Origin of the sequence: Bradyrhizobium sp. AUGA SZCCT0431 (assembly GCF_018131065.1) — a bacterium.
Lineage (GTDB): Bacteria > Pseudomonadota > Alphaproteobacteria > Rhizobiales > Xanthobacteraceae > Bradyrhizobium.
Window position 1 is genome coordinate 1 of record NZ_JAFCLR010000021.1, and the last position, 113,269, is coordinate 113,269.

A 113,269-nucleotide genomic window follows, 5' to 3' on the forward strand; every position below is an offset into this window, starting at 1 on the left:
GCGTGGACGTCCTTCCATATGACACCTCCTGGCTCTCGCAGCCTACTACAGGTGTCCACTCTTTCGGAGGAGGTTCAAATCCATTCTTCGGCTGGGCGCACCATGGATTGCTTCGCTACGCTCGCAATGACGAGGAGAGGACGACATCAAATCAAGCTGTCATTCCCAGATGCGCAATTGCGCATCGGGGAATGACGCTAAGAAACATCCCTCAACGCCGCTTCCACCACCTTGCGCTGCTCCGCCGTCAGCGCGGCCTGCGGCGGGACGGGGTCGCCGACGGCGTAGCCCTGGATCTCCAGGCCGGCCTTGATGCAGGCGGCGAGGTTGAAGCGGGCGAAGGCTTCGTTGATGCGCCATAGCTTGCGCTGCAGCGTCAGCGCCTCGTCCCAGCGTTTGGCGTGGCAGAGGTTGTAGAGTTCGACGCTCTGGCGCGGAATGATGCAGGCCGGACCCGCCATCCAGCCGAGGCCGCCGATCAGCATCACCGCCGCCGGAATGTGGGCCGAGGCCGAGAACACTTTAATGCTGTCGCCGCAGCGGTTCATGATCGACAGCAGCCGGCCGGTATTGGTCGAAGCATCCTTGATGTAGCCGATGCGCGGATGGGCGGCGAGCCGCTCGATCACGTCCAGCGTCAGATCGGAGCGCTGGAATTGCGGGTTGGTATAGATCACGACGGGAATCTCGACCGCGTCGGCGATGGCGCGGAAATAGGATTCCACCTGCGCGTCCGAGATCGGAAAATACGCTTCGAGGATCGCAAGGATGCCGTCGGCACCAAGCTTCTGGTACGCCTTCGCCTGCGCCACCGCATCGGCCGTCGAGGTCGAGGCGACGCCGGCAATGACAGGCACGCGGCCTTTAGCAGCCTCGATCGTGGTCTGCACCACGGCCGTGCGCTGCGCCTGGTCGAGGTAGGCGAATTCGCCGGTCGAGCCGAGCGGTGTCAATCCGTGCACGCCTGATGTGACGAGATCGTCGCAGAGCCGGCCGAGGACGTCGGTGCGGATGTCGCCTTCGGGGCCAATCGGTGAAACCAGATATGGGAAGACGCCGTGCAGATCAGCCATTGGGAGAATGCCTTAAAGCAGAAACCTTCCCTCTCCCTTGTGGGAGAGAGTGGCACGGACGCGAAGCGTTCGTGACGGGTGAGGGGTCTGTTTCCGCGGATAGAGACCCCTCATCCGGCGCTTCGCGCCACCTTCTCCCACAAGGGGAGAAGGGAGGAAAGAATTACTTCAAACGAGCCTAGTCGTTCAAGTTCATCAAGCCGTAAGCGCCAGACCGTCGGTCGCTGGATCAGCGCCACCTTGCAGCCCTTCAGAAGAAATCTTGATACCGTGTACCCAACCGAATGTGTGGCTAAGCGCGGATCGTACCGTCTGATATCCGAGCCCATTCAGCGCCCGCTCGGCAGAGCGCGGGATCCGGTTCGAGAGATCGATGATATCGCTGGTAGCCGAAAAGCGGGGCGTTGAGACCGCCTCTAGCATCGACATTTCGAAGTCGAGGACGTTCAACGATACCTGGAGCACGCCCATGGCGATCTGGGTCGCACCAGGTGCTCCGATCACCAGGACGGGCTTGTCATCCCTGAAGACGATCGACGGGCAAATGGAGGAGAATCTCGCCTTTCCCGGCGCCAGCGAGCCGGCTCGCCCGGGCCGCGGATCAAAGACCCCCATGCATCCATTGTACATAAAGCCCAGTCCCTCAGTGATCACGCCAGATGGCAACCCAAGCGAATGGGTCATCGAGATGCAGTTGCCGTCGGCATCGCATATCGAAACCTGTGTCGTATCCTTGCTCGGGAGGCCCGCGTTGAGCCTGACCACGTTGACCTTGTCTCCACGCTTGATGCCTTCAGCGATTTCGGCGCAGCGCTCCTTCGAGATCAAGCGATCGGTCGGGACGTCAACGAAGGAGGGGTCGCCGATAAAGAGGTCCTTGTCGCGCGTTGCGGCCTTCATGGCTTCGGCAACGACGCGAATGTATTCGGCGCTGTTGTGACCGATGGACTTCAAATCGAAATTCTCTAGCGTGCGAAGCATCTCCAGCAGCATGATGCCGCCGCCGGGCGCCTGATTTGTCGTAACAATTGAGTTTCGATAGGTGGCGGAAAGCGGCTTGTTTCTGACGGTCTGCAGCTTTTCGAGATCGGAGCGGCGCAACAGACCGCCGTGGGCCCGCATGTCCGCGTCGATGGCATCGGCGATCTCGCCGCGAAAGAACGCGTCGGGTCCGTCCTTCGCGATAACCCGCAGCACGTTTCCATAGTCCCGATTGACGACGCGGTCTCCCACGCGCTTTGGCGATCCGTCCGATCTGCAATAAAGCGCCTTGGCCGATGGGACGAATGAAATTCGATTGGCGTTACCCACCCGTCCCATCGTTCCCTCTTCCGACCACCAGGTGTAGACATGCGGCCGAACGTTCCAGCCGCTTTCCGCGTAATCAATGGCCGGGCCAAACAGCTCCGACCAGGGCAATTTGCCGAGATCACGGTGCGCGTCGGCAAAGGCTCTGAGCGAGGACGGCACGCAGATCGATTGATAACCGATGTCGTTCACGTTCCCCTTGAGAATAAAGCCGTATCCGTCACGTGCTTCGCTCTCGATCAGATCCTGCCACATGTCAGTTCGTACGGCTGATGGCGCAGGGGCATGGAAATCGTAGTAGGTATGCACCTTCTTCGACGGGAAATAGGCGGCCAGACTTCCGAAACCGGCGATTCCGCACATCATGGGGTCAACGACTGTCTGAACCAGCGCTGCCGCGATGGCGGCATCGATCGCATTGCCGCCGGCGACGAGGATGTCCCTGCCCGCCTCTGTGGCCTCGGGTTGCGGAGTCACCACCATGCCCTTGTGCGTCACGTTCTACTCCCTGGCGCCGTCAGTTGACATCGGGTCGCGGCAAGAAGCGAAGCAGCTAAAAATTCTCTTGGCAACAGCGCGATCGGCATGGGCCTCTGCGAGACAAACCAAACCTCGGGCAGGGTCCGCTTTTCCGCCGCCTCCGAGAACCAGCTTGACTCATGGCTCAGCCTGCCTTCAAGCAAATATCGCCCGTTGAACCAGGTGGAAGGGAGACCTCCAACATGATGCGGCTTCACTACTACCCTGGCTTTATCAGTCTCGCCGTCCACATCCTCATCGAAGAAATCGGGCTGGAGTACGAGCTTTCTTTCGTCAATTTGCACAAGGGTCCGAGTAAAAACCCGTCCTATTTGGCACTCCACCCCGACGGACTTGTGCCTGTTCTGGAAAATGATGGTCTCGTTCTCTACGAGAGCACGGCGATCATCCTGCACTTGCTTGAGTTAAAAGAAGGCGCGACGTTTATTCCTGAGCCCGGCAGCGCGCTCAGGCCGCAGTTCTACAAGTGGCTTATGTGGCTCTCTGCCACGCTGCACGCGGATTTATCGCTCTATCTACACCCCAACAAGACTGCCGCATCCGTCGAGGCGCAATCCGAGGTCAGAGATGCGGCAGAGCGGCGGGTGAATGCCCACTTCGACCGGGTGGAAGAGGAGCTGGCTCGGCATCGCGGTCCGTGGTTTTTGGGCGACACGTACTCCGCGGTTGACGCCTACCTCTTCACGCTCGCGCGATGGTCTCGCGGTATGCCCAGATCGGCTGCCAGCAGGCCGCAACTGGGCGCTTACTTGCAGCGCATGATCGGCCGGCCGGCTATGCAGCGTGCTCACGCGCAAGAGCACCTGCCTCAGCCGTGGATTTAACAGCGAGGAGGCTGCTTTGACGGCGCTTCGTCAGAACGCCTTCGCGATCGCGGCCCTGGCGTCGCTCTGGATCTTGCCCAGATGATCGCTGTCGCGAAAACTCTCGGCGTAGATCTTGTAGACGTCTTCGGTGCCCGACGGCCGCGCCGCGAACCAGCCCTGGTCGGTCTCGACCTTGATGCCGCCGAAGGGCTGATCGTTGCCGGGCGCCTTGGTCCTAACCGCCGTCACCGCATCGCCAGCCATTTCCTTCAGGCCGAGCTGTTCGGGGCCGAGCGCCTTGAGCGCGTTCTTCTGCTTCGGCGTCGCCGGCACATCGATCCGCGCATAGACGGGCGTGCCGAGTTCGGCGGTCAGTCCCGCAAACAACTCGCTGGGATTGCGGCCGGTCTTGGCGAGGATTTCGGCCGCCAGCAGCCCCATCACGACGCCGTCCTTGTCGGTGGTCCACACCGATCCGTCCCGCTTCAGGAACGAGGCGCCGGCGCTTTCCTCGCCGGCAAAACCGAATGCGCCGCTGCCGAGCCCGTCGACGAACCATTTGAATCCGACGGGGGTTTCGACCAGCTTGCGGTTCAGCTTCTTCGCGACGCGATCGATGATCGAACTGGAAACGATGGTCTTGCCGATCGCCGCATCCCTGCCCCATTGCGGCCGGTGCTCGAACAGATAGGCGATTGCGGCGGCGAGGAAATGGTTCGGGTTCATCAGGCCGCCGGTGCGCGTCACGATGCCGTGGCGGTCGGCATCCGTATCGTTGGCGAAGGCGACGTCGAATTTGTCGCGCATCTGGATCAGGCTGGCCATCGCGTAAGGCGAGGAGCAATCCATCCGGATCTTGCCGTCCCAGTCTGCGGTCATGAAACGGAAGGTGGGATCGACGACATCGTTCACAACAGTGGCGTTGATGCCGTAGTGCTCGATGAGCGGCTGCCAATAATGCACGGCGGCGCCGCCGAGCGGATCGATGCCGATTTTCACGCCGGATGATTTGATCAGCGCCATGTCAACGGCATTGCCGAGATCGGCGACATAAGGGCCGATATAATCGTACAGATGCGTGGTCGGCGCCTTGCGGGCGCGCTCATACGGCATCCGCGCCACGCCCTTCATGTCCGCCGCCATAAAGGCGTTCGCGGCTTTTTCGACCCTGGCCGTGACATCGGTATCGGCCGGGCCGCCATGCGGCGGATTGTATTTGTAGCCGCCGTCCTCGGGCGGATTATGCGACGGCGTGATGACGACGCCATCGGCAAGGGCGCTCGTCCTGCCCTTGTTGTAGCTCAGGATCGCGTGCGAGATGACCGGCGTCGGCGTGTAGCCGCCGCGATCGTCGATCATGATCTCGACGCCGTTGGCGGCAAATACTTCCACCGCGCTCACCAGCGCAGATTCCGCCAGCGCGTGGGTGTCGATGCCGATGAACAGCGGGCCGGTCAGCCCGGTTTCGCGGCGGTAGTCGCAGATCGCCTGCGTCGTCGCCAGAATGTGGTTTTCGTTGAAGGAGTTTTTCAGCGACGTGCCGCGATGACCCGAGGTGCCGAAGGCAACGCGCTGCGCGGGATCGGCCGGATCGGGTTTTCCAGCGAAATAGGCCGTCATCAGGCGCGGAACATTGACGAGATCAGCGGAACCGACCGGTTTACCTGCGGCAGGATTGGTTGCAGTCACATGGCCTCTCAGGACGGAGTGGTTTCCTGAGAACATACGCGAAAGGACGGCAGCGACAAAGGCGCTTTCGGCCGCTCACCATGCCGGAAATGCAAGCAGGGCCGCCATGACGATGCCTTGATCGTCACAAGCGAGGGATATTCGCCGTCTTGATCACGTCGGCCCATTTTGCGATTTGCGACTGAATCAGCGCGCGCATCTCCTCCGGCGTGCTGCCCTGCACGTCGCCGCCGATCGCGGTCTCCAGCGCCGCCCTGGTTTCGGGATCGGCCAGGGTTTCCAGAACAGCCTTGTTGAGGCGCTTGATGATCGCCGGCGGCGTGCCCTTCGGCGCCAGCAGCCCGGCCCAGGTGCGCACATCGAATCCCTTGACGCCCGATTCATCGGCCGTGGGAACGTTGGGCAAGAGCTTGCTGCGCGCAGGTGATGTCACGGCAAGCCCGCGAATGGCCCCGCTCTCGATCTGCGGCGCCAACAGCACCGGCGTTCCCACGATCATTGGAATCTCGCCGCCGAGCAGCGCGGTGACGGTCAGCGAATCGCCGCGATAGGGAACGTGCACCATCTTGATGCCGGCCGTCGTTTCCAGAAGCGCGCCGGCCAGATGGTGGGTGCTGCCAAATCCAACGGAAGCGTAATTGAGCTCGCCGGGCTTGGCCCTGGCGAGCGCGATCAATTCCCCAAGTGATTTGACCTCGTAATCGGCACGAACGGCGATCACGAGCGCGTAATAGACGGCGGTCGAGATCATCTCAAAGCTGTCGACGGAATCGTAAGGCAGCGACTTGTAGAGGGCCGGCGATATGGCGTGGGCGCCGGTGACGAGCCCGATGGTGTAGCCGTCGGGCTCGGCCTTGGCGATCTGGGCCGCGGCGAGATTGCCGCCCGAACCCGGCTTGGCCTCGATCACGATCGGCTGGCCCAGCCGCTTCGAGAGTCCGTTCGCCAGGATACGCGACAGGGTGTCGGCGGCGCCGCCGGCGGCGAAACCGTGGAGCAGGCGGATCGGCCGCGTCGGATAGTCCTGGGCGCAGGCCGCGCCAAACGAACCTGCGATCGTGGCGATCAACACCATCGCGAACAGTCGCCCAACAAAGTGGCGACGAACTGAACTGCGCGCTGATCCCGCCATTATTGTCTCTCCCCATACCGATCGTTGTTTTCGTTGTTCGTGGAAGTTCGCGCGCCTATTTTCCGCCGCGCATCTTCGGCGAGAACTCCGCCGCCTCGGGCGAAGGACCCACGCCCCAGATGTCGCGCGGCAATCCGGTCCAGGTCTTCGGACGCTGCGGCCGGTCGCGATGCCAGGGACGCGGTTCGAAATAGCCGAGTTCCTCATCAGTCATGCGGTCCATGTCGTAGAACAGCTCGATGAGATAGCCGTCGGGATTGCGATGATAGCTTGCGATGTTGTGCCCGGGGCCGTGCCGCACCGGTCCCCACAGCAGCGGGATCTTTCGGCGCCCGAGCAGGTCGCAGGCCTGCTGCATGTGCGAGGCATCGCGCAGCTCGAATGCCATGTGATGCAGCCGCGCGTCGGTGCCGCGCGCGAAATTGATGGCGTGATGCTCGAAGCCGCAGCGCATGAAGACGAAGTTTTCCTCGATCCGGTCCGAATCGCGGAAACCCAAAACGTCGGCATAGAATGTCGCGGTGCGGTTCGGATCGGGCGCGTACAGCGCCATGTGGCCGAGCTTGCTGACGACGATGCCCCGCACCTGTTCGCTCGGCGGGGTGAATTGCCACTGCGTAAACAGCTCGATCTGCCGGCCGTCGACGTCGCTGAAAACCAGCGTCCGCGATATTCCCGGCGCGGAATCGGAGCGGAGTTCGGACTTGATGCCACGATCATTGAGCTCTTTGCCGACGTCCGCCAGCTCGACATCGGGACCGATCTCGAAGGCCATGGCCTTGCAGGAGGAAGCCGTATCCTGCTCCAGAACCAGCGTGAGTTCACTGGACTCCGAGGCGAACAGCGCGCGACCGGCCTGCTTTTCGACAATGCCGAGACCGATGATCCCCTGATAATATTCGATCTGCTGTTCGATATCGGCCGTCGCGAACGTCGCGTGCCTGATGCGTTTGACTTTTATCATCGAAACCATCCCCGTCAGTCGCGCGTCATGATGATCTTGCCGAGCGCCTTGCCCGAATCCAGCAGCTCGTGCGCCTGCCGCACTTCGGACAGCTTGAAGCGGGCGAAAACCGCCGGCTTGATGCTGCCGTCCGCGAGATGGCCGATCATGCGCTTCATGATGGCGCGGCGGCCTTCGCGGTCATGATCGTAGATGTGAAACGAGAAGCAGCGAATGGCGGGGCAGACGTCGAGATGCTTGCGCATCTCCTCCATCATGTTCTGCGTCGGCAGGCCGTCGAACGCGTTGTAGGAAACCACCGTTCCCCACTTGGCCAGCGCGCGCAGATGGCTGAAAAAATCCGGACCGCCGACATGATCGAGCACGAGATCGACGCCGCGCCCGCCGGTCAGTTCGCGCACGCGCGCGACGACGTCTTCGCCGCGGTAATAGATGATGCCGTCGGCGCCCATCGCGCTGGCGAAGACCGCCTTCTCCTCCGAACTGACGGTGCCGATCACGGTCATGCCCGCAAGTTTTGCCAGTTGCACCAGCGACGAGCCGACGCCGCCGGCCGCGCCGATGACAAGCACCGATTTCGGCGGACGCGCCGATCCGCATTCATTCAAGAGCGCCCACGCCACCTGGTAATTGGCAAGGCAGACCGCGGCTTCGAGGTCGACCTGCTCGGGCAACAGATGGACGGCGTCCGCCGGAGCTGCGACCATCTCGGCGTAGCAGCCGCCGCGCTGCGCCAGGTCGCGGGCGCTCAGCAGCACCTTTTGCCCGACCTCGACATTGCGCACGCCGCTGCCGACGGCCTCGATCCGGCCCGCGACGTCGTTGCCGGGGTTGGCCGGCAGCGGCGGCATCCATTTGTAGACGCCGCTGCGGATCAGCTTGTCGGGCTGCCCGACCCCGAAGGTTTCGGCCCGGATCAGAACATCGGTTTCGCCCAGCGTTGGCTCCGGAACGTCCTGATATTGCAGGGCGTCCGGCCCTCCCGGGCGGTGTACCAAGACAGCCTTCATGCGCGCTCCGCCCCTCTCAAACCATATTTTCGAAAATACTAGCGCTTGCGAAAATTATTGCAACAGCATTCTCGCCTCGATAGACTCGAAGGCGATCGGAGAGCGATTCCAATATGAACGTGACGGCCTTCAAGCGCCGAAAGGAATTCGGCAAGACGCTGGCGTCCGATATCGCGCACCGGATGCGCAACGAGGTCGTGACCTGCCGGCTCAAGCCCGGCGAGGTGCTCAAATTCGATGCGCTGCGGCTGGCCTATGGCGCGAGCTTCACGACGCTGCGCGAGGCGCTGACATGTCTGGCCGCCGAGGGGCTCGTGGTGGCCGAGGAGCAGCGTGGCTTCAAGGTCGCGCCGATCAGCCTTTCGGATCTGATCGATCTCACCCGCGCCCGCATCCTGATCGACGTCGATTTGATCCGCCGCTCGATCGAAAATGGCGATGATGACTGGGAAATCGCGGTTATTTCGTCGATTCACCGGCTCGGAATCATCGAGGGGCGCGCGGTCGAGGACTACGCCGACAATCCGGAATGGAAGCTGGCGCACCGGGAGTTTCACGAATCCCTGGTGGCGGCATGCGGCTCGCCGACCCTGCTTGGCATCCGGCAATCGCTGTTCGAACGTGCCGAGCGCTATCGCAATATCTCGGCAAGGTTCCGGCCACGTCCGCGCGACAAGGCCGGCGAGCACCGCGCGCTGATGAAGGCGGCCGTCGGCCGGGATGCCGATCGGGCCTGCGAGCTGATCGCAAGGCACATCCAGAACACGACCGACAACGTCATCAAATACGCTTCGGAATTGTTCAGCCAGAATTGAACCGATCGGGCCTCGGCGACCGCGCGAAAATGCGCGCTTCCGAGCGGAAACTGAATTTCACTTGTATCATTTTCGAAAATAGTGTCTTTTACGGAAATCTTAAATCAGGGTCCGAGGATCGCGCTCATGAAGCTCATATCTTTCCTGCGCCAGCAGACCGAAACATGGGGCGCCGTGCGCGGCGACGAAGTCGTCGATCTCGGCAAAGCGCTGGGCGGGACGCTGACGGATTTCATCGCGAGCCCGCAATTTGCCGACCGCGACAAGGTCGTCGCCGCCCACAAGGCGGACCTGAAGCTGAGCGAGATCGATTTCCTGCCGGTCATCCCGCGCCCCGAAAAGATCGTCTGCGCCGTGCGCAACTACCTCGACCACCACAACGAGGCTGTCGCGTTCGGCATGAAGCGCGAGATCACCGAATTCCCGCCGATCTTCCTGCGCGTCTGGCGCTCGCAGGTCGCGCACAACGCGCCGGTGATCCGGCCCAAGGTCTCCGACAATCTGGACTGGGAGGGCGAGCTCGCAGTCGTGATCGGCAAGGGCGGCCGCCACATCAGCCAGGCCGATGCCTGGAATCATGTCGCCGGCTACTCGGTCTACAACGACGTCAGCGTCCGCGACTGGCAGCGGCATGCGCAGCAGATCGCATCCGGCAAGAATTTCGTCGGCACCGGCCCGTTCGGCCCATGGCTGGTGACGCCTGACGAGATCGCCGATCCCACCAATCTGAAGCTTGAGACCCGCGTCAATGGCGAGACGGTGCAGTCGAGCAATACGTCGATGCTGATCTTCTCGATCCCGCGGCTGATCGAATATTCCTCGACCATTTTCGACCTCGTGCCGGGCGACGTCATCGCCACAGGCACGCCGGCCGGCGTCGGCTTCACGCGCAAGCCGCCGATCTTCCTCAAGCCCGGCGACGTCGTCGAGGTCGAGATCGAACAGATCGGTATCCTCCGCAATCCCGTCATCGACGAGTGATCCGATGACGCCATCGGCCGTCGCCTATGAAATCCGCAAGACCTCGCTGAGCGTCGAGACGATCTGGCACGAGCGCGGGCCGCGGCTCGCAAAGCCGCTGCTCGTCGGCACGGCGATCGCGGTGATCCGCAATCCCTTTGCCGGCCGCTACGAACCGGACCTGATGCCGTTCCAGGCGTCGCTCCGCGAACTCGGCCGCGAGCTTGCGGCCGCGCTGATCGCGCGGCTCGGCGGCAGCGCCGCGATCGAGGCTTATGGAAAGGGCATCATCGTCGGAGAGGACGGCGAGCTGGAGCACGGCGCAGTCTGGCACGAGGCCGGCGGCCAGGGCATGCGCGAGGTGCTCGGCCAGCCCAAGGCAATCGTTCCCGCAGCGAAGACCATCGGCGGCCCCGGCACCCGCGTGATGGTGCCGCTCGGCCACATCCACGCCGCCTATGTGCGCAGCCATTTCGGCACCGCCGAGATGACGATGTGGGACGCACCACGCCGCGACGAAATCGCGTTCGGCCTCGTGATGGCGACCGGCGGCCGGCCGCACGCCCGCATCGGCGGATTGTCGGCCGATGCGATTTCAGTCCATGACGGGCAACGCTGACTTCACTTGGCGCCCGCGTCGCTCAGCCGCCCTGCAGGCCCGTTTCCTTGATCAGCGGACCCCATTTGAGCCGCTCCTGTTTTTCGAACTGGGTCAGCTCGGCGGGCGTTCCGCCGCCGGGATCAAATCCGAGTTCCAGCAGGCGCTTCTTCGTTTCCGGTTCGGCAAGTGCCTTCGCAAGTTCCTTGTTCAGGAGATCGATGATCGGCTGCGGCGTGTCGCGCGGCGCGTAGAACGCGTTCCAGGCGGTCACCTCGAAGTCGGCCACGCCCTGCTCGGCGATGGACTTTACACCCGGCATCAGCTCGGTCGATTTCAGCGAGGTAATCCCGAGCGCCTTCAGCTTGCCGCCGGCGACATGGCCGCGCAGTGCCGTCACCGTGTCGATGATCAGCGGCACCTGGCCGCCGAGGACATCGGTCGTGGCCGTCGCCGAGCCCTTGTAGGGCACGGAAAACAACGACGCACCGCTCCGTCCCTTCAGGAACTCGAAGACGATGCGGGCCGTCGTGCTCGGCAGCGCGATGTCGACCTTGTCAGGCGTCGCCTTGGCCGCCGCAATCAGATCGGCCAGCGAATTCCCTGAAAACGACGGATTAGCCGCAAGCACCATCGGCAGCTTGCCCACCAGGATGATCGGCGCAAAATCCCTGGCCGGATCGAAACCCGGCGAGGCATACATGAACTCGTTCATGCTCTGCGTGGCGTTGGTGCCCATCAGCAGCGTGTAGCCGTCGGCATCCGAACGCGCGGCCTGCTCGGCGCCTATATTGCCGCCGGCACCCGGCTTGTTCTCGACATAGAACCGCTGGCCCGTCGTCCGCGACAATTGCTCGGCGAAGTATCTCGCCACCACGTCGGTGCCCTGGCCTGCCTGGTACGGCACGATGATCCGCACCGGCCTGGTCGGATAACTCTGCGCCACCGCCGCGCAACTCCATAGCAAAGCCAGCAATCCTGCGGCCCATTTTGCAGATCTCAGCATGACGGTTTCCTCTCCAGATGATTTTATTTTTTGTTATGAACTCTTCTTGTCGTTGAGTGAGACGATGCCGGTCTCGATCAAACCGTCGATGGCCGTTTGATCGAAGCCGGCCTCGCCCAGGATTTCGCGGACATGTTCACCGAAGCGCGGTGGCCGCCGTCCCGCGCCGCCGGGCGTCTGCGCAAGTTTTATGGGAATGCCGGGCGCGCGGTGGCCTTCGCTTTCGACCAGCATGTCGCGGTGCGCCACATGCGGCTGCGCGAACGCCTGCGCCACATTGTTCACCGGCCCTGCCGGCACGCCCGCGCGCATCAGCTCGCGGCAGAGATCGTCGGACTTGAAGCCGGCCAGCGTGCGCTCGAGTTCGGCGCGAAGGGATCCAACGTGCTTGAGCCGGTCAGCATTGGTGCGGAAATGCGGGTCGTCGAGCAGATCTTCGCGCGCCACCTTCTGGCAGAAGCGGCGGAACTGGCCGTCGTTGAGAATACCCAGAAAAATCTCACCATCGCTGGCCGCGAATTTGTCGTAAGGCGCGATATTGGGATGGGCGCTGCCGAGCCGGCCGGGCACGACGTCCGAGCAGAGCCAGTTGGCTGCGTGCGGGACCAGCAAATTGAGTGCGGTGTCGAACAGCGTCACCTCGACGCGCTGCCCCATTCCGGTGCGCTCGCGCGCCGCCAGCGCCAACAGGACGCCGGTCAGCGCATTGTATCCGGTGACGTAATCGACAATGGGAACGCCGACGCGGGTAGCACCGGATTGCTGCGTGCCGTTGATGCTCATCAGCCCGCACATCGCCTGCAGCACCGCGTCGTAACCGGGCATCCCACCCAGCGGCCCGTCGGCGCCGAAGCCGGAAATGGCGCAATAAACCAGCCGCGGAAACCGCGCCGACAAGGTCTCATAGCCGAGACCCCAGCGCTCCATGGTGCCCGGCAGGAAATTCTCCACCAGCACGTCCGCGTCTTTCAACAAGGCCTCGAGCACGGCGCGCCCCTCGCTGCGCGAAAGGTCGAGCGCCATGCCGCGCTTGCCGCGGTTGACGGCGCTGAAATACGCCGCCTGCCCGGCCGCATCGAACGGCGGCCCGAGACCACGGGTCTCGTCACCCGCCGGCGGCTCGATCTTGACGACATCGGCGCCATGATCGGCCAGCATCTGCGTGCACAGGGGCCCGGCGAGCACGCGCGACAGATCGACGACCTTGAGGCCGGTCATCGCTCCGCGCGTGAGCTCGTTTGCGGGCATGGTCAATTGACCCGTTCGGTTGTCAGGAACGAAGCTTCTTCAGGAACGGCTAGGCAATTCCACGATGCCGGTCCCGAGGACCGATACTTCATTGTCCTGGTTGTAGGCTTCCTGGTCGATCTCGACGAGATGACGTCCGCCCTCGACGAACTTGCGCTTCACCTTGCCCTTGATGAACAGCATGTCGCCCTCGGGATTGTGCCGGCGGATCTTGCAGGTCGCGCGGCGCAGGAAGCCGTCATCGCCCATCCAGTTGGTGAGATGATGGGTCAGCCACGAGCAGCGTTCCGGACCGTAATCGTAGGCGCCGGGCGCGCCGACTTCGAGCGCGAACTCCTCTTCCCAATGCACGCGCTCGGGACAGTCAGGAATATTGAAGCGGTTCGGAATGCCGAGACCGCGATGGGCGTCCTGCAGCTTCCAGGCCAGCTTGTTGGCGCGGATGTAGAGACCGCCCCACCCTTGCGCATAGGCGATGAAGCCGGTGACCGTCATCGGTCCCTTGAACATCACGGGCAACGCCTCGCCCTCGGTGACGTCCTGCCAGTAACGCTTGCGCGAACCCTGAATCCGCTCCTCGGCATAGAGCTTGTAGGCCTCGGCCAGTTCCTGCTCGCTGTAACGGCGCGGCGCGCGGGCCTTGACCTCCTTGTACTTGGTGCCCTGCTCGCGCGCGTGGTCGCGCTCGGTGCGGAAGCACCAGCTATCCGCCTCGGCGACGAGGTCGCCCTGCTGGTTGAAGAAATCGACATGATAGGTCTGCTGGATCGCCCGGCCGGCAAAACGCGTCTGGTGCTCGACGAGGTCCTTCAATTTTGCCTCGGTCGAAATCACGTCGTTGCGACGGACCGCCTTGTGCCAGGTCCAGTCGGCGCCCGACCACATCGCATGGACGCCGGGCAAGCCGCCGACGTAACCTGATACGATTCGGCTGGTCGAGAACAGGAAGCTCGGCAGCGCGATGATGCCGCCATGGTTAGTCTTGGCGGCGTAGTCAGGGTCGCACCACAGCGGATTGTCGTCGCCGATGCCGTGCGCGTAATGCCGGATGTTGTCGCGCGTGGCCTCATAGCACCAGGGTTCGGCGGTGACGCCGATGGAGACGCCGATGCGCTTGCGCAGATCGTCGAGGCCATCCTCGGTGATTTTCGGAAACCTGGTTTCGACGGTATCAAGCATTGACGTTCCTTCCTTTCAGGCTTTTGCCTCTATCTCGCTTCTGATTTCGTGATGGCCTGCTCGCGGTCGCGCAGCACCTTGCGGTTGACCTTGCCGGCCGGCGTCTTGGGCAGCTCGCTGACGAAACTGACGACGCGCGGATATTCATGATGGCTGAGGCGCTGGCGCACGACGTCCTGGATCTCGTGCTGGAACGCCTCGTCGCCGGCCCGGTCGGTGACGACGAAGGCCTTTACGACTTGCCCGCGCAGCGGATCGGCGACGCCGATGGCGGCGGCCTCGCGGACCTGCGGATGCTTCAGGATCGCGTCCTCGATTTCGACGGCGCTCATGGTCCAGCCGGCGGAGATGATCACATCGTCGGCGCGGCCGCCGTGATAGAAGTAACCGTCCTCGTCGATGCGGCCGAGATCCTTGGTCGCGATCCACTGCCCGTGGCGCCAGACCTTCAGTTCGCCGGCGACTCCGGGCGGGCATTGCCGGCCCTCGGCATCGTGGACTTCGACGCGCCCGCCGGGAATCGGTTTACCCAATGAACCGGGCTTGACGACGAAATCGCCGGCGCCGGGATAGCTCACCAGGATCACGCCGATCTCGGTGGTGCCGTACATGCTGCAGGCCGGCCGGCCAAAAATATGCTCGACGAACGAAGCGGTCTCGCTGTCGATCGGCTCGCCGGTGAAGGACAATTTCTCGATGGCGTAGCGATAGCGCGGCGCCGCGCCGGAATTCCGCATCATGCGATAATGGGTGGCGGCCGCCGAGATGTTGGTGAACTGATGCTGCTGCAGCGCCGCCAGCAGCCGCTCCGGATTGAACTTGCCGGCATAGGCGCCAATGGTGATGCCGAGCGCCAGCGGCGCCAGCGTGCCGTGCCAGAGACCATGGCCCCACGCCGGCGACGACGGGCAGATGAAGCGATCGCCGGGACGCAGGCCGGTGCCGTACAGCGCCGCCACCATCAGCGTCACGATCGCACGATGGGTGTGCTTGACCGCCTCGGGAAGCTCGCGCGTCGTCCCAGACGTATATTGGAACAGCGCCAGCGCGTCGGCCGCCGTGTTGGGCGTAAAGTGCGGTGAGAAGCGCTCAAGTCCTTTCAGGAACGCATCGTCGGCGACGACGATTTTCGCTTCCATGCCGTCCAGGCTTGGCGCCTTTTCGGCGTTCGTCACAATCAGTCGCGGCGTGCAATCGTTGACGCGCAGCTTGACGCCATCGGGTCCGAACAGCGTGAACAAGGGCACGGCGATCGCGCCCGCCTTCATCGTGCCGAACACCGCCACGTAGAACGCCCGCGATGGCTCGAGCATGATCGCCACGCGATCGCCGGGCTTGACGCCCTCGTTTCCCAGATAATGGGCGAAGCGCGACGAGGCTTCCGAGATCTCGCGAAAGCTCAACAGCTCATCCGGCCCGTCGGCGTGAACGACGATCACCGCCGGATTGGAGCGCCCGGCATGCCGGTCGATGCATTCATGGGCGATGTTCAGGCGTTCGCGATTGCCCGCGAACAATTCCCAGAGTCTGGCGGAGGAAAATTCCGCCTGCGCATCCGCGTAGCTCGTGAAGTAGGTCAGCTTGGTCATGGCGGCAAAATACCGAAGACGAACTGATTGTCAAATAGCGTTTATAATTGTATATGTACAATCACTTCGTTTCGTTGTTGCAGCGCAGCCATTGTTGTACAGAGACAATCATGCCGAATCCCAAAGCCCCACGGGTCCGCGCCGTCCCTGCCGTCACCCGCGCCATCGCCATTCTGCGGCTGCTGAGCCGCAGCCGTTCGCCGCAAAGCCTCAAGGCGATTGCGGAGAGTCTTGACCTCGTGCCCAGCACCGCGCTGCACATCGCGCGCGCGCTCGTTGCCGAAGATCTGCTGCAAGTCGATCCCTCGACCAAGCGCTACAGGCTCGGCGTCGGCATGCTGCCGCTGGCGCGCGCCGTGCTCGAGAACAGCGACTTTCCGAACCTCGTGCGGCCGAAGCTGGATGATCTCTCACACCGCTACGGCGTCATGGCGATCGGCGTCGAAGTGCCCGACCTCGACAACATGATCGTTATCGCCCTTGCCCGCAGCCAGGCGCCGGTGCGCCTGCATGTCGATGTGGGGAGCCGGTTTCCCGCGCTGATCAGCGCTACGGGGCGATGCGTCGCCGCCTTTTGCGGACAACCGCAGAAGGAGATCGAGAAGCGATTTCGCCTGCTGCGCTGGCACAACGCGCCGAGCTACGATTCCTGGCGCAAGGAAGTTGAGCTGGTACGCCGTCAGGGCTTCAGCATCGATCGCGGCAATTACATTGACGGCGTCACCATCGTGGCGGTGCCGGTTCTGAACAGCCAGGGCACGATCTCGCACACGATCGCGGCCGTCGGCCTCGGCAGTCAGCTCGATCGTGCACGCTCGCTGGCGCTGGCAAACGACATGGGCATCGCCGCGCGCGAGGTCGCTGCGCAGCTGCCGCCGCAGTTTTAGCGACAGTTTACGGAATCATCTGCAGGCGCCCAGATCTGCTGCCTGCGCTCCAGTCCGCGCAGGGCAAACGTGCCGACCAGCTGCAGCGGACGGGCGCAGCGTTCGGCGAACGTATCGGAGACCAGCACAGGGCGGCCTGCGTCGTCGCACAGCTCCTCGATACGGCTGGCTTCGTTCACCGCCCGGCCGATCACCGTGAAGTCGAGCCGCCGGCTGGTCCCGACATTGCCGTAGACCACCTGACCGAAGTGCAAGGCCATGTGGACTTCCAATTGCGGCAGTCCCGCCTGGCGACGTCGCTCATTCAAGGCACGGTTGGATGCCAGCGCCCACTCCGCGGCGTCCAGGGCAACACCACAGGTCGCGCATGGCTGATTTTCCGGGTCCGACACCGGAAAGATCGCCAGGAAGCCGTCGCCCATGAATTTCAGGATTTCGCCGCCGCAGCGCGTGACGGGCTCACCGATGGCATCGAAATGCTGGTCCAGCCAACCGACGACCTTCACAGGATCGTCCTGGTCGGTGAGGGTCGTGAAGCCACGGAAATCGGCCAGCAGGATCGCGGCGGCAACCGTCTTGCCTTCACCGCGGCGAATATTGCCTTCGAGAACCCGCGTACTCGTCTCCGAGCCGAGATAGGTCGCGAGCGCTTCCTGCAATGTCCGCGACAGGCTGAGTTTGCAGATGGCAAGCCCGAGCGCGGGAAGCACTTCGTCCAGAACAGCCATGTCGTCGTCGCTGAAACCGGACGGCGTGTCGGTCGCAAATGAAATGGCGACGCCTTTCAGCGCCGTTCCCGGCGCGAACCAGATCAGATGCAGGACATAATCAGTGCCGCCTTCCGCGCGCAGGTCGAGCAGTTCGGGAACAGCGCTTGCGGCATTCGGATCATCTCCAAGACGCCATCGGGCGAAAGTCAGGCCGTCGGCCAGGACCGCGTGGAGAGGACTGCGTTCGAAGGCGCCAAAGTCCTCGTCGCCGTAGCTTGCGGAGACCAATGACGCACCACGGTCGCCGTGCCAGTCGAAGCTGAACCCGCGCACGGACGGGTTTAGCGCGTTGGTGACCACGCCCATGCGCCAGAGCGGCAGCCCCTGGTCGCGCAATGCCTTGCAAAATCCATCGAGCAGAGCGACGCCGTCGTCCAGCACCGTCGCTTGTTCGGTGATCCAGCGAACGATCTGCCGGGTGCACGGCTTGTTCCGGTTTTGATTTCCAACGATCATTTGATGATCCGCGGAGCGCCGGGGCTGTTGGGCGAATGAGGCAAGTGCGCCGATACGATTTGTCATCATTGCAATTGCGCCATCAGCGCTTCGGCGCCCTTGTCGATCCCGGCCTCCGCCGCCGTCAGCCGTCCCACGCTGGCCTTGACGTCGTACGGGCTCGGATATTGCTTGGTGACGAAGGCGCTGAGCAGGCGTGACGTCCCCGCGTCGAAGATTTCGACGGCGTAGACGACCGAGCCTGTCAGCGATCCCTCCCCGTCACGCGCGGTCTGCACGCCGTTATAGACCAGGCCGGCGACATCGAACCGCGACAGCGTGCCGAGCACCGGCGTGTTGGCGACGGCCCCCGTCAGCGTCAATCTCACGCGCAACGTGTTTGGCGCAGGCTGACTTGTAAGCGTGAAGCGGCCGCCCAGCTCTTTCGTGAACCGCGTCCGCATATAGTTCGCGAGCGCGGTCTTGTCGGTTCCGGACAGGTCGCCGAATTGCTGGTCCGGGCCGCGGTAGATCACGATCGGGTCGAGCATGACCTTGTTGTAGGCGCGCCAATCCACGCTGGTGGAATAACGATAGGGAATCCGACCGGACGGATCGGACGGATTTGGCGCGAGATAGGACGATGAAGCCACTTCCGAATAAGGGATCGGCGTCACGCTGGCGCATCCGCTCAAGGCAGCAGCAAGGGCTAGGGCCGCCAGACGGCGGTCCGCTCGCGAGAGGGCAGACATTTCAAACTCCAGTTTGGATATGTTGGGTAAGCGTCAGCGAAGCAGATCGAAACGGCGCGAATTGAATCGCCGGTTCTATTTCGCGGCTCTTGCCATTGTCGGTGGATTCGCCTGCGCCCACTCTCTGTCCGCCCTCGGTCCGGTGGGATCGCCGGTCATACCGACCAGCTGGCCGGGCAAGGCATTCGTGGTCTGGGTCCAGGTCTGGGTGGCGCACAGAATCGACAGCATGCAGCCGGTGACGTTGAGGTCCCTGGCGCCGCGCGATAGCGAGATTTGGTAGCTCTTGCCGTTCTCGGCATTGTAGATCTGACCGTTGAAACGTCCTTCAGCGGCGGGCTTGAGACCCAGGATCAACTGGTGACCGAGAAGCGGCCGCGACCGCTTGGCGGGGTCCGGATTGTTCTGATCCTTCAGCGGCTGCCCGTTCGCGTCCACCGGCTCCTTCATCCAGACGATAAAGCCGCAAACCTGCTCCAGCCTGGCGCCGCAGCGCTCGATGCGAACGCGCGCACGGCCGTCTTGCGTAAGCCAGGTGCCGCTTGGATCGGCCGCACCCGCGGCGTTGCCGGGCCCCGCGATCACGATCTGAAAGAGTGCGAGCGCGGTGCGCAGTATCGTCCGGGAAATCAACGTCATCAGCCTCATTTCCAGTTCCTTTCGGGGACGCGGGCGCAGGTTTCCGTTCGCCCCGAACGGCTGCCGCCGCCCGAAACGCCCTGCGCTATTAATCAAACGATATCGTACTATTATACACTTCCGTAGCCGGGCGCAAGCCGGTATGAGAAGGATCTGACGATGCGACCGCGCAGCCGAACAGGCCGCGCGGGCAAATGCCCCGGAGAGAACCAGCTAGATGAATGTCACCAAGGCCAAGCCAGCCAAGACCGTGCGACGACACAGCGGACGGCCGACCAAGGAGCAAGCCGGACAGATCACCGGGCACCTCGTCGACGTGGCGACACGGCTGTTCCTGGAATCGAGTTTTGAGGCGGTCAGCATCGATCTCATCGCGGCGACGGCGCGGGTCTCGAAACAGACCTTCTACACCCGCTTTAATTCCAAGGAGGCGCTGTTCGGGGCTGTCATCCACAAAGGGGTGAACGATCTCCTGGCGCCCGAAGTCACCGAATCCAGCCGAGACGCACCGATCGAAGCAACCCTGATCCGGATCGGCATCGAGCTTTCAAAACGTGCGCTGGCGCCGGCGGCGATCGCGCTGGACCGGCTCATCACCTCAGAAGCGCATCAATTCCCGGAACTGGCCCTCGCCTGCCACGAGAACGCCAATCACGCGCGGGAGCTGATTGCCGACATTTTCTCCAACGCCATGCGCGACGGCCAGATCCGATCAACGACGGATGCACGCTTCGCTGCCGAGCAATTCCTCTACGCGGTGGTCGATGGCCCCGCCCGCAGCGCGATCCTCAGCGGCAAGACCGTCAGGTCAGAAAAGGACCTGCGTGAGCGCGTCACGGCCGCGGTCCAATTGTTTCTGGATGGATGCCGCGACGGGACGGCGCGGTAACTCAGCGGCGCCAGACCTTATCCTCGCTCCAGCCCAGCTCCGCGAACTCGCCTGCGCGCAACGGCGCCTCTTCCGCGGCGAAGAACTCGTCGAGCTGCGGAGGCTTAACACCGGTCGCGCTCAACATCGCATGCGCCTGGCCGCGATGATGAATCTGATGCTGGAACAGATGAAGCAGCAGCCGGTCCATCCGCTCATGTTGAATGCGACTGCCGCGGCGGACGTTGACGATGCGATCGAGATCTTCAGCGCCGAGGTGCTCGACAAAGGCAATCAACCGGCGGTCCATCTCGCCTTGCGCCTCGCGGAGAATGCTGACGGTTTCGCACGGTTCCTGGTTGGCCCAGGCCGCCGGCCCCAATGTGCCGCCTTCCAGGGCGTCGATGTAGAAGCGGTCGATGATCAGGATGTGATTGAGGGTGGCGCGCAGGCTTGGAAAGAAGCCGGTGCGCGGCGCGATGAATTCAGCCTGTGACAGTGCGGCACAGGCGGTCAGCAGGCGGTGATTGGCCCAGCCGTTATTGTAGGCCATCGATCGATACGGAAGCATTGCATCCATCGAGACCTTCTCCTGCCTGATGGCTCAGACCTTGACGAGGCGCACTCGCGTGCCCCAAGGGTCGGCGGTTTCCAGCCCATTGGCAACGGCAGCGACTTCGACGCCGGCCTGACGCAGCCGCTCTTCCTTTGCCGCGAACAAATCTGGCTTCTCGATTTCCAGCGAAAACCAGGCGAGGCCAGTGGCCGCGTCGTCGCGGCGGCCGGCGCCGGCGCTTTGCCAGACGTTGAGACCGAGATGGTGGTGGTAGCGCCCGGAGGACAGGAACGCGGCGCCGCTGCGCGCCCGCGTCGGATCGAAGCCGAGCGTGCCGCGGTAGAAGCCGTCGGCCTTGGCGAGATCGCCGACGCGCAGGTGCATGTGCCCGATGCGCAAGCCGTCGGGCGCCTTTGCATAATCGCTGACGTTGGTATTGGTGAGCGAGACGAGATTGTCGATATCGAGCTGATCGGTTCCCATCGTCACCGTGCCGGCGCTCCATTGCCAGAGCGAGGGATCGCGATCGGCATAGACCTCGATGCCATTACCTTCGGGGTCATCGAGATAGACGGATTCGCTGACGCGGTGATCGGCAAAGCCCGACAGCGGCACGCGGTGGATCGCGGCATTGACCAGCCAGCGCGCGAGATCCTTGCGCGTCGGCATCAGGAACGCGGTGTGATAGAGCCCGGCTGCATTGCGGGCTTCGTTCGCGGCATCCGGGCGCGCCTCGAGCGCGAGCAGCTTGACGCCGCCGGTGCCGAGCACAGCGCCCGTAGCAGAGCGCTCCATCACGGCAAGCCCGAGCACGTCGCGGTAGTAGTCCGCCACGACATCGAGCTTGCGGACCCGAAGCGTCACCATGCCGATCCGCATCGGCGTGCGGTTGGCGAAAGTCGGCCCTCCCCCGCTACCACCTTCCTCGGCGCGCGCCGCGGCTGCAGCGGCCGCAGCGAGTGAGGAGGCGCCGGCGAGATGCAGCAAGGTGCGACGGGTCATATCGAGGTTCATGGTGAGCGTGTTGCCTGTTTTCGGATGGGAATGACGGCGGTCTATCATATTTTCGATCCACGAGCTGCCCGCCATAGGCGGGTTTCGATCACATCTGCGTCGGTGAAACGGCGGGCCTAGGCCGCCCCGAGCGCGCGATAAATCCCGCGCTCGAACTGCCGGTAGGCCACAACCGCCTGCTTGTCGACGAAGGGCAGGATCTGCATCATGATCACACCCGCAATCCGCTTTTTCGGATCGATCCAGTAATAGGTATTGAACAGGCCGGCCCAGGTGAGACTGCCCGCCGCGCGGCCCTCGCGGACCGGATCGACATTGATCATATGGCCGAGCCCCCAGCGCAGATGGACGCCCGGGAAGAAATCCACGTCGTTTGAAAGCGCCGGATTGGCGGTCCTGAGAATTCCTGCTTCGATACTGCCGATCTGGTTGGTCGACATCATTGCTACGGTATCCGGCCGCAACAGGCTTACGCCGCGAAAACGTCCGCCGTTCAGCAACGCCTGCAGCAGGACCAGATAGTCCGGCGCGGTCGAATAGATGCCGCCGCCGCCGGAAAAGGCTGATGTCGGGGCCAGCTTCTCGAACGGTTTCGGGACGAGCTTTCCGCCGGCGTCGCGCACATGCAGGCTGGCCTGACGGGCACGCTGCTGCTCGGTGATGACAAAGCCGGTGTCATTCATGCCGAGCGGGCCGGTGATGTGTTCACTGAAGTAGCGATCGATGGTTTGCCCGCTGGCGATCTCAACCAGCTGGCTGACATTGTCGATACTGCCGCCATAGGCCCATCGTGCGCCCGGCTCGAACATCAGCGGCCGGCGCGGCAGCGCCGGATCGGCCCGCGCCGCTTTCTGGTAGCGAACCACATTTGGATCCCAAAGCGGGTAGCTCAAGCCGGAGGTGTGCGTCAGCAGGTTTCGCAGCGTGATCGGCTTGTGCGCCGGCCGCAGCTGCGGAACGCCCTTGGCATCGAAGCCCGCAAGGACCTGGGGCGCGGCGAGCGTCGGATCGATATTGGCGGCCGGCTCATCCAGTTTCAGTTTGCCGCGTTCGACCAGTTGCAATGCAGCCACCGAGGTCAGCAGTTTGACCATCGAGGCAATACGAAAAACCGTATCTGGTGACATTGGCATTGCGGCCGCGACGTTGCGCGCGCCGAATGCCCCTTGATAGACGATCGACGTCTCGCTCGCGGCCATCGCGACCACGCCGGGTATTTCCCTGGCAGCAACTTTCGCCTGTAGCGCGGCGTCGATCGCATCGCCGGAAACCGGCTTGCGGACAGGTGCGGCAAAGCCGGCAGTAGAAACCAGGCCTGCCGCCGCAAGCCCCCCGCCCCGCAACAACGCATCACGCCGACTGAGCAACCCTGCCATTCGTGGTCCCGAATGCCGCGTGGAGATTCGGCCATTCTAGACTCTTCGGAATTCGTGCGATTGGCAAACTTTTCGCCGTCAGGTCTGGCGTCGGCTAGCCGGACCGTCGTTTCCAAGCAGGGCCGGCGGATACGAACGCGCCTCCCAGCGCCTGAGAGCGATCCTTTAGAATAGATATCCTAGATATCATTTATTGACAGTTTAACATCATTAGTTAGGATGCAAGAATGACGTCTGGTATTGGCTGGGATCCCAACAGGGAGGCAATCCAATGATCACGGCCGCTCAGTTGCGGGCTGCCAGGCTGCTGCTCGGCATCGATCAGCGCCGGCTTGCTCAACTCTCCGGACTCTCCGTGCCTACCATCCAGCGAATGGAGGCGAGCGAAACGATGGTTCGAGGCAATGTCGATTCGCTGGTCAAGTTGATCGCCGCATTCGACGCAGCCGGGATCGAGATGATCGACGAAGGCGCCGTCAGCAACTCTCAGGGACGCGGGGTTCGACTGAAGATGAATTCGGGTTCGGCTAAAACCTATCTGGACAATCAGACAGAGCAAAAATCATCGAGCGGAACGAGGGGCTCCGCCTGATGTCTTCCGTCGCTCTGCAAATGTTATGCGTCGCGGGATTGTTGGGGATCGCCGTGCTCGCGATCATTCTCAGTCGCGCAAAGACCTCCACGACAATCATCTACAGCGCCACCACGGCAGTTTCCCTTGTCGCATTGTTCGGGTCGATCCGCTTTCTGGTCGGCGAGGTCCCGAATGCCTCCGGCCTGACCTTGCCGGTCGGACTACCGTGGCTTGGCGCCCATTTCCGCCTGGATGCGCTGGCGTCGTTTTTTCTTGTTGTGGTCAATCTGGGTGGGGCGTCAGCAAGCCTTTATGGTCTGGGCTACGGGCGCCATGATCCAGCGCCGCATCGCGTGCTGCCCTTCTTTCCTGCCTTTCTGGCCGGCATGAATCTTGTGGTGCTGGCGGACGACGCGTTTTCCTATCTGCTGTGTTGGGAGTTCATGTCGCTGGCGTCCTGGGCGCTGGTCATGGCGCATCACCGCGAGCCGGGCAATGCGAAGGCAGGTTACGTCTATCTGGTCATGGCGAGCTTCGGCACGCTGGCGTTGCTGTTGGCCTTCGGTCTGTTGGCGGGACCGGCGGGAGATTACGGATTCGCGGCCATTCGTGCGACCCACCATACGCCTTACGTGGCCACACTGGTATTGATCCTGATGTTGCTCGGAGCCGGCTCAAAGGCCGGCCTTGTGCCGTTGCACGTCTGGCTGCCGCTCGCACATCCCGCAGCACCAAGCCACGTTTCGGCGCTGATGAGCGGCGTCATGACCAAGGTGGCGATCTACGGCTTCATTCGCGTCATATTCGATCTGCTGGGGCAGCCAACATGGTCGGCGAGCGTAGTCGTGCTTTTCCTCGGCGGCATCACCGCCGTCATGGGGATTCTCTACGCCTTGATGGAAAAGGACCTTAAGCGCCTGCTGGCCTATAGCACAATTGAGAATATTGGCGTCATCTTCGCAAGCCTCGGCCTTGCCCTGGCCTTTCAGGCCAATGGGCTGAAGCTGGCGGCAGCGCTGGCCTTCACCGCGGCGCTGTTTCACGTGCTCAACCACTCCTTCTTCAAGAGCCTGCTGTTTTTCGGAGCCGGCGCCGTCCTGACTGCGACCGGCGAGCGGGACATGGACAAGCTCGGCGGTCTCATCCATCGCATGCCGTTCACCAGCTTCGTCGTTCTCGTGGGCTGCGTCGCGATCTCGGCGCTTCCGCCTTTCAACGGCTTCGTTTCGGAATGGCTGATGTTCCAGGCCGTGCTGCAAAGCCCGGAGTTGCCGCAATGGGCACTGAAGATCATGGTGCCTGCGGTTGGCGCCCTGCTCGCATTGGCCGCCGCATTGGCCGCGGCGTGCTTCGTCAAGGCGTTCGGCGTGACATTTCTCGGCCGACCGCGCAGTACGGCGGCGGAAACCGCCCAAGAGGTCGATCGCTACTCGCTGTCGGCCATGTTCATCCTTGCCGCACTTTGCCTGCTCGCCGGGATCCTGCCGGGACTGGTGATCGATGCGCTTTCGCCGATCACGATCGATATCCTCGGTGGCCGCATGCCGATCCAGGCCAATGAACCCTGGCTTTCGATCGTGCCGATAGCGGAGAGCCGCAGCTCATACAACGGATTGCTGGTGATGATGTTCATCACGATATCCGCTTCCCTTTCCGTCTTCGCGATCCATCGCTTCGCCTCGCACGCGCTGCGGCGGGGACCCGCGTGGGGCTGCGGTTTTTCGGACCCTGCGCCAGCGGCGCAGTATTCGGCTGGAAGCTTCGCGCAGCCGATCCGCCGGGTTTTCGGCACACTCGTGTTCCGCGCCCGCGACCATGTCGACATGCCCGCGCCCGGAAATGTCAGGCCGGCGCGGCTCAGGATCGAATTGCACGATCTGGTCTGGGAGGGAATCTATGAACCGATCGTGGGCGCGGTCGGCTTTTCTTCCGACCGGCTCAACCGCCTGCAATTCTTGACCATCCGGCGATACCTCAGTCTCGTCTTTGCCACCCTCGTCACGCTGCTTCTGGTGCTCGCGATATGGTCATGATCTCGGACATCATCGTGCAGGGTGTGCAGATGCTTCTGGTGCTGCTGCTTGCGCCGCTTCTGACCGGCTTCGTGCGCAAGATCAAGGCGAGGCTGGTGCGCCGCCAGGGCGCCTCGGTCTTTCAGCCCTATCGCGATCTGCTGCGCCTGCTTCGCAAGGAGGTGGTGCTGGCCGAGAACGCCTCGTGGCTGTTCCGCGTGACACCCTATGTGACCTTTGCCGCGATCTGGGTCGCCGCCGCTTTGGTGCCGACCTTTGCGACAGGCCTGTTGTTCAACTGGACGGCCGACCTGATCGCCATCGTTGCGCTGCTCGGAAGCGCGCGCTTCTTTCTGGCGCTTGCCGGAATGGACGTGGGCACCAGCTTTGGCGGCATCGGCTCCAGCCGCGAAGTGATGATCGCAGCCCTCGCCGAGCCCGCGATGCTGCTGGTTTTCTTTTGCATTGCGCTGGTTGCCGGCTCGACCCAGCTTTCGACAGTAGCCAATTTTATGGCCTCGTCCTACGTCGGACTGCGGGTATCATTGGGAATGGCGGTTATCGCACTCATCATGGTGGCGCTGGCCGAAAACGCGCGCATCCCGATCGACAATCCCACCACTCACCTGGAGCTCACCATGGTGCATGAGGCGATGGTGCTCGAATATTCCGGCCGCCATCTCGCGATGATCGAATTCGGCGCGTTTCTCAAGCTCTTGCTCTACATCTCGCTGATCGCCTGCGTGTTCTTGCCCTGGAAGATCGCCCTGTTTGGCACAGGCCCGCTCGCCTACGCCGTCGGCGCCGGTGCCTACGTCGTCAAACTGGCCGCCGCTGGCTTCTTCCTTGCACTGTTCGAGACCGCCACCGCCAAAATGAGGGTCTTCCGCATTCCGCAATTTCTTGGAGCCGCGCTCATGCTGGGCTTGCTCGGTACGCTTCTCCTGTTCGTGTCGAGGAGTTTCTGATGCAGATGCAAAGCCTCGCCTTCGACATCTCGCATACGCTGGCCGGCGGCCTCGTCCTGATCAGCTTCATGATGTTGTACCAGGACAGACTTTATTCGCTGCTCAACATCTTTGCACTCCACGCCGTGGTGCTCGCACTTTCCGTCGCTTGGCAGGCCTACGTCCAGGACGCGCCTCATCTCTACATCACGGCGGTCATCGCCCTTGTCTTCAAGGCAATCGTCATTCCGGTGGCATTGCATCGTATCGTCAAGCAGCTTGGCATTCATCGCGACATCGAGTCAGCCGTGGGCATCGGCCTGACCATGCTGGCCGGGATGGCATTAGTCGCCCTCTCCCTGGTCCTGATGCTGCGGGTCACCGCCGACGCCGATCCCCTGGCCCGCGAAGATCTCGCCTTCGCATTGTCGGTCGTGCTTCTCGGACTACTGGTCATGGTGACGCGGCGCAATGCCGTCAGTCAGGTCGTCGGATTCATGTCGCTCGAGAACGGACTGGTGCTGGCGGCGACCGGCGCCAAGGGCATGCCGCTGGTCGTCGAAATCAGCGTCGCCTTCTCGATCCTGATCGCTTTCATCGTTATCGGAATCTTCCTGTTCCGGATCCGCGAACGCTTCGATTCCGTTGATGTCTCCGCCCTCGACGATTACCGGGGCGAGCACAGATGAGCATCGCTTCCTTCGACCCCGTGGCGGCGGTCCTGTTGATCCCGATCGTTTCGGCGGCGCTGCTTGCCATGCTGCCCGGCTACCGGCTGACGGCGAGGCTGAACGTTGTTGCCAGCTTGTTGACCTTCGTTTCGGCGCTCTCGTTGTTCGTCACCGAACGACCGCAGCCGGGGCCGTACGTGCTGGTCGACGATCTCAATATCGTCTTCATCGTGCTCAACACTTTCGTGGGCTTCACGACCAGCATCTTCAGCGCGAGCTACATCGCCCACGAACTCGAAACCGGCAGGTTGACACCGGTGTACCTGCGTTTCTACCACGCCATGTACCAGACCATGATGTTCGGCATGAATCTGGCTTTCGTGTCGAACAATATCGGCTTGATGTGGGTCGCGGTGGAAATCGCGACACTCACCACCGTGCTGATGGTCGGGATCTATCGCACGCACGCGGCCCTGGAAGCGGCGTGGAAATATTTCATCCTCGGCAGCGTCGGAATTGCGTTCGCCCTGTTCGGCACGATCCTCGTCTACATGGCGGCGCGTCCGATCGTGGGCGAAGGCCAGGACGGCATGATCTGGACACTGTTGATCCGGCATGCGGCGGCCTTCGATCCCGCCCTTCTCAATGTCGCTTTCATTTTCCTGTTTCTCGGCTACGGAACCAAGGTCGGCCTCGCGCCGCTGCACGCCTGGTTGCCGGACGCCCACGCCGAAGGTCCAACCCCGATATCGGCCGTGCTGTCGGGCCTGCTCCTGAACGTCGCGCTTTATGCGCTGCTGCGCTTCAAGATATTGCTTGCCGTCAATCCTCACGCGATTGCTCCGGGCCCACTGATGGTGACGATGGGCCTCGTGTCGTTGATCTTCGCGGCATTCATGCTGTACCGCCGGCGGGACATCAAACGACTGTTCGCCTACTCCTCGATCGAGCACATGGGCATCATCGTCTTTGCGTTCGGAATGGGTGGCCCGCTTGCCAATTTTGCCGGGCTGTTGCACATGGTCATGCACAGCCTGACCAAGTCGGCGATCTTCTACGCCGTCGGCCATATCTCGCAGATCAAGGGCACGCAGCGGATCAATCGGATCCGGGGCTTGACGGTGACCCATCCGGCGCTTGGCTGGGGTTTCGTGGTGGGCGTCGTCGCGATCGCCGGTTTGCCGCCGCTCGGTATCTTCATGAGCGAATTCCTCATCGTGAGTTCGACCTTCGCGCGGCAGCCCCTTCTCGCAATCGCGCTGGTGTTCGGGCTTCTGCTCGCCTTTGGCGCGTTGACGTTGCGCCTGACGAGCGTCGCATTCGGCGAACCTCGCGGCGGCACGGCGTCTGCGGAGGCCTCCTACGTGCCGATGTTTGCGCATCTCGCACTGGTTCTGGGCGCGGGAATCTATCTTCCCGCACCGCTCGTCGTCTGGTTCCAGCACGTGGCGCGTCTTCTTGGATGATTGAGGGATGAACGGGATATGCCATCGCTGATCGATCTGATGCTGGAAGGCCGCAAAATCCCGCAGCACATGCCTTGGCCACGCACCGTGGTCGATGCTTCCGTTTGGGCGTTTGCCGCCAACGAGCTGGCACAGGGGCGCTGGAGCCTGCTCGGCCTTTGGGGTGAAGCCTCGGCGGTACACATGGCGATCATCGACCGCGACACGACGGAAATCGCGGTCGTCAGCCTCGATTGCCCCAATCGCGTTTATCCCTCAGTCAGCAAGCACCACCCGCCGGCGCTTCGATTGGAGCGTACCGTCAACGACCTGTTCGGATTATCCGCGGAAGACTTGCCCGACACCCGCCGCTGGCTCGATCACAACCGTTGGGGCGTACGGTTCCCGCTTGGAGATCGCATCGACGCCTTGTCGATGACGGCGCCCTACCGTTTTCTGCCGGTGGAAGGCGATGGCGTGCATCAGATTGCGGTCGGGCCCGTGCATGCAGGCATCATCGAGCCCGGACATTTCCGCTTTTCCGCCAGCGGGGAAACCGTGGTGCGGCTGGAACAGCGGCTGGGATATACCCACAAGGGTATCGAGGGGCTGATGCGAGGCGCACCTATCGAGCGCGCCGCTCAATTGGCCGGACGCGTATCGGGCGACAGCACCGTCGCCTATGCCTACGCCTTTTCGAGGGCCGTCGAGGCAGCGCTGCAACTTGTCGTTCCGGATCGCGCGGTCTGGCTGCGGGCGCTGCTTGCGGAACTCGAACGGCTCGCCAACCATCTCGGCGACATCGGCGCGATCTGCAATGACGCGTCCTTCGGCTTGATGCAGGCCCATTGCAACGTGCTGCGCGAGGACCTTCTGCGCGCGGCGAACAGCGCCTTTGGTCACCGCCTGATGCGGGACGTCATCGTTCCCGGTGGATTGGCTCGCGATCTCGACGCCAAGGGACAAGCAGCCATCCGTACGGCGCTCGATAATATCAACGTTCGATTTCCCGAATTGATCGAACTTTACGACAACACCGCGTCGCTTCAGGATCGTACCGTCGGTACCGGCATCGTCACTGCTACGCTGGCAAAACAGTACGGTGCCGGAGGGTATGTGGGGCGCGCGTCCGGGCGCGTGTTCGACGCCCGCCGGGCTCCGGGCTATCCGCCCTATGACGATCTGCGCTTCGAGGTACCGGTGCTCGAGGAGGGTGACGTCAACGCCCGCGTCTGGATTCGGATTCGGGAAGTCGAGCAGAGCCTTTCCCTGGCCAGCCAGATTCTGGACCGCCTTCCCGACGGCCCGCTAAGCGGGTCGGTCGGTGCCGAAGCCGGACCGCGCGAGGGGATGGCGTTGGTCGAAGGTTTCAGGGGCGACGTCATGGTCTGGCTCCGGCTCGACAGCGGCCGGGTCGAACGCTGCCACCTTCGCGATCCATCATGGTTCCAATGGCCGCTGCTCGAAGCTGCCATTGAAGACAACATCGTCGCCGACTTCCCCCTCTGCAACAAATCGTTCAACTGTTCCTATTCCGGGCAGGATCTGTAGGAGAAGACGATGCGCAAACTTCTCTTTCAAAGTTTCTTCCAGAGGCCGCTCACGGAGCAGGCCCCCACCCTGGATGAGACAGCAGTCGAGGAACTCGCCGCTGCGCTTCAGCGCACCACACGGCGGCGCCTCGGCCGAAGCCTCTCGATCCGCGAAATAGATGCCGGGTCATGTAACGGGTGTGAGCTGGAGATCCATGCGCTGAACAATGCCTATTACGACGTCGAACGTTTCGGTATCCGGTTCGTCGCCTCGCCACGCCACGCCGACGTTCTGATGGTCACGGGGCCCGTGACCAAAAACATGCGCGATGCCCTGGAACGAACTTATCATGCGACCCCGGACCCGAAATGGGTCATTGCCCTGGGAGATTGCGCAAGGGATGGCGGATGTTTCGCCGGCAGCTACGCGGTGGTCGGAGGGGTCTCGCAAATCATCCCCGTCGATCTTCATGTTCCCGGCTGCCCGCCGCCGCCCGTTACGATCCTGCAGGGACTTCTCTCCTTGCTCGATCGAACGGCCAAAAGCGCCAATTCGACTTGAGTCTCCGGAGACCATTTCGGTTATTCCAAGCGGGCTTGGTCGCGGGATGCATTCAAATTGCCATCGTCTTCGTGATGACGCCGTTAGTGATCCTTTTCGCGCAATACCGCGACAATGATTTCAGCGCGTCCGGTCGCGACCCAGCGGTCTCGTTGATCTCGTTGCTGCCATTGATCTACGTGGTGTTAGCCGCAGGCGTGGCTCTGACAAAGCACCGCTATGCTAGATCGACAACCACGCGAATCCGCCACGCTTCGCATCTCAAGTCGTCTTCCGAGCCGGATCGCTTGGCCGGCACGCTCGCGATTTGCCTTTTTTTGGCCTCTCTCGGATGCGCGTCGCTTGCGCTGCAGCCGCCTCCCGCCATCCTTGTGGCGATGAACTGGCATTTTGGCCCGCACGCGGCCGCGCCCTTGCTGTGGTCGGCACTGATGAGCGTCTGCGTGGCCAGCTTCGGAGCAAACGCGTATGCCGCAACCGACGCCGCGTATTGATTTTCGAAATGCCCTCTGAACGCCTCGAGACGCCAAAATCCGCCGCCTGCAAGAAGGTTTTTCCCAGGCGTCTTCCTCGATCAGGAAATTCGTCGTTCGAGAACCAGTTTGGTCATCGAGTCCGTTCCAAAGTCCGCGGCAGCGAAGGTTTGGACGGCTTTATGTTCTTCATCTTCGGCTTCGTTACGTGTTCCCTGAGGCGAACCCCGCGGCCACCGGCCGAACTCGCAATACCCGGATTGATCAATTCGATCCCCGCATTCTCCAGTGCTGAAATCAACTTCATCAGGGAATCGACGTTCCCGCGGACAACGCCGTCGCTCGCTTCCATGCGTTGGATGGTGGGGACCGAAAGATCTGCAAGGTCGGCAGTTTGCCGCTGATCTATGTTCAGGAGCGCACGGGCCGCCCTGAGTTGGTTGGCCGTAATCATGAGATGGCGGTCTCCAGTGAGATGGGCATCAAAATATGTCTACACCGCACTAATTACCGCTTCAAGCATCAATTTAGATGCAAAATATATCACACGCGAGTTCGAGCCATCGGAACGAATCTGGCTATCCGGGCCTTTTACCGAATTATTGCGCAAGGAGTGCGCTGTTCCGAAACAGTTGGCGTACTGCACGCAACATGATAAGGGATGTTTAGTACATGTATTCTAAGGCTTGAATCTTAATCTGGTTTTTCGACGTGAAGTTGCTGGGACGTTATCAAGGAAGGAACGGGCAGATCGAGATCGTAGAATGCTCGTGGGACGGCACGCGCGTATACTTCGAACAAGGCGTGAGACAAAGCCAGGCAACGCCCGATGGCGAAAGCGTCTTCACCTATGTCAAGCTCATGGACGAGCTTCTGTCCCGCTCCGAACAAATCCTGGTTTTGGGCTGCGGCGGGGGAACTCTTGCAACAAGGCTGTGGCGTCTCGGCAAGACCTTGACCATCGTCGACAACAACCCGATCAGTTTCGTGCTTGCACACAAGTTTTTCGACCTGCCGGACGATTTGCCCTGTGTCGTCTCCGACTTTCGGAAATTTGTATTCGATGACCGCGGGTACTACGACGGCATCGCGATCGACGTCGGAGGACCGGGATTTCTGTTCTCTGAGGAGTTCGATGCCGAGACCTGCGACGCCATCCGCTCCCGCCTGGCACCGGGTGGCCGGATCGTGATGAATGTGACGGTGGCAAACGACATTGATCCGACGCCCGACCGGATCGCCGCTCGGCTTGCCGGCGAGGAAATGCGGACATGGATCGTTGACGAACAAGGCATCGAGGACCGCAATGCGGTGATCGCCTGCATGCCCGAGAGGACGCTTGGTTCACGGGCGGCGCTCGATCGCGTAATGCGCCACAGCCATGAACGCTGGGCCATCCGCCGAGGAAGATTGCGAAGCCGCGATCTCACCTGCGGATCTCGCTGATATTGCAACGTCCGGCGACGAAGCCCAGCCGAGCAGGCCTACGGCAGCTTGTCGTATACCCCGCAAGCCCGGCCGACCGACCTATTTCCACTTCGCCAGATAGAAGCGCGGCAGCTCGTCCGGATAGGGGGTGAAGTCGAGCTGCTTGGAATAGCCGTAGGTCGTCACATAGGTGTGCAGCGGCGCGAAATAGGCCTGCTGGGTGATGCGCTGGATCGCGGCCGAATAGGCCTTGTTGCGCGCTTCAGCGTCATTGGTCGATCCGCCCTCGATCAGCCATTTCTGCACGTCCGGATCGCGCGCATAATCGTCGGCGCCGCCGTCAAAGAAGTTCGGCAGGAAGGCCGAGACGTCATTGATCGAATAGCTGCCCCAGGTGCCGAGATAGGCGCGCAGTTCCCCTGCCTTCGCGCGCTGTATCAGCGCGCCGACCTGGAGCTGGTTGAGCTTGGCGCGGATGCCGACCGCCATCAGATAGTTCTGAATCGCCGAGCCCCATTGCGGCAATATATAGCTGGCCAGATCGACTTCGAAGCCATCCGGATAGCCGGCTTCCGCGAGCAGCTGCTTCGCCTTGGCGGGATTGTAGTCGTAAAGCGTCGCGGCCTCGCCGTTGCAGCCGAATTGAGTCGGGAAGCAGGGAGCCCCCGGAACGCGGCTTCCGCCGGTGACGAGCTTGTCGGCAATCGTCTGCCGGTCGATCGCGTGCCAGATCGCCTGGCGCACCTTGAGCTTGGTCAAAGGATTGTCGGCGCCGGTGCGGCCGGCGGCGTCGAGCACGAGATAGCCTACCCGCATTGACTCCTTGCGCACGGCCGCCAGATTCGGGAACTTGTTGACGCTATCGAACTGGTCGGGGTTCAGATTCCAGATCCAGTCCGCACGACCGGAGAGCAGTTCGGTCATTTCGGTGGCGGCATCCGGCACGAAGCGCACGCTCATCTTCTTGATCGCGGCTTTACCCTTGGGGCTGCCGGCCCAATAATCCTCGAAGCGTTCGAAGTCGATGGAGACGCCCGACTCGACCTTGGTCATCTTGTAGGGGCCGGCGCCGACCGGCGCCTTGGCATAGGCTTCCGCACCGACCTTCTCGCGATAGGCCTTGGGGTAGATCGGGACAACCATCGCGAAATAATCCAGCGCCGCCGGCGTCGGCCGCTTGAGTTTGACGCGAACCGACATGTCGCCGGTCTTCTCTGCCTTGTCGATCCAGTTGTAGTTCGCCGGGGTCGACACCTTGCTCGCGGGATCGGATATGAGATTGAGCGTGTAGACGACGTCATCGGCGGTGAACGCGCTGCCGTCGTGGAATTTGACGCCGGGCCTGAGCGTAAACTCGATCGTGGTCGTATCCGGCAGCTTCCACTCGGTGGCGAGCAGCGGCTCGACCTTGAAGGTTTCGGGGTTGCGGTAGACCAACCCGTCCCAGCCCTGGTGGTGCATCACCACGCCGGTGCGCTCGTTGTTATAGTAGGGGTCGATGTTCGACAACGCGGCGCGCATCGTGATCCGCAACGTGTCGGCGGACTTCTGCGCCAGCGCCGGGGAAGCGCCGGCACCGACCAGTGCCGCCGCGAGGATCGCCGCACCAAATCTCAATTGCACGCCCATGCCGTCCTCCTTTGGTTCCGATCGCAAGACCGATTTCAAGCACACTCTATGCCAGATGGCACTCTACCATTCCCTGGGGCGCGCGGGCCATGGGCGTTGGTGCCACACGGCGGCAGCGTTCGACGGCGATGCCGCAGCGCGGATTGAACCGGCAGCCCGGGGGAATATTGGCCGGATCCGGCATGGCGTCGCCGAGGCCGATATCGGGCACGCCCCGGCCCGGCTCCGGCGTCAGCACGCTTTGCAGCAACGCCTGCGTGTAGGGATGACCGGGCGCACGAAACAGTGCGTCGGTTTCGTTGCGCTCGACGAAACGACCGAGATACATCACCGCGACCTCGCTCGCGACATGCTCCACGACAGCCAGATTGTGGCTGATGAATAGATAGGTGAGTCCGAGATCGCGGCGCAGATCGGCGAGCAGGTTGAGGATTTGCGCCTGCACGGAAACGTCGAGCGCGCTGGTCGGCTCGTCGCAGATCACGATCCGCGGCTCGAGCACCAGCGCACGGGCAATCGCCGCCCGCTGGCGTTGCCCGCCGGAGAGTTGCGAGGGCATGCGCTCGCCCATCGCCGCCGAAAGCCCGACGCGTTCGAGAATTTGAGCGACCCGGCGCTCGATTTCCGCGCGTGAGAAGGTGCCCTGGGCGGTCAATGGCAGCGCGACGATGTCCTTGATGCGGTGCCGCGGATTGAGCGAGGCGAACGGATCCTGGAAGACCGGCTGGATCAATCGCGCCCGCGCCTTTCGGTCGAGATCGAACAGGCGCTTGCCGTCGACCAGCACGGTCCCCGCCGTCGGCTTCAGCAGCCCGAGGATCAGCCGCGCGAGGGTGGATTTCCCGCAGCCGGATTCGCCGACAATGCCGAGCACGCTGCCCGCCGGCACGCTGAAGGTAACGTCGTCGACCGCGATCACGCGTTTTTCCGCTGCGAACCAGCCGGCGTTGACCCGGAACTCGCACCGCAAATTCTGGACTTCGATCGCGACGCTCATGCGGGCTGCGGCTCCGAGAATTCCGGTGCGAGCCGGCAAAGATAGTCGTGCGCGCCACCTGCCTGGCGGCGCGGAATCTCGCGTTCGCAGCTGGCATCGGCATGGGAACAGCGCGAGCGGAACGCGCAGCCTGCAAAGCCGGGTCCGATCGCCGGCACCACGCCCGGGATCGAGCCGAGCGGCCGGTCGCGCTGCACCCGGCCCGGCACCGGCACGCAGGACAGCAGTCCGCGCGTATAGGGGTGTTGGGGGCTGCGGAACAATTCCGCGGTCGGTGCGCGCTCGACCACCTCGCCCGCATACATCACCGACACCCGGTCGGCGACGCGGGCGACGATGCCGAGGTCATGGGTGATCAGCAGGATCGCAAGGCCGAGCTCGCGCTTCAAGGTCGCCAGCAGCCGCAGGATCTGGGCCTGCACGGTAACGTCGAGCGCGGTGGTCGGCTCGTCGGCGACCAGCAGTTCGGGATCGCACATCAACGCCATCGCGATCATGACGCGCTGTCGCAAGCCGCCGGAAAGCTGGTGCGGGAACTGGCCGAGCCGCATCTCCGGCGCGGTGATACCGACGCGGCCCATCAGTTCGACCGCGCGCTCGAGCGCGGCGGTGCGCGAGCCGCCCTTGTGGCGGGTCAGCACCTCAGCCATTTGCGAGCCGATCGTAAAGGCCGGGTTGAGGCTGGTCATCGGCTCCTGGAAGATCATCGAGATCCGATTGCCGCGCAGGCGCGCCATCTCGCGGTCGGACAGCGAAAGCAGATCCGTGCCGGCAAAGCTCATGCGTTTGGCGGAGCGCCGGCCACCGCGCGCGAGCAGGTTCATGATCGACAGCGCGGTCACCGATTTGCCGCAGCCGGATTCGCCGACCAGGCAATGGGTCTCGCCCTTCTCGACCTGCAACGAGGCGCCGCGTACCGCCGCGCTGCGGCCGCCGAACATCACTTCGAGATCCTCGATGTCAAGCAATGCGCTCATCGCGACCGCTCCGAGCCGAGCAGATTGCGCAATCCGTCGCCGACCAGGTTGATGCCGAGCACCAGGACGAACAGCGCGACACCGGGCACCATGATCACCCAGGCCGAAAAGAACATGTAATCCTTGCCCTCGGCGATCATCAGACCCCAGGACGGCAGCGGCGGCGGCACGCCGAGGCCGAGGAACGACAGCGCGGCCTCGAGCAGGATCGCGAGCGCCATTTCCAATGTTGCCACCACGGCAAGATGGCTCGCGATGTTCGGCAGGATCTCCTTGATCAGCAAATGCGGGGTCGAGGCGCCGGCGCAGCGGGCGGCGTTGACGTAATCGAGGCTGCGAATCTGCATCGTGGTCGCGCGCGCCACCACTGCGAAACGGTCCCACAACAGAAGCCCGAGGGTCGCGACCACGAGGCCAAGGCCCGAACCCATCAGCCCCACGACTGCGAGCGCGACCAGCACCACCGGGATCGACAGCCGCGTGGTGATGGCGAACAGCACGGCGTCGTCGATGCGGCCGCCGAAGAAGCCGCCGAGCACGCCGAGCGTGATGCCGATCAGTCCCGACGTGATGACCGTCATGATGCCGATCAGCAGCGAAATGCGCGCGCCGTACACCAGCCGCGCCAGATAATCGCGGCCGAGTTGATCGGTGCCGAGCAGATGCCCGGCCTGGGTGCCCTCCATCCAGAATGGCGGCTTGAGGCGGTTGCCGAGGTCCTGGGTGAAGGGATCATGCGGCACCAGCTGATTGCCGATGATCGCGGCCACCGCGATGATGCCGACGATGACGATCCCGACCGTGAAGCCGGCCACGCCGACCCGCGACGTCAGCGGCGCATGGATTGCAATCGGTTCGCTCATCCGGTCCGGAGCCTCGGATCAAGCAGCGCATTGAGGATGTCGGAAAGCAGCGTGAGGCCGATATAGATCGCCGCCAGCACCAGCACCACTGCCTGCACGACAGGAAAATCATTCTTGGCGATGCTCTCCCAGCCAAGATAGCCGACGCCATGCAGCGCAAACACCGTTTCGATAACGATCGAGCCGCCAAGCATGAAGCCAAGCTGGACGGCGGCGATCGACACCACAGGGATCGCGGCATTGCGCAGCGCGTGCTTGAAGATGATGCGCGCGCGCGACAGGCCCTTGGCGCGCGCGGTGCGGATGTAGTCGGACGCCATCGCCTCGATCATGCCGGAGCGGGTCAGCCGCGTCAGCGCCGGGATTGCCGTAAAAGCGAGCACGATGCCCGGCATCACGAAGTGCTGCCAGGTTCCGGTGCCTGAAATCGGCAGGATGCCGAGATTGAGACCGAGCACGATCATCAGGATCAAGGCGAGCCAGAAGCTCGGGATCGCCTGCCCCACCATCGTGAACATGGTGACACCGCGGTCGAGCCAGGTGTTCTCGCGGACCGCCGCGAGGATGCCGAGCGGGATCGAGATGATCAAGGCCAGGCTCAGGCCCACGAGGCCGAGTGTCAGGGTGATGGGCAGGCGCCGCGCGATCAGGTTGGAGACGCTGTCCTTGAAGAAGTAGCTCTGGCCGAAATCGCCGACCATGGCCCGGCCGACCCAGGAGAAGAACTGGACGTAGAGCGGACGATCGAGGCCGTAGGCCTTGCGAATGATTTCGACGTCGGCCTGCGTCGCGGAAGGCCCGGCGATTGAAATGGCAAGGTCGCCCGACAGCCGCGTCAGCATGAATGCAAGCGTCATCACCGTGAGCGCGACCAGGAGGCCGAGACCGAGACGCCGGGCAATCAGAAGCAGCATCGAGAAGTCCAATACCGAAACGCAACGAGAGTGTTCAGGTCGGTGTCCCCTACCCGAAGCGACCGCACGGTGTCATCAAACAGACCCTCCATGCAAGAGCACGACTTGCCACATGCAAGAGCCGCGCCGCGGCCACGAGCAAGAGCCGCGCCGCGCGCGGGTTTCTGGATGCAGGCCTCGCCCCGGGGGTAGCTTCAAGCGTTGCGTACGCACGCAAAACGTCGGCTTGATTTGAGACGTTCAGGCGACCTCCGGGCTCATCAACGTCTCCAGCTTCGCCTTCAAAACCGCGCCGTCGGCGCACTGGCGCAGCGGTGGACGCACCCGCAGCCAGCCGGCGTCGCCGCTCTGCGCGGCGAGAATTGCCTTCAAGGTCGAGGGGAACGACGGCCCGCTCGCCACGACGTCGATGGCGGCCTGCATGCGCGCTTCCGTCCCCGCGCCGTTGATCATGGCCTGAACCAGGCCAGGCACGACATTGCCCATTCCGCAGATCGTGCCGGCGCCGCCGGCTGCGATGGCGCGGGCGATATCGGTTTCGTTGCCGACCGTAATCGCAAGCTCGGGCGCGGCGGCACGAAACGCCTGGAATTGCCTGAAGTCGCCGCTTGAGTCCTTGAGACCAGCGACGACAACGCCGTAGCGCTTGCGCAGACTGGCCGCCACCGCGACCGGCACGGCGACGCCGGACACCTGCGGGATATGATAGAGCGTGGCGCGAAGGCGGTCGTCAGCCACGGCATCGAAAATCGCGGCGAACGCATCCTCGATTCCCTCAGGCGTGACGTCACGGTCGAAATAGGGCGGCAGGATCAGGACATGGTTCAATCCCAGGCTCAGCGCCGAACGCGCCAGTGCAATGCTGTCGGTGATGGCGGGAAAACCGCCGCCAAGCCCGATGCGCGACGACGCCACGCCGGCCTTGAGCAACGCCTCGACGGTCGCGATCCGCTCGGCCACACCGAATGAGGTGCCCTCGCCGGTGGTGCCGAACAGCACGACGCCGTCGACGCCTTTTTTGAAGAGGTTGAGGGCGTGCCCCGCCAGCTTCGCGTGATCCACGGCCCCACTGGCCGTCAGCGGTGTGGGCGCAGCCGCCCAAAACCCGCGAATTGCTGCTGTCATGACCTCTCCCATTGCATCTGGACGCCTCAAGCGGCCTTCTTGACTTCTGTTGTACCTTACATACAAGAACACCTCAACTCGGTATTGAGCAGGCCGCGCTGCCAAAAACGCATGGACGCGCGACGGATCAACAAAGGCTCCGCCATGGATGCGATGACGCGACCCGAACGACCGCTGGAGCTGCTGAGCGGCTTGCGGCTCAAACTCGGCCCGCAGGCGGTGCTGACCGGCGCCGAAATTCCCGCCCGAAATTGCAACGACTGGAGCGCGAGCCTGCCGCAAACACCGATCGCGGTGGTTCGGCCGCTGGACGCGGCCGGCGTATCTGAGGCGATCGCGACATGCCGCAAGGCGCAGCTGCCATTCGTGCCGCAAGGCGGATTGACCGGCCTGTGCGGCGGTGCTTCTCCGGAACCGGGCTGGGTCGCCATTTCGCTGGAGCGAATGGTCGGCATTGAAGAGATCGATCGCGCCAGCGCGACCATGACGGCGAAGGCCGGCACGCCGCTGGAGACGATTCAAAAGGCCGCGGATGAAGCCGGCTTCTTCTTTCCGCTCGATTTGGGATCGCGCGGCTCCTGCGCGATCGGCGGCAATCTTTCCACCAATGCCGGCGGCAATCGCGTCATCCGTTACGGCATGACGCGCGAACTGGTGCTTGGCCTCGAAGTGGTGCTGCCGGACGGCACCATCGTCACCAACCTCAACAAGCTCCTGAAGAACAATGCCGGCTACGATCTGAAGCATCTCTTCATCGGCTCGGAAGGCACGCTCGGCATCATCACCCGCGTCGTATTGCGGCTGTTTCCGAAACCGCGCTCGACCATGGCGGCGCTCTGCGCAGTGGCTGACTATCCTGCGGTGCTGGCGCTGCTCGACGCGGCGCGTGGCGGGCTCGGTCCGCTGCTGTCGGCGTTCGAAGTGATGTGGCCGGACTATTGGGAGGTGATTACGGCGCGGGCCGACGTGCGCTCGCCGGTCGGCACCGGTCATGGTCTCTATGTGCTGGTGGAGGCGCAAGGCACCGATGAGAGCATCGATGCGCCGCAGTTCGAAGCATGGCTCGAAGACCTGATGGCGCGCGGACTGCTGCTGGACGCCGCCGTCTCGCAATCGGTGGCGCAGACCAAGGCGTTCTGGGCGGTGCGCGACATCTGTTCGGAATTCGGCCAAGTGCTCGGCCCGCACATTTCCTACGATATCGGGCTTGCGGTGGCGCGGATGGATGAGTTCGTCAGCCGCTGCAAGGCCGCACTGGCCAGCGGCATCGCCGGATGCGAGAGCGTCTATTACGGCCATATCGGCGACGGCAATCTGCATCTGGTGTCCTGGGTCGCAGGCCTGCCGGTCGAGCGCCAGCCGAAGGAAGCAATGGACGCGATCATCTACGGCCTGGTGCGCGACATGGGCGGCAGCGTCTCCGCCGAACACGGCATCGGCACGATGAAGAAGAAATGGCTCGGCCATGCGCGCAGCGAAGCGGAGATCGCGCTGATGCGCACGCTGAAGGCGGCGCTCGATCCCGATCATTTGCTCAATCCCGGAAAGGTGATCTGATCGAGGCGGAGGCAAGAGAGCCCATGAAATCGCTCAAGCTCGATGCACCAAAGTCGCTATCGCAGCGGGTCATGCTGCGGCTGCGTCAGGCCATCATCGATGGCGAATTCGGACTGGGTGCGGTCATTTCCGAAGAGATGATCGCGCAATCGTTCGGCGTCAGCAGAACGCCGGTGCGGGAAGCGATGGGTCTCCTGCAGTCGCAGGGGCTCGTGGTGATAAGGCCGCAGGTCGGCAGCTTTGTCTTTACCCCGAGCGCTGCCGACATCTCGGCGCTTTGCGCGTTCAGGATTATCATCGAGCCCAAGGCCGCCGATCTCGCCTATCGTTATGACCGCGCCGGCGCGGTCGCGGCGATGCAGTCCGCGATCTCGGAGATGGAGCAGGCGCTGAAGGCGAAGGACAACGTCGCCTATGGGCGAGCGGATACCGCGCTGCATGAGGCCTTCTTCGCGCACTGCGGCAATCGCTATCTTGTCGAGTCCTATCAACTGGTATCGGGACGCGTGGCCGCGCTGCGCACCAATTTGAGCGCACCGGTCGACGTCCAGACACCGGCCTCGTTCGACGAGCACCGCAAGCTGCTCCACCTGTTCGAGCGTGGCGAGCTCGCGGCCTTCGAGACACTGATGACGTCACACATCGGCAATTCAGGGCTGACCTACGCGCGGGCGCTGGAAGTTGCTTAGAGCGTTTTCGAGCGAAAGCCTGCCCCGGACTTGATCCGGGGTGGATACCGGTTCGCGTTAAGAAAACGCGTCAAAACGAGACTCTAGAGCTTCGGTAGAACCGAAGCTCTAGGCGCTCCGCCGTTGCGCTTCTCAAGCGATCGGCGGACGCGCTGCGGCCCATGGGCGTGCGGCCTCGAACGCGGCGGACATTTGCAGCACGCCGAGATCGTCGCAGCGCCGGCCGACGATCTGCAGCCCGACCGGCAGGCCTGATGCGGTGAACCCGCAGGGAATTGACGCGGCCGGATTCTGCGCCAGGTTGAACGGATAGGAAAACTCCGCCCACGACATCCAGTCCCACGGATGCTGCGGCCAGTGGTCGGGTTGTAACTGCGTGGCGGGGAATGCCGCAACCGACACCGCCGGTGTCAGGAGGAAATCCCAGTCCTCGAAGAAATGGTGGATCTCCGCGCAATAGGCGAGTTTTGCGACCTTCATTTTGAGATAGTCTGACAGCGTGATGTGCTGTCCGGCTTCGAAGCATGCGACAAAGCCCGGATCCAGCCGGTCGCGGAATTCGGCGACGCGATCCGCGTAACGGCTGTAATGCGCGGGCCAGAAAAAGCGCGCCAGTTCCGGGCCTTTTGGTCCCCACGGGGTCTTGACCTGTTCGATGCGCCAGCCGAGCTCGGTTTCGAACGCCTCCGCGGCCTTGCGCACCAGCGCCGCCACCTCAGGGTCGACGCGGGCATGGCCGAGATCCGGGCTGAACGCGATACGCGGCGCGCGCGGCCGGTTCGCAAGCTGGCCGGGATAGTCGGCCGGCGGCCCTTCAAGGCTCGACTGATCATCGGGATGACGGCCGGCCATCACTTTTAGCATCAGCGCGGCGTCGGCGACCGTGCGCGTCAAAGGACCGAGATGCACGGTGTTATCGCTCGGCGTCATCGGCGATTGCGGCACGCGCCCGTAGGTCGGTTTCAATCCGTAGACACCGCAAAAATGCGCGGGCATGCGGATCGAGCCCGCGCCGTCACTGCCTTGATGGAGCGGGCCGTAGCCCGCCGCAGCGCCTACACCCGCGCCGGAAGAAGACGCACCGGCGTTCAAACCGAGCTTCCACGGATTATGCGTGACGCCGGTCAGCGGACTGTGGCTGACACCCTTCCAGCCGAATTCGGGCGTGGTGGTCTTGCCGAGGATGATGGCGCCCGCCTCGCGGAGCCGCGCGACCGCGACGTTATCGGCTGACGCGACCTCGCCGCGGAACAAATAGGTCCCGCGTTCGAACGGCATGCCGCGCACCGGTTCGAGATCCTTGATGGTGACGGGAATGCCGTGCAGCGGCCCGAGGGAATCTCCCTTGGCGAGCGCGCTGTCGGCCGCCGCCGCCGCGGCCATCGCCTCTTCCGCCGCCAGATGGGCAAAGCCGTTCAGTTTGGGCTCAAGGGCTGTGATGCGCTCCAGCACCGTCGATGTGATTTCGACGGAGGATAATTCCTTGGCGCGGATCGCGTCCACCAGCTCCGTTGCCGGCGTGAAGCAGAGATCGACTTTATCCATGACCTAGCTTCCGCGCTTCGCGGTCACGGGCGGATCGTAGGCCTGGATCGGCGGCAGATTGCCGGTGAAACGTTCGACCTCGGCGGTCGTCAGTTGCCCGGTGCAGCCCTGCGCCAGAGAGGACGTGCCGACGTCCCGCGTCAGGACGTTCGGATTACCGTGCACGCAAAGCGAGGCCTCTTCCTGGGGATCGGCGGGATCATACCAGGCGCCGGTGGCCAACTGGATGACGCCCTGCCGGATGTCGTCGGTGACGCGTACACCCGCGAGGCACGCGCCGCGCTCGTTGAACAGGCGAATGATGTCACCATCGGAAATCCCGCGCGCGGCGGCGTCGATCGGATTCATGCATGCGACCTCGCGTCCGCGATGCTTCGAGGCTGCACTGTGGCCACCGAAGTCGAGCTGGCTGTGGAGCCGCGTAGCCGGCTGGTTGGCGACAAGGATCAGCGGCGCCGAAGGCGCCGGCACCTGCACCCGCTCGAGCCAGGCCGGATGACCCGGACAATCCGTCTCGCCAAAGCCCGCGATGGTCTCCGAGAAAATCTCGAGCTTGCCGCTGGGTGTCGGCAGCTTCGCTCCATCCGGATCTTCGCGGAAACGGCGCAGCTGCCCGCCATCGTCGGGGTGTTGCGGCATGATCAGGCCGTCGCTCTTCCAGAATTCGTCGAAGCTCGGCGCCGGGAAACCGCGCTCCGCCAGCCCCTGCCGTGTCGGCTCGTACAGATGCTCCAGCCATTGGCGGACGTTGCGGCCTTCGGTAAAGGCTTCGCGCTTGCCGAGGCGTTCGGCGAGATCGGAGAAGATGGCGTAATCGTCCCGCGCTTCACCATAAGGCGGCGCAATCTGCTGCATCGGCACCAGCAAGGGATCGTTGGCGTTGGCGCCGATATCCTCGCGCTCCAGCGTCATGGTCGCGGGAAGCACGAAATCGGCATGCCGGGCCGTCGCGGTCCAGGCCAATTCATGCACCACCAGCGTATCGACCTGCGCGAAAGCCTTGCGCAGGCGATTGATGTCCTGATGATGATGGAAGGGGTTGCCGCCGGCCCAGTAGACCAGACGGATATCGGGATAGGTCTTGGTCTTGCCGTTGTAGCGATAGGTGCCGCCGGAGTTGAGCAACATGTCGGCGATGCGGGCGACCGGAATGAATTCGGTGACGCCGTTACGGCCTTGCGACAGCGTCGGCGTCGGCACGGCGTTATAACGTCGGCCGTAATACGCGATGGCTCCGAGTGCATAGGCATAGCCGCCGCCCGGCAGGCCGATCTGCCCCAGCACTGCTGCGAGCACCGCGCCCATCCAGACCGGCTGCTCGCCATGTTCGGCCCGTTGCAGCGAGTGCGAGACCACGATCAGCGCGCGGCGGCCGTGAAGCTTGCGTGCGAGCGCCACGATGGTGTCGGCCGCAACGCCTGATATCGCGGCGGCCCATGCCGCGTCCTTGGGCTGGCCGTCCGTTTCGCCCAGAACGTAACGCTCGAACACCGGCCAGCCGACCGTGAAGCGATCGAGGAAAGCGCGATCGTGCAGGCCTTCAACGACCAGTGTATGCACCAGCGCCAGCATCAGGGCGACATCGGTGCCCGGGATGTTGCTGATCCATTGCGAGCGGGCCTCGTCCGGCAAATCGCCGCGCAGCGGGCTCACATGGACGAACTCGCAGCCGCGCGCGGCGGCGCGCGCCATCGCGCCACGCTCGACATGCTTGCTGGTGCCGCCGCCGGCCACCATGCTGTTCTTCAGCGCCATGCCGCCGAAGGCGAGCACGACATCGCTGTGCTCGGCGATCTGCTCCCAGGAGACGTTGCGCTTGGTCAAATCCTCGTAGTCGCCGATGATGTGGGGCACCACGACGGTGGCGGCGCCGGAACTATATGAATTGACCGACTTGACGTAGCCGCCCATCGCGATGTTCAGGAAGCGGTGGACCTGGCTTTGCGCATGGTGAAAGCGGCCCGCACTCGACCAGCCGTAGGATCCGCCGAACACCGCGCCCGGGCCATAATTATCCCGCACGCGGGCGAGTTCCGCGCCGAGCAGGTCCAGCGCGTCCTTCCAGGACATCGGCACGAACTCATCGCGGCCGCGGCGCGCGTCCGGCCCGCGCTTTCCTTCGAGCCAGCCGCGGCGCACCATCGGCTGCGCGACGCGCGCGCGATGACGCAAGGCGCCGGGAAAGTTGTCGATGATCTGGTTCGGATCGGGATCATCAGGATGCGGCCGAACCTCGAGCTCATCGCCCTGCCAGCGCGCCGAAAACACGCCCCAATGGGACGAATGCGGCCGGAAAGCTGCGCCGGCTGGGGAAGCGGGAGGGGTTTTCTCGGTCACATCGGTCATTCGAAATCTCTCATCGCCATGTGGCGCACGCGCCAGCGCACTTCTGCTGCCGACAGTCTAAACCTATCGGCCGCCGGGAGCATTGCGAAATTAGAGAGAGTGGCCTGCTTGGCCGGGGCCTCGACGGCTCGCCCGATGCGTTGATTCGGCGCACCCCGGAAGTGCCCCGGGGCTTATTTGCGCCTCCAGGAAGTCATGAACCCGCGCAACATCTTCACTCGTGAAAGCCAAATAGCCTGGCCGGATTGGTCACCAGAATTTTCTCTAGCTCCGCCTCATCGGGCGCGTAGCGATAGAGCAGCTCCAGCAAATCGGCGTCGTTGGGGGGCTGGACCACCGAGACCGGATGCGGCCAATCGCTGGCCCATACGCAGCGGTCGGGCGCGGCCTCGATATAGGCGCGGGCGATCGGAATGACGTCGTCCCACGGCGGGCCGGCCTTCGAGGTCTTCTCGCCGAGCGACAGCATGACCCAGAAATTGCCCTTTGAGAGCAGGTCGAGCACCGCGCGCAGGTTCGGATCGTCCTTGCCGCGCAGCGGATCGGGCCGGCCCATGTGATCGATCAGGACAGGTACGTTCAGCCCGCGGATCTTGTCGAGATTCCCGACGATGCCGTCCTTCTCGGGCTGGAACTTCGCATACCAACCAAGTTCGCGGATGCGCGCGATGGCGCGCTCGAAATCCTTGTCGGACAGCACCGCGCCAAGCTCTTTGCGGAAACTGAAGCGCGCCCCTCCGACACCTGCGGCATCGAGCCTGGCAAGATAGGCGTCATCGGCTTCAGCAAAGACCAGTGCGTTGGCGCAGGCGCGATAGTTCGGCCCCATCGCAGCCAGGCCATCGAGCACCACGGAATGATCGGCGCCATAGGTCGTGGTTTGCACGATGATGCCGCGCTCGATGCCGAGCGCCTTGTGGACGCGCAGCGCTGCCTCCCAGGTCGCTGATGGCATCTGGTAGGCCGCCCCTGCCCGGACCGGATATTTTTCCACCGGCCCCAGCACGTGAAACTGGCTGTCCATGCTCTTCGGCGGCGGCAGCCTCAAAGGACGGCGCGGGTTCGGATCGAACGGAAGGTAGCTCGGCATGGCGCGTCTCTCTTTTCAGGCTCAATCGATCACGGCGGTGAAGTCGCACTGCACCAGCGCGCCGCCGTCCATGTTCATTTGCAGCGCATGACGGGCGGGGCGCGAATGCTCGTCGGGAAACATCTTCAGCCACTCCACATTGACCGGCGCGCGCTGGGTGCGATCCTGCAGCCACACCGTCATCTTGATGATGTCGTCGGTGCTGCCGCCGCCGGCTTCCACGATGGCCTTCATGTGGGCGAACATGTTGGCGCACTGGTCCTCGATGCGTTCCGACATGGCGCCGGTTGCGGGATCGCGACCGAGGATGACGCCGGACATCAGGAGATTGCCGATCCGGCATGCATTCGGAATTGGATTGGCATGCTTGAACTCGCCGATATGGATGCTCTTGCGTCGCGCCATTTGCACACCTCGTTTTGATAAATATTCGCTCAGACGAATTGGCAGGAAACCGATCCGAATGGACCGTAATCGGCGTGAAACGTATCGCCCTTGCTGATTTCGACCGGGCGCGTAAAGGACCCCGCCAACACCACCTCGCCCGCGGCCAGGTGCTCGTCATGGAGAGCCAGCCGGTTGGCGAGCCACGCCACGCCATTGGCCGGGTGGTTGAGGACGCCGGCCGCGATTCCGGTCTCTTCGATTTGCCCATTGCGAAACAGCAATGCTCCGATCCAGCGCAGATCGGCCTCCAGCGGCCGGAACGGCCGGCCGCCGACCACCAGCGCCGCGTTCGCCGCGTTGTCGGAGATCGTATCCGTGACCTTGCGCGGCGCCTTTGTTTGGGGATCGACCCGGTGCATGCGCGTTTCGAGAATTTCGAGCGCGGGCGTGACGTAGTCGGTGGCGTTGAGCACATCGAACAGCGTGCAGTCCGGCCCCTTCAGCGGCGCCTTCAGGACGAACGCCAGTTCGACCTCGATGCGCGGGGCGTGAAAACGGTCGAACGGAATGGTGCCGGCGTCCGAATAGAACATGTCCGCGAACAGCACGCCGAAGTCAGGTTCGGAGATGCCTACTGCGTTCTGCATCGCCTTCGACGTCAGGCCGATCTTGTGGCCCTTGATGATCCGGCCGCGCGACAGCTGGACCTTGGTCCACGCCCGCTGGATCGCATAGGCATCCTCGATCGTCAGATCCGGATACTCCGACGTGAACGCAGGGATCAGCGATTTGCTGCGTTCGGCTTCGTCGAGGCGCTGCGCCAGGCGGTCGATGGTTTGCGGATCGAGCATGATCTAGGCCTCCGCGGCAACGACGTTGCGCAGCATACCGATGCGGGAGGATTCCACCTCGACCACGTCGCCCGGCTTCAGCCAGCGGGGCGGGTCGAACCTCGCGCCCGCGCCGGTCGGGGTGCCGGTTGCGATCATGTCGCCCGGCTTCAGGGTCGCGAAGGTGGAAAGGTATGCGATCAGGAAGTCGAACGGAAACATCAGCCGCTCGGTGGAATCGCTCTGACGCACCTCGCCATTGACGCGGGTGACGATATCGTGCGGCCCGCGCGGATCGCATTCGTCTGATGTGACGATCCACGGCCCGACGCTGCCGGAGCGATCGAAATTCTTGCCCTGCGTGACGTTGAACTTGCCGTGATGCAGCCAGTCGCGCACGCTGCCTTCGTTGCACAGCGTCATGCCGAAGATGTGGTCGAAGGCACGCTCGCGCGCGATGTGGCGCCCCGCCTTGCCGATCACGATGACGAGCTCGCCCTCGTAATCCAGTTGCTCGGATATTTTCGGCTTCTCGATCGGCTGGCCGGACCCGACCACCGAGGACGGGTTGCGGACGAACAGGCTCGGATATTTCGGCAGGTCGGAATTGTCTTTATATTCGGCGTTGCGATCCCGGTAGTTGACGCCGATGCACCACAGCTTTTCCGGAGCCGGGATCGGCGACCGCAATGTGAGATCGCCGAGCGCATGGTCCGGCGCTTGTCCGGCGATGGCCGCGCGCGCGGCCTCGAGGCCGTCGCCGGCGATCAGGGTCCGCAAATCGGGAAACTTGGTGCCGATCCGGCTGCTCAGATCAACGACACCGCCGTCGACGGCAGCGCCAAAGCACGGTCGTCCGTTGGCGTGATAGCTCAGAAGACGCATGTGGCTTCCTTCAGGATTCGGATTTCGAGGTCTGGAACACAGGCTTCAGGGTGACGATCTCGCCGAGCCGCGCGTAGCGCGGACCGCCGATGCGTGCGATCGGGTCCAGCGCCTCGGTCTCGATCTTGCCGTTCTGCAGCAGCCCGTCGCGGACGTGGAACACCAGCACTTCGCCGACGATCAGCCGGCTGCGGGTCTCGCCGAATTCGAGGCATTGCCGAAAGCGGCATTCCATCGCGATCGGTGCTGCGGCCAGACGGGGCACCTTGATGCGCTCGCTCGGCAGCGTCTCGAGCGCCAGCTCCTCGACCTCACTGACATCGGGCGGATGTTCGGTGGAACTCTCATGCACCGCCGTCATCAGGCTCGAATCCGCGATGTGGACGACGTATTCCTCGTTGTTGAGAATATTATGCGCCGTATCCTTGTAGATTCCGGCCTTGCGGCCGACGCTGATCGCCAGCATCGGCGGCTTCGGCGAGACAAAGGTAAAGGCGCTGAACGGCGCAAGGTTGACGGTGCCGCCGCCCGACAGGCTGGTGACCCAGGCGATCGGACGCGGCACCACGATGCCGGTGATCAGCCGGTAGGCCCTCTCGGCATCGAGTTCTGATGGATCGATCCGCATCGCGGGTCCCTCAATCGGTCTTGATATTCGCTTTGCGGACGACGGGGATCCATTTGGCGTCCTCGGCCTCGAGATAGCTCTTGAACGCCGCCGGCGTCATCGTGACGGCCTCCGCGCCGAGCGTATTGAACTTTTCGACGATCGCGGGATCCTTCAGTATCGTCGCCATCGTATCGTGCAGCTTCGTCACGATCTCGGCGGGCGTACCTGATGGTGCGAACAGGCCGGTAAAGGTCTGGCCGTCGAATTCCTTGTAGCCGAGTTCGGCGAAGGTCGGCACGTCAGGTATCCATGAGGCGCGGTGGCTGCCGGTGACGGCAAGTGCGCGCACATTTCCATTCTTGATGAAGGGCAGTCCGACCGAAATCTGGTCAAAGGCAAACTGCACCTGCCCCCCGATCAGATCGTTGATGGCGGGCGCGTTGCCGCGGTAATGTGCCGTCACCCATTGGACGCCGAGCGTCGACTGCACGAGTTCGCTGAGCAAATGATTGGTGGTGCCGGCGCCGGGCGAGGCCATCGTCATCTTGCCGGGCTCGCGGCGGGCGAGATCGAAAAATTCCTTCAGATCCTTTGCCGCCACCGACGGATGCACCTCGAGCACCAATGGCGTCATCGAGATCGAGGTGATGGGCAGGAAATCACGTTTCCAGTTGTAGACGTCGCGCTTGGCGATCTCGGGGGCGAACAGCACCGGTCCGTTGGCGCCGACAAACAGGGTGTAGCCGTCGGGCGTGGATTTCGCGAATGCCTCGCCGGCAATCAGACCGCCGGCACCGGCCTTGTTTTCCACGATGAAGGGCTGCCCCAGCATGGTTTGCAGCTTGTCGGCGATGATGCGCGCGGCTCCGTCGACATTGCCGCCGGCCGGATAAGGCACGATGAGCTTCACCGACCGTGCCGGCCATTGCTGGGCCGCGGCCGGAGTGCTCGACAGCGCCGCGATCAATGCCGTGACCGCGATGCCGGCGATGGCGAACAATCTCATTGCATCCTCCCGAGAGCGAGCAGCTGGAGCAACCCGCTACTCTTGTTTGTTGTGGTGCGAGCGGCCGCCCGTCTGCCGATACGTGCATCGCGCCCAGAGCCTTTTCCGTTCCGATTGAATCGGAACGGGGCTCTGGATTCTTGATTTGACGCGTTTTCTTGACGCGAACCGGTATCCACTTCGCTGGAAAACGCTCCAGTGATCCGATCTTGCCCTGCGGGCTTCCCTTGTCGATGGAATTGTGGTGTTTTTGTCCACATTATGGACATTGGATGAACCCAGATGACGGATGGCCGGCGGCGCGACAGACCGGAGCCGCAGCAGGGCGGACAGGCGATCCGCCGCGCCTTGACCGTCTTGCGGATTCTAGCGGCCGGCCGGGAAACCGGCGTGCCGTTGTCGGAGGTCGTTCGGGCAACGTCCCTCACCCGTCCTACCGTGCATCGGATCGCGCAGGTGCTGATCGAGGAAGGCATTGTCGAGCGCAGCGCTCAGACCGGACGCTACGCAATCGGCCGCCAGGTGGCGGAATTGGCGCTGGCGCGGCAATCGCGCTCGCCGCTGCTGGTCGCGGCCGAGCCTTATCTGGCGCGGGCGTCCGCACAGCTCGGCGATACCTTGTTTCTGACGGTGCGCACCGGGCTCGATACGCTATGCGTCGCGCGCCGCATCGGCTCGTATCCAATCCAGGTGCTGTCGATCGAGGTCGGCGCGCGGCGGCCACTCGGGGTCTCCAGCGCGGGCGTGGCAATTCTGGCCGCTATGCCGGCTCCGGAGGCGCGCGGGATCGTCCTCGCCAACGAGGCGAGATTCATGGCCTATCGCACCGACCTGTCGACGGTACTGGGGCAGATCCGGCTTGCACGGCGCCGGGGCTACAATTTGCGCGACGTCGGCCTCGTGCAAGGAACGAAATCGCTCTCGGCCTGGATCAGGAGTCCGGATGGCCAACCCGCGGCGGCGATCACCCTTTCAGCGGTAAGGAACAGGCTCAGTCCGCGCCGTGCCGTCGAAGTGTCTGATGTCCTCATCGCCGCTGCACGAGAGATCGAGCGAACGATACCGAATGCGTCAGGCGGCTAACCGATGGGGCTTCGAAACGGAACAACAGCGTAGCGCCGGACTCTGGTCTTAGGACTTGTCCTTCAGGAACACCCGGCTGGCGAGCACGTCCGACGCCTGCAGCGACATCACGTCGTCGGCGTCCAGCATGCGGTCGAGATCGGCGACGAGACGATTGGCCTGGCGCAGCCGCATGCGGTCGAGCGCGTTTCGGATCGAGCGCGCGTTGGAGAACAGCGGCTGGGTGACGCGCGCGGCGATGTAGCGAATGAATGCCTCGCGCGCTTCGTCGCTGAACTTGTAGTTCATGTCGTGCAGCATCAGCTCGCCGATGGCGAGCAGCTCATCATTGGAATAATCCGGAAAATCGATGTGATGGGCGATGCGGGAGCGGAAGCCCGGATTGCTGGCGAAGAACTTTTCCATACGGTCGCCATAGCCGGCGAGGATCACCACCAGATCCTCGCGCTGCGATTCCATCACCTGCAGCAGGATCTCGATCGCCTCCTGGCCGTAGTCCCGTTCATTGTCCGGCCGATTGAGATAATAGGCCTCATCGATGAACAGCACGCCGCCCATCGCTTTTTTCAGCACTTCCTTGGTCTTGGGCGCGGTGTGGCCGATATATTGCCCCACCAGCTCATCGCGGGTGACCGAGACGACATGGCCGCGGCGGACGAAGCCAAGCCGGTGGAGGATGCCCGCGATCCGCAGCGCCACCGTGGTCTTGCCGGTGCCGGGATTGCCGGTGAACGACATGTGCAGCGTCGGCGTGTCCGTCGTCAGATTCATGCGCTTGCGGATACGTTCGATCAGCAACAGCGACGCGATCTCGCGAATGCGGGTCTTGACCGGCTTCAGCCCGATCAGTTCGCGGTCGAGCTGCGTCAGGATATCCTCGATGCCGACGGCCTCGAGCTCTTCGCGGAGATTGACCCGGTCTGTCATTGGTGAGGCATCCAAATCCATCTGCAAACCTCAACGCCTTTCGGGAAAAAAACTCCGCCGCCGCTTTCGCAGCGACGGAGCAGTACATCCGGCCGGGGTCGATGAGGGAGATCCGCCGGCCGGCAGGGGTAAAAGGCGAGCTAACCGTAGCGACCGCCCTCGGGGCGATCGACCGCATAGGACTTCGTGGTGTAGCGGATGTTGCGGCCGGCCATCTCGTGCCGCTCGAGGCGGAAGCCGGGTTCGTCCTTTGGTCGGTTGACGATGAAGGACAGCCGCACCGATTCCCAGCCGTGGCTGTTATCGAACGCCGACAGGCGGATGTAGCTGTTGCCATACACCTTGCGGCATTGACCGAGCTCCATCATCACGCCGGCAGCGTCGCGGAGATCGAACATCGGCAATCCCCACATCTCCCAGAAGCTGTTGCGGGGATGCGGATCGTCGGTGAATTCGATGTTCACCGCCCATCCCTTCTCCAGGCAATACTGGACCTGGCGGGAGATCTGCTCGTCGGTGAGGTCAGGCAGGAACGAGAAGCAGCCCTGGGTAATACGCATGATTTCGCTCCTTACATTGCGACGCTGGGTGTGGGGACGTAGTCCGGCATGTCGGTCGATTCGTAGTTGAAGGTGACGTTCTTCCAGACTTCCAGCGCCGATTTCAGCGGCGTGCAGGTCTCTGCCGCCTTGGCCAGAATTTCCGGCCCTTCGCGCAGATAGTCGCGGCCCTCGTTGCGGGCGAGTATCATCGCTTCCAGCGCCACGCGATTGGCGGTCGCGCCGGCCTGAATGCCCATCGGGTGACCGATGGTGCCGCCGCCGAACTGCAGGATCACGTCTTCGCCGAGATGATCGAGCAATTGGTGCATCTGGCCGGCGTGAATGCCGCCGGATGCGACCGGCATCATCCGGTTGAGGCTGGCCCAGTTCTGGTCGAAGAACACGCCGTGCTCGAGCCGCATTGGATTGTAGTCCTCGCGGCAGATATCGTAATAGCCGCGCGTGGTCGCCGGATCGCCCTCGAGTTTGCCGACCACGGTGCCGGCATGGATATGATCGACGCCCGCCAGCCGCATCCATTTCGCGATGACGCGGAACGAGACGCCATGACTGCGCTGCCGCGTGTAGGTCGAATGCCCTGCCCGATGCAGATGCAGGATCATGTCGTTGCGCCGCGCCCATTTCGCCATCGACTGGATCGCGGTGTAGCCGATCACCAGGTCGATCATGATGATGACCGAACCGAGTTCCTTGGCGAATTCGGCGCGTTCGTACATGTCCTCCATGGTTCCGGCGGTGACGTTGAGATAGGTACCCTTGATCTCGCCGGACGCGGCCTGCGCCTTGTTGACCGCCTCCATGCAATAGAGGAAGCGCTCGCGCCAATGCATGAACGGCTGCGAGTTGATGTTCTCGTCGTCCTTGGTGAAGTCGAGGCCGCCCTTCAGCGCCTCGTAGACCACGCGTCCGTAATTGCGGCCGGAGAGCCCGAGCTTCGGCTTCACGGTGGCCCCCAGCAGCGGGCGGCCGAACTTGTCCATGCGCTCGCGCTCGACCACGATGCCGGTCGCGGGCCCCTGGAATGTCTTCACATAGGCCACCGGCAGCCGCATGTCCTCCAGCCGCAACGCCTTCAGCGGCTTGAAGCCGAACACGTTGCCGATGATCGACGCCGACAGGTTGGCGATCGATCCATTCTCGAACAGGTCGAGATCGTAGGCGATATAGGCGAAATATTGCCCCGGCGAGTTCGGCACCGGATCGACGCGGTAGCACTTCGCGCGGTACTTTTCCGCTGCCGTGAGCCGGTCGGTCCACACCACGGTCCAGGTCGCGGTCGAGGATTCGCCGGCCACGGCCGCCGCGGCCTCGATCGGATCGACACCATCCTGCGGCGTGACCCGGAACAGCGCGATGATGTCGGTGTCCTTTGGCACATAGTCGGGCTCCCAATAGCCCATCTTCTTGTATTCCATGACGCCTGACTTGTAGCGTTCCTTGCCGCGAATGGTCATCGAGTGCTGGTTCATACTGGTTTCCTCATGTTGCGTGCGGCGGCTGGTCGGGAGCGTGGGGACCAAAAGGTCATGCGGCATTGGTCATCTCCCCGATGCGGGGGTCGAGCGCGCCGGAGCGATAGCGCCTCGCCATCTCGGCCAGTGGAACGACCTTGATCTTCGAGGCATGGCCGGCGGTGCCGAACTGCTCGAAGCGCTCACGGCAAAGGTCGCGCAGCGCGTCCATCGCGGGCTTGAGGAATTTGCGCGGGTCGAATTCGCTGCGGCTTTGCGTCGCGACCTTGCGGAACGCCGCGGCCATCGCCAGCCGGCAGTCGGTGTCGATGTTGACCTTGCGGACGCCATGCTTGATGCCGCGGACGATCTCCTCGACCGGCACGCCCCAGGTTTGCGGCATCTCGCCGCCGAACTGGTTGAACATGTCCTGCAGCGGCTGCGGCACCGAGGACGAGCCGTGCATCACCAGATGCGTATTCGGCAGCCGGCGATGGATCTCCTCGACCACCCGCATCGCAAGGATATCCCCGTCCGGCTTGCGCGAGAACTTGTAGGCGCCGTGCGAAGTGCCCATCGCGATTGCCAGCGCATCGACCTTGGTGGCGCGGACGAAATCGACCGCCTGGTCGGGATCGGTCAGTAGCTGATCGTGGCTGACCTCACCCTCGACGCCGTGGCCATCCTCCTGTTCGCCGCCGCCATGCTCCAGCGAACCGAGCACGCCCAACTCGCCTTCGACGGAGGCGCCGATCCAGTGCGCCATGTCGACGACGCGGCGGGTGATGTCGACGTTGTAGTCGTAATCCGCCGCAGTCTTGGCATCGGCCTTGAGCGAGCCGTCCATCATGACCGACGTGAAGCCATGCTGGATCGCGGTGGCGCAGGTTGCTTCCTCATTGCCGTGGTCCTGGTGCAGGCAGAGCGGAATCTGCGGATGCATCTCCTCCAGCGCGTCGATCATCTTCGAGAGCATGATGTCGTTGGCGTAGGAGCGCGCGCCGCGCGAGGCCTGGATGATGACCGGCGCATCGACGGCGGAAGCCGCCTCCATGATCGCGAGCCCCTGCTCCATGTTGTTGATGTTGAACGCCGGCACGCCATAGCCGCGCTCGGCGGCGTGATCGAGCAATTGCCTCAATGTGATCCTGGCCATTAGAACCTCCGTGTCATTGTTGGTGTGCGGGGTGTCATGCGCCGTCCACCGCCATCCTCGCGCGCGCGATGCAGCGCAGGGCCGCTTTTGCTACGGCGTCCGCGGTGATGCCGAATTCGCGATAGAGTGTTTCGGCCGGTGCCGAGGCGCCAAAGCCGGTCATGCCGACGAACTCGCCGTCGTCGCCGAGCCAGCGCGCCCAGTCGCCCTCGACCGCGGCTTCGACACCGATGCGCGGCACGCGGCCGAGCACCGCAGTGCGGTATTCGCGCGACTGCTGGCGAAACAGATCGAAACATGGCGCCGAGACCACGGCCGCGCGAACGTTGAGGCTCGCCAGCAATTCGGCGGCGTGCATGGCGATCGATACTTCCGAGCCGGTTGCGATCAGCGTGACGTCACGGCCTTCCTCCGGATCGACCACGACGTAAGCACCAAACGCGACCAGATTTGGCTCGCCAGCTTCGCGGAACGTCGGCATCGCCTGCCGCGACAGGCACAGCAGCGACGGGCTATTTTGGGCGCGCAACGCGCAATCCCACGCTTCTGCGGTTTCAACGGCATCGCCGGGGCGAAACACCAGCAGATTGGGGATCGCCCGCAGCGATGCCAGATGCTCGACCGGCTGGTGAGTGGGGCCATCTTCGCCCAGTCCGATCGAGTCGTGCGTCATCACATGGATGACGCGGATACCCATCAACGCCGCCAGCCTGATCGCGGGGCGGCTGTAGTCGGCGAAGCTGAGAAACGTACCGCCATAGGGAATGAAGCCGCCATGCAACGCGATGCCGTTCATCGCCGCCGCCATCGCGTGCTCGCGGACGCCGTAGTGAATGTAGCTGCCGCTGAGGCAATCGGCCTGCACCGGCCGATGCGTCTTGGCGCGCGTCAGGTTGGAATGGGTCAGATCGGCGGAGCCGCCGAGCAGGTTCGGCAACGCCTCGGCGATCCCGTCGATCACCAGCTGCGAGGCCTGCCGGGTCGCGATGTTCGGCCGCTCGGCGGCGAAGCGATCGCGCAGGCCCGCCATCGCGTCGACGTAGCCGCACGGCAGATTGCGATTGAGGGCATCGTGAAACGGCGAGCGCGTCGCGGCACTGACGCGCTTGGTCCGCTCGATCCAGCTGCGGCGGGCGGCATGCCCGCGTGCGCCGGCGTTGCGCCATTGCGCCACGATATGCTCCGGAATCTGGAACGGCGGGTGCGGCCAGTTCAGCGCATCGCGGGTCTTTGCGACCTCATCGGCGCCGAGCGGCGCGCCATGGGCCTTTTCGCTGCCCTGGCGGTTCGGCGCTCCGAAACCGATCAGCGTGCGGCAGGCAATCAGCGACGGCCTATCGCTGGTGCGGGCCCGTTCGATCGCAGCGGCGATGGCTTCAGGGTCGTGGCCGTCGATCCGGCAGGCCGACCATCCGGAGGCCTTGAACCGCGCGAGCTGGTCATCCGAACACGACAGCGAAGTCGCGCCATCGATCGAAATCTCATTGTCGTCGAACAGCACGATCAGCCGATTGAGCCTGAGATGGCCGGCCAGCGAGATTGCCTCATGGCTGAGGCCTTCCATCAGGCAGCCATCGCCTGATATCACATAGGTGAAGTGATCGACGTAGTCGTCGCCGAACCGCGCATTCATCAGCCGTTCGGCGAGCGCCATGCCAACGGCCGTGGCGATGCCCTGCCCGAGCGGCCCGGTGGTGGTTTCGACGCCAGGGGTATGGCCGTACTCGGGATGTCCCGGCGTCTTCGATCCCCATTGCCGGAAAGCCCTGAGTTCATCCGATGTCACGCCCTCATAGCCCGTCAGGTGCAACAGCGCATACAGCAGCATCGAGCCGTGACCGGCAGACAGCACAAAGCGATCGCGATCCGGCCACGCCGGGTCGGCAGGATCGAACTTGAGGAATCGCGAGAACAGGACAGTCGCGACGTCGGCCATGCCCATCGGCATGCCGGGATGACCGGATTTTGCTTGTTCAACCGCATCGATCGCCAGAAAGCGGATCGCGTTGGCCATTTCCGCGTGTGAAGCATCCGGATAACCGGCAATACGGGACAGGACGGGAGCGTTCATGTCGTGCGCCTCTTGCGTTCCATCAGTTGCAGGATCAGCGGGGTGAGGATGAGCTGCATCGCCAGATCGAGTTTCGCGCCGTGGATCACGATCGAATTGGCGCGCGACATGAAGCTGTGCGGGATCATCGACAGTAGATACGGAAAATCGATGCCGCGCGGATTCTTCAGGCGGATCACCACCATTGATTCATCCGGCGTCGGAATCCACCGCGCGATGAACGGGTTCGACGTATCGACGGTCGGCACGCGCTGGAAATTGATGTCGGTCTCGGCGAATTGCGGACAGATGTAGTTCACGTAGTCTGGCATGCGCCGCAGGATGGTGTCGGTCACCGCCTCCGCGGTATAGCCGCGGGCGCTGCGGTCACGGTGCAGCTTCTGGATCCATTCCAGGTTGATGACAGGCACGACGCCGATTTTGAGATCGGCATGCTGTGCGACGTTGACCTTGTCGGTGACCACAGCGCCGTGCAGTCCTTCGTAGAACAGCAGGTCGGAATTCTCAGGCAATCGGCGCCAGTCGGTGAACGTGCCCGGTTCGGCGCCGTACAGCTTCGCCTCTTCGTCGTCGTGGATGTAGTGGCGAGTGGTTCCGGTGCCGGATTCGCCGTAGTCCCGGAACATCCTTTCCAGTTCGACAAACAGGTTGGTTTCCGGACTGAAATGGCTGAAATGCTTGTTGCCGCGCTCGGCTTCCTCCAGCATTTTCGTGCGCATCTCGAAGCGATTGTAGCGGTGGAAGGCGTCGCCTTCGATATAGGCCGCAACCACCTTTTCGCGGCGGAAGATCTGCTCGAACGTCTTCTTCACCGACGTCGTGCCGGCGCCCGACGAACCCGTGATTGATATGATGGGATGAGCCCGCGACATGTCGATCGCCTCGTCAGAGAAACAGACCGCGCCGCGCAAACAGCGGTGCGTCGCTATTGTCGAACATCGGTTCGATCCTGTCGTGAATGGCCGTAACGTCGCGCACGTGGTGCACGGATCCCATGATCAGCGGCACCCGCTGATGCGGGGTTTTTGCAGCCAGTTCCAGAATTCGCCGGCGCCCGGTCGACGCCGCGCCTCCCGCCCATTCCATGATCAGCGCCATAGGATGGGCTTCGTACAGCAGGCGAAGCCGCCCTTCCCGATAGCTCGGGCGGGCATCGGCCGGATAAAGGAACACGCCGCCGCGCACCAGGATGCGAAGCGCTTCGGCCACCAGCGAACCGATCCAGCGCATGTTGAAATCCGCCTCGCCGCCGCCGCTGGTGCCGGAGAGGCACTCGTCGATATAGGTGCGGACCGGCCCGTGCCAGTGGCGGTGATTGGACGCGTTGATGGCGAACTCCGGCATATTGCGTGCGATCTGCACGGCCTGTCGGACCAGCACGAATTCCTGCGCGTGGCGATCGAGCATGAAGACATCGACGCGCGCGTCGAGCGCGAGGACGAGTGTGGTCTGCGGACCGTAAACGATGAAACCCGCGGCACACTGCGCCGTGCCGGGCTCGAAGAAGGTCGAAAGCAGGTCGTTGCCCCTGGGGCGGATCGAAAAGATGGTGCCGACCGAGATATTGTTGTCGAGGTTGGCCGATCCATCGAGCGGGTCGATCGCAACACAGAACGGCGCAGAGGGACGCAAGGTTTCCGGCAGCGCGGCTTCCTCGGAAAGAACCGCCGCCACCGGGGTGCCGCGCAAGGCGCGCCGTATCAATTCATCGGCAACGACATCGATATCCCTTTGCTGATCGCCGTCAGAATTGATGCCGCCATGCCGTCCGGTGATGCCTGCGAACGGCCCATCCGCGATCAGCCCGGCAAGCTCGATGGAAGCGGCGGCAATCGCCTTGATCACGTCGCCGAGCGCAGCGCCATGCAGCGGCGTCTGCAACGCGGACCGATCGAGATGTGAACGCAGCGTCACGCGCTCGTCCATGGCCGTCTCCCCTGTGCCCTCTTTCGGGGGCTCTCAAGCGTCTTGCCGGTTTGGCAATCCGCGATGTCAAAGGAAACGCAGTTTGCCGAATTAGTAAAATTTTGTTATCTTTGGTCTGAGCAAAGTTTTTGTTATAAAGGGTGCGGCGATGGCAGGCCGGTTATTGCGGGAAGTGACGATCCGCCAGTTGCGTGCACTGGCCGCTGTTCAAAAAACTCGATCGGTCACATCGGCGGCCAAACAGCTCCATCTCACCCAGCCCGCGGTCACGCTGCAGCTTCGCAATTTGCAGGCACTCGCCGGGCTGCCGCTGATCCAGCGCACCGGCGACGGCATGCTGCTGACGGATGCCGGGCGCGAAGTGCTGGCGCTGACTGAGCGGATCGAGGCGGCGATCGCCGATTGCGAAACCACGATGGCGATGATGGCGGGGAAGACCGCCGGCCGCATCTCGATCGGCGCCGTCAGCACCGCGAAATATTTCGTGCCGTTCATGATTTCAGGATTTTCGAAACGGCATCCGGACGTCGAAGTCACGCTCTCGATCGGAAACCGGCAGGAGATCGGCACGGCGTTGCGCGGCTACGATCTCGACTTTGCGATCATGGGCCGCCCGCCGGCCGACATCGACATGAACGTTCACCTGATCGGCGATCACCCCCACGTCATCATCGCGCCGACGGGACATCGCCTGGCGCGAAAATCCCGCATCGCGCCGGGCGAGCTTGCGAGCGAGACTTTCCTGACGCGCGAGCCTGGATCCGGAACGCGCGGCCTGATGGAGCAGCTGTTCGAATCCGCCGGCATTCGTCCCAAGATCGGCCTTGCCATGAGCAGCAACGAGACCATCAAGCAGGCCGTGATCGCAGGTTTGGGCATTGCATTCATTTCCGCGCACACGGTGGCTACCGAACTCGACGAACGACGATTGACTGTGCTCGACGTTGACGGCCTTCCCGTGGTCCGGCAATGGTTCGTGCTCGCCCGCAAGGACAAGGTCTTGCTGCCGCCGGCACAGGCGATGCTCGATTTCCTCAGCACCAGGGGCAAGCAGTTTCTGCCGCGCACCTATGGCCGCCTGCGTCTCACCCGGTCATCGACCCGCAAAAAGCGCGGCTGAAATGCCCCGCAAGTTCTGCTCACGCTGCCACCTTGGCCAAGGAACCTGGTACTCTGGAAGGCTCAATGCTCTCTCGTATCAAATCGTGGGCGAAGGGTCTGAAACGCGACGCTCACGCGATCTATCTCGCGTCCCGCGATCCGCGCGTGCCGTGGTACGCGAAGGCGCTCGCCATTGCCGTTGCCGGATATGCGCTGTCGCCGATTGACCTCATTCCGGACTTCATCCCCATCATCGGTTATCTCGACGAGTTGATCCTGCTGCCTTTGGGCATCTGGCTCGTGGTGACGCTGATTCCCGATGAGATCATGGTCGACTGCCGCGCCAAGGCGAACGCGGCCGCGCAGCGTCCGACCAGCCGGGCCGGAATGGGGGCAATCATCCTGTTGTGGATTGCAGGCGCATTGACGCTGGGATGGATCGGCCATGCCTGGTGGAGCCGGCTGTGAGGCCGGCCTTGATCGGCATCCCCTGACCCGCCGTTCGTTCAGAAGGTCGCCTTCAGGCCTGCGTAGAAGGCGCGCGGCCGCGCCGGGCTGAGCGAACGCGCGTCAGTGAAAGGCGCACCGCCATTGGCGAAATTGGGCACGTCGCCCGTATCGAAGAAGGTGCCGAAGGTCGCATAGCGGTTATCGAAGATGTTATCCGCGCGGGCGTAGATCTGGAACGTCTTGTTGATCTGATACGAGGTGTGCAGGTTGAAGACCGCATAGGACGGCAGTCGCTGCGCCTGATTGGATTCGTCGCCCGCAAAATACTGGCTGTCGACGAATAGCGCATCGCCTCCGACCTTGAAGGCATCCGTAACCGAATAGTCGATGCCGAACTTGATCCGGTTGCGGGGGATCGCCGGAATTCGATTGCCCGGCAGGATCTGGACATTGCCGTTGTCATCGGCGAACGGGCTGTTGGAGCCGACCTGCAGCGCGTCGAGGAAGCGCGCATCCACGAGGGCATAGCTGGCATAAAGTTGCAGTGTCTTCGACGTCAGATTGACCTGGGCCTCGATGCCCTGCCGCCGTGTCGAACCCACGTTCTGGAAGTAGCCAAATCCCTGCAGCTCCGGGCTCGGAATCGCGAGGATGTCATCGGCATTGGTTGCGCGGAACGCACCAACTTTCCAACTCAACGTTCCGATATTGAGCTCCGACGTTCCGCGAAAACCTGCCTCGATGGTGCGGGACACGACTTGTTTCAGCGGCGGGTCGGCGATGAGGAATGCGGCGATGAGACACGGGCGCAAAGGATCGGCGCATGCGAGTTCCAGTGGGGTCGGCGCACGATTGGCCTCGGAATACCCGGCATAAGCCGTCAAGCCTGATGTGATCTTGTAGGTACCGCCGATCATCGGGTTGAAGCGGGTAAACGTATGCTCGCCGTTGAGCGCCGTACCGATCTGATCCTCCAGCCGAATGTGCGCATGGTTGAACCGGCCGCCGCCCGTGATCGAAAATCTATCGGTCACGTCGAACGTGTCTGACGCGTAGAGCCCGCTGTACCGGTTGGTGGCGCGAAGCGAAACCGGACCGATCGAGATCGGCTCGCCGGATGGTCCGAGATAGATGCCGCTGCCGTTGACGACGTAATTTGAACCGATGGTGCCGAGTTCCGCGCTGGCCCCGAAGCGGGTGACGCCGGAGTCGATACTGGCGCCAACCATGAACTGGTTGTTGTGCCCGAACAGCTGGTCGGTATTGGTTGCCTGCAGGGTTGCACCGGTCGTGACCGAACGGGTCGTGGTCCGGTCGATCTGTCCCAGCACGGCGTTGTCGGGGAAGGGATTTGCAAGCTGGACGCCGTTGAGGCCATTCGCCGGGACGTCGTCGTCGTTAAAGCAAAGCAGGCCCGGATCGGCGCCACATCGCTCCGTCTCGGTCGGATTGCCATCCACCGTTTTTTGCCGGAATGCGCGGACGCGCGCCGAGCCTTCGATCGTCCAGGTCGGCGTGGCCTCGACCTTTCCGGTCAGATTGGCATAGGCAACCTGGTTGGATGTCGTCTGCGGCGTGGTGTAGGTGGCGCCCCAGTAATTCTGCAGCAGTTCAACCGGCACCGTCGCCGCCGCGCCGAAATTGTTTTTGGCGACGCCTACGTTGAGGTGAAATTCACTGCTATCGGTCCGATAGCCGACATCGCCGTAGAACCGGCGAATGGCCGACTCCGAAAAATTGCGAAAGCCGTTGTCACGCACGCCTTCCAGCGCGCCATAGACCGAAAAATTGTCGATCTGCTTGCCATACTGCGCCGAACTCTGAATGCGTCCGAACGAACCGCCCGTCGTGTTGATTTCGGCGCCGTGATAGTTGAAGCCATCCTTCATCTGGACGTTGACGGCACCGCCCAGCGCATTGAGACCGAAGGCGGGATTGTTGGTGACGACGGTGACCGACCTGATCGCGGCCGTCGGGATCAAGTCCCAGTTGACGGTGTCGCCGAACGCTTCGTTGATGCGCACGCCGTTCTGGTAAACCGCCAGTCCCTGAGGCGTACCGGCGACCGGTGATGCGACGAAACCCCGAAACTGTATGTCGGGCATAAACGGATTTCCGGTCGTATCACTGATGATGATACCCGGCACCTGTTGCTGTAATGCGTCCGCGATGTTCAGCGAGCCGGTGCGCGCAATCTGTCCGGCCCCCACCGCATTGACGCTGGCCGCCACCTTGTCGACATCCATTCCGGAACCGGCCGTCGGCGTGGGCGCGGTCGGATAGACGAAAACCCTGCGGACGTTCCTGGTCGCCCGCGGCGCATTTCTGCTGCGGGCGGGCCTGGCAGCTGCCCCCGGAGAAACCACCTCGATGGCGGGCAAGACCTCGGTCGCACCGCGCGCGTCCTGGGCTTGAGCACAGTCACTCCCGGGAACCAGACACAGTGATATTGTCCCGATAAACAGGAATCGCGCGCCCATTTTACTTCGTCCCATCCCATTCCGGCTGCATTGGTGTCTGCCGGTACGCCGCTGGCGATCTTACGGGCGTCAAAAAAGTTGCGCACCATTCAAAACGTCCCGAACCAGTTCGGGAAAAATTCCCGAATTAGCGACCGACGTCCTGGGGAATCAGGGCCTCGACCGTTACCCCGCTGTCCCCGGAAGCAATCGTCAGCGAGCCGCCCAGCGCCAAAATGCGCTCGCGCATGCCGGTTAGCCCGAAGCCCAGCTTGTGATCGGGCCCCAATCCGTTGCCATTGTCACGAACCCGCACCAGCGCGCCGCCGCGGCCGCCACGCGCATGCCCCACAGGCAGTTCGGCCGGTTCAACGCTTACCTGAATGAAGGTGGCGCCCGCGTGGCGAAATACATTAGTCAGCGCTTCCTGGATGGTGCGGTAGATCGTCAAGTCAGCCGTCTCGCCGGTGTCGCCCAAGGAGGGCGAGATCGCCGTTTCGATAGCGACTTCGGGGTGAGACTCACCCCACAGGCGCAGCAGCGCGCCGAGCGCCTCGCGAAGGCCGAGTTCCGTCAGTCCCACCGGACGCAATTTTTCAAGAACCCGGCGATTGGACTGCTGCAACGCATTCAGCTGTTCCAATATGGCACTGCCGTGCCTTCGCGTCGCCTCCCCGTTCGGATCCCCCGCATCCGCAATCCGCGTCAGCGCGCTGGCATGTACCCGCAACGCAAAGAGATAGGGTCCAAATTCATCATGCAGTTCGCGGGCAATTTCCTTGCGTTCGACATCCTGCAGCGAGACGACGCGCTCGGCCAGGCGCCGCTTGTCCTCAACCGCATCGCCCAGAGTGGCCGCAAGGTGATTCAACTTGTCGCAAATGGCAACGAGTTCCGGCGGCCCGTCCGGTTTCACGCGCGTGTCGTAGCCGCCGGCCTCGATCTTCGCCATCGCACCCGAAAGGGTCTGGATCGGCGCGAGCGCCCGGCCAACGACCCTGCTGGTAATGAGGAAAAGAACGATCGCAATCGCGGTGCCGATCATGAGCTGGGTGACGATCCCGTCCCAGATTTCGGCCATCTCGTCGTTGGGATGCGACGTGATCAGCAGCGCGTCCGGTTTTCCCTTGATCGAAATCGGCACGTTCACCGTGGTCTGTTCGGGGTGAACAAGCCGGACAAACCATGCCGGCGGCGAGCGTGCATCGGGATTGTCGTCCGGCTTGTCCGCGATCCCGGATCTTGCGATGGCTTCGCTCTGTCGCGTAATGCTGACGTGACGCAGCTTGTTGAGGTCGTGAACAATCTGGTTCAGTCGCGCTTCGGGATCCGGCGTCTCTTTTAGTCCTGCAACGATCGTATCGATGAACTCGCGCGCCAATCGTATGACGCTTTGATCTTCAGCCTGAACCCGGGGCCCGGCCTCGAGCACAAGCCGCGCAACATTGATGGCCAGACCAAGCGTGAGGACGAGCGCGAGCAACAGGTTGATCCGGGCGCGCAAGGAAAGTTTTTGCCACATATCATTTGTCCAGGAGTGAAATCGCCTTTGCCTGAGAGCGAACTCGTCTTCAATTCATCATCGAGCAGAGCGTTGACAGATAAAACAGGCGTCTATCTAATCGAAGCGTATAGCAACATCGCCCGGGTTGCATGACCATCGACGGCAGGTATCGCCCCGAAGTCTGCGCGGGGTGTTTCACCTGATGCGGTGCACAACGGGATTGACGCGGCTATTCGGGACCAATGCCAATGCGCGTTCTGATCGTTGATGACCATCGCATCGTAGCTTCAGGCTGTCGTGCCTTGTTCGCGGACGAGCCGGAGATCGATGTCGTGGAAGCCTCCGACGCGGAGAGCGGCGAGCGCGTGTTCGGCGAACTGCATCCCGATATCTGCGTGCTCGACATCAACCTGCCGACGGTGTCCGGCTTCGAACTGGCGCGACGCCTGCTCGGGCGCGATGCGTCGGCGCGCATCATCATGTTCAGCATGAACGATGACCCGGTTTTCGCCGCGCGCGCCATCGACGTCGGCGCCAAGGGTTTTGTCTCCAAGACCGGGGATCCCCAGGACCTTGTTGACGCCATCCGCGAGGTAGCAAAGGGCGGGGTTTATTTGCCGCCGGCGATTGCGCAAAGCATTGCATTCGCCGGACCCTCGTACGCAAGGAGCCCGCTTTCAAAACTGACGGCGCGCGAGATGGAGATACTTCGTCTGCTCAGTGCAGGAAAATGCCTGTCTGAAATCGCGTGGCTGGTCCATTCCTCCTACAAGACCGTCGCCAATACGTCCTCGATCATGCGCCACAAACTCGGCGTGCGCACATCCGCCGAACTGGTGCGGTTGGCCATCGACAACGGCGTGGCCTGAGGCGGCACGGCACGGCAATGGTGAGCTCATGACAATTCAAACGGTTTCGCTGAACAAATCGCATGGCGGCACGCAAGGTGTTTACAAGCACGCCAGCGCCGAGACCGGGACCGACATGACGTTTTCGGTCTATGTCCCTCCCCATCAGGATGGCGCAAGGTTGCCGGTGGTCTGGTATCTGTCGGGATTGACCTGCACCCACGCCAACGTCACCGAAAAGGGTGAGTTCCGCAGTGCCTGCGCTGACCTCGGACTGGTCTTCGTCGCGCCGGACACCAGCCCGCGCGGCGACAAGGTGCCCGGTGATCCCGCCGGCGCGTATGATTTCGGGCTCGGCGCCGGCTTTTATGTCGACGCAACGCAGGCGCCGTTCGCACGTAACTACCGGATGTGGAGTTATGTCACGGAAGAACTGCCGAAACTGGTCGCCGCGAATTTTCCGGTCGATGCCGGGCGGCAATCCATTCTCGGCCATTCGATGGGCGGCCACGGCGCCCTGACCGTCGCACTGCGCCATCCCGACCGGTACCGCGCCGCCAGCGCCTTTGCGCCGATCGTTGCTCCCTCGCAAGTACCGTGGGGCATCAAGGCGCTGGGAGGCTATCTCGGCGGCGACAGACAGGCCTGGCGCAAACATGATGCGGTTGCGTTGATCGAGGACGGCGCCAGATTCTCCGATCTACTGGTGGACTACGGCGACGCCGATTCGTTTCTTGCCGAGCAGCTTCGGCCGGAATTGCTGAAAAGCGCCTGCGAGAAGGCGAACATTCCGCTCACGTTGCGCCGCCAGGGCGGTTACGACCACAGCTATTTCTTCATCTCCAGCTTCATGGGCGACCATCTGCGCTGGCACGCCGCGCGCCTGAGAGCCTGAAATTTTGCGCAGTCCATTATGGCTGGGGCTTGCCATAATTGGGCGCCAGCAGCCGGTTGCGCACGAGATAGCTCGTCGCCCGCGTCCAGGATTCATCGGTGTTGCCGCGAAAATCGGCATTCATCGCGGTGATGAGCTGTCCGGTGTGGGCGTCGCGCACGAAGATGGTCAGGTTGAGAATAAGGGTCGAGATCTTCTTCATGACACCTGTGATGACGAGATCCGCGCCGATGCGCTGCGCATACTGGACGTCGCAACCACCGCATGCCTGCAGATTGCTGCCCTCGGCCGCAGCTTTCACCGGCGAGATGTCCAGAAGCTCGAACTTGCTGGATTCCGTCAACTGCCGGCGCACCAGATCGCTGATGCGGATCAGCCGATCATGCTCGTCGGCCTGAGGCCCCCTCATCTCGCCTTCGAGGCTGGTATCCAGCAGCTCGAAATCGAAAATCGCGAGCTTCGGCGGATCGGCACGCGCCGGCACCGACACCAGCAGCATCAGCGCGGCAAAGACGACGTGCGCTCTCATGATCGTGATCCCTCACATCGACGGTCGAACAACGACGAAATGCGGACTTGCAAGCTAGAACAATTCAGTCAAGTTTCAAGTCGAGTGTGCTTACGAGACAAGTATCCCTCCATCGTCGTCAAGTCGAGGAGGAGAATTCAGGGAACGTCCATGATCCGATGGTTGATCGGCGCAATCGGACTAAGCTTCGTGGCCAGTTCCGCGTTCGCGGCCGACCCCGTCGACATCCGCGTCGGCTATCTCGGTCAGGCCGGCATCAAATCGAAACTGTCCCTTGTCGAGCAACCGTCGGAAAATGACGGCATCGCCGGTGCGCGTCTGGCGATCGAGGACAACAACACCACCGGAAAATTCCTCAATCAGCGTTTCTTCCTCGAGGAAATTCGCCTGAAAGATGGCGAGGATGTCGCCAAGGCGGCGATGGCCCTCGCCGACCGCAATGGCATCATCATCGCCGATCTGCCCGCCGACGCGCTGCTAAAGGCGGCCGATGCCCTGCGCGATCGCAAGACCGTGCTGTTGAACAGTGGTGCGATCGACGACCGGCTGCGCGAGCAGGATTGCCGTGCCAACGTGATCCATGTTGCCCCGACTCGCTCGATGCTCGCTGACGCACTGGCGCAGTATCTGGTGTGGAAGCAGTGGAAGCGCTGGCTGCTGGTGGTCGGCTCACACGAGCCCGACAAGCTTTACGCCGATGCGCTGCGGCGCGCAGCGACCCGCTTTGGCGCCAAAATCGTTCAGGAAAAGGTCTTCGAGGATACCGGCGGCGCGCGGCGCACCGACAGTGGCGTCACGCTGATCCAGCGTCAAATGCCGGTATTTACGCAAGGTGCCCCGGCCTATGACGTCCTCGTCGCTGCGGACGAAAGCGAAGTGTTCGCATCCTACCTGCCCTACCGGACCTGGGACCCGCGGCCGATCGCCGGCTCGGCAGGCCTCGTGCCGACAAGTTGGGATGCGGCGCACGACCAATGGGGTGCGATCCAGATCCAGAACCGCTTCGTCAAACTGAATTCGCGGCGCATGACGGCGCGGGACATGCAGGCCTGGACCGCCGCGCGCATGATCGGCGAAGCGACATCGCGCACCAACTCGGGCGACCCGAAATCGGTGTTTGATTTTCTCAAGCGGCCGGATTTTTCGGTTGCCGCGTTCAAGGGACAGCGGCTGACGCTGCGGGACTGGAACCTGCAGCTACGCCAGCCGATCCTGCTGGTCGACGGCCGCATGGTCGTCTCGGTTTCGCCGCAGGAGGGTTTCTTGCATCAGTACTCCGAACTCGACACACTCGGCGTCGACCGGCCCGAAACCAAATGCAAACTGAACTGAAAAACGGAGGAATGGCGGATGTGGCGTCGGTGTCTGCTTTCCGGAATGGCGGTGTGGCTCACGGCCACCAGCCCCGCTTTGGCCTTCGTCGCCTATGTATCGAATGAGAAAAGCAACACCGTATCGGTGATCGATACCGACAAATGGGCCGTCACCCATACCATCAAGGTCGGTCAGCGCCCGCGCGGTATCGAATTCACGAAGAACGGCAAATTCGTGCTGGTCGCGGTCGGCGATGACGACAAGATCGAGGTGATCGATACCGCGACCCATCAGGTGGTGGACAGCCTGCCCTCCGGTCCCGATCCGGAACTGTTCACCCAGGATGCCGCCGGCAAACTGCTCTATGTCGCCAACGAGAACGACAACACGGTAACCATCATCGACCTCGAAAAGCGCGTCCGCCTGGGTGACATCCAGGTCGGCGTCGAGCCTGAGGGCATGGCCCTCAGCCCGGACGGCAAGATCCTGATCAATACTTCAGAGACCACCAACATGGCGCATTTCATCGACACCGCGACGCGTGAGATCGTCGCCAATGTGCTGGTCGATGCGCGGCCACGCTATGCCGAGTTCAAGCGCGACAGTTCCGAATTGTGGGTGTCGTCGGAGATCGGCGGCACCGTTTCCATCCTCGACCCCGCCAAGCGCACCATCACCGGCAAGATCGAGTTCAGCATTCCCGGCCTGCGGCGCGAGGCGATCCAGCCGGTCGGCATCGCCATCACCAAGGACGGCAAGACCGGCTTCATTGCGCTCGGCCCCGCCAACCGCGTTGCCGTCGTCGATGCCACCACGCACAAGGTCACGAAATATCTTCTGGTCGGCCAACGGGTCTGGCATATGGCCTTCACGCCGGACGAAAAATATCTGCTGGTGACCAACGGTGTATCCAACGACGTCTCTGTGATCGACGTGTCGGCGCAAAAAGTGATCAAGACAATCCAGGTCGGCGAACTGCCCTGGGGGATTACGTTTGCTCAGCCATGACAGCCATCGACGCACACAGCAAAGGACCCATCTTGCCGGACCCCCGTTCCCGGGACGATCCTGCGGCTACTCCCGCATTGTCGATCGAAGGCATCAGCCATTCTTACGGCACACGGCGCGCTTTGATCGACGTCAGCTTCGCGGTTGCGCCGGCAAGCTTCACGGCGCTGCTTGGCCTTAATGGCGCCGGCAAGAGCACGTTGTTCGCGCTGATCACGCGGCTGTTCGGAACTCAGGCTGGACGCATCGGCATTTTCGGCCACGACATCAGCCTTGCGCCAGGCGAAGCGCTGCGGCTGCTCGGCGTGGTATTCCAGTCACGGACGCTCGATCTCGATCTCTCGGTGACGCAAAACCTGCTCTATCACGCCGCCCTGCATGGCATCGGCAAGCGCGAGGCACGGCTGCGCAGCGACGAAGTGCTGACGCGCATCGCCCTTGCGGACCGCGCCTGCAGCAAGGTTCGCGACCTCTCGGGCGGCCAGATGCGGCGGCTGGAAATCGCGCGCGCCTTGCTGCATCGTCCGCGCTTGCTGTTGCTTGACGAGGCGACCGTCGGGCTCGACGTCAAGGCCCGCGCCGACATTCTCGGCCACGTCCGGCAGCTCGTGATCGAGCAGGATATCGGCGTGCTATGGGCCACTCATCTGTTCGACGAGATCGTGCCCGGCGACGACCTCGTGGTCCTGCACCAGGGCCGGGTTCTTGCGCATGGCCCGGTCGAGAATATCATCGCCGACGCCGGCGCCCGTGACATCAATTCCGCATTCATGCGCTTGACCGGCGCTGCGGTGGATCCCGGGAGCCCCGCGTCATGAGCTCCACGACCGTCAACCGACACCACAGCGGCTTCTCGCTCGCGCAATATGTCACCTGCCTGAACGGCATTGTGTGGCGCGAGGCGCTGCGCTTCGTGCACCAGCGCGAACGTTTCATTTCGGCGCTGGTCAGGCCGCTGGTGTGGCTGTTCATCTTCGCCGCCGGCTTTCGTCAGGTCCTCGGTATCTCCATCATCCCGCCATACGAAACCTACATTCTCTATGAGGTCTATATCGCGCCGGGATTGATGGCGATGATCCAGCTCTTCAACGGCATGCAGTCGTCGCTCTCGATGGTCTACGATCGCGAGATGGGCAATATGCGCACCTTGCTGGTGAGCCCGTTACCGCGCTGGTATCTCCTGTTCTGCAAGCTGGTTGCGGGAACCGCGGTCTCGTTGCTCCAGGTCTACGCCTTCCTGTTGATCGCGTGGTTCTGGGATATCGCGCCGCCGCCGATCGGCTATCTCACGGTGCTGCCGGCGCTGGTCGTTTCGGGCTTGATGCTCGGCGCGCTCGGCATGCTGATCTCCTCCGGCATCAAGCAGCTCGAGAACTTTGCCGGTGTGATGAATTTTGTGATTTTCCCGATGTTCTTTGCTTCATCGGCGCTCTATCCGCTGTGGCGAGTGCAGGAGGGAAGCCCCTTGCTCTACTATGTCTGCCTGTTCAATCCGTTTACGCACGCCGTCGAACTGATACGCTTTGCGCTGTATGGACAGATGAACTGGATTTCACTGGCCGTCGTGGTTTGCTGCACGACGGCTTTCATGATCGGTGCGATATACGCCTATGATCCATCGCGCGGCCTGGTCCGCCGCGGGCCCGCCGGAGGCGAAGCATGAGATGGCAGATCGCAATCGGGACACTCTTCCTTGCCGCGGCATCGACCGAGGCCGGCTTGGCCGCCGATCCGCGCTATCCGGACTGGCCGTGCACCCAGGCCAAGGTGCCGGAAATCTCGCTCACCGCGGTGTGGGCCGGTCCGCCGCTCGACGACATCAAGGACAAATGGAAGGACGATGCCAAGGTGAGCCCGCTGGTGTCGAGGCTGGCCGCAAGACGGACTTCCCTTGACGACGCCCAGAAGCTGATCACGGAATTTCTTGGCAGCCCGGCGACCGACAAGGCCACGACAGGCAAGCTGCTGTTCGCCGGCCTGTTCGACAGCCTCAACGCGCAGCGCGCGTCGGTCATGAACGGATTGGAACGGATCACCCGCAAGCAGCGCGAGGCCGCGGACAAGATCCGGTCCGATGTATCCGCCCTGCATGCCCTGCAGGGTGCGTCCCCGCCCGATCAGCCCAAGATCGACGAACTCAACAATCAAATGGTCTGGCAAACCCGGATCTTTGAAGACCGGCAGCGCGTGGTCAAATTCGTCTGCGAGGTGCCCACCGCGATCGACCAGCGGTTGTTTGCGCTCGGCCGCATGATCCAGCAGGAGATCGAGTAGCGAACGGGCGGCCCATTCTACTTTGCATGGGGTTGTTTTCGCAATTTTGTGTCCAAGCCCCTCATCTGCCCCCTTCCTCATCCGTTCTGGGCTCAGGCTGTGATTCAACGACCGGCAGGTTGGCGTGCTCCCATCCCTCGGTTCCGTCCGGGTACCAGGCCACATTGGGATAGCCGTAGGACAGGACCCGTTTCGCGGCGTTCCACGACATCCAGCAGTTTTCCTGACAGTAGATCACAAGCAGCGCGGCTTTGTTGCCATGAGACACCCGCTCGAGTCCCCGCCGCAGATAGGCCTCGGTTGGCTCTGCCAGTTTGCCGTAACCCGTATCAGGCAACCAGATGCTGCCGGGGATGTTGAGCCGTGGCTTGTCACGCCAGACCGTGCCGGCGGGAAGATTTGGCGGCTTCGGCGCACGCGGCAGCACGTCGATAAAAACACCGCTGCCTGCGCGCCAGATCGCTTCGGCCTCTGCCGTCGTAAGGACGCGTACGCCGGCGAGGGTCGCAGGAACAGCCGCGCGATAATTATCCGTGCGATATCCGTCCGGCTCCGGCACATTCTGCTGCGCGAGAACGTTGGCTGCGAGGGCAAGGGTCGCAACGATCACGCACGCCAGCGTTCGTATCACGGCGACTTCTTCGCCGTCTCCGCGCCGATCGGCCGGTCATTCTCGTCGAGCAAGGGAACGCCGAAGTCGAGCAGTATCCTGTTGATGGCCGGCTGGTTCTCCTGGATCAGACGGTTGAGCATCCGCTTCCAGTTCTGGTCGGCCGGCCGGACGCCCATGCCGATGCGATAGACGAGCCGAGGCCCCGTGGTTTCCTTGACAAGCGGCGTGACGTGTAGCGGCGGGTTTGCCTTCCCGGCGTAAAAGCCAGCCAACGGTCCCCACAGAATGGCGGCGTCGATCTTTCCCGTCGTCAGATCCTTGATCATGACTTCTGCCGATGAATCGATCCGCGTATCGACCATCAGTGGATAGGACTTGGCTTCCGCCATCAAACCATTTGCTGTCATGTTGGTGGCGGGCGGCGTGCCGGCAACAATGCCGATATGCTTGCCTTTCAGGCGCGCGTCACCCAGCGTCGCGACCTCGTCAAGACCGCTGCCCTGCCTGACCACCAGCGCGTAAGCGGTCCGGTAGTAGGGATTGGTGCCCTGCACCAGGTCGTCGCCTTGCGGGTAGCCCATGATGACGTCGCAACGATGTGCGGCGAGCGTCATCCGGACAAAGCCGGCCGCTTGCGGAAAGTACGCATAGTCCAGCTTTTTCTGCAGCTTTTCCGCGAATAGCTCACCGAGCTTGTTTTCGATTCCCTCACCCTTGTCGTTCGAGAACGGCAAATTGCGCGGGTCAGCGCAAACCCTCAGCACCTTGGGATCGATGAGCTCGATGGACAGGTCGGTGCTGTCGTTGGTCTGGGCTCCGGCGATATCGCGACCGGCGAATATTGCTGTGATCGCCAGAAGCGAGACCAGCAAGCGGCGGCGTTGTCCCCAATCTGTCATCATGCATTCCCTTCTTGATCGAACGCCCGCTATCCATCAATTGCTCAGCGTGCCAGAGCGTGCAACAGGAATATCCCCGTGCTGGGTTTGCGTTGCATGTTGCGACGCAAACCAACTCGACGGACCCCCCGGCGATCGAAATCCCTCCCGGACGAGACTGAGGCAGAAAAATGGCTCATGGCGTTTCGGTTCTTGCCCTACTCGTAGTGTTCGCGACGTCAACCCTAGCGCAGGCCCAGCAGCAAGAATTGCCTGTGAGCGAAGTCGCCCCCGGAATATTCGCGTACCAGGGCCTGACTGCGCTGATGACGGGCGAGAACGAAGGCGCGACTGCGAACATAGGATTCATCATCGGCGAGAGCGCGGTAGCGGTGATCGACACCGGGGGAAGCGTTCGCGAGGGTCAGCGGCTGCTTGCGGCGATCCGTGCACGGACCGACAAACCGATCCGCTACGTTATCTACACACACGGCCATCCGGACCATGTCTTTGGCGCCGCCGCATTCGCAGGCGATGGAACCGAGTTCGTCGGTCATCGGAACCTGCCGCGGGCGCTGGTGGCGCGCGGACCATTCTATCTCGATGCATTTCGCCGGATCATGGGCGAGAAGTCCCTGGATGGGGTACGGATGATACCGCCCACGCTCCTTGTCGATGGCACGGTCAAGCTCGATCTCGGCTCGCGAATCCTGACCTTGAAGTCGTGGCCGGCGGCGCACAGCGACAACGACGTCTCCGTGCTCGACGAGCAATCCAAAACCCTGTTCGCGGGCGATCTGGTGTTCCATGGCCACATTCCGGTGCTGGACGGCAGTATTCGCGGATGGCTCGGGGTGATCGACGAACTCGGCACGCTTCCCGCGCAACGCGTGATTCCCGGTCACGGACCTGTGAGCGAATGGCCGGGCGCCCTCGCCGACCAACGCCGTTACTTCGAAACGCTGGCGGAGGATGTTCGCAAGCTGGTCGCCCGTGGCGCTCCGATCACGGCCGCCGCCGACACTGCCGCGGCCAGCGAGCGACCGCGGTGGCAACTGTTCGACGACTACAATGCACGCAATGCAACAACCGCATTTTCGGAAATTGAATGGGAATGACCTGCCCGATGACGTATACTGGCGGCACTACGTTCCATCCCAGTGAAGGGGTGCCGCCATGCCCGGACGCCGTTTCCACCTGCTCTGCATCGCCAGCCTCCTGAGCGTCATGCTCGTCGGCGCGCGCGTTGCGCCTGCGGCAACGCCCGAGGCCAACGATCCGTGGCCTGGACTGGTCCAGGACATCTTCAACAACCGCCCGATGAACGACGGCGCCGAGGTGATCGCCATCGAGATGCCGTACCGCGCCGAGGATGCGGCGATCGTTCCCGTCACCCTGCGCACCAAGCTCCCGCCTGGCGACAGCCGCCGCGTGCTGAGAATCACGCTGGTGATCGACCAGAATCCGGCGCCAATGGCGGCAAAGTTCGAACTGGGACCTGACGCCAATGTGACGGAAATCTCGACGCGCGTGCGCGTCAACAACTATACCGACGTTCATGCCGTGGCCGAACTGAGCGACGGCAAGCTCTATATGACGAAGACTTACGTGAAGGCCTCCGGCGGCTGCTCCGCACCGGCCACCAAGGTCGCCGACGAAGCCAAGAGCCGCCTGGGGCAGATGCGATACCGGCAATTCGCGCGTGCTGGTCAAGGACATGCTGGTCAAGGACTTGGCCAGGGTCCCACCAGCGGTACCCGCGAGGCGCAGATCATGATCGGTCATCCCAGCCATTCCGGCCTGCAGATGGATCAGGTGACCCAGCTCTACATCCCGGCCTTCTTCGTCGACCAGTTGCGGCTGTGGCAGGACGATAGTCTGGTGCTGGCGATGGAAGGTGGAATCTCGATTTCGGAAGATCCCAACATCCGCTTTACCTATGTTTCGAACGGCGCGACGCGCTTCCGTGCCGAAGCCAGGGATACCGAAGGCCACGTATTCCAGAAGGAATGGAAGGTCGACGATTCCGGGATCTGACGCAACGCGGCAAGCCAATATCGGATGCGGCGGCACATCGAGGCGCGTCTAGAGCTTCGGTTCTGATTGAATCAGAACCGAAGCTCCAGATTCTTGTTTTGACGCGTTTTCTACCGCAGATAAGTCTACGCAATCTGCGTAAACTTGATTGCTATGCGAACCGGTGTCCACTTCGCTCGAAAACGCTCTAGAAACATCTCACCTCTGCTTCGGCCTGTGCGCGCCTGAGATCATTGAGTGCGCCCGCCGCCTGCTCTGAAGTGCGGAACTGCCCGCCCAGATTGCCCCGGACCTGCGCCATGCTGAGGACGGTTTCGGCCGAGACATAGCGGTCATAGGGGATGATCGATGCGATGATATCGATCGAGCAGGAGCATTGTTCGATCGCCTGCCGCGTCTCACCATTCGCCTTGAGACAACCAAAGACGTATTCGGCGCGCGCCGACGTCGGATAGTCGTTGATCACTTCGGCCCGCGCAATCGTTGCCATCGTCATCAACGCTGTCAACGCGGCGACAATACGTCGTACCGATCCGACAGCTGTCATGATCTTCCTCCCGCTACGAAGCGTGGAAGCTATGCTATGACGGTCCTGCTGAAAAGATGCTCGCGGAAAACGGCACTGGACACCATGACAATTTGCATTCGCACGCTGATGACTGCGGTTATTTTGGCCTCTGCGCAGGTCGGTACGTGCTACGGCGCGGAAACTGTGCGGGTTGCGGTGCAAAAAACCGGAACCTTCGCCTGGGAACTTGCCGTGATCCGCGCCCATGGTCTCGACAAACAGGCCAATCTCTCGGTGGGGGTTGTTGAGCTCGCGAGCCCGGAGGCGGGCAAGATCGCGCTTCGCGCCGGCAACGCCGACATCATCGTCTCCGACTGGCTGTGGGTATCGCGCGAACGCACACTGGGCGCCAAGCTGACATTCTATCCCTATTCGAGCGCGCTCGGCGCCGTCATGGTACCGGCCGCGTCGCCGATCCAGACCTTGGCTGATCTCAAGGGCCGCAAGCTCGCCGTTGCCGGCGGCCCGATCGACAAGAACTGGCTGCTGTTGCAAGCGTGGCTGAAACAGGGCGGCATCGACCTGAAGTCGGAGGCGACCATCGCTTACGGCGCGCCGCCGCTGCTGACGGCAAAGACGCTCAGCGGGGAAATGGATGCCACCATGAACTACTGGAATTTCTGCGCCGTGCTGGAAGCCAAAGGCTTCCGCCGCGTCGCCGGCGTTGAGGATCTGCTGCCGAAACTTGGCGCCACGGGCCGCACCGCGATGATCGGCTACGTCTTCGACGAAGCATGGGCGAACGCCAACCAGGACACAGTGGCCCGCTTTATCGCCATGACCCGCATGGCGAAAGAGATCCTGTCGACCTCGGATGCCGAGTGGGAGAAAATTGCGCCGCTGACCGGCGCCCCCGACACCGCAACGCTCCGCGTCTATCGCGATCGATACCGGGAGGGAATTCCACGTCGCCCGATCGCCGACGAGGAAGCCGACGCGCGCATCCTCTACCGCGTGCTGGCTGGAATCGGTGGCCGCGAACTTGTCGGGGCGGCGCCAGAACTCGCTTCCGGCACATTCTATCACGCGATCCCGGGAGACTGAGGTGCCGCGTCTGTTTTCATTCGCCGTGTTTTTCGCAACCTGGTGGATCGCCTCGCTGCTCGCCGGCGATGCGAAGCTACCGCCTCCGCCCACCGTGCTCGCGGCCATGCTTGCGGAAGCGAAGTCGGGCGCCTTGTTCCTCAATCTCGGCGTGACATTGGCGCGCGTGGCGCTCGCCTTCACCCTGGCGATGACGCTGGGTGCCGCCATCGGCTACCTGATGGGCCGGGTGCGGCTTGCCGATCGGCTGGGCGACCCCTGGCTGATCCTGCTGCTCAATCTGCCGGCGCTCGTGGTTATCGTGCTCGCCTACATCTGGGCCGGATTGACCGAAGTCGCCGCAATTGCGGCAATTGCCATCAACAAGCTGCCGACCGCCGTCGTTACGTTGCGTGAGGGGGCGCGGGCGCTCGACGCGACGCTCGACGAAATGGCGACAGTATTTGCGTTGCCGCGTGCAAGGACGTTCCGGCACGTCATATTGCCGCAACTGGCGCCCTATATCGCTGCCGCTGCGCGATCGGGACTTTCCCTGGTCTGGAAGATCGTCCTTGTTGCGGAGCTGCTTGGGCGCCCGAACGGCGTTGGCTTCGAGATTGGCGTGGCGTTCCAATTGTTCGACATCCCGCTTTTGCTGGCCTATTCACTGAGCTTCGCGGCTGTCGTGCTCGTCATCGAAACCGTGTTGGTGCAGCCATTTGAGGCCCGGCTATCCCGGTGGCGCCCCCGTGCGGCTTGACGTCGATATTGCCAGCAAGAAGTTCAGGAACGCGGCGGGCGAACAGCACGACGTGATCGCCGGCGTGGCCTTTGTGCTCGATGCAGGAGAGGTTGGCGTGTTCGTCGGTCCATCCGGCTGCGGCAAGAGCACCATGCTGAGGATTCTCGCCGGCCTTGACCACGACTTTCAAGGGCGCGTCGTGCGTCCCGCCGGCGCACGGATCGGCGTCGTGTTCCAGGAACCTCGGCTGCTGCCATGGCGATCGGTCGAAGAAAACGTGCGGCTTGTCGCACCTCTTGCCGACGAAGCGAAGCTTTCAGCGCTGTTCGAAATTCTGGAATTGGGCGCACATCGCAACCATTTTCCCGGCGAATTATCACTCGGCCTTGCCCGGCGCGTCGCGCTCGCCCGCGCGTTCGCCATCGAGCCGGATTTCCTCATTCTCGACGAACCGCTGGCCTCGCTCGATGACGCCCTCGCCGTCCGTCTGCGCGATCAGATTGCCATGTTGGTCGACGGCCGTTCCGTGATGACGCTGCTGGTTACCCATGACGTGGAAGATGCGGCTCGTCTTGGCGACCGCCTGTTCCTGCTGTCGCCGCGACCGGCTCGGGTTGTTGCCGAGCTGCCCATCCGCACGCCCCGTCGCGCGCGGAGTGACGCCGAGATCGCGGCGATCAAGTCCGACATCATGCGGCGGATCAATGGCGGTCTCACCGAGCGCGATGCCTCATAGGCAGTGTTTGGGGCGCGTGCTAGAGTACGCAATCGGCGGGATTGACCATGAAACGCTCGATCGCAACCGCAGCGTTTGGTCTTGCTCTTGTGACCATGACGGCAATGGCGCAGGACATGATGCGTCACGTCGACCTGTCGTCACCCGATATGGTCTCGGCCGAAATGACTCGCGGCGAGGTCGAGGCCGCGCTTGCCGCCGCGACCATCGCAGCGCCCGCCGACTTCACCGGCAAGCGACTATCCGGCCTCGACCTCTCCGGGCTCAACCTGTCCGGCGCGATCTTTCGCGCGGCGCGGCTCAACAAGACGAGGCTAGCCGGCGCAAGACTCGATCGTGCGATCCTCGACCAGGCATGGCTGCTCGAGGCGGATCTGACCGGCGCGAGCCTGAAGGGCGCCAATCTGTTCGCCTCGCAGATGGCGCGCGCCCGGCTCGATGGCGCCGATCTCTCGGGAGCACGCGTTGCCGCCGATCTTACCGGCGCGAGCCTCGTCGGAGCCTCGATCGCGGGCGCAAATCTGAGCGCCGACATGCGTAACCAATCGATGGGCCTGATGCGCGCGGTGCTGAAATCCGCCAATCTGGAACGGTTGAATGCGCGCGGCGCGGATCTATCACGCGTCGACCTCGAATTTTCTTCACTGAAAGGCGCCGACCTGACGGGTGCTTCCCTCAAGAACGCCCAACTCGGCGGCGCCGACTTGACCGACGTCACGACTATCGACACTGATTTCGACGGCGCGGATCTTGATTCAGCGAAGTTGAAGGCGCCAATCGGCCTCGACCAGGCAAAAAATTTCGAGAAGGCGAAGAACCGGGAACGTCTGGTAAGGTAGTGAGAGCTTCAGGGTTGCCGCGGGAGGATCTGGTGATGCGATGGATACTGGCCCTGGTCGTGCTGTTGTTGGCGGGCGCCGACGAACTCGCCGCGCAGAGCAAGGGCAAGGGCATCCGGCTCTGGAACCTGACCACCTCGACCATATCCGGTTTCCAGCTGTCGCCGGCCGGGAAGGACGCCTGGGGACCTAACCTGACCTTGAACGACAAGGACAAGGAGGTCGACCACGACGAACGCCTGCGCATTACGGGCGTGGAGCCCGGACGCTACGATGCCAAGGTGAGCTATCCCGACGCAAGGCAATGTCTGGTGAGAGATATCGAAATCAAGGCGGATGCCGTATTTTCGATTGCCGACAAGGATTTAAAGGACTGCAACAAATAGTCCTTGCGACGCCCTGACAAGATGGCTTCAGCCTGCGGGCACAGCTTCGCCCTTATCCGCCCGGTCGTTGGGGCGCGGATATTCGCAGCGCCACTTCACCGCGGTCCATTTCGGATGCTCGCCGACCCATTGCGCGATATAGGGCTGCGCAGCCATGACGCATTGCCGCGGGGACACATCCGAGGAAAACACCAGGTGCCTCTCTTCGCAGGTGGCCGGCGACAGCACGGCACACACTGTCAGTACCAAATCGATCGCATTCATGCCTGAGATCCCAGAGCTAGTGCGTTGAATAGATAACACAAACAGCTACGTAACAGGCAGCGAAAAGTTTCACCACACCGCGAAAACCCGGTACCCGGCGACTCGTGTTAGCCGCACAGGCTCAAAAGTTAACGCCGAATATCAGCCGCGCGTGATGGCGTTCGAAGTTGACGAGATCGAGCGCCGCGTTCGATCCGGCCGGACGTCCCCATGCCTGAACGCTCCAGGCCGCGGTCAATCGTGAGCGCGGCGACAATTGAAAATAGGCCGTGGGCCCGACAAACAGCGCCTGGCCTGCGAGTTCCTGCAACCCGATCCCTTCATATTGCCGCAGGTAGCGTGCTTCACCGCCGAGAAAGAAACCCGGACGTGTCTGCACCATCAAGGCGAGCGCAGCGCCGATGGTTGATTCCTGGTCTGCGGCTCCGGTGCCGACAACGCGCGTCCATTCCGGCTGGTAGATCAGATTGAGTGCAGCGACGGCGACGTTCGGAATTATTTCGCGATCGAACGCCAGCGTCAGTCCCGCGCCGTAGCTTCGCACCGCCGCCGCCGTAGTCTCGTCAATGCGGCTGGCGTGGCTTTCTACCGCGACGGTAAAGCCAAATGGGGCCGCGTCCCGATCGAGAAACCGGTAGCGCAGGTCCACCGACACGCCTTCCCACGACAACTGGCGCCGATCCTCCAGACCTGGAACGCCGCGGATGTAATGGGACGCAAAGTTGGTTCCCAACTCCACCCGAACATTTCTGGCAGGCACGAATTCCAATTCGAGTTCCTGGCCGATCGCGCGGTAGTTTCCGCCATTTTTGGAAAATCGTCCGGTGGTCTCGCTCTGCAGCTCGCGCTCGCCGACACTGCCGATATCCGTGCCGATCATGAAGCCGAACAGATGCTCGGTATCAATGCCCTCCGCGCAAACAGCACCCGGAAGCAGCACGGAGAGACAGACGAATACCGCCCGGCAGGTGTTCGAACGAATTGGCATCCACGAGCCACAGGAATGAAAACGACGGGAATGAACGAGGCGTCACTGCCGGCACCCTAGCATGGCGCAGATGGCGGCGGCCAAGGAATCGGAAGGCGTAATCCCTGAATTCCGGCCATGGCAGCCGGTGCCGGCGCGAGGGCGCCAATGAGGGAAAATGGAATAGCAAAGCTTCTACTGCAAGAAGCCTGACGGCTTCGAGACTTTCGACACAAGCCGATCAATGCAAAGGGAGTCGGGCGCTGCGTGATTTCGCGAGGCGATGTTCTGAAATATTGAGCCGGACTAAATCTCGAGCCGGACCAGATCTTGAACGGGACTGGATATTGAACCGGACGCCTGCCGCGGCTCGTAGCAGCAGAGTGCAGCCAGAGCCGGGCAGAACGTTTCGATGCAGTCTATTTGCGCGATGCGCAGGCGTACATGTTGATTTCCATGCCCACCGACACTTCGACGATTTTCGGAGTCTTCCAAGTCATTCGGGGTCCTCCCAACTAGTTTGGCGCGACGTTCACGCCGGAGCAGAACCTAGGGCGGCCCCGGACGCAGCGCAAGTACGGAACATCGACGGCACAACGCTGGATTGCCGCACCTAACCACCAATATTTCTCTCTCGGACAAAGTCACTTCGCTCCTAGGCAAATACGGAACACCGGATCGCCGCGCGACATCAGCGCAATAGCGCACGGGCCGTGAACGACCTTGTGCCCAACGGAAGCTTGAATCGCCATTTGACGAATTCGGTTTGCCTGCCCATGCGACATGTGGAAGGTTGGCGTTCTCTTGGGTCGAGGTTCTTGGGTCCAGGTTCTTGGGTCGAGGTGTCCGGATGCCAACGGCGAGTGGCGATCTTGATTCTTTTGGTGACCGCGGGCCTCTGTTGCGATGGCTGGTCTTCACCGGGCTGTGGATTTTTGCGTTCTTTCTGTTGTGGCGCTTCGGCCTGGTTCGGCAGATGGTCGCTGGCGATCGCACCTATCTCTCGCCGATCATCGCTCTGCTCTATGTTGCGACGTCGCTACATTGCCTGTGGCGCACGATCGTGATCGCACGCGAGGGCGATTCGGCGCGCCGCACTGGCGCATTGATCGCGTCTGGATCGGGTCGCCTTGATCTTGACGGCGACGCCGTCGTCGTCGAAGGCGCCGGCCTGCTTCCAACCGGTCTGGTCGCGGCTCACATTCGCGACCTTGCCGTCAAGGCACGCCTGCAGGGATCCCGGAAGCTCGATCAGACGCTGCTGCTGCGCGGGCTGGCCAGCCGGCTACGCGGCTCCAACCAGTTTGGCGCCTTCGCCAGTGACACGCTGATGAAGCTGGGCCTGCTCGGCACGATCATCGGCTTTATCATGATGCTGGCGCCAATTGCAGGACTCGATCCCAGCGACCGCAGCACGGTCAGGTCTTCGATGAATCTGATGAGCGACGGCATGGCGGTCGCCATGTACACGACGCTCGCCGGTCTCGTCGGTTCCATCCTCGTCAGGATCCAGTACTACATGCTCGACGACGCGACCGCGAAGCTGTTTGCGTTCGCCGTCGGGCTGACGGAAGTCCGCGTGGTTTCGATCCTGGAGAATCGACCCGAGGCGGCGGAATGATCGACGAATATGACCTCATGCCGCAGGAGGAGCCGTTCGATCCGTTCGCGGTCATGCTGTTCAAAGCGTTACAGGTCCTCGCCTTCCTGTTCTTCGTCGCATTGCTCGCCATCGCGCCCGAGGCAAAGGATGGCAAGATCGACAGCAAGGCGGAATTCCTGGTGACGATGGCCTGGCCCGACCAGCATCCGGACGACTTCGACATGTTCGTTCAGGACCCGCTTGGCAATATGGTCTGGTATCGGCGGCGCGAGGCTGGATTCATGCTGCTCGACCGCGACGATCGTGGTGGCGCCAACGATTTCATTCTGGTCAACGGCCGCAAGGTCCTGTCGCCGATCCGCCAGGAGACGGTTAGCATCCGCGGCATCGTCGCCGGCGAATACACCGTGAACATCTATCATTTTATCGCGATGGGCCGCGAACCCGTGCCGGTCTCGGTGAAGGTCGAGAAGCTCAATCCGACGGTTCAGGTCGTCCACTACGACAAGATGATGATGCAAAGCGCGGGCACCGAACGCACCGCCGTCCGCTTTTCGATCGACGCCAGCGGCGGCATCGTCGACGTCAACCATCACGAGAAGTCGCTGCTGCAGACGCTGCGCAACCGGCTCAGCAAGAGTGGCTGACCATGGAACTGCAGAAGGAAATCCTGGGTCTATCGATTGCCTACGCGCTGCTGGCGGCGTTGTTGCTGGTCATTGTGCTGCGCGCCCGCGTATCCTGGCAGCTCAAGGCAGCGGCCGTGCTTGTCACCAGCGTCTACTACTGCGTGGCGTTTTTCCGCATCGAAGGTCTGGCCGGCTGGTCGGCGCCCGCACCGTTGCCGTCGCAGTTCCAATTGTTGTGGGCGCGGGTCGTCGAGCCGAACCCGCTCGATCGCGATCCCGGCGCGGTGCATATCTGGGTCGAGGAACTCGATGCCGCCAATCTCCCGAGCGGTCAGCCGCGGGCCCATCGCCTGCCCTATTCCGCGGCACTCGCGCATAAGGTGACCGCCGCGCGCGACGAGATCATGAAAGGCCATCCGCAGGGCGGACGCGCGGCCGATTACGGATCCGGCAATGGACAAGCCGCGCCTGAAGGTCCCGCGGATGTCTCGACGCTGCGCCCGACGGCTGCGCCGGGGGGCGATCCGATGAGCGGCGGTCCGCTCGATCTATCGTTCCTGACCGGTGAAGCCGGCAATATCGAATTCGCGCCGCTGCCCGCTCCGATTCTTCCGCCCAAGGACGGGCCCTGAAGCTGATCGATGCGGCGGCGTGCCGGTCAATGAGCACGCCGAACACCTCGGTTCTGTCGCGGCTAGCCGCAGCCGATCACGATCGGCGGTCCCGGACCAATCACAGCTGGCCTAATCGCAGGCCTTTTCGGCCATTTGCTGATCAGACTTGTGCTGATCAGACTTGGCGCCTTGGGCCTGCTGCGCCGCCGTCGGCTGACCTTGCATCTGCTTTTGCGTATCCTGCGAAGACGCTGCAACATCGCTCGCTGCACGATTCATCGTGCTGGTTGGCGCGTGTTCCTTGGCATCGGAAGCCATGCCGGTGGTCTGGCCAGTGCCAACCGATGCGGGTCCGGAACCCGCGTCCTTCAGATTTGCGGCGCGACCGGTGGTGTCGCAGGGGGCGGCCATTGCGCTGCCGATGCTCAAAACAGCGATCGAGCAAGCCGCGAGAACGAGTCGTTTCGTGTTCATCTGATCCTCCTTGGACCTGCCGTGCGCCCCAGCACGTCAGGACGGAGGAGCAACCGGTTCGGCGGCCACGGGTTCCGGGTGGCGGGTCGAATCTCGCTGTTGTTTAATCGGGCGCACCTCATGTTTCCGATCAGTGCCTACAATTTGCGAGGCTAATCACATGCGACCATTGATCTGCGGAACGCTCGGGACCTTCCTCGCGATTTGCCTTGTGGTACCGGTCGACGCCCAGGACAACTCGCGACTCGGGCAGCCGACACCGGGCTCCGCAAACCCGCCTGCAACACTGACCGGCAAGGAGCGGCTCGGCAGGAAATGGATGGATGAGCAGCGGATCGACAATTGCAATGTGCCGATCGACAAGCGTGGATCCCAGAAGCGGCCAAGCATCTGCCCGCATGTTCCGATGGGCTGATCAAGCGCTCATACGCCGCCGGGCTGGACGTAACAGAACACATGACCGTTGCGGTTCATGAAAACGACGCCGTGACCCGTGGGATTCGATTGATCCCATTTGAGCTTGTAGTGCGGGATTTCGATTTCCGTTCCGTTCTTGACGTGGGGCCGGCCGAGCGGTTCATCCGGCCGGTCATCGGTGATGCGCACGTAGGTCTTGCCGTCCCGGACGTGGATTTCATCGGCCCAGTAGGCGTCAGCCTCGCCGCAGCATGATGCGCTGGGAGCGTCGGGCTGCATCAGCGATTGGTACCACTGCCGGATCGCAGGATCCGCGTTTTCCCATTGACCAATGTCGCGCGCGCCGAGCCCTGTAAGGGAACAACCGAAAATTCCCAGAAAAAGGATGATTCGCTTCATCCGTCCCGCTCCTGTGTTCTCCGGCGGGATGATCAAAGCAATGTTTGTGCCGCCAAAAGCCCGTAAGGAACCGGGCTAGGCAAGGCTCCCATTGGGCGACGAGCCGCTGCGCCATCGGAGCTTCGATCTACCGATCGGGTTCAGATCAGGGCACGCTGTTGCGAGTTGAGGAACTCAGGAAGCGTCTGGAGCCGGGCTGTTGTGCTGCGCCTTCTGGATCGAAGACGGAACAATGCCGAAATACCTGCGGAAGACCCGGCTGAAATGGGACGAACTCGAAAAGCCCCATGAGAATGCAACATCCGTGACGGTCTTGCCGCCGTGTGTCTCCAGTTCGTGGCGGCAATTCTGCAACCGTGCCTGCCAGATATAGTCGCTGACGGTCATGCCCCGGTCGCTGAACAGCATGTGCAGATAACGCTTGGTGCAGCCCAGTGCCGCGGAAATCTGATCGATGCACAGATCAGGATCGCGCAGATGTTCGCGGATGAAGGCCTGAGCGCGAATATACATCGCCTCGGGGCCACCGCGATCGAAACTCGCGTCCGCCTCGCGCAGCGGCAACAGCAACAGATCGATCAGCGAATCGGCGACGACGACCGCGTTGTTCGGCGACAGTCTCGCAGCCTGGTCAAATGCGGCATGAACGAAGTCAAAGGCAATCCGGCCGGTGCCTGTGCGCGCCGAGAGCTTGCACGCCGACATCCGCGCCGTATGGAAGCCGCGCTCCTGCAGCAGCGCCTTCGGCACGATGACGACTTCGTGCCGCGTCAGCGCCGGACTGACGATCGTATGCGGACAGGATACATCGTAGGCAAGGCAATCGCCGGGCATCAGCTCGATGCGCCGGCCCTCCTGCTCGAAATAGGAAACGCCGTGCGTCTGAAACAATATCTTGACGTAGGGATGCTCGCTGGCTTTTGAACGGGACACGGTGTGGGCGATGCGATGCTGGCTGACCTCGATCTGACAGAGCTTCAGCTTTGAGACCGTCGTGTAGTTGACACGCGCCTCGAGCGACGAAGCCTTCAACGGATCTATGTCAAATTGGCCACAAAGATCCGTCAGTGCATCCGACCAGCACTGGATCTGCTTCTTCGGCGACAATCCCGAAGTGGTAAGCGAGTGGAGCGTATCAACCATTTCCAGCCACCGATTCGAGAAACGTAACTGTTGTCGCGGGAGACTCGGTCACGGTGAAGTTAGATTTACCTCAATTTGAACGGTCGTTGTTGCCTAAGCAACGTATGTCCCGGCATCCACTTGACAATCCTCCGACTTAGTTTCTGCGCCGTCAAGGGGAAGGTTCACCTCGATCGTGCGACATCCGTCGTAGTGCGCCGCACAGCGGCGGTCCAAACCACTGCCTTATGTGTGGCAACGCCCAAGCAATTCGGCAGGAAAACAGAAATCTCGCCGAGGTTCGCTTTGGAGCAAATGCCCTTCGCTCTTGGGCAAGTTTCCTATTCCCGAACGGGATAAAGATACGGGACAAAATCGAAAAAATGGGCCGCCTCGGCGGTACCTGGGCTTCATCAGTGGGAGGACGCAATGCGCAGACTGCTATTTGCAACTTGTCTTGGTTCCATGGCGGCGTTCGCCGTGGGCAGCGCCGTAGCCAACGAGGAATTGATCAAAATGTCGCAGAACCCGAAGGATTGGGTGATGCCGGCAGGCGACTACGCCAATACGCGCTACTCGAAGCTCAACCAGATCACGGCGGCCAATGTCGGCAAACTCCAGGTCGCCTGGACGTTCTCGACCGGCGTGTTGCGCGGCCACGAAGGCGGACCGCTCATCATCGGCAACATGATGTACGTCCATACGCCGTTCCCAAACAAGGTCTATGCTCTTGACCTATCCAAGGACCAACAGATCGTCTGGAAGTACGAGCCGAAGCAGGATCCGAACGTCATTCCGGTGATGTGCTGCGACACCGTAAACCGTGGCGTGGCCTACGGCGACGGCAAGATCTTCCTGCACCAGGCCGACACCACGCTGGTCGCTCTCGACGCCAAGACCGGCAAACTTGAGTGGTCGGTGAAGAACGGCGATCCCGGCAAGGGCGCAACCGGCACTTCCGCACCCCTCGTCATCAAGGACAAGGTCCTGGTTGGCATCTCCGGCGGCGAGTTCGGCGTGCAGTGTCACGTCACCGCCTACGATCTCAAGTCAGGCAAGCAAGTGTGGCGGGCCTTCTCCGAAGGGCCGGACGATCAGCTTTTGGTCGACCCCGACAAGACGACCGATCTCGGCAAGCCGATCGGCAAGGACTCGAGCATCAAGACCTGGCAAGGCGATCAATGGAAGATCGGCGGCGGCTGCACATGGGGCTGGCTGTCCTATGACCCCGCGCTCAACATGGTCTACTACGGCTCGGGAAATCCCTCGACCTGGAATCCGAAGCAGCGCCCGGGCGACAACAAGTGGTCGATGACCATCTTTGCACGCAATGCCGACACCGGGATGGCCCGCTGGGTCTACCAGATGACGCCCCATGATGAATGGGACTATGACGGCGTCAATGAAATGATCCTGAGCGATCAGCAGTTCAATGGCGCGGAGCGCAAGCTTCTCACCCATTTCGACCGGAACGGGCTCGCCTATACGCTCGACCGTGTCAACGGTGAGTTGCTGGTGGCCGAGAAGTACGACCCGAAGGTCAACTGGACCACCGGCGTCGACATGAACAAGAGCTCGCCGACCTACGGCCGTCCCAAGGTCGTCAGTCAATATTCGACAGAACAGACCGGCGAGGACAAGAATACCAAGGGCATCTGCCCGGCCGCGCTCGGTACCAAGGACGAGCAGCCGGCAGCCTACTCACCGGACACCCAGCTGTTCTATGTTCCGACCAACCACGTCTGCATGGACTATGAGCCGTTCAAGGTGAGCTACACCGCAGGCCAGCCCTATGTCGGGGCGACGCTCTCGATGTACCCGCCTGCCGGCGAATCCCACATGGGCAACTTCATTGCCTGGGACAACAAGACCGGCAAGATCGTGTGGTCGAACAAGGAGCAGTTCTCGGTGTGGTCCGGTGCGCTCGCCACCGCCGGCGGCGTGGTGTTCTACGGAACGCTCGAAGGTTACCTCAAGGCGGTCGATGCCAAGACGGGCAAGGAACTCTACAAGTTCAGGACCCCGTCCGGCATCATCGGCAACGTCACGACCTATGAGCAGGGCGGCCGGCAGTATGTCGCAGTGCTGTCCGGCGTCGGTGGCTGGGCGGGCATCGGCCTTGCGGCCGGTCTGACCGATCCGACCGCTGGTCTCGGCGCGGTCGGCGGCTACGCCGCGCTGAGCAACTACACGGCGCTCGGCGGATCACTGACCGTATTCGCCCTGCCGCAGTGAGCTGAACCATCTACGTTCCGGCGCATGGACTGGCTCCATGCGCCGGAGCACTTCCCAACGAATCCCGAGGACAAGCTCTTGCGTACAATTTGGTTTGCGGGCGCCGCGATGATCTCCGTGGTATCTGGCGGAATTACCCTCGCTGCAGACGCGGTCGATCCGACTGCCGTCAAGTCCGAGGACGGAAAGTACTTCGACAAGGAAGGCACCCCGACCTTCAAGGTCGCCCCTGACGGCACGGTGGATTGGTACACCTACTCCGGATACCGCCGCTATCACTCGGAATGCCATGTCTGCCATGGCCCCGACGGGATGGGATCGACCTACGCCCCTGCCCTCACGGATTCGGTCAAGACCATGAGCTACGGAGACTTCGTCGGCGTTGTCGCGAGCGGCCGCAAGAACGTAAGTTCGTCGCAGGAGAACGTGATGCCGGCGCTCGGCGATAATCCGAACGTCGCCTGCTACATGGACGACCTCTACATCTATCTGCGCGCCCGCGCCAATGACGCGGTCGGGCGCGTGCGTCCTGCCAAGAAGGAAGACAAGCCTGACGCCTACACCGAGGCGGAGAATTCCTGCATGGGCAGGAAATGATCATCCGGAGTGAGCGCGGGGGACAGATGTCCTTGCAGCGCCCTCAAGACGAAAAGTGGAGTCTGGAATGAAGACGCGCGCTGCTGTCGCTTTCGAAGCAAAAAAGCCGCTCGAAATCGTCGAGGTCGATCTCGACGGGCCGAAGGCCGGTGAGGTCCTTGTCGAGATAAAGGCGACCGGGATTTGCCACACCGACGCCTATACGCTTGACGGTTTCGACAGCGAAGGAATCTTTCCCTCGATCCTCGGCCATGAGGGCGCCGGCATCGTTCGCGAGGTCGGCGCGGGCGTCACGTCACTGAAGCCGGGTGACCATGTGATCCCGCTTTACACACCCGAATGCCGCCAGTGCAAAAGCTGTCTGAGCGGCAAGACCAACCTCTGCACCTCGATACGCGCCACGCAGGGCAAGGGCGTGATGCCCGACGGCACGTCGCGGTTCAGCTACAAGGGCAAGCCCGTCTTCCACTACATGGGCTGCTCGACGTTTTCGAACTTTACCGTGCTGCCGGAAATTGCGCTGGCGAAGATCCGCGAAGACGCCCCGTTCGACAAGAGTTGCTACATCGGCTGCGGCGTGACGACCGGGGTCGGCGCGGTGGTCAACACCGCCAAGGTCACGCCGGGCGCCAATGTGGTGGTGTTCGGACTTGGCGGAATCGGGCTCAACGTGATTCAGGGCGCCAAAATGGTTGGCGCCGACAAGATCATCGGGGTCGACATCAACGACAGCAAGGAAGCATGGGGCCGCCGCTTCGGCATGACCCATTTCGTCAACCCGACCAAGGTCGGCGGCGACATCGTTGCGCATTTGGTCACGCTCACCGACGGCGGCGCCGACTACACCTTCGACTGCACCGGCAATACCACCGTGATGCGCCAGGCGCTCGAGGCGTGCCATCGCGGCTGGGGCGTCTCGGTGGTGATCGGGGTAGCTGAATCCGGCAAGGAAATCGCGACCCGGCCGTTCCAGCTGGTGACCGGCCGGGTGTGGAAAGGCACTGCGTTCGGCGGCGCGCGCGGCCGTACCGATGTCCCGAAGATCGTTGACTGGTACATGAACGGAAAGATCGAGATCGACCCGATGATCACCCACGTTCTCACGCTGGAGGAGATCAACAAGGGCTTCGATCTGATGCACGAAGGCAAGTCGATCCGTTCGGTCGTCGTTTTCTAAAGCCAAAGAACGTCAAACATAAGGAGGATAGGCCCATGACTGTTCACATCCACCCATCGGTCGACAACGGCGTCAAGAAGGGGTCGGGCAGCTTTGCCGGCGGCACCCTTGTCTGCAAATGCGCGGACAAGGCGGTCAAGGTCGGCATCAAGGGTGATGTCGCCCACAACCACGCCTGCGGCTGCACCAAATGCTGGAAGCCGGCAGGGGCAACCTTCTCGGTGGTGGCGGTCGTGCCACGCGAAAATGTGTCGGTGCTGGAAAACGGCGACAAGCTGCAAATTGTCGATGCGTCGGCGGCGATCCAACGCCACGCCTGCAAGGCCTGCGGCACGCACATGTACGGCCGGATCGAGAACAAGGGACATCCCTTCTACGGCCTCGACTTCATCCACCCCGAACTATTCCAGGAAGCCGGTTCGGCGGCACCAGGGTTTGCTGCGTTTGTATCGTCCGTGATCGAAGCCGGCGTCGCTCCATCTGACATGGCGGGGATCAGATCCCGCCTCACGGAGCTCGGGCTCGAGCCCTATGATTGCCTGTCTCCGCCGCTGATGGATGCGATCGCTACCCACGTGGCGAAATCGAAACCCAAAGCGGCCTGACCTCACAATCGTCTGCGACCGCCGGCGAGCTTACTGCCGCCGGCGGCGCCACGAACGCCCTTGCAATTCGGCCTCGCCGAAGATCGTGGTTTGGCGTAGTAAATCCCAGGCTTTTGGTAGCGGGGGAGCGCTACAACCCCTGCTGCATGAATTCCTCGTTCGTAAGCTGTACCAGCGAGGCTGCGCGAATGCGCCGTGGCGGGTGACCTTTCCCGACCTCCGATAACCTACCTGCCAGCAAGTCAAGCCCCCTCGAAGTCGGCTGAAACGCATACTGAAGATGCATTTCTCGAGATTTGATGGCATAATCATCAAGGGCTGCTGAGGCTCCGAGACCGAGGATTGCGCGTATGTGATCAATCCCGGCCAAAGCGATGCGCTCAAAGAGATGCACTCCAGAATCAAGCGAACGATCGCGGCTGCGGTCAGACGGCGAGAGAAATGGAGGACCTTATGGCGTCGTGGCGTGACGACAAGGCCCGGGCGACCCTGATCCACGAAGCCGCGGGTAACGTGCAGCCGGGCAAGGCGCCCCGATCCTTTGCCGAGCATCTGTTCGGCCATACCAATCTCGAGGACCTCGCCAACTACGATGCGGCCTCCCTGGCCTTCCTGGCGGAACAGGCCTGGGAGCATGTGCAGCAACGCACGACGGGCCATGCCGACATCCGTGTCGTCAATCCGATGATGCCCGACGGGCGCGAGATTTCCGTGCTCGAAGTTCTCAACGACAACATGCCCTTCCTGTTCGATTCCACCATGGCGGAGCTCGCCGAGCGGGGCATCGAGGTCACGCTGGTCGCCCACCCGATCATCGCCGTGGAGCGCAACGAGCAAGGCAAGCTGGTGCATTTCTACGGCGAAGCGCTGCCGGAGGGAGCAAAGGGCGAACGCGAAAGCCTGATTCATTTCCACATCGCGCGCCTGGACGCCGATGCCGACCGCCAGAAGCTGATCGAGGGCCTGACCAGAACGCTTAACGACGTGCGCGCCTGCGTCGCCGACTGGCGGGCCATGCGCGCCCGGGTCGAGCAGGCGATCATGACCTTCCGCTCCAATCCGCCGCCGCTGCCGATCGACGAGGTCGCCGAAGCCAACCAGTTCCTGCAATGGCTGTGCGCCGACAATTTCACCTTCCTGGGCTTGCGCGAATATCGATTCTCGCCCGACGCCGATGCGCCGGACGACATCAGCACGGGCGAAGGCCTCGGCATCCTGCGTGATCCCGATGTGAAGGTTCTTCGCCGCGGCGCCGAAATGGTGGTCATGACGCCGGAAATCCGCGAATTCATGCGCGAGCCGACCGTCCTGATGGTGGTCAAGGCCAATGTGAACAGCCGTGTTCATCGGCGCGTCCGCATGGACTATGTCGGCATCAAACTCTATGCGCCCGACGGGCGGCTCGAGGGCGAGTTGCGCCTCGTCGGCCTGTTCACGTCGGGTGCCTATACCCGCTCGGCGCGGCAGATCCCTTATGTCCGCCACAAGGTCGAACAGGTGTTGCAGCGCGCCGGCTTCGACCCAGCCAGTCATTCAGGCAAGGCGGTCCTGCATATCCTCGAAGACTATCCGCGCGACGAGCTCTTCCAGCTCGATGCCAGTACACTCTACAATTTCGTCATGGAAGTCCTGACGCTCTATGAGCGTCCCCGCGTGCGGGCGCTGACACGGGCCGACAAGTTCGACCGTTTCGTCTCCATCCTCGTCTTCATTCCGCGCGAGAAGTATGACACCGATGTGCGCACGCGCGTCGGGGACTTCCTGGCGCAGGTCTACAAGGGGCGCTTGGCGGCCTCGTACGCTTCCTTCCCCGAGGGATCGCTTGCGCGCGTCCACTACATCATCGGGCGCTATGAGGGCAAAACGCCTGTTGTCGAGCGTGCGACGCTGGAAGCCGAGATCAGCGCCATCGCCGCGACCTGGGGCGACAAGCTGAAGGCGGCGCTCGCCGCCTCCACCGACGGCATGCGAGCGCGCATGCTCGCCAACCGTTACGCCCAGGCCTTCACTGGCGGCTACATCGAGGCCTTCGGCACCTCGCAGGCGATTGCCGATATCGCCACCATCGAAAAGCTCACCCCGGCGCGGCCGGTGGCGATTTCGGCCCACCGCATCGAGGGCGAGGACGATCCAACGCGCTTCGGTCTCAAGGTCTTCTCGCTTGGCGCGCCCCTGTCGCTGTCGTACCGGGTGCCGGTGATCGAACACCACGGCCTGCGCGTCGTCAACGAGCGCACCTATCAGATCGTGGCGCCGGCGCCGGTATGGCTGCACGACATGACGATCGAGGCCAACGACGGCAAGCCGGTCGTGATCAGCTCGGAATTCGGCCATCGCCTGGAAGCCTCGATCATGGCGGTGGTCGGCGATCGGGCCGAATCCGACGGATACAACGCCCTCATCCTGCGTACGGCCCTGAGCTGGCGCGAGGTTTCGACCATCCGCGCGCTCTCCCGCTACCTACACCAGATCCGCGCTCCGTTCAGCCAGGACTACATGTGGGAGACCTTGCGCAAGAACACCGCGATCACCGCCAGCATGGTCGCGCTGTTCCAGGCCCGCCTCGATCCGCGCCTCGCCGCTACCGACGCCGAACGCTCGGCACGTGAGGCGACCCTCCTCACCGAGATCGAGGAGCAGCTCAAATCCGTCGCTTCGCTCGACGAAGACCGCATCCTGCGCCGCTTCACCAATCTGGTGCAGGCAACCATCCGCACCAATCTGTGGCAGATCGGCCAGGACGGACATCCGCGCCCGGTGATCTCGTTCAAGTTCGACGCGCGCAAGATCGACGACCTGCCGGCCCCGCGGCCGCTCTACGAGATCTTCGTCTATTCGCCGCGTGTCGAAGGTATTCATCTGCGCTTCGGCAAGGTCGCACGCGGCGGGTTGCGCTGGTCTGACCGGCCGCAAGATTTCCGCACTGAAATCCTCGGCCTGGTCAAGGCCCAGCAGGTCAAGAACGCCGTGATCGTGCCAGTCGGCGCCAAGGGCGGCTTCGTGCCAAAACGCCTGCCGCCGCCCTCCAATCGCGACGCCTTCATGGCTGAAGGCACCGAAGCCTATCGCATCTTCGTTCGCTCCATGCTCGAACTCACCGACAATTTCGACGGCGACGTCATCGTGTCGCCTGACTCCACCGTGCGGCACGACGACGACGACCCCTACCTCGTCGTCGCCGCCGACAAGGGCACCGCCACCTTTTCCGACATCGCCAACGCGATCTCGATCGAGAACAACCATTGGCTCGGCGATGCCTTCGCCTCCGGCGGCAGCCAGGGCTATGACCACAAGAAGATGGGGATCACGGCGCGCGGCGCCTGGGAGGCGGTGAAGCGCCACTTCCGCGAGATCGGCACCGACATTCAGACCATGCCGTTCACCGTCGCCGGCGTGGGCGACATGTCCGGCGATGTGTTCGGCAATGGCATGCTGCTCTCGCCGGCGACCAGGCTGGTCGCGGCTTTCGATCATCGCGACATCTTCATCGATCCCTCGCCCGACCCGGCCGTCAGCCACGCCGAACGCCTGCGCATGTTCAACCTGCCGCGGTCGAGCTGGCAGGATTACAACAAGGGGCTGATCTCGCAAGGCGGCGGCGTGTTCTCGCGCTCTCTCAAGGCCATTGCGCTCGCCCCGGAAGTGCGCACCCTGCTTGATCTCGACAAGCCGCAAGCCACGCCGTTCGAGGTGATGACGGCGATCCTGAGAGCGCGCGTCGACCTGCTCTGGTTTGGCGGCATCGGCAGCTATATCCGCGCGTCGGGGGAAAGCGACGATCAGGTCGGCGATCGCGCCAACGATCCGATCCGCGTCACCGGCGCCGATATCCGCGCCCGGGTGATCGGCGAGGGCGCCAACCTTGGCGTGACCCAGCGCGGCCGCATCGAAGCCGCGCAGAAAGGCGTCAAGCTCAACACGGACGCGATCGACAATTCGGCCGGCGTGAACACCTCCGACGTCGAGGTCAATATCAAGATCGCGCTGGCGCGCCCCGAGCGCGAGGGACACCTCAGTGCGGCTGACCGCAACAGCCTGCTGGCCGCGATGACCGACGAGGTCGGCGCCCTGGTGCTACGCAACAATTATCTGCAGACGCTGGCGCTTTCTCTGGCCGAACGCAAGGGCTTGGCAGAGACCGGCTTCCTCACGCGCCTGATGCAGGCGCTCGAGCAGCGCGGCCTTCTCAGCCGCGCTGTTGAATTCCTGCCCGACGACGCGGCGATCGCCGAACGCGCCCGGCGCGGCCAATCCTTGACTCGGCCGGAACTTGCCGTGCTGCTCGCTTACGCCAAGCTGACGCTTTACGATGATCTGCTCGCCGCCAGCGTGCCTGACGATCCGTATCTTGCCCGCGAATTGTCTCAGTATTTCCCGCGCGAGGTTGAGGACAAATTCCCCGCTGCAGTGGAACAGCATCGCCTTCGGCGGGAGATTATCGCCACCAATCTCGCCAATGCCGTCATCAATCGCGGCGGCCCGGCGTGTGTCGTGCGCCTGATCGACGAGACGGACGCCGAGGTGTCGACCATTGTCATGGCCTTCGTGGCGGTGGATGAATCCTACGGTCTGAAGCGGCTGAACGACGCGATCGATGGGCTCGACACCCGCATCGACGGGCAATTGCAACTTACCCTCTACGCGGCGATTCAAGATCTCCTGCTCTCCCGTATGGTCTGGTATGTGCGCAACGTCGATTTCAAGGCCGGTCTGGGAACGGTCATCGCGCGCTTCGGCCCGAGCATCCGCGAGATCGTTGCTGGACTCGACAAGACCCTTCCGGAGGACTTGCAGGCCGGACGCAGCAAGCGACGGCAGGACCTGATCGATGCCGGCGTCCCAGCCGACGTCGCAGGCGAGTTCGCCGATCTCGACGCCTTGGTCTCGGCACCGGATATCGTGACTATAGCAGAGCGCACCAGCCGGACCATCGGCGACGCCGCCGCTACCTTCTTCGCTGCCGAGGCTAATTTCCGTCTCGATCGCCTTATCGCTGCGGCACGCAGCGTCCCGGCCAACGATAATTACGAACGTCTCGCCATTGATCGCGCCATTGACCAGATCGCAACCGCCGAAAGAAGACTGGCTGCGGACATGCTGGCAACCGGCCAATGCGGCCCGGAGGCCGCCGCGAACTGGCTGGCGGCTCATCCTGAAGCGACGCGCATCCGCCGCTCGGTCGAGGAGATCGTGGCCAGCGGCCTGACGCTCGCGAAGCTGACGGTGGCGGCGAACTTGCTCGGGGATATGGTGAAGGGCTGAGGGCGCGGCAGCGATGTGAAACTCTGAAGCGCAACGCGAGTTGCGCAGGTTGTTCGCCGGCGAACGGAGGAATCCAATGATCCACGCTACTTGCCATACCGCCGATAATGTTCGCTGCATCGAGTTCGATGCCACACCCTGGTTCAGCGAGGCTGCCGCTCCGCGCATTATCGATTTGGCCCAACGAGGATGGGCCAGCACTGCAATTGCAGATTCCCTCGAGCGCCGACGAGGATACGAACGCTTGCACGACCTCGTTGAGTATGCGGCGAAGCGGCTGCAATCGGAATCCCTGGAGGACCCAACCTGGGAAACCTTCGAGTGCGTCGTTGATGGACCCGAGGCCGTGGCCTGGCTCGAGAAGAACCGGCCCGACGTTGTGGCAAGGATCCGGTAAGCCACGGGAAGGCAGCAGTTGCGATGATTGATTGACGGGCGCGCCCCTTCGCAGCCGAAAGGCCGACGCGGTACTCGCTTCCAACTAAAATATCGAAAACAACCCCATGCAAAGTAACAGGCGGGTCGCTCGCATGGGTGCTTTACCCACGAAAACATTTTGACACGTCGGGCAAATCAGGGGCACAACTTCGTCATCGCGCTCTTTGCAAGACCGCCTATGGCGCTGCCCATCGGGCTCGCGGCGCGATTACAGACCCAAAATTCCCTGAATATGGAGCGGCTTCGAAGCCTGGAAGCCTATCTTCGCCAGCTTGATAAGTGGGATCGTTGGCGTTCAAAATAGGAACATTGGGTGTCCCACCAAAACCGAGAGTGGGACTATGAGCCCCGAAAACCCAAACAAAAACAAGACGGGTCAGCCCGGCCTGGCGCTCGCCAAGCTGACGGTGGCGGCGAACTTGCTCGGGGATATGATGAAGGGCTGAGTAGGCGCGCTCACAAGCGATTCGGGATATGAGCACTCGTAGATCGTCGATGCGTGTGGGAAACCGGGTTTCGCCAGCAGAGGCTCAACGATCGGCCCCTCGCGCTCACCGCGCCGGAGCGGCACCAATGGCTCGCCTCGCGCGCGCCACCACGCGCGTTGCGATATAACACTCTCGGTTAGCCCGACCATTCTTGGTCCCAAACCTGGACGACGTGGCCCGGTGTGACCTCGCGGTACTGGCGAACCGGAGGCCGGTAGTCGGGCGCGCGCACCGGACTTTTGATTTCGTCGTTGGATACACCGCGCTTCTCGGCGCGGCGCGCAGGATCAGGGATCGGTACGGCCGCCATCAGCTTCCTGGTATAGGGATGCTGCGGATTCCCGAACACCGCCGCGCGAGGTCCGATCTCGACAATTTCGCCGAGATACATGACAGCGACACGGTGGCTCATCCGCTCGACGACCGCGATGTCATGGGAGATGAAGAGATAGGCAAGACCCATGCTCGCCTGAAGGTCGAGCATCAGATTGACCACCTGCGCCTTGACCGAGACGTCGAGCGCCGAGACCGCCTCGTCGGCGATGATCAGCCTTGGCCCGAGCGCCAGCGCGCGGGCGATGCAGATGCGCTGGCGTTGCCCGCCGGAGAACTCGTGCGGAAAGCGCGACGCCATATCTGCCGTCAGTCCGACGCGAACCAATAGATCGGCAACCTTGTCGCGCGCTTGCGACGAGGAAGCCAGTCCATGGGCATAGAGCGGCGCGGCAATCGCCGAGCCGATCGACATGCGCGGATTGAGGCTCGCGAACGGATCCTGGAAGACGATCTGCATGCGCTTGCGCAACGCGCGCAGGGCCCAGGCGCCCATGCCGAGGACATCCTCGCCATCGACCAGCACGGAGCCGCTGTCCGGCTCGACGAGCTTGAGGATGGACCGGCCCGTCGTCGACTTGCCGCAGCCGGACTCACCGACAAGCGCCAGTGTTTCGCCGGCGTGCACGCTGAAGGATATGTTCTCCACCGCATGGACGCGGCCCGAGACCTTGCCGAACAGGCCGGAACGGATCGGAAACCGCGTGGTCAGGTTGGCGACGTCGAGCACCGGCCGCTCTGATGCGGCGACCGTATCGGGCGTCTCCGTCGGTTCATCCGACGTTCCCGTTACCTTATCGACGATCGGAAATCGCATCGGCCGCGCCCGCCCCTCCATGGAACCGAGACGCGGCACGGCGGAGAGAAGCGCGCGGGTATAAGGATGCGAAGGCACAGCGAAGATCCGTGCGGTGCTGTCGGCCTCCACCGCCTGGCCGTCATACATCACCACGGTGCGGTCGGCGATCTCGGCCACCACTCCCATGTCATGCGTGATGAAGAGGATCGACATATCCTCTTCTTCCTGCAGAACCTTGAGGAGCTCGAGGATCTGCGCCTGGATCGTGACGTCGAGCGCGGTGGTCGGCTCGTCGGCGATGAGCAGCTTCGGCCTGCAGGCCAGCGCCATGGCGATCATCACACGCTGGCGCATGCCGCCGGAGAAGCGATGGGGATGTTCATGGAAACGCGATTTCGCCGCCGGGATGCGGACTCTCTCAAGCAGGCGAACGGTCTCGGCCTCGGCCGCCGCGCGCGACATGCCCCGATGGTAGATCAGCGCTTCGGCGATCTGAAAGCCGATGGTCAGCACCGGATTGAGGCTGGTCATCGGTTCCTGGAAGATCATGGCAACTTCGTTGCCGCGCACATCCTGCATGGTCTGTTCGGGTAACGTCAGGAGATCGCGGCCCGCGAGCTTGATGCTGCCCTGGATGCGGCCGCTGTCTTGCGGAATGAGCCGCATGATGGAGAGCGCGGTGACGCTCTTGCCTGAGCCCGACTCCCCGACGATCGCCACCGTCTCTTTCGCGGCAACCTCGAACGACACGTTCCGGACGACGGGAATCCATTGCCCATCGCGGATGAACGAGGTGGTCAGACCCGCGATCGACAGCACCGCGGCCTGCGCTTCTCCGAACGAATCCGTTGCCCGGGGCGGCGTTGCGCCGGTGTCGAGAGGGTCAGGTCCGCTTGGGCCAATACTCATCCTGAAGCTTTCAATGCACGGTTTCAGTAGCCGCGGTCACGATCGACACGACCCGGCAAGGCTTCACCGCGGCGGTGGCGACCGATGGTATCGAGCACGAATTCGACCGCGGTTTCCGGCGTCGTCATGCTCGCAATATGTGGTGTGAGGAGAATGCGCGGATGGTTCCAGAACGGATGGCCCGCCGGCAGTGGCTCCTGTTCGGCGACGTCAAGAACGGCGGCCGACAACAGGCCACGCTCCAGAGCCGCAATGAGGTCTGCCTCGACCAGATGCCCGCCCCGCCCGACATTGACGAGTTGAGCACCACGCGGCAGCGCCTCGAACAGACTCATATTCAGGATGCCACGGGTTTCATCGGTCAGCGGCAGCAGGCAGACAAGGATGTCGGTCTGCGCGAGAAAATCCGGCAATGTCTCCCGGCCGGCATGGCAGCTGACACCTTCTATGGTGCGCAGCGAGCGGTTCCAGCCGGCAAGCGGAAAGCCGAATGGCTTGAGCCGTTCAAGCACCGCCTGACCGAGCAGGCCGAGGCCCATCACGCCAACGCGCCGTTTCGTGGCCGGCGTGATCCGGATCTCGCGCCAGATCTGCTGGCGCTGCTGGGCGATGAAGTGCACGAGATCGCGGTGCAGCGCGAGCACGGCCATGGTGGCATATTCAACCATGCCCTCCGCGATACCGGGCTCCAGCATGCGGACGAGCGGAACATGGGGTGGAAGCTGCGAGAAATCGAATTGATCGACCCCTGCTCCGACCGAGAAGATGAGTTCGAGATTGGGGAAGGTTGCGGCGATGTTTTCCGGCGGGCTCCACACCGCGAGATAGCGCACCTCTGCCGGATCGCCGACATCGGGCCAGAGCCGGAACGGCAGCTCCGGGGCGCGCGCCGCAAAATGGCGGGCCCATTCGAGGCCGCGGGTCGCGTTGGCCTTGTAGAGGAATGTCATTGCGAGCTGCCCCGATCCGACACCGCTAGAACAGAGCGACCGGCGCAAGTGGCCGGCCGTCGATGAGGCGCAAATGGCTGTACGCCGCCGGGTCGACCAGTGGCGTATCGCCCGTCACGATGTCGGCGGCGAGCTTGCCGGCCGCCGGTCCGATGCCGAATCCATGACCGCTGAAGCCGGTCGCGAGAAAAAAGCCCGGCAGGGAGTCGACGGGAGAAATCACTGGAATGGTGTCGGGCGTCGTATCGATTGTGCCTCCCCAGGCCTCCGCGACTTCGATGCCCTTTAACTCGGGATTTGACTTGATCAGCGCCGCGAGCGCCGAATTGACCAGCGACATGTCCGGCGCGGGATCGCGCACCCGCTCGGTCTCGAACGGCGAAGGCTTGTCGAGGCTCCAGTTGGTGCCGCGCATGACCTGATCGAAAAACGACTTTCCGAACGACAGCTTCAGTCCCTTGCGGCGCTGCTTGTAGGTCGGCCAGAAGGTTTTGGCATAGCGAAACAGATCCGGCGACACTTCCACCGTGCCGCGGCCGCGCAGCGCCAGCGTGAAGCCGCCATCGAGGCGGCGGCGGATGCAATAGAAGTCGGTGCCGAGCGCGCCCATCGTGATTTCCGGCGCCGGCGTGGTGCGGCACGCGGTGGCGTTGACGAGGCCGATCGGCAGCTCGATGCCGTGGCGCCGGCAGAACAGCGACGACCACGCCCCTCCCGCCAGCAGCACGGACTGCGTGCGAATGGCCCCCTTCTCGGTGACGACCGCGCTCACCTGGCCGCCCTCGGTTTCGAGCCCGCGCGCGGCGCAGCTCTGATGAATGGTCACACCGTGCTTGCGCGCGGCGGCCGCGAGCGCCGGCACGGCCATCGAAGGCTCGGCGCGCCCATCGCTCGGCGTGTGCAAACCGCCGACCCAGCTGTCGGCATTGCCGGGCACGCGCTCGGCGACCTCGGCCGCCGACAAGACGGTTGAATGAACCTGCTGTTCGCGCGCGATCTCGGCCCACTTCTCCCACGCGGCCAGTTCCTGCGGGTTCTTGGTCAGGAACAAGACGCCGGTGCGCCGAAAGCCGGCATCGACGCCGGCGTCGTTCTGCATGTCCTCCCACAGCCGCAGCGCCTCGCGGGCCAGCGGAATCTCGGCACGCGCGCGGCCCTGCTGGCGGCACCAGCCCCAGTTGCGGCTCGACTGCTCCGCGCCGACATGCCCCTTCTCGATCAGCGCGACGGAGTGTCCTTTCTTCGCCAGATGATAGGCCGCCGAAACGCCGATGACGCCACCGCCGATGACGACAACATCGGCTTGCGCCGGCAAGCGCTCGTCGCTTGTGATGCGGCTGAGTGGCGGGGACATGAAACTCTCCTGACAATAACGTTGATCGAAGCTAGAGCCTATTCCGTTCCGATTGTATCGGAACGGGGCTCTAGGTTTTTGTTTTGACGCGTTTTCTTCACGCGAACCGGTATCCACTTCGCTGGAAAACGCTCTAGTTGGCGCTTCATGGGATGTTCATGCGCGGATCGAGGGCGTCGCGCAGTCCGTCGCCGAGGAAGTTGAAGCTGGTCACGGCGAGCGTGATGGCAATGCCTGGCGCAATCGCAAGCCAGGGCGCACTCGTCATATAGATCTGCGCATTGTTGAGCATGTTGCCCCAGCTCGCGGCCGGCGGCTGAATGCCGAATCCGAGGTAGCTGACATAGGATTCGAGCAGGATCGCCTTGGCGACGTTGAGCGTGGCCGCAACCACGATCGGCGCCATAGCGTTGGGCACGAGTTCGCGGAACATGATCCGCAGGTTCGACGAACCGAAGGCGACGGCGGCGATCGCGAACTCGCGTTCGCGAAGCGAACGGACCTGCGCTTCCACCACGCGGGCGACGCTCATCCACGCGGTGGCCGCGATCAGCAAGGTGGTGGTCATCAAGCCCGGCTCGGTGAGCGCCGCGAGCGCCAGCAGGAGAAAGATCGCCGGGAAGCACAGCACGGCATCGACGAACCGCATCAGCACGGCACCGATGACGCCGCCGTAGAAGCCCGCGAAAGCGCCGACAAGGATGCCGACCGCCATGGCGATGGTCATGGCGACGATGCCGATGGAGAGCGACACGCGACCTCCCATCATCAGCCGCGCCAGCACGTCGCGGCCAAGTTCGTCGGTGCCAAGTATGTGAGCTCCCGACAATGGCGGCGCGAACCGCTTCATGATGTCGATAAAGGTGTCGTCGAACGGCAAGAGATAAGGCCCGAACGCCGAACCCAGCACGAGGATGACGATGGTCACGGCACCCGCCAAAGCGAGCCGATGACGGCGAAAGCGCTGCCAGGCGGCTTGGCCGGGAGCAAGTTGGACGGTCTGCAAGGCTGCGGTGCTCATCGCCTATCCCACCCTGATCCGAGGATCGACGACGGCATAAAGGATGTCGGCGAGAAGCGAACCTATCAGCACCATCATGGCCGAAAACATCAGGATGCCCATCACGACGGGATAATCGCGATAGCCGATCGAATCGAGGAACAGCCGGCCCATGCCGGGCCAGGTGAACACGGTTTCGGTGACCAGCGCGCCGCCGAGCAATGTTGGAAACTGGAGGCCCGCAACTGTTATCATCGGCAGCAGGGCGTTGCGCAAGGCATGCACCGTCAGGATGCGCCACTCCGGCATCCCCTTGGCGCGCGCGGTGCGGATGTAATCCTGGTTGATGACCTCGAGCATGGAGGAGCGCATGAAGCGCCCCCAGATGGCGGTCTCGACAAGTGCCAGCACCACGGCCGGTGCGATCAGATGATGCAGGAGATCGAGCAGTGAGCCGTCACCGATCGTGTGCCGGTTGCCGGACGGCAACCAGCCGAGCTTCACCGAAAACAGATAGATCGTGACGAGCCCAAACCAGAACGTCGGAATGGAGAGCGCGATCATGGCGCCGACAGTTGCCAGCGAATCGAACAATGAATAGCGGCGCACGGCGCCAAGCACGCCGATCCAGCAGCCGAGCAGTACCGCTATGAGGGTCGCGGTCGCCATCAGTTCGAGCGTGGCGCCGAGATGAGAGCCGATGACGGACAGCACCGCCTCACCGTCCCGATAGGATCGACCCCAGTCGCCTCTGAGCATGCGGCCGAACCAGTCGAGATACTGGATCGGCAGCGGACGATCGAGGCCGAGCTGCCTGGTGACGCGATCGAGGTCCTCCTGCGTCATTTGCGCCGAGGCGGCGAATTGCGAGAGCGGGCCACCAGGCGCCAGATGGAGGATCGCAAAGCCGAGCGCCGAGACGATCACCAGCAACATGATCGCCTGCATCAGGCGATTGGCGACGTAACGGGCCATTCAGGCAATCCCCCGGATCAGACGCGTCAGGTCCAGTACCATTCGCGGATGTTCCAGCAGTTGGACGAGGCGTTGATGTTGTGCCGGAAGCCCTGCAATCCGTCCTTGACGCCCTCGGTGATGGTGCCCTGGAACAGCGGCAGCACCGCGAGGTCGTTGCGGATCAGCTTCTGAAGGTCGCCATAGATCGCCTTGCGCTTTGCAAGATCGAACTGCTTGGCGCCCTCGGCGAGCAGCCGGTCGGCCTCCGGACTCTGGTATTGATAGGTGTTGAAGCCGCGTCCGCCTTTGGCCGGGATGGCGCCCGAGCCGAAGCGCGGCGTCGCGTCCGGATCGCTGCCCAGCATGAAGTTCACGGACACCAGGACCGAATTGAACTTCGACTGCTGCCAGAACTCGCCCCAGATGACCGCAGCCGGCATGTTGTTGACGCGCATCGCGGCGCCGATCGCGCGCCAGTCCTGAATCAGCAGCTGCTGGGTTTGCTCGCGCACGGCGTTGCCGGACGTGGTCGAATTGGTGAATTCGAGCTTGGCGCCGCCCTTCTCGCGGATGCCGCCTGCGCCGCGCACCCATCCCGCCGCATCGAGCAGCGCATTTGCCTTCGCCGGATCATAGCTGTGCTGCGGCAGGCCCTGCTGGAACGACCAGGCCTGTTGCGGCACAAAACTCTCGGTCTGCGTCGGCAGACCGTAATTGAGCGCGTCGATGATCGCCTTCTTGTTGATCGCGAGATAAAGCGCCTCGCGCACCGTGCGGTCGGTGAATGGACCGAAATCCAGGTTCGGCGCGACATGCTCCACCGAGGCCGTCGACGACACGAAAATCTTGCGGCCACGCAGCGTTTTCGCCTCTTGCACGAAGTTCGGCAGGATTCCCTGCAAGCCCGTGTAATCGACCTGGCCGGTGCGGAACTGGGTGTACAGGACGGTCAGGTCCGGGATGTATTTGAAGACGACGCGCTCCAGATAAGGCCCTTTGCCGTGGTAGCCGGTATGGGCGTGCAACAGGATGTGGTCGCCAGGCACGCGCTCGCCCCAACGGAACGGTCCGGTCCCGACCGGCGCATTGTGGAACGGCGAGCTGTTCGGATCCGAGACCTTCTCCAGGATGTGTTTGGGCACCATGCAGGTCAGCGACAGGATCGACATATAGGGCGAATACGGCGCCTCCATGCGCCAGTGAACCTCGTCGGGCGCGACGACCTTGATGTCCTTGACCAGGTTATGGCCGACGCGGTTCCGCGCGCGGAAATCCGTGTTGTTGATCAGCTCAAGGGAGAACTTGACGTCATCAGCCGTAAACGCCGTGCCATCATGCCACTTGGCGTTACTGCGCAGCTTGATCTTCCAGGTCAGACCGTCGGCCGAAAGCCCGCCGTTCTCGATGGTGGGAACTTCGCGGGCCAGGTCAGGAACGAAGTTGCCATCAGGATCGATGAACCACAGCGGCGAGAAGACTTGCCACCAAACGCCCTGATCGACCTCGATACCGGGCATCAGGGGGTGAAAGACGGTCGGCTCCTGCGACAGCGCCGCGATCACCTGCCCGCGTGGCTTGGCGGGCGGATTGCCCGGACGTTCCGTCTGGGCAAATGCCGAGGCCGTAGCACTCAGTCCCGCCGCAGCGCTCGCGCCAATCAGCATGAACTGGCGGCGGTTCGGTACGCCGAAGGCCGAGTTGCCCAATGCGGGAATGTCGAATTTGCCCGTTTCGTCCGCCATGACCGTCTCCGTTTTCGCGCGCGCGGCACCGATCCCCCGTGCCCGATCTCGAAAACCCGGCAACGCAGAGGTTAGCTGAGCTTTAGTAATTCTAATTATTTGCATCCAAATTTCATCACAGCTAAATAAACGAGTCAATCCTATTGATGGTATGGTCCGATTATTCGATGAAACTGATCGCCGCTCGGGCGGCGGGTCCAGAGACGGTTGGGGCTACGAGACGATGCACGGGAGAGCGACATGGCTGGCCGCGGCGGCGTGAGCGTTCCGAAGAACGCCCAGGCGATCGAAAGCGACGACGCGGTCGATCAGCGGCGGCTTGGCGAGACCGTGCGGCTGCTGCGCCAGCGCGCAGGCTTCTCGATTCAGGACGTCGCCAAGCGTACCGGCCTGTCCACCGGCATGATCAGCCAGCTCGAACGCGCGCTCGCCATGCCGTCCGTGCGCACGCTGCGTCTCCTCAGCATCGCTCTCGACGTGCCGATCTCCTATTTCTTCGGAGCAACCGACACCGGCGAGCCGCAGCGCTATATCGTGCGGAAGAATGATCGGCGGCTGCTTCGGCTCACCGCCAGCGGCGTCGTCAAGGAAGCGCTCACCCCTGCCGAGAAGGGTGAACTTGAGCTCTATGAACTCACGCTCAACCCTGGCGGCTCGTCGGGCACCGACTTCTTCCAGCACACCGGTGAAAAGGCGGGCTACATATTGTCGGGCAGCCTGCGTCTGTGGCTCGACCACGAAGCCCATGTCCTGGAGGCGGGCGATAGTTTCCGCTTCCCGAGCATCGTGCCGCACATGTTCGACAATCCGACGCAGCAGGTAGCGCGCGTCATCTGGGTAACGACGCTGCGCCGAACCGATCCGCCTGCCGGTTGAAGTGCGGTGCGGCCGCCGCGCGGTCCGCGGCACCTCACGCGAGTCTGCGCAAATCGGCAAACCCGCGTGGTGCGCGTAGCAAGCTGCTGATGCGGCCTGTGCGCTCAGTCATCGAGCGGCCGGCTATCCCATACCTGCCGCGATCAATCCACCGTCAACGACTATTTCCGTCCCTGTTATATATCGGGCCTCATCCGACGAACGCGAACGCATTGTTCGAACGACCACGATCGGGGCGAAGCTTTTGAAATCCGCCTACGCGATGTGGGATGTAGCCATGGATGACGTCGCAAGGAAAATAGACACCAAGGAACTCGAGATGTTCCTGCGAACGCTTAAGCAACTTGAGCAATTGGTCCCTGTCAACGACTAGAGTTCGGCCATCATAGGCATGGTCCTGCCGCTGCGTGACCAACAAGGCGATGAAAACCGAGCCTCGCCGCCAATACTGCAAACTGGCGTCCAGGCGCCGTCGCTACGACTGCAAATCACTTCGAGCGCAAAACTTCACTCATCCAGTTTCTTGCTCAGTTCAGGATCGAGCTTGTTCCGGTCGACAGACTGATAGAACGTGATGGGTCTGCATTTTCCCTCGAAATCCGCCAGCACGATGGCCGTCCACGGATTCGTGGTCTCGCCCGAATTGTCGCGGAGGTCCGGCATGACCTTGCGGGCAGCGATCACATACCAAGCGCGACCAGTCGTTGCGGCCTTCGCAGCCGCAGCGAACTCATCCAATATTCCGCGCAGATTTTTGCGCATTTCCTCTTCGGTGTCCCCGCGGAGGTATTTTCGAGACGACTTTCCCGCCTCTCCGTACTCATGATGAATGTTCAACTGCAGTCGGGCATCGTCCACTTCGATCTTGGTCACCCGTATCGCCGCGCCGCCTTCGCGAAGATAGTCTCGCACCCGGACATCGCAGGCTAAAAATCTGTCCGCGGGCGGCTGAGCGACGCTCGCTGCAGGGTTCTTTTTTCGAGGAGCGGCATCCGCAGGCATCGTGGCGATGGCGGTGCTGAAGAGCGCCGCGGCAAGCACGACTGGAAGAAAGGTGCTCATGACTGCGTTGCCAATGTGGTATTTTTAGAACGCACTGGCCGCAGCGTTGGTTCCGCGGCCCGGCCAGGTCGGCGCGGTGCTGGAGGCCCGGAAAAGCGGGCGGCGACGCCTCGGGAACTTTTTCCTCAACACAGCCTTGTCTATAGTATCGTTCTACAAGAACGGGACCTTACGGAGGCGGCTTTTTCGACCGTCGGCAGGTCATGGACTCGATTCTCATCAAGATCTTCGCCACCGCGCTTGCCTTCAGCCAGGTCACTACCCGGCCGGATGCGGTCAAGACGGAGTTCGATGCGGTGCGCGACCGCTTCGAGGTGGCGCAGCTTTTGAATGCCGGCTGCGCCCACATGCGCAAGGCCTTCGACATCGAGGACATCAACCTCGACGATCTGATTGCCACTGCCATGGATGACAAGGAGGCGCTGAGCAGCGAGATCAAGGCGCTCAAAGGACTGAATCTGGCCGACCTCCACGTGACCTACAGGGAGTTCTGCAAAGTCGAGAAAGTGGAAGGATCGCCGGTCGATCTTGGTCAGGTCATCGCTTTCTACAACAGCGCGGTCAAGGATTTGCCCGACGCCGTGCAGCTTAAGCACCTCAGGCTTCCTGGCACCAGCGTAGTCCTCGACAACAAGCGCGAGCGCCTTGCCGAGATTTACGAGCCGAACAATCGCCGCGTCTGGGTCAAGCTTGCGGATATCCCAGAAGAGGTGCGCAACGCATTCATCGCCGCCGAGGACAAGCGTTTTTTCCAACACGCAGGCATTGACGAGCGCGGACTGGTCCGCGCCTTCATCGGCAACTTCACGCATCCTGGCCGGCCGCAGGGCGGCTCGACCATTACCCAGCAGGTCGCCAAGAATCTGCTGGTGGGCAACGACATCACTTACGAAAGAAAACTGCGCGAAATGATCGTTGCCTCGCAAATGGAGCGCGCATTGACCAAGGCGGAAATCCTCGAGCTCTATCTCAACTCGATTTATCTCGGTCGCGGAGCCTGGGGCATCGAGATGGCGGCGCGCAGCTATTTCGGCAAACCAGCCAAGGCGCTCTCCGCCGTCGAGGGCGCGCTACTCGCCGGGCTCGCCAAGGGACCGAACTACTTCAATCCCGACCGCCACCCTGAGCGCGCGCGCGAGCGACTTGCCTACGTGCTGGGCCGCATGCAGAACGACGCCATGATCGACGCCGCCTCGGCGCAAGCAGTATTGCCGCAGCTTGTCGAGTACCGGCCGACGCGACGGGACTTCGGCTTTCACTTCGTCGATCACATCGCCCGCGAGGCAAAGGTGGTCGCGGGCCTCGATACTCTCACCAGTTCCTCCTACACGGTGCGCTCGACCGTCAACTCGGCCTTGCAGCGCACAGTCGAAGCTACATTGCAGGAGGGCCTCGCGCGATACGAGCTGAACACCAATCGGTACAAATTTGAGGGACCCGAGGCAAACATTTCCAATGCTGTGCGTCTGAGTGCGGCTGACCTGAGGGCCACGGAACCGGCCTGGCTCGTGGCCTTGAAGACGACGCGGCTACCTCTCTATGACGTTCACTGGGAATCGGCGGTCGTCATGGAGAATACGCGTGGCAAAAGCGGCCATGCGATCAACGTCGGTCTGACCGACGGAAGCATCCTGCCGCTGAACACCTGGAGCGCCGCGATCCGGCGCAGTCTCAAGCCGTACGACGTGATCTACGTGCAGGTGCGCAAAGCCAATGGTAAGCAAGCGGCGCGTGCCGATCTGCGCATTCGACCGACCGTGCAGGGAGCGGCGCTCGTACTCGAGAACGAAACCGGCCGCATTCTCGCGATGGCGGGCGGCTTTTCCTATCCGGCAAGCCAGCTCAACCGCGTCGTTCAGAGCCTGCGGCAACCCGGCTCCACCTTCAAGCCGCTGACCTACCTCGCCGCCCTTCGGAAGGGATTGCAGCCCAACACGCTGGTGCTGGACGAACCTCTGACGCTGGCACCGATCGGGGCGACGGCCTCCGGCCAGCGCGGTTTCTGGTCGCCGAAGAACTATGACGGCGGCGCTTCGGGCGCCATTACACTGCGGCGTGCGCTGGAAAACTCCCGGAATCTCGCCACCGCGCAACTGCTCGCGACCGGTCTCGACGACAGCGCCGAGCGAGGCCTCGACCAGGTCTGCTTGCTCGCGATGGAAGCGCAGCTCTACAAAGAATGCATGCGCTACTACCCGTTCGTGCTCGGTGCCCAAACGGTGCGGCTCATCGACCTTGCGGCGTTCTATGCGGCGATCGCCAACGAAGGCGCACGACCCCAGCCCCATGCGATCGAAACGATCGAACAGGACGGCCGCCCAATCTACCGGCACGATCCGCATGCGGTGTCCTGGATCGGCTTCGCCGACCGCGCATCGTTTTACCAGTTGAAATCAATGCTGCAGGGCGTGCTCGCGCGCGGAACTGCGCGCGGAGTTAAGCATCTCTCGCCCTATGTCGGCGGCAAGACTGGAACCACCGATAATTCAGCCGATGCCTGGTTCGTCGGTTTCACAAATGACGTCACCATCGCCATCTGGGTTGGCTACGACAATGGCGACGGCGGGCGCCGCACCCTTGGGCGGGGCCAGACCGGAGGAAAAGTCGCACTGCCGATGTTCGAGCCGATCGTGCAGGCAGCCTGGGAGCTGCACGCTCCCAAGACGGCGTTGAACGGCCCTTCGCGCGAAGCCATGCGTCAGCTCGTTGCTCTGTCGATCGATCCCCATACCGGCGATCCTGCACCGGCCGGCTCCGGGCGCGCTTTCACCGAATACCTCAAGAGGGATCCGTCGGGCAGAATCGATGATACGCAATTCCGGATCGTCTCACGTGCAGAAAGCTACGCCCATCGTGGCGGTCATGACGGAGACGATGGGCCATTCCAGCCGTGGTCCTACGATAACCGCCTTTACGGCGATAACCGGCCGCCCTTTCCATTCCCGAACTGGCGTCTTGGTCCGCGCGAATATCCTTCCTGGCGCGGAAATCCCGATGACGAGGACCGCCTCCCGCGACCGCCGCTCCGGGTCGATCCCGATTATTTCTGGCGGCGGCTGAATTGAGCATTGACGCCATGAGACTGCACCGTGCCGCTATCCTCATCGCCGCCTGCGTCGCCACTTGCACAGGCGCGGCCGCGCAGGAATTCCAGCTGGAAGACGTGCCCGCAGCCGCCAGCGTTCCGATCGCACAGATCAAACCTCGCACAGTCATCTTCGCCGACCAACGCAACGACAAGCTCGCCGATTCCTCGACGGGACTCATTCCTTTCGACGATTGGGCCCGCTCACGTCCGGTTCAGCGGCGCTTCCTCTCGCTCTTCCCGAGCTTCGTTGAGCCCACGCTCAACCAACAAACGAAGCTGACGCTCTCGGTCTACCAGGCGGAGGCGCGGTTTCGACTTCCAAGACCGGCAGCGGCATTGGATTTGTCGCGGTATGCGAATGTAGCGTTCCTCGAGCAGATCGATCCGGCGGTCAAGCACCGGCCGATCACGGCGGCCGATGCTGTTCCCAACAAGGACACGGGCGTCGCCGCGCACAACCGTCCGCCGAATCGCCGCTGGTGCGAGGACGCGAAGGCGATCTGCGTGCAGTCCCGCTACATGTTCGAAGGGAAAATTCCGGCGGGCATTCAGCTTGCCAACAAGCTGCGCGAGGAGAGCAAAAGGCCCATTCCGGATTTCATCGAGTTCCAGAGTGAGATCGGGGTGGTCACGCAGCCGCACCTTGCCGAGCTGCCGAGCCTGACAGGACTCGACTCCACAGTCACCGGCGGGCTCGAGCAGAACATCTTTTGGGTCAACCAGGTCATCCAGTTCGGCAAGCTGCTTGCGATTCTGCAACAACATCCGACCGAGCGGGACGCCGCCATCGCGACGGTCTACATCCTGATTGTGGTCAGGAACGACGTGCTGAACAAGCAAAGGGAATACAGCAAAACTCCCGTTCTGCGAAACCTCGTGCCCGCGCAACTGCTCATGGGCAACAGCTCCTTCAACAGCGGCTATTCGCTGAGCGCCGGCCTGCCGAAATACGCCAGAGGCCGCATCAAGGCGATCGCCGACATGATGGAGCGGGAATGAGCAGATCGCGTGCGGCGACCAATGGACGCCGGTAGATGGACAGATCGCGTTTGACCGATCACTTGGCGTCGTCGCCTAAGCGAGCCAGCGTTTGCGCCGCTTGTAGTGCTTCCCGTCGCGGAATGATTTGCGCTTGTCCCCGGCGACGCCAAGATAGAACTCCTTGACGTCCTCATTTGCAGCGAGCGCCCGCGCCTCGCCATCCATCACCACGCGGCCATTTTCGAGAATGTATCCGTGGCTGGCGTATTTGAGCGCCATATGGGTGTTCTGCTCGGCGAGAAGAAACGAGACACCTTCCTTGACGTTGAGATCTTTCACGATCTCGAAGATCTCTTCGACGATCTGCGGCGCGAGGCCCATCGAAGGCTCGTCGAGCAGGATCATCTTCGGGCGCGACATCAGCGCACGCCCGATCGCGCACATCTGCTGTTCGCCGCCCGACGTATAGCCGGCGGTCGAACCACGCCGCTCCCTGAGACGGGGGAAATAGGCATAGACCCGCTCCAGATCCTGCGCGATCGCGGACTTGCCGTCCCTGCGCGTGAAGGCGCCGGTCAGGAGATTCTCTTCGACAGTGAGGTGGGCGAAGCAGCGCCGCCCCTCCATCACCTGAATGCAGCCGCGCCGCACCAGTTCGCTTGGCGATAGCGACTGCACTTCGACGCCGTCGAACAGGATCGAGCCCTTGGTGACCTCGCCGCGCTCCGCATGCAGCAGATTGGAGACTGCCTTCAGCGTCGTTGTCTTGCCCGCGCCGTTGGCGCCGAGAAGCGCGACGATTCCGCCCCGCGGCACATCCAGCGATACACCTTTCAGCACCAGGATGACGTGACTGTAGACAACCTCGATATTGTTGACCGACAGAAACGGCGCTGCCGCTTCTGTCGCCGTAGAAGCCTTGGGGATCGACACGCGGTCCTCTCCAAACGGTTGCAGCTTTCGAAAGATCCGGGAGGAGGCGAGCGCCGCTCCCGGATCGTTGGTAAGCGCTCAGCTTTCCTTCGAGCAGTCGCGCGGCTTGATGTTCTTCTCCGCGGCATACTTCGCGGAAACCTCGTCGACGAGCGGTTCGGTGTCGGATTGGTTGGCCGTGTACCAGTCGGAGATGATTTTCCAGCCCTTGCCGTCCCACTGCTGTACGCGCCCGTCCCGCGCGCCCTCATGGTCGGAGCAGGAAATCTTGATCGGCTTCAGCATGCCCTCAAAGCCGAGTTCCTTGAGACGTGCCTCGGGAAGGTTGAGGTTCTCCAGGCCCCAACGGACCTGCTCGCCCGTCAGCGGCTTCTTGCCGAACTTTTCCTGCGCCTTGCGGATCGCCTCCACGCCGAGCATGGCGTTCGTCATGCCGCGGTTATAGAGAACTTCGCCGACCTTGCCAGGCTCCGACAACCCTTTGCCCTTTGCATAGACGTGCTTCTCGATGTCGGCATGAACGGCGAATTTGCCTGCGCCATGCTGAAGCATCAGCGCCTTGTAGCCAGCGGCTTGATCGCCGGCGGGGACTACATCCGGCTCCGCGCCCGACCACCAAACACCGATCATCTTTTCGCGCGGATAGGCAACGGCCGCGGCTTCCTTGACCGCAGTGCCGTTCATGACGCCCCAGCCCCAGACCAAGACATAGTCCGGCCGGTTCTGGCGGATCGCCAGCCATTGCGACTTCTGTTCGACACCGGGGTGCGTGACCGGGATCGGCGTGAACTCAAAGCCGTGCTTCTTTGCCAGCACCTGCAGCATCGGGATTGGCTCCTTGCCGTAAGGGCTGTCGTGATAGAGCAGCGAAATCTTCTTGCCTTTCAGCTTGTCGATGCCGCCGACCTCCTTGGCGATGTGCTGAATCGCGATATCGGCCGCAGACCAATACGTGCCGAGCAGCGGAAAATTGTACGCGAACACGGCTCCATTCTTGGAATCGGCGCGGCCATAGCCCATCGTGATAATCGGGATCTTGTCAGTCGCGGTCTTTTCGGTGAGGGCGAAAGTAATGCCGGTCGACAGCGGATTGATGAAGGCCGCGCCGGTCGGGCCCTTCCCCTTGAGACGCTCGTAACACTCAACGCCCTTGTCGGTGGCGTAGCCGGTCTCACATTCCTCGACCAAAAGCTTGACGCCGTTGATACCGCCGTCACGCTCGTTGACCAGATTGTAATAGTCGGCCACGCCATTTGCATACGGCACGCCATTCACGGCGTACGCGCCCGTCCGGTAGGACAGTAT

Annotated in this window: 106 protein-coding genes (1 of these 106 cut by a window edge); 47 read left to right on the forward strand and 59 right to left on the reverse strand. The window is 62.6% G+C overall.

Annotated features, from left to right (window positions below; translation table 11 throughout):
* Window positions 1-197: 197 nt before the first annotated feature.
* Both JQ567_RS21020 and JQ567_RS21025 read right to left on the reverse strand, forming a co-directional pair.
* Window positions 198-1,073 (reverse strand): dihydrodipicolinate synthase family protein, encoded by an 876-nt coding sequence (locus tag JQ567_RS21020; protein WP_212440556.1) that lies wholly within the window; start codon window positions 1,071-1,073, stop codon window positions 198-200.
* 195 nt (window positions 1,074-1,268) lie between these two features.
* A complete protein-coding gene (locus tag JQ567_RS21025) occupies window positions 1,269-2,879 on the reverse strand; it encodes a gamma-glutamyltransferase family protein (protein ID WP_312017439.1) in 1,611 nt (536 codons plus the stop codon).
* A 224-nt stretch (window positions 2,880-3,103) separates the two neighbouring features.
* Between JQ567_RS21025 and JQ567_RS21030 the strand changes: the two genes are divergently transcribed.
* On the forward strand, window positions 3,104-3,745 hold the full coding sequence (locus JQ567_RS21030) for a glutathione S-transferase family protein (RefSeq protein WP_212440557.1): 642 nt from the start codon (window positions 3,104-3,106) through the stop codon (window positions 3,743-3,745).
* Window positions 3,746-3,775: 30 nt separating this feature from the next.
* On the opposite strand, the gene pgm is transcribed toward JQ567_RS21030, so the two are convergent.
* The 4 genes from pgm to JQ567_RS21050 all read right to left on the reverse strand — a co-directional run bounded on the left by pgm (window position 3,776) and on the right by JQ567_RS21050 (window position 8,522).
* Complete coding sequence (pgm, locus tag JQ567_RS21035) at window positions 3,776-5,452, reverse strand: phosphoglucomutase (alpha-D-glucose-1,6-bisphosphate-dependent) (RefSeq protein WP_409363623.1); 1,677 nt, start codon at window positions 5,450-5,452, stop codon at window positions 3,776-3,778.
* 88 nt (window positions 5,453-5,540) lie between these two features.
* Window positions 5,541-6,548 (reverse strand): tripartite tricarboxylate transporter substrate binding protein, encoded by a 1,008-nt coding sequence (locus JQ567_RS21040; RefSeq protein WP_249165589.1) that lies wholly within the window; start codon window positions 6,546-6,548, stop codon window positions 5,541-5,543.
* Window positions 6,549-6,603: 55 nt separating this feature from the next.
* A complete protein-coding gene (locus JQ567_RS21045; protein ID WP_249165590.1) occupies window positions 6,604-7,512 on the reverse strand; it encodes a VOC family protein in 909 nt (302 codons plus the stop codon).
* A 14-nt stretch (window positions 7,513-7,526) separates the two neighbouring features.
* The gene (locus JQ567_RS21050) at window positions 7,527-8,522 is read right to left on the reverse strand and encodes a zinc-dependent alcohol dehydrogenase family protein (RefSeq protein WP_212440560.1); all 996 of its coding nucleotides are present in this window, start codon (window positions 8,520-8,522) and stop codon (window positions 7,527-7,529) included.
* A gap of 113 nt (window positions 8,523-8,635) precedes the next feature.
* On the opposite strand from JQ567_RS21050, the gene JQ567_RS21055 reads away from it, so the two are divergent.
* From JQ567_RS21055 to JQ567_RS21065, 3 genes are all read left to right on the forward strand, one after another.
* Window positions 8,636-9,337 carry a GntR family transcriptional regulator gene (locus tag JQ567_RS21055; protein WP_212440561.1) on the forward strand — a complete coding sequence of 234 codons (702 nt, stop codon included), beginning with the start codon at window positions 8,636-8,638 and terminating at the stop codon, window positions 9,335-9,337.
* Between the two features lie 126 nt (window positions 9,338-9,463).
* Window positions 9,464-10,318 carry a fumarylacetoacetate hydrolase family protein gene (locus tag JQ567_RS21060; RefSeq protein WP_212440562.1) on the forward strand — a complete coding sequence of 285 codons (855 nt, stop codon included), beginning with the start codon at window positions 9,464-9,466 and terminating at the stop codon, window positions 10,316-10,318.
* 4 nt (window positions 10,319-10,322) lie between these two features.
* A complete protein-coding gene (locus JQ567_RS21065; protein ID WP_212440563.1) occupies window positions 10,323-10,916 on the forward strand; it encodes an amino acid synthesis family protein in 594 nt (197 codons plus the stop codon).
* A gap of 22 nt (window positions 10,917-10,938) precedes the next feature.
* On the opposite strand, the gene JQ567_RS21070 is transcribed toward JQ567_RS21065, so the two are convergent.
* Genes JQ567_RS21070 through JQ567_RS21085 form a run of 4 tightly spaced genes read right to left on the reverse strand, consistent with a single transcriptional unit; the run spans window position 10,939 to window position 15,917 of the window.
* Window positions 10,939-11,901 carry a tripartite tricarboxylate transporter substrate binding protein gene (locus tag JQ567_RS21070; protein ID WP_212440564.1) on the reverse strand — a complete coding sequence of 321 codons (963 nt, stop codon included), beginning with the start codon at window positions 11,899-11,901 and terminating at the stop codon, window positions 10,939-10,941.
* 33 nt (window positions 11,902-11,934) lie between these two features.
* Window positions 11,935-13,149 (reverse strand): CaiB/BaiF CoA-transferase family protein, encoded by a 1,215-nt coding sequence (locus tag JQ567_RS21075; protein WP_212440565.1) that lies wholly within the window; start codon window positions 13,147-13,149, stop codon window positions 11,935-11,937.
* A 39-nt stretch (window positions 13,150-13,188) separates the two neighbouring features.
* Window positions 13,189-14,328, reverse strand: a complete 1,140-nt coding sequence (locus JQ567_RS21080) for a MaoC family dehydratase N-terminal domain-containing protein (protein ID WP_212440566.1) — start codon at window positions 14,326-14,328, stop codon at window positions 13,189-13,191.
* Window positions 14,329-14,357: 29 nt separating this feature from the next.
* Window positions 14,358-15,917: an acyl-CoA synthetase gene (locus JQ567_RS21085; RefSeq protein ID WP_212440567.1), complete on the reverse strand. Its 1,560-nt coding sequence runs from the start codon at window positions 15,915-15,917 to the stop codon at window positions 14,358-14,360.
* A gap of 110 nt (window positions 15,918-16,027) precedes the next feature.
* On the opposite strand from JQ567_RS21085, the gene JQ567_RS21090 reads away from it, so the two are divergent.
* Window positions 16,028-16,804, forward strand: a complete 777-nt coding sequence (locus JQ567_RS21090; protein WP_212440568.1) for an IclR family transcriptional regulator — start codon at window positions 16,028-16,030, stop codon at window positions 16,802-16,804.
* Here the strand turns inward: JQ567_RS21090 and JQ567_RS21095 are convergent.
* The 3 genes from JQ567_RS21095 to JQ567_RS21105 all read right to left on the reverse strand — a co-directional run bounded on the left by JQ567_RS21095 (window position 16,801) and on the right by JQ567_RS21105 (window position 19,400).
* Complete coding sequence (locus JQ567_RS21095) at window positions 16,801-17,955, reverse strand: adenylate/guanylate cyclase domain-containing protein (protein WP_312017440.1); 1,155 nt, start codon at window positions 17,953-17,955, stop codon at window positions 16,801-16,803. The two genes, JQ567_RS21090 and JQ567_RS21095, sit on opposite strands and share 4 nt — an antisense overlap.
* A 140-nt stretch (window positions 17,956-18,095) precedes the next feature.
* The gene (locus JQ567_RS21100; RefSeq protein ID WP_212440570.1) at window positions 18,096-18,761 is read right to left on the reverse strand and encodes a DUF3313 domain-containing protein; all 666 of its coding nucleotides are present in this window, start codon (window positions 18,759-18,761) and stop codon (window positions 18,096-18,098) included.
* Between the two features lie 75 nt (window positions 18,762-18,836).
* Complete coding sequence (locus JQ567_RS21105; RefSeq protein WP_212440571.1) at window positions 18,837-19,400, reverse strand: DUF2147 domain-containing protein; 564 nt, start codon at window positions 19,398-19,400, stop codon at window positions 18,837-18,839.
* A gap of 217 nt (window positions 19,401-19,617) precedes the next feature.
* Between JQ567_RS21105 and JQ567_RS21110 the strand changes: the two genes are divergently transcribed.
* Window positions 19,618-20,289, forward strand: a complete 672-nt coding sequence (locus tag JQ567_RS21110) for a TetR/AcrR family transcriptional regulator (RefSeq protein WP_212440572.1) — start codon at window positions 19,618-19,620, stop codon at window positions 20,287-20,289.
* Window position 20,290: 1 nt separating this feature from the next.
* Here JQ567_RS21110 and JQ567_RS21115 read toward each other — a convergent pair whose 3' ends face one another.
* The 3 genes from JQ567_RS21115 to JQ567_RS21125 all read right to left on the reverse strand — a co-directional run bounded on the left by JQ567_RS21115 (window position 20,291) and on the right by JQ567_RS21125 (window position 23,214).
* Window positions 20,291-20,848, reverse strand: coding sequence for a DinB family protein (locus JQ567_RS21115; protein WP_409363624.1), 558 nt, complete (start codon window positions 20,846-20,848; stop codon window positions 20,291-20,293).
* A gap of 24 nt (window positions 20,849-20,872) precedes the next feature.
* A complete protein-coding gene (locus JQ567_RS21120) occupies window positions 20,873-21,838 on the reverse strand; it encodes a VOC family protein (protein ID WP_212440659.1) in 966 nt (321 codons plus the stop codon).
* Between the two features lie 116 nt (window positions 21,839-21,954).
* A complete protein-coding gene (locus JQ567_RS21125) occupies window positions 21,955-23,214 on the reverse strand; it encodes a serine hydrolase (protein ID WP_212440573.1) in 1,260 nt (419 codons plus the stop codon).
* 271 nt (window positions 23,215-23,485) lie between these two features.
* Here JQ567_RS21125 and JQ567_RS21130 point away from each other — a divergent pair, with 271 nt between their 5' ends.
* Genes JQ567_RS21130 through JQ567_RS21165 form a run of 8 tightly spaced genes read left to right on the forward strand, consistent with a single transcriptional unit; the run spans window position 23,486 to window position 31,451 of the window.
* On the forward strand, window positions 23,486-23,806 hold the full coding sequence (locus JQ567_RS21130) for a helix-turn-helix domain-containing protein (RefSeq protein ID WP_212440574.1): 321 nt from the start codon (window positions 23,486-23,488) through the stop codon (window positions 23,804-23,806).
* Window positions 23,806-25,821, forward strand: a complete 2,016-nt coding sequence (hyfB, locus tag JQ567_RS21135) for a hydrogenase 4 subunit B (protein ID WP_212440575.1) — start codon at window positions 23,806-23,808, stop codon at window positions 25,819-25,821. The genes JQ567_RS21130 and hyfB overlap by 1 nt, the downstream gene beginning before the upstream one ends.
* Complete coding sequence (locus JQ567_RS21140; protein WP_212440576.1) at window positions 25,812-26,768, forward strand: respiratory chain complex I subunit 1 family protein; 957 nt, start codon at window positions 25,812-25,814, stop codon at window positions 26,766-26,768. The genes hyfB and JQ567_RS21140 overlap by 10 nt, the downstream gene beginning before the upstream one ends.
* Window positions 26,769-26,773: 5 nt before the next feature.
* A complete protein-coding gene (locus JQ567_RS21145; RefSeq protein WP_212440660.1) occupies window positions 26,774-27,436 on the forward strand; it encodes a hydrogenase-4 component E in 663 nt (220 codons plus the stop codon).
* The gene (locus JQ567_RS21150; protein WP_212440577.1) at window positions 27,433-28,884 is read left to right on the forward strand and encodes a hydrogenase 4 subunit F; all 1,452 of its coding nucleotides are present in this window, start codon (window positions 27,433-27,435) and stop codon (window positions 28,882-28,884) included. The genes JQ567_RS21145 and JQ567_RS21150 overlap by 4 nt, the downstream gene beginning before the upstream one ends.
* Before the next feature lie 18 nt (window positions 28,885-28,902).
* Window positions 28,903-30,414 carry an NADH-quinone oxidoreductase subunit C gene (locus JQ567_RS21155; RefSeq protein ID WP_212440578.1) on the forward strand — a complete coding sequence of 504 codons (1,512 nt, stop codon included), beginning with the start codon at window positions 28,903-28,905 and terminating at the stop codon, window positions 30,412-30,414.
* Between the two features lie 9 nt (window positions 30,415-30,423).
* Window positions 30,424-30,957: an NADH-quinone oxidoreductase subunit B family protein gene (locus tag JQ567_RS21160; RefSeq protein WP_212440579.1), complete on the forward strand. Its 534-nt coding sequence runs from the start codon at window positions 30,424-30,426 to the stop codon at window positions 30,955-30,957.
* Window positions 30,958-30,992: 35 nt separating this feature from the next.
* Window positions 30,993-31,451, forward strand: a complete 459-nt coding sequence (locus tag JQ567_RS21165; RefSeq protein WP_212440580.1) for a hypothetical protein — start codon at window positions 30,993-30,995, stop codon at window positions 31,449-31,451.
* Between the two features lie 112 nt (window positions 31,452-31,563).
* Here the strand turns inward: JQ567_RS21165 and JQ567_RS21170 are convergent, their stop codons facing one another.
* Complete coding sequence (locus JQ567_RS21170; RefSeq protein WP_212440581.1) at window positions 31,564-31,884, reverse strand: helix-turn-helix transcriptional regulator; 321 nt, start codon at window positions 31,882-31,884, stop codon at window positions 31,564-31,566.
* A gap of 257 nt (window positions 31,885-32,141) precedes the next feature.
* Here JQ567_RS21170 and JQ567_RS21175 point away from each other — a divergent pair, with 257 nt between their 5' ends.
* On the forward strand, window positions 32,142-32,876 hold the full coding sequence (locus tag JQ567_RS21175; RefSeq protein WP_312017441.1) for a class I SAM-dependent methyltransferase: 735 nt from the start codon (window positions 32,142-32,144) through the stop codon (window positions 32,874-32,876).
* Between the two features lie 81 nt (window positions 32,877-32,957).
* Here the strand turns inward: JQ567_RS21175 and JQ567_RS21180 are convergent, their stop codons facing one another.
* The 6 genes from JQ567_RS21180 to JQ567_RS21205 form a co-directional block, all read right to left on the reverse strand.
* The gene (locus tag JQ567_RS21180; RefSeq protein ID WP_212440582.1) at window positions 32,958-34,487 is read right to left on the reverse strand and encodes an ABC transporter substrate-binding protein; all 1,530 of its coding nucleotides are present in this window, start codon (window positions 34,485-34,487) and stop codon (window positions 32,958-32,960) included.
* Between the two features lie 46 nt (window positions 34,488-34,533).
* Window positions 34,534-35,484 (reverse strand): ABC transporter ATP-binding protein, encoded by a 951-nt coding sequence (locus tag JQ567_RS21185; protein WP_212440583.1) that lies wholly within the window; start codon window positions 35,482-35,484, stop codon window positions 34,534-34,536.
* Window positions 35,481-36,461 (reverse strand): ABC transporter ATP-binding protein, encoded by a 981-nt coding sequence (locus JQ567_RS21190; protein ID WP_212440584.1) that lies wholly within the window; start codon window positions 36,459-36,461, stop codon window positions 35,481-35,483. Before JQ567_RS21190 ends, JQ567_RS21185 begins: the two co-directional genes overlap by 4 nt.
* Entirely contained in the window at window positions 36,458-37,324 is an 867-nt protein-coding gene (locus JQ567_RS21195; RefSeq protein ID WP_212440585.1) for an ABC transporter permease, read from the reverse strand. The genes JQ567_RS21190 and JQ567_RS21195 overlap by 4 nt, the downstream gene beginning before the upstream one ends.
* Window positions 37,321-38,238 (reverse strand): ABC transporter permease, encoded by a 918-nt coding sequence (locus tag JQ567_RS21200; protein ID WP_212263424.1) that lies wholly within the window; start codon window positions 38,236-38,238, stop codon window positions 37,321-37,323. The genes JQ567_RS21195 and JQ567_RS21200 overlap by 4 nt, the downstream gene beginning before the upstream one ends.
* A gap of 240 nt (window positions 38,239-38,478) precedes the next feature.
* On the reverse strand, window positions 38,479-39,363 hold the full coding sequence (locus tag JQ567_RS21205) for a dihydrodipicolinate synthase family protein (RefSeq protein ID WP_212440586.1): 885 nt from the start codon (window positions 39,361-39,363) through the stop codon (window positions 38,479-38,481).
* 144 nt (window positions 39,364-39,507) lie between these two features.
* Between JQ567_RS21205 and JQ567_RS21210 the strand changes: the two genes are divergently transcribed.
* Complete coding sequence (locus tag JQ567_RS21210; RefSeq protein ID WP_212440662.1) at window positions 39,508-40,920, forward strand: FAD-binding oxidoreductase; 1,413 nt, start codon at window positions 39,508-39,510, stop codon at window positions 40,918-40,920.
* Between the two features lie 23 nt (window positions 40,921-40,943).
* Window positions 40,944-41,609 carry a GntR family transcriptional regulator gene (locus tag JQ567_RS21215; RefSeq protein WP_212440587.1) on the forward strand — a complete coding sequence of 222 codons (666 nt, stop codon included), beginning with the start codon at window positions 40,944-40,946 and terminating at the stop codon, window positions 41,607-41,609.
* Between the two features lie 132 nt (window positions 41,610-41,741).
* Here the strand turns inward: JQ567_RS21215 and JQ567_RS21220 are convergent, their stop codons facing one another.
* From JQ567_RS21220 to JQ567_RS21255, 8 genes are all read right to left on the reverse strand, one after another.
* On the reverse strand, window positions 41,742-43,154 hold the full coding sequence (locus JQ567_RS21220) for an amidase (RefSeq protein WP_212440588.1): 1,413 nt from the start codon (window positions 43,152-43,154) through the stop codon (window positions 41,742-41,744).
* Between the two features lie 3 nt (window positions 43,155-43,157).
* Complete coding sequence (locus tag JQ567_RS21225) at window positions 43,158-45,500, reverse strand: molybdopterin guanine dinucleotide-containing S/N-oxide reductase (RefSeq protein ID WP_212440589.1); 2,343 nt, start codon at window positions 45,498-45,500, stop codon at window positions 43,158-43,160.
* Between the two features lie 214 nt (window positions 45,501-45,714).
* On the reverse strand, window positions 45,715-46,590 hold the full coding sequence (locus JQ567_RS21230) for an amidohydrolase (RefSeq protein ID WP_212440590.1): 876 nt from the start codon (window positions 46,588-46,590) through the stop codon (window positions 45,715-45,717).
* Between the two features lie 21 nt (window positions 46,591-46,611).
* A complete protein-coding gene (locus JQ567_RS21235; RefSeq protein WP_212440591.1) occupies window positions 46,612-46,995 on the reverse strand; it encodes a RidA family protein in 384 nt (127 codons plus the stop codon).
* Window positions 46,996-47,024: 29 nt separating this feature from the next.
* Window positions 47,025-47,828 carry a 2-oxo-hept-4-ene-1,7-dioate hydratase gene (hpaH, locus tag JQ567_RS21240; protein WP_212440592.1) on the reverse strand — a complete coding sequence of 268 codons (804 nt, stop codon included), beginning with the start codon at window positions 47,826-47,828 and terminating at the stop codon, window positions 47,025-47,027.
* A 3-nt stretch (window positions 47,829-47,831) separates the two neighbouring features.
* Window positions 47,832-48,692, reverse strand: a complete 861-nt coding sequence (locus JQ567_RS21245) for a fumarylacetoacetate hydrolase family protein (protein WP_212440593.1) — start codon at window positions 48,690-48,692, stop codon at window positions 47,832-47,834.
* A gap of 10 nt (window positions 48,693-48,702) precedes the next feature.
* Window positions 48,703-49,320, reverse strand: coding sequence for a flavin reductase family protein (locus tag JQ567_RS21250; protein WP_212440594.1), 618 nt, complete (start codon window positions 49,318-49,320; stop codon window positions 48,703-48,705).
* Window positions 49,321-49,330: 10 nt separating this feature from the next.
* The gene (locus tag JQ567_RS21255; RefSeq protein ID WP_212440595.1) at window positions 49,331-50,308 is read right to left on the reverse strand and encodes a tripartite tricarboxylate transporter substrate binding protein; all 978 of its coding nucleotides are present in this window, start codon (window positions 50,306-50,308) and stop codon (window positions 49,331-49,333) included.
* A gap of 282 nt (window positions 50,309-50,590) precedes the next feature.
* Between JQ567_RS21255 and JQ567_RS21260 the strand changes: the two genes are divergently transcribed.
* Window positions 50,591-51,391, forward strand: coding sequence for an IclR family transcriptional regulator (locus JQ567_RS21260; RefSeq protein ID WP_212440596.1), 801 nt, complete (start codon window positions 50,591-50,593; stop codon window positions 51,389-51,391).
* Between the two features lie 48 nt (window positions 51,392-51,439).
* On the opposite strand, the gene cbbX is transcribed toward JQ567_RS21260, so the two are convergent.
* The 7 genes from cbbX to JQ567_RS21295 all read right to left on the reverse strand — a co-directional run bounded on the left by cbbX (window position 51,440) and on the right by JQ567_RS21295 (window position 59,485).
* The gene (gene cbbX, locus JQ567_RS21265) at window positions 51,440-52,318 is read right to left on the reverse strand and encodes a CbbX protein (protein WP_212440597.1); all 879 of its coding nucleotides are present in this window, start codon (window positions 52,316-52,318) and stop codon (window positions 51,440-51,442) included.
* Between the two features lie 140 nt (window positions 52,319-52,458).
* Window positions 52,459-52,878 carry a ribulose bisphosphate carboxylase small subunit gene (locus JQ567_RS21270; RefSeq protein ID WP_212032722.1) on the reverse strand — a complete coding sequence of 140 codons (420 nt, stop codon included), beginning with the start codon at window positions 52,876-52,878 and terminating at the stop codon, window positions 52,459-52,461.
* 11 nt (window positions 52,879-52,889) lie between these two features.
* The gene (locus JQ567_RS21275) at window positions 52,890-54,350 is read right to left on the reverse strand and encodes a form I ribulose bisphosphate carboxylase large subunit (RefSeq protein ID WP_212440598.1); all 1,461 of its coding nucleotides are present in this window, start codon (window positions 54,348-54,350) and stop codon (window positions 52,890-52,892) included.
* A 55-nt stretch (window positions 54,351-54,405) separates the two neighbouring features.
* Entirely contained in the window at window positions 54,406-55,488 is a 1,083-nt protein-coding gene (fba, locus tag JQ567_RS21280) for a class II fructose-bisphosphate aldolase (protein WP_212440599.1), read from the reverse strand.
* Between the two features lie 34 nt (window positions 55,489-55,522).
* Window positions 55,523-57,559 (reverse strand): transketolase, encoded by a 2,037-nt coding sequence (tkt, locus tag JQ567_RS21285; RefSeq protein WP_212440600.1) that lies wholly within the window; start codon window positions 57,557-57,559, stop codon window positions 55,523-55,525.
* Window positions 57,556-58,431, reverse strand: a complete 876-nt coding sequence (locus JQ567_RS21290) for a phosphoribulokinase (protein WP_212440601.1) — start codon at window positions 58,429-58,431, stop codon at window positions 57,556-57,558. Before JQ567_RS21290 ends, tkt begins: the two co-directional genes overlap by 4 nt.
* 13 nt (window positions 58,432-58,444) lie before the next feature.
* Entirely contained in the window at window positions 58,445-59,485 is a 1,041-nt protein-coding gene (locus JQ567_RS21295; RefSeq protein WP_212440602.1) for a class 1 fructose-bisphosphatase, read from the reverse strand.
* Between the two features lie 148 nt (window positions 59,486-59,633).
* Here JQ567_RS21295 and JQ567_RS21300 point away from each other — a divergent pair, with 148 nt between their 5' ends.
* Window positions 59,634-60,605: a LysR family transcriptional regulator gene (locus tag JQ567_RS21300; RefSeq protein WP_212440603.1), complete on the forward strand. Its 972-nt coding sequence runs from the start codon at window positions 59,634-59,636 to the stop codon at window positions 60,603-60,605.
* Between the two features lie 65 nt (window positions 60,606-60,670).
* Window positions 60,671-61,054, forward strand: coding sequence for a YkvA family protein (locus JQ567_RS21305; protein WP_212440663.1), 384 nt, complete (start codon window positions 60,671-60,673; stop codon window positions 61,052-61,054).
* Between the two features lie 38 nt (window positions 61,055-61,092).
* On the opposite strand, the gene JQ567_RS21310 is transcribed toward JQ567_RS21305, so the two are convergent.
* Window positions 61,093-63,531 carry a TonB-dependent receptor gene (locus tag JQ567_RS21310; protein ID WP_212440604.1) on the reverse strand — a complete coding sequence of 813 codons (2,439 nt, stop codon included), beginning with the start codon at window positions 63,529-63,531 and terminating at the stop codon, window positions 61,093-61,095.
* Between the two features lie 112 nt (window positions 63,532-63,643).
* Entirely contained in the window at window positions 63,644-65,017 is a 1,374-nt protein-coding gene (locus JQ567_RS21315; RefSeq protein ID WP_212440605.1) for a histidine kinase, read from the reverse strand.
* Between the two features lie 230 nt (window positions 65,018-65,247).
* On the opposite strand from JQ567_RS21315, the gene JQ567_RS21320 reads away from it, so the two are divergent.
* Together JQ567_RS21320 and fghA are read left to right on the forward strand one after the other, a co-directional pair.
* Window positions 65,248-65,868 carry a response regulator transcription factor gene (locus JQ567_RS21320; RefSeq protein ID WP_212440606.1) on the forward strand — a complete coding sequence of 207 codons (621 nt, stop codon included), beginning with the start codon at window positions 65,248-65,250 and terminating at the stop codon, window positions 65,866-65,868.
* A 28-nt stretch (window positions 65,869-65,896) separates the two neighbouring features.
* Complete coding sequence (gene fghA / locus JQ567_RS21325; RefSeq protein WP_212440607.1) at window positions 65,897-66,742, forward strand: S-formylglutathione hydrolase; 846 nt, start codon at window positions 65,897-65,899, stop codon at window positions 66,740-66,742.
* A 16-nt stretch (window positions 66,743-66,758) separates the two neighbouring features.
* Here the strand turns inward: fghA and JQ567_RS21330 are convergent, their stop codons facing one another.
* Window positions 66,759-67,271: a DUF3280 domain-containing protein gene (locus JQ567_RS21330; protein WP_212440608.1), complete on the reverse strand. Its 513-nt coding sequence runs from the start codon at window positions 67,269-67,271 to the stop codon at window positions 66,759-66,761.
* Window positions 67,272-67,421: 150 nt separating this feature from the next.
* On the opposite strand from JQ567_RS21330, the gene JQ567_RS21335 reads away from it, so the two are divergent.
* The 5 genes from JQ567_RS21335 to JQ567_RS21355 are packed head-to-tail and all read left to right on the forward strand — an operon-like array spanning window position 67,422 to window position 71,867.
* The gene (locus JQ567_RS21335; RefSeq protein WP_212440609.1) at window positions 67,422-68,603 is read left to right on the forward strand and encodes an ABC transporter substrate-binding protein; all 1,182 of its coding nucleotides are present in this window, start codon (window positions 67,422-67,424) and stop codon (window positions 68,601-68,603) included.
* Window positions 68,604-68,621: 18 nt separating this feature from the next.
* Window positions 68,622-69,593 (forward strand): YVTN family beta-propeller repeat protein, encoded by a 972-nt coding sequence (locus tag JQ567_RS21340; RefSeq protein WP_212440610.1) that lies wholly within the window; start codon window positions 68,622-68,624, stop codon window positions 69,591-69,593.
* Complete coding sequence (locus JQ567_RS21345) at window positions 69,590-70,411, forward strand: ABC transporter ATP-binding protein (RefSeq protein ID WP_212440611.1); 822 nt, start codon at window positions 69,590-69,592, stop codon at window positions 70,409-70,411. Before JQ567_RS21340 ends, JQ567_RS21345 begins: the two co-directional genes overlap by 4 nt.
* Window positions 70,408-71,256, forward strand: coding sequence for an ABC transporter permease (locus JQ567_RS21350; RefSeq protein ID WP_212440612.1), 849 nt, complete (start codon window positions 70,408-70,410; stop codon window positions 71,254-71,256). Before JQ567_RS21345 ends, JQ567_RS21350 begins: the two co-directional genes overlap by 4 nt.
* Complete coding sequence (locus JQ567_RS21355) at window positions 71,253-71,867, forward strand: hypothetical protein (protein WP_212440613.1); 615 nt, start codon at window positions 71,253-71,255, stop codon at window positions 71,865-71,867. The genes JQ567_RS21350 and JQ567_RS21355 overlap by 4 nt, the downstream gene beginning before the upstream one ends.
* A gap of 61 nt (window positions 71,868-71,928) precedes the next feature.
* Here JQ567_RS21355 and JQ567_RS21360 read toward each other — a convergent pair whose 3' ends face one another.
* Window positions 71,929-72,498, reverse strand: coding sequence for a PQQ-dependent catabolism-associated CXXCW motif protein (locus tag JQ567_RS21360; protein ID WP_212440614.1), 570 nt, complete (start codon window positions 72,496-72,498; stop codon window positions 71,929-71,931).
* Complete coding sequence (locus JQ567_RS21365; RefSeq protein ID WP_212440664.1) at window positions 72,495-73,379, reverse strand: substrate-binding domain-containing protein; 885 nt, start codon at window positions 73,377-73,379, stop codon at window positions 72,495-72,497. The genes JQ567_RS21360 and JQ567_RS21365 overlap by 4 nt, the downstream gene beginning before the upstream one ends.
* 170 nt (window positions 73,380-73,549) lie before the next feature.
* Here JQ567_RS21365 and JQ567_RS21370 point away from each other — a divergent pair, with 170 nt between their 5' ends.
* Together JQ567_RS21370 and JQ567_RS21375 are read left to right on the forward strand one after the other, a co-directional pair.
* A complete protein-coding gene (locus tag JQ567_RS21370; RefSeq protein ID WP_212440615.1) occupies window positions 73,550-74,476 on the forward strand; it encodes a quinoprotein relay system zinc metallohydrolase 2 in 927 nt (308 codons plus the stop codon).
* Between the two features lie 58 nt (window positions 74,477-74,534).
* Entirely contained in the window at window positions 74,535-75,395 is an 861-nt protein-coding gene (locus tag JQ567_RS21375; RefSeq protein ID WP_212440616.1) for a quinoprotein dehydrogenase-associated SoxYZ-like carrier, read from the forward strand.
* 187 nt (window positions 75,396-75,582) lie between these two features.
* On the opposite strand, the gene JQ567_RS21380 is transcribed toward JQ567_RS21375, so the two are convergent.
* Window positions 75,583-75,942, reverse strand: a complete 360-nt coding sequence (locus JQ567_RS21380; RefSeq protein ID WP_212440617.1) for a hypothetical protein — start codon at window positions 75,940-75,942, stop codon at window positions 75,583-75,585.
* Window positions 75,943-76,050: 108 nt separating this feature from the next.
* Here JQ567_RS21380 and JQ567_RS21385 point away from each other — a divergent pair, with 108 nt between their 5' ends.
* The 5 genes from JQ567_RS21385 to JQ567_RS21405 are packed head-to-tail and all read left to right on the forward strand — an operon-like array spanning window position 76,051 to window position 79,689.
* Window positions 76,051-77,007, forward strand: a complete 957-nt coding sequence (locus tag JQ567_RS21385; RefSeq protein ID WP_249165599.1) for an ABC transporter substrate-binding protein — start codon at window positions 76,051-76,053, stop codon at window positions 77,005-77,007.
* A gap of 1 nt (window position 77,008) precedes the next feature.
* On the forward strand, window positions 77,009-77,746 hold the full coding sequence (locus tag JQ567_RS21390) for an ABC transporter permease subunit (RefSeq protein WP_212440619.1): 738 nt from the start codon (window positions 77,009-77,011) through the stop codon (window positions 77,744-77,746).
* Complete coding sequence (locus tag JQ567_RS21395; RefSeq protein ID WP_212440620.1) at window positions 77,736-78,464, forward strand: ABC transporter ATP-binding protein; 729 nt, start codon at window positions 77,736-77,738, stop codon at window positions 78,462-78,464. Before JQ567_RS21390 ends, JQ567_RS21395 begins: the two co-directional genes overlap by 11 nt.
* Before the next feature lie 47 nt (window positions 78,465-78,511).
* Window positions 78,512-79,303, forward strand: coding sequence for a pentapeptide repeat-containing protein (locus JQ567_RS21400; RefSeq protein WP_212440621.1), 792 nt, complete (start codon window positions 78,512-78,514; stop codon window positions 79,301-79,303).
* A gap of 35 nt (window positions 79,304-79,338) precedes the next feature.
* Entirely contained in the window at window positions 79,339-79,689 is a 351-nt protein-coding gene (locus JQ567_RS21405; RefSeq protein WP_212440622.1) for a hypothetical protein, read from the forward strand.
* A gap of 27 nt (window positions 79,690-79,716) precedes the next feature.
* Here the strand turns inward: JQ567_RS21405 and JQ567_RS21410 are convergent, their stop codons facing one another.
* The 3 genes from JQ567_RS21410 to pqqA all read right to left on the reverse strand — a co-directional run bounded on the left by JQ567_RS21410 (window position 79,717) and on the right by pqqA (window position 81,420).
* The gene (locus JQ567_RS21410) at window positions 79,717-79,953 is read right to left on the reverse strand and encodes a hypothetical protein (protein ID WP_212440623.1); all 237 of its coding nucleotides are present in this window, start codon (window positions 79,951-79,953) and stop codon (window positions 79,717-79,719) included.
* 121 nt (window positions 79,954-80,074) lie between these two features.
* Window positions 80,075-80,941 carry a hypothetical protein gene (locus JQ567_RS21415; protein WP_212440624.1) on the reverse strand — a complete coding sequence of 289 codons (867 nt, stop codon included), beginning with the start codon at window positions 80,939-80,941 and terminating at the stop codon, window positions 80,075-80,077.
* Between the two features lie 398 nt (window positions 80,942-81,339).
* A complete protein-coding gene (pqqA, locus tag JQ567_RS21420) occupies window positions 81,340-81,420 on the reverse strand; it encodes a pyrroloquinoline quinone precursor peptide PqqA (RefSeq protein WP_192736930.1) in 81 nt (26 codons plus the stop codon).
* Window positions 81,421-81,770: 350 nt separating this feature from the next.
* Between pqqA and JQ567_RS21425 the strand changes: the two genes are divergently transcribed.
* The 3 genes from JQ567_RS21425 to JQ567_RS21435 are packed head-to-tail and all read left to right on the forward strand — an operon-like array spanning window position 81,771 to window position 83,784.
* The gene (locus tag JQ567_RS21425) at window positions 81,771-82,541 is read left to right on the forward strand and encodes a MotA/TolQ/ExbB proton channel family protein (protein WP_212440625.1); all 771 of its coding nucleotides are present in this window, start codon (window positions 81,771-81,773) and stop codon (window positions 82,539-82,541) included.
* Entirely contained in the window at window positions 82,538-83,170 is a 633-nt protein-coding gene (locus JQ567_RS21430) for a hypothetical protein (protein WP_212207746.1), read from the forward strand. Before JQ567_RS21425 ends, JQ567_RS21430 begins: the two co-directional genes overlap by 4 nt.
* Window positions 83,171-83,172: 2 nt before the next feature.
* Window positions 83,173-83,784: a hypothetical protein gene (locus tag JQ567_RS21435; RefSeq protein ID WP_212440626.1), complete on the forward strand. Its 612-nt coding sequence runs from the start codon at window positions 83,173-83,175 to the stop codon at window positions 83,782-83,784.
* A gap of 111 nt (window positions 83,785-83,895) precedes the next feature.
* Here the strand turns inward: JQ567_RS21435 and JQ567_RS21440 are convergent, their stop codons facing one another.
* Window positions 83,896-84,240 (reverse strand): hypothetical protein, encoded by a 345-nt coding sequence (locus tag JQ567_RS21440; RefSeq protein WP_212440627.1) that lies wholly within the window; start codon window positions 84,238-84,240, stop codon window positions 83,896-83,898.
* Between the two features lie 160 nt (window positions 84,241-84,400).
* Between JQ567_RS21440 and JQ567_RS21445 the strand changes: the two genes are divergently transcribed.
* Window positions 84,401-84,655, forward strand: coding sequence for a hypothetical protein (locus tag JQ567_RS21445; RefSeq protein ID WP_212440628.1), 255 nt, complete (start codon window positions 84,401-84,403; stop codon window positions 84,653-84,655).
* A gap of 8 nt (window positions 84,656-84,663) precedes the next feature.
* On the opposite strand, the gene JQ567_RS21450 is transcribed toward JQ567_RS21445, so the two are convergent.
* Both JQ567_RS21450 and JQ567_RS21455 read right to left on the reverse strand, forming a co-directional pair.
* Window positions 84,664-85,092: a hypothetical protein gene (locus JQ567_RS21450; protein ID WP_249165592.1), complete on the reverse strand. Its 429-nt coding sequence runs from the start codon at window positions 85,090-85,092 to the stop codon at window positions 84,664-84,666.
* A 138-nt stretch (window positions 85,093-85,230) separates the two neighbouring features.
* Complete coding sequence (locus JQ567_RS21455; RefSeq protein ID WP_212440629.1) at window positions 85,231-86,199, reverse strand: helix-turn-helix domain-containing protein; 969 nt, start codon at window positions 86,197-86,199, stop codon at window positions 85,231-85,233.
* Window positions 86,200-86,607: 408 nt separating this feature from the next.
* On the opposite strand from JQ567_RS21455, the gene xoxF5 reads away from it, so the two are divergent.
* The 6 genes from xoxF5 (at window position 86,608) to JQ567_RS21485 (ending at window position 96,451) form a co-directional block, all read left to right on the forward strand.
* Entirely contained in the window at window positions 86,608-88,413 is a 1,806-nt protein-coding gene (gene xoxF5 / locus JQ567_RS21460) for a lanthanide-dependent methanol dehydrogenase XoxF5 (protein ID WP_212440630.1), read from the forward strand.
* A 108-nt stretch (window positions 88,414-88,521) separates the two neighbouring features.
* A complete protein-coding gene (locus tag JQ567_RS21465) occupies window positions 88,522-89,010 on the forward strand; it encodes a c-type cytochrome, methanol metabolism-related (protein WP_212440666.1) in 489 nt (162 codons plus the stop codon).
* A 67-nt stretch (window positions 89,011-89,077) separates the two neighbouring features.
* Complete coding sequence (locus JQ567_RS21470; RefSeq protein ID WP_212207741.1) at window positions 89,078-90,187, forward strand: S-(hydroxymethyl)glutathione dehydrogenase/class III alcohol dehydrogenase; 1,110 nt, start codon at window positions 89,078-89,080, stop codon at window positions 90,185-90,187.
* A gap of 35 nt (window positions 90,188-90,222) precedes the next feature.
* Window positions 90,223-90,792, forward strand: a complete 570-nt coding sequence (gene gfa / locus JQ567_RS21475) for an S-(hydroxymethyl)glutathione synthase (protein WP_212440631.1) — start codon at window positions 90,223-90,225, stop codon at window positions 90,790-90,792.
* 441 nt (window positions 90,793-91,233) lie between these two features.
* Window positions 91,234-96,054 carry an NAD-glutamate dehydrogenase gene (locus JQ567_RS21480; RefSeq protein WP_212440632.1) on the forward strand — a complete coding sequence of 1,607 codons (4,821 nt, stop codon included), beginning with the start codon at window positions 91,234-91,236 and terminating at the stop codon, window positions 96,052-96,054.
* Window positions 96,055-96,130: 76 nt separating this feature from the next.
* The gene (locus tag JQ567_RS21485) at window positions 96,131-96,451 is read left to right on the forward strand and encodes a hypothetical protein (protein ID WP_212440633.1); all 321 of its coding nucleotides are present in this window, start codon (window positions 96,131-96,133) and stop codon (window positions 96,449-96,451) included.
* Window positions 96,452-97,116: 665 nt separating this feature from the next.
* Here the strand turns inward: JQ567_RS21485 and JQ567_RS21490 are convergent.
* The 6 genes from JQ567_RS21490 to JQ567_RS21515 all read right to left on the reverse strand — a co-directional run bounded on the left by JQ567_RS21490 (window position 97,117) and on the right by JQ567_RS21515 (window position 105,024).
* A complete protein-coding gene (locus JQ567_RS21490; protein WP_212440634.1) occupies window positions 97,117-99,021 on the reverse strand; it encodes an ABC transporter ATP-binding protein in 1,905 nt (634 codons plus the stop codon).
* Window positions 99,022-99,044: 23 nt separating this feature from the next.
* Window positions 99,045-99,971 carry a glyoxylate/hydroxypyruvate reductase A gene (locus JQ567_RS21495; RefSeq protein ID WP_212440635.1) on the reverse strand — a complete coding sequence of 309 codons (927 nt, stop codon included), beginning with the start codon at window positions 99,969-99,971 and terminating at the stop codon, window positions 99,045-99,047.
* A gap of 25 nt (window positions 99,972-99,996) precedes the next feature.
* A complete protein-coding gene (locus JQ567_RS21500; protein ID WP_212440636.1) occupies window positions 99,997-101,325 on the reverse strand; it encodes an FAD-binding oxidoreductase in 1,329 nt (442 codons plus the stop codon).
* A 145-nt stretch (window positions 101,326-101,470) separates the two neighbouring features.
* Entirely contained in the window at window positions 101,471-102,346 is an 876-nt protein-coding gene (locus tag JQ567_RS21505) for an ABC transporter permease (RefSeq protein ID WP_212440637.1), read from the reverse strand.
* A gap of 3 nt (window positions 102,347-102,349) precedes the next feature.
* Entirely contained in the window at window positions 102,350-103,300 is a 951-nt protein-coding gene (locus JQ567_RS21510; RefSeq protein WP_212440638.1) for an ABC transporter permease, read from the reverse strand.
* A gap of 26 nt (window positions 103,301-103,326) precedes the next feature.
* Window positions 103,327-105,024 carry a peptide ABC transporter substrate-binding protein gene (locus JQ567_RS21515; protein ID WP_212440639.1) on the reverse strand — a complete coding sequence of 566 codons (1,698 nt, stop codon included), beginning with the start codon at window positions 105,022-105,024 and terminating at the stop codon, window positions 103,327-103,329.
* Window positions 105,025-105,264: 240 nt separating this feature from the next.
* On the opposite strand from JQ567_RS21515, the gene JQ567_RS21520 reads away from it, so the two are divergent.
* Complete coding sequence (locus tag JQ567_RS21520; RefSeq protein ID WP_212440640.1) at window positions 105,265-105,900, forward strand: helix-turn-helix domain-containing protein; 636 nt, start codon at window positions 105,265-105,267, stop codon at window positions 105,898-105,900.
* 507 nt (window positions 105,901-106,407) lie between these two features.
* Here JQ567_RS21520 and JQ567_RS21525 read toward each other — a convergent pair.
* On the reverse strand, window positions 106,408-106,962 hold the full coding sequence (locus tag JQ567_RS21525) for a hypothetical protein (protein ID WP_212440641.1): 555 nt from the start codon (window positions 106,960-106,962) through the stop codon (window positions 106,408-106,410).
* A 203-nt stretch (window positions 106,963-107,165) separates the two neighbouring features.
* Here JQ567_RS21525 and JQ567_RS21530 point away from each other — a divergent pair, with 203 nt between their 5' ends.
* Window positions 107,166-110,027, forward strand: coding sequence for a penicillin-binding protein 1A (locus JQ567_RS21530; RefSeq protein WP_212440642.1), 2,862 nt, complete (start codon window positions 107,166-107,168; stop codon window positions 110,025-110,027).
* Window positions 110,024-111,049: a hypothetical protein gene (locus JQ567_RS21535; protein ID WP_212440643.1), complete on the forward strand. Its 1,026-nt coding sequence runs from the start codon at window positions 110,024-110,026 to the stop codon at window positions 111,047-111,049. Before JQ567_RS21530 ends, JQ567_RS21535 begins: the two co-directional genes overlap by 4 nt.
* Before the next feature lie 75 nt (window positions 111,050-111,124).
* On the opposite strand, the gene JQ567_RS21540 is transcribed toward JQ567_RS21535, so the two are convergent.
* Together JQ567_RS21540 and JQ567_RS21545 are read right to left on the reverse strand one after the other, a co-directional pair.
* Complete coding sequence (locus tag JQ567_RS21540; protein ID WP_409363625.1) at window positions 111,125-111,964, reverse strand: ABC transporter ATP-binding protein; 840 nt, start codon at window positions 111,962-111,964, stop codon at window positions 111,125-111,127.
* 78 nt (window positions 111,965-112,042) lie between these two features.
* Window positions 112,043-113,269 carry the 3' portion of an ABC transporter substrate-binding protein gene (locus tag JQ567_RS21545; RefSeq protein ID WP_249165593.1) on the reverse strand. Its footprint extends 93 nt past the window's final position, so only the last 1,227 of its 1,320 coding nucleotides appear in the window; the start codon falls outside the window, past its right edge — the gene reads right to left on this strand; its stop codon occupies window positions 112,043-112,045.

Coding starts and splice junctions, on each gene's coding strand:
- JQ567_RS21020 (WP_212440556.1), bottom strand. CDS start 1,073: ATGGCTGATCTGCACGGCGTCTTCCCATATCTGGTTTCACCGATTGGC.
- JQ567_RS21030 (WP_212440557.1), top strand. CDS start 3,104: ATGATGCGGCTTCACTACTACCCTGGCTTTATCAGTCTCGCCGTCCAC.
- pgm (WP_409363623.1), bottom strand. CDS start 5,452: ATGTTCTCAGGAAACCACTCCGTCCTGAGAGGCCATGTGACTGCAACC.
- JQ567_RS21040 (WP_249165589.1), bottom strand. CDS start 6,548: ATGGCGGGATCAGCGCGCAGTTCAGTTCGTCGCCACTTTGTTGGGCGA.
- JQ567_RS21045 (WP_249165590.1), bottom strand. CDS start 7,512: ATGATAAAAGTCAAACGCATCAGGCACGCGACGTTCGCGACGGCCGAT.
- JQ567_RS21050 (WP_212440560.1), bottom strand. CDS start 8,522: ATGAAGGCTGTCTTGGTACACCGCCCGGGAGGGCCGGACGCCCTGCAA.
- JQ567_RS21055 (WP_212440561.1), top strand. CDS start 8,636: ATGAACGTGACGGCCTTCAAGCGCCGAAAGGAATTCGGCAAGACGCTG.
- JQ567_RS21060 (WP_212440562.1), top strand. CDS start 9,464: ATGAAGCTCATATCTTTCCTGCGCCAGCAGACCGAAACATGGGGCGCC.
- JQ567_RS21065 (WP_212440563.1), top strand. CDS start 10,323: ATGACGCCATCGGCCGTCGCCTATGAAATCCGCAAGACCTCGCTGAGC.
- JQ567_RS21070 (WP_212440564.1), bottom strand. CDS start 11,901: ATGCTGAGATCTGCAAAATGGGCCGCAGGATTGCTGGCTTTGCTATGG.
- JQ567_RS21075 (WP_212440565.1), bottom strand. CDS start 13,149: ATGCCCGCAAACGAGCTCACGCGCGGAGCGATGACCGGCCTCAAGGTC.
- JQ567_RS21080 (WP_212440566.1), bottom strand. CDS start 14,328: ATGCTTGATACCGTCGAAACCAGGTTTCCGAAAATCACCGAGGATGGC.
- JQ567_RS21085 (WP_212440567.1), bottom strand. CDS start 15,917: ATGACCAAGCTGACCTACTTCACGAGCTACGCGGATGCGCAGGCGGAA.
- JQ567_RS21090 (WP_212440568.1), top strand. CDS start 16,028: ATGCCGAATCCCAAAGCCCCACGGGTCCGCGCCGTCCCTGCCGTCACC.
- JQ567_RS21100 (WP_212440570.1), bottom strand. CDS start 18,761: ATGTCTGCCCTCTCGCGAGCGGACCGCCGTCTGGCGGCCCTAGCCCTT.
- JQ567_RS21105 (WP_212440571.1), bottom strand. CDS start 19,400: ATGACGTTGATTTCCCGGACGATACTGCGCACCGCGCTCGCACTCTTT.
- JQ567_RS21110 (WP_212440572.1), top strand. CDS start 19,618: ATGAATGTCACCAAGGCCAAGCCAGCCAAGACCGTGCGACGACACAGC.
- JQ567_RS21115 (WP_409363624.1), bottom strand. CDS start 20,848: ATGGATGCAATGCTTCCGTATCGATCGATGGCCTACAATAACGGCTGG.
- JQ567_RS21120 (WP_212440659.1), bottom strand. CDS start 21,838: ATGAACCTCGATATGACCCGTCGCACCTTGCTGCATCTCGCCGGCGCC.
- JQ567_RS21125 (WP_212440573.1), bottom strand. CDS start 23,214: ATGGCAGGGTTGCTCAGTCGGCGTGATGCGTTGTTGCGGGGCGGGGGG.
- JQ567_RS21130 (WP_212440574.1), top strand. CDS start 23,486: ATGATCACGGCCGCTCAGTTGCGGGCTGCCAGGCTGCTGCTCGGCATC.
- hyfB (WP_212440575.1), top strand. CDS start 23,806: ATGTCTTCCGTCGCTCTGCAAATGTTATGCGTCGCGGGATTGTTGGGG.
- JQ567_RS21140 (WP_212440576.1), top strand. CDS start 25,812: ATGGTCATGATCTCGGACATCATCGTGCAGGGTGTGCAGATGCTTCTG.
- JQ567_RS21145 (WP_212440660.1), top strand. CDS start 26,774: ATGCAAAGCCTCGCCTTCGACATCTCGCATACGCTGGCCGGCGGCCTC.
- JQ567_RS21150 (WP_212440577.1), top strand. CDS start 27,433: ATGAGCATCGCTTCCTTCGACCCCGTGGCGGCGGTCCTGTTGATCCCG.
- JQ567_RS21155 (WP_212440578.1), top strand. CDS start 28,903: ATGCCATCGCTGATCGATCTGATGCTGGAAGGCCGCAAAATCCCGCAG.
- JQ567_RS21160 (WP_212440579.1), top strand. CDS start 30,424: ATGCGCAAACTTCTCTTTCAAAGTTTCTTCCAGAGGCCGCTCACGGAG.
- JQ567_RS21170 (WP_212440581.1), bottom strand. CDS start 31,884: ATGATTACGGCCAACCAACTCAGGGCGGCCCGTGCGCTCCTGAACATA.
- JQ567_RS21180 (WP_212440582.1), bottom strand. CDS start 34,487: ATGGGCGTGCAATTGAGATTTGGTGCGGCGATCCTCGCGGCGGCACTG.
- JQ567_RS21185 (WP_212440583.1), bottom strand. CDS start 35,484: ATGAGCGTCGCGATCGAAGTCCAGAATTTGCGGTGCGAGTTCCGGGTC.
- JQ567_RS21190 (WP_212440584.1), bottom strand. CDS start 36,461: ATGAGCGCATTGCTTGACATCGAGGATCTCGAAGTGATGTTCGGCGGC.
- JQ567_RS21195 (WP_212440585.1), bottom strand. CDS start 37,324: ATGAGCGAACCGATTGCAATCCATGCGCCGCTGACGTCGCGGGTCGGC.
- JQ567_RS21200 (WP_212263424.1), bottom strand. CDS start 38,238: ATGCTGCTTCTGATTGCCCGGCGTCTCGGTCTCGGCCTCCTGGTCGCG.
- JQ567_RS21205 (WP_212440586.1), bottom strand. CDS start 39,363: ATGACAGCAGCAATTCGCGGGTTTTGGGCGGCTGCGCCCACACCGCTG.
- JQ567_RS21210 (WP_212440662.1), top strand. CDS start 39,508: ATGGATGCGATGACGCGACCCGAACGACCGCTGGAGCTGCTGAGCGGC.
- JQ567_RS21215 (WP_212440587.1), top strand. CDS start 40,944: ATGAAATCGCTCAAGCTCGATGCACCAAAGTCGCTATCGCAGCGGGTC.
- JQ567_RS21220 (WP_212440588.1), bottom strand. CDS start 43,154: ATGGATAAAGTCGATCTCTGCTTCACGCCGGCAACGGAGCTGGTGGAC.
- JQ567_RS21225 (WP_212440589.1), bottom strand. CDS start 45,500: ATGACCGATGTGACCGAGAAAACCCCTCCCGCTTCCCCAGCCGGCGCA.
- JQ567_RS21230 (WP_212440590.1), bottom strand. CDS start 46,590: ATGCCGAGCTACCTTCCGTTCGATCCGAACCCGCGCCGTCCTTTGAGG.
- JQ567_RS21235 (WP_212440591.1), bottom strand. CDS start 46,995: ATGGCGCGACGCAAGAGCATCCATATCGGCGAGTTCAAGCATGCCAAT.
- hpaH (WP_212440592.1), bottom strand. CDS start 47,828: ATGCTCGATCCGCAAACCATCGACCGCCTGGCGCAGCGCCTCGACGAA.
- JQ567_RS21245 (WP_212440593.1), bottom strand. CDS start 48,692: ATGCGTCTTCTGAGCTATCACGCCAACGGACGACCGTGCTTTGGCGCT.
- JQ567_RS21250 (WP_212440594.1), bottom strand. CDS start 49,320: ATGCGGATCGATCCATCAGAACTCGATGCCGAGAGGGCCTACCGGCTG.
- JQ567_RS21255 (WP_212440595.1), bottom strand. CDS start 50,308: ATGAGATTGTTCGCCATCGCCGGCATCGCGGTCACGGCATTGATCGCG.
- JQ567_RS21260 (WP_212440596.1), top strand. CDS start 50,591: ATGACGGATGGCCGGCGGCGCGACAGACCGGAGCCGCAGCAGGGCGGA.
- cbbX (WP_212440597.1), bottom strand. CDS start 52,318: ATGACAGACCGGGTCAATCTCCGCGAAGAGCTCGAGGCCGTCGGCATC.
- JQ567_RS21270 (WP_212032722.1), bottom strand. CDS start 52,878: ATGCGTATTACCCAGGGCTGCTTCTCGTTCCTGCCTGACCTCACCGAC.
- JQ567_RS21275 (WP_212440598.1), bottom strand. CDS start 54,350: ATGAACCAGCACTCGATGACCATTCGCGGCAAGGAACGCTACAAGTCA.
- fba (WP_212440599.1), bottom strand. CDS start 55,488: ATGGCCAGGATCACATTGAGGCAATTGCTCGATCACGCCGCCGAGCGC.
- tkt (WP_212440600.1), bottom strand. CDS start 57,559: ATGAACGCTCCCGTCCTGTCCCGTATTGCCGGTTATCCGGATGCTTCA.
- JQ567_RS21290 (WP_212440601.1), bottom strand. CDS start 58,431: ATGTCGCGGGCTCATCCCATCATATCAATCACGGGTTCGTCGGGCGCC.
- JQ567_RS21295 (WP_212440602.1), bottom strand. CDS start 59,485: ATGGACGAGCGCGTGACGCTGCGTTCACATCTCGATCGGTCCGCGTTG.
- JQ567_RS21300 (WP_212440603.1), top strand. CDS start 59,634: ATGGCAGGCCGGTTATTGCGGGAAGTGACGATCCGCCAGTTGCGTGCA.
- JQ567_RS21305 (WP_212440663.1), top strand. CDS start 60,671: ATGCTCTCTCGTATCAAATCGTGGGCGAAGGGTCTGAAACGCGACGCT.
- JQ567_RS21310 (WP_212440604.1), bottom strand. CDS start 63,531: ATGGGACGAAGTAAAATGGGCGCGCGATTCCTGTTTATCGGGACAATA.
- JQ567_RS21315 (WP_212440605.1), bottom strand. CDS start 65,017: ATGTGGCAAAAACTTTCCTTGCGCGCCCGGATCAACCTGTTGCTCGCG.
- JQ567_RS21320 (WP_212440606.1), top strand. CDS start 65,248: ATGCGCGTTCTGATCGTTGATGACCATCGCATCGTAGCTTCAGGCTGT.
- fghA (WP_212440607.1), top strand. CDS start 65,897: ATGACAATTCAAACGGTTTCGCTGAACAAATCGCATGGCGGCACGCAA.
- JQ567_RS21330 (WP_212440608.1), bottom strand. CDS start 67,271: ATGAGAGCGCACGTCGTCTTTGCCGCGCTGATGCTGCTGGTGTCGGTG.
- JQ567_RS21335 (WP_212440609.1), top strand. CDS start 67,422: ATGATCCGATGGTTGATCGGCGCAATCGGACTAAGCTTCGTGGCCAGT.
- JQ567_RS21340 (WP_212440610.1), top strand. CDS start 68,622: ATGTGGCGTCGGTGTCTGCTTTCCGGAATGGCGGTGTGGCTCACGGCC.
- JQ567_RS21345 (WP_212440611.1), top strand. CDS start 69,590: ATGACAGCCATCGACGCACACAGCAAAGGACCCATCTTGCCGGACCCC.
- JQ567_RS21350 (WP_212440612.1), top strand. CDS start 70,408: ATGAGCTCCACGACCGTCAACCGACACCACAGCGGCTTCTCGCTCGCG.
- JQ567_RS21355 (WP_212440613.1), top strand. CDS start 71,253: ATGAGATGGCAGATCGCAATCGGGACACTCTTCCTTGCCGCGGCATCG.
- JQ567_RS21365 (WP_212440664.1), bottom strand. CDS start 73,379: ATGACAGATTGGGGACAACGCCGCCGCTTGCTGGTCTCGCTTCTGGCG.
- JQ567_RS21370 (WP_212440615.1), top strand. CDS start 73,550: ATGGCTCATGGCGTTTCGGTTCTTGCCCTACTCGTAGTGTTCGCGACG.
- JQ567_RS21375 (WP_212440616.1), top strand. CDS start 74,535: ATGCCCGGACGCCGTTTCCACCTGCTCTGCATCGCCAGCCTCCTGAGC.
- JQ567_RS21380 (WP_212440617.1), bottom strand. CDS start 75,942: ATGACAGCTGTCGGATCGGTACGACGTATTGTCGCCGCGTTGACAGCG.
- JQ567_RS21385 (WP_249165599.1), top strand. CDS start 76,051: ATGACTGCGGTTATTTTGGCCTCTGCGCAGGTCGGTACGTGCTACGGC.
- JQ567_RS21400 (WP_212440621.1), top strand. CDS start 78,512: ATGAAACGCTCGATCGCAACCGCAGCGTTTGGTCTTGCTCTTGTGACC.
- JQ567_RS21405 (WP_212440622.1), top strand. CDS start 79,339: ATGCGATGGATACTGGCCCTGGTCGTGCTGTTGTTGGCGGGCGCCGAC.
- JQ567_RS21410 (WP_212440623.1), bottom strand. CDS start 79,953: ATGAATGCGATCGATTTGGTACTGACAGTGTGTGCCGTGCTGTCGCCG.
- JQ567_RS21415 (WP_212440624.1), bottom strand. CDS start 80,941: ATGCCAATTCGTTCGAACACCTGCCGGGCGGTATTCGTCTGTCTCTCC.
- pqqA (WP_192736930.1), bottom strand. CDS start 81,420: ATGACTTGGAAGACTCCGAAAATCGTCGAAGTGTCGGTGGGCATGGAA.
- JQ567_RS21425 (WP_212440625.1), top strand. CDS start 81,771: ATGCCAACGGCGAGTGGCGATCTTGATTCTTTTGGTGACCGCGGGCCT.
- JQ567_RS21430 (WP_212207746.1), top strand. CDS start 82,538: ATGATCGACGAATATGACCTCATGCCGCAGGAGGAGCCGTTCGATCCG.
- JQ567_RS21435 (WP_212440626.1), top strand. CDS start 83,173: ATGGAACTGCAGAAGGAAATCCTGGGTCTATCGATTGCCTACGCGCTG.
- JQ567_RS21440 (WP_212440627.1), bottom strand. CDS start 84,240: ATGAACACGAAACGACTCGTTCTCGCGGCTTGCTCGATCGCTGTTTTG.
- JQ567_RS21445 (WP_212440628.1), top strand. CDS start 84,401: ATGCGACCATTGATCTGCGGAACGCTCGGGACCTTCCTCGCGATTTGC.
- JQ567_RS21455 (WP_212440629.1), bottom strand. CDS start 86,199: ATGGTTGATACGCTCCACTCGCTTACCACTTCGGGATTGTCGCCGAAG.
- xoxF5 (WP_212440630.1), top strand. CDS start 86,608: ATGCGCAGACTGCTATTTGCAACTTGTCTTGGTTCCATGGCGGCGTTC.
- JQ567_RS21465 (WP_212440666.1), top strand. CDS start 88,522: ATGATCTCCGTGGTATCTGGCGGAATTACCCTCGCTGCAGACGCGGTC.
- JQ567_RS21470 (WP_212207741.1), top strand. CDS start 89,078: ATGAAGACGCGCGCTGCTGTCGCTTTCGAAGCAAAAAAGCCGCTCGAA.
- gfa (WP_212440631.1), top strand. CDS start 90,223: ATGACTGTTCACATCCACCCATCGGTCGACAACGGCGTCAAGAAGGGG.
- JQ567_RS21480 (WP_212440632.1), top strand. CDS start 91,234: ATGGAGGACCTTATGGCGTCGTGGCGTGACGACAAGGCCCGGGCGACC.
- JQ567_RS21485 (WP_212440633.1), top strand. CDS start 96,131: ATGATCCACGCTACTTGCCATACCGCCGATAATGTTCGCTGCATCGAG.
- JQ567_RS21490 (WP_212440634.1), bottom strand. CDS start 99,021: ATGAGTATTGGCCCAAGCGGACCTGACCCTCTCGACACCGGCGCAACG.
- JQ567_RS21495 (WP_212440635.1), bottom strand. CDS start 99,971: ATGACATTCCTCTACAAGGCCAACGCGACCCGCGGCCTCGAATGGGCC.
- JQ567_RS21500 (WP_212440636.1), bottom strand. CDS start 101,325: ATGTCCCCGCCACTCAGCCGCATCACAAGCGACGAGCGCTTGCCGGCG.
- JQ567_RS21505 (WP_212440637.1), bottom strand. CDS start 102,346: ATGAGCACCGCAGCCTTGCAGACCGTCCAACTTGCTCCCGGCCAAGCC.
- JQ567_RS21510 (WP_212440638.1), bottom strand. CDS start 103,300: ATGGCCCGTTACGTCGCCAATCGCCTGATGCAGGCGATCATGTTGCTG.
- JQ567_RS21515 (WP_212440639.1), bottom strand. CDS start 105,024: ATGGCGGACGAAACGGGCAAATTCGACATTCCCGCATTGGGCAACTCG.
- JQ567_RS21520 (WP_212440640.1), top strand. CDS start 105,265: ATGGCTGGCCGCGGCGGCGTGAGCGTTCCGAAGAACGCCCAGGCGATC.
- JQ567_RS21525 (WP_212440641.1), bottom strand. CDS start 106,962: ATGAGCACCTTTCTTCCAGTCGTGCTTGCCGCGGCGCTCTTCAGCACC.
- JQ567_RS21530 (WP_212440642.1), top strand. CDS start 107,166: ATGGACTCGATTCTCATCAAGATCTTCGCCACCGCGCTTGCCTTCAGC.